This window comes from Taklimakanibacter deserti (assembly GCA_003574785.1).
Genome location: QORU01000007.1, coordinates 1 through 113,832, shown reverse-complemented (window position 1 = coordinate 113,832; position 113,832 = coordinate 1). Strand labels below are relative to the sequence as shown.

Sequence of the window (113,832 nt, the reverse complement as noted above, 5' to 3'; positions counted from 1 at the left end):
GCAGACATGAAGATGCGGCGTGAGAAATCCATTTTGGCACAGTCCTCGGGCCAATCGTGCAAGCTTCGTGCCCGTCTCTTGCGCGAGGGAATGATTTTCGATGCGAGGGCGTATCCGATTCAAATGTGTGAGGAGGTCGATCATGAAGAGCGGCATGATTGTAGTAGCGGCATTGGCTTTTTCTCTGGGCGTCATGCCTGCCTTCGCCCAGGGCGGCGGTGGTGGCGGTAGTGGCGGCGGTGGCGGCGGTGGCGGCGGCAGTGGCGGTGGCGGCAATAGCGGTGGTGGCGGCAGCAGTGGCGGCGGCAGTAGCAGTGGCGGCAGCGGACAAACCGTCAAGCATTGCAAAAAGAATGAGGTCCAGGACAAGAAAACGAAAAAATGCGTCAAGGTCTCTTACGGAATCCTCCCCGATGAAGAGCTCTATCGGGAGGGCAGTGCCCTGGCGCAGGCCGGCGAATATGATTGGGCGCTCACCGTCCTGGCGGCGATACGCAATCAGAACGACCCTTATGTCCTGAACTACACGGGATACAGCCTGCGCAAATCCGGACGGCTCGATGAAGGGATTCGGTATTACCGCAAGGCCCTCGCGATCAATCCCAATTTCGTGCTTGCTCGCGAATATCTGGGCGAAGGTTATGTCGCCGCCGGCCGCATCGATCTCGCCAAGATCGAGTTGAACGAGATCGCCAAGCGCTGCGGCACGACCTGTGAGGAATACCAGGAACTCGCCGAGCACATCGAGCGAGGAATATAGCGCATCGACCCGAAAAGTGTGCGCGGTTTTCGGGCAAGCCGATGCGCAAAAAAGAGCGCAACCTATTCCGCCGCGCGCTGGGCATAGCCCAGGCGCTCATTGAGCCGGTCGAGGAGCTTCTGCGCCGCCTCCGGGATGACGGTGCCGGGAGGAAACACGGCGGCAGCGCCGGCGGCGAGCAGCGTTGCCACATCTTCCGGCGGTATGACGCCGCCGACCACGATCATGATCTCGGGCCGTCCTCGCTCCTCGAGCGCCGCCTTGAGGAGCGGCACATGGGTGAGGTGGCCGGCGGTGAGCGATGACACGCCCACCACATGGACATCGCTCTTCACCGCGAGATCGGCGACCTCTTCGGGTGTCGAGAACAAGGCTCCCACTTTGACGTCGAAGCCCATGTCGCCGAAGGCCGAGGCGATCACCTTCTGGCCGCGGTCATGGCCGTCCTGGCCGATCTTGGCGACGAGGACGCGCGGCGGCCGGCCATCGGCCTCGCGGAAGGCGCGCACCGAGCGGCGCGCTTCTTCCAGCCTGTTGCCTTTGCTCGCCGCCTCATAGATGCCCTTGACGGCACGGCTCTCGGCGGCATGCCGGCTCCATGCTCTTTCCAAGGCCAGCGATATCTCGCCGACCGTCGCCTTGGCGCGCGCCGCATCGACGGCGCCGGCGAGGAGATTGCCTTCGCCGCTCCTGGCCAGATGGGTCAGCCGCTCGAGGGCTGCCTGGCAGGCATGCTCATCCCGTTCGGCGCGCAGTCGCGCGAGTTTCTCGATCTGTCTCGCACGCACCGCCGAATTGTCGACTTTCAAGATGTCGATCTCGGCGTCCGTGCCATGGACATATTTGTTGACGCCGACAACGGTCTGCTCGCCCGAGTCGATGCGCGCCTGGGTGCGGGTCGCCGCTTCCTCGATGCGCAATTTCGGTATGCCGGCCTCGATGGCGTGCGCCATGCCGCCCATCTTCTCGACTTCCTCGATATGGCCCCAGGCCTTGGCGGCGAGGTCATAGGTCAGCCGCTCGACGAAGAAGCTGCCGCCCCAGGGATCGATGACGCGGCACGTGCCCGCTTCCTTTTGCAGGAAGAGCTGGGTGTTGCGCGCGATTCGGGCGGAGAAATCGGTCGGTAGCGCCAGCGCCTCGTCGAGCGAATTGGTGTGCAAGGACTGCGTCCCGCCTTGCGTCGCGGCCATCGCCTCGATCCCGGTGCGCACCACATTGTTGAAGACGTCCTGGGCGGCGAGGCTCCAGCCCGAGGTCTGGCAATGGGTGCGCAGCGACAGCGAGCGCTCGTCCTTCGGACTGAAGCTCTTGAGGAGCTTCGCCCACAGCATGCGGGCGGCGCGCATCTTCGCCACTTCCATGAAGAAGTTCATGCCGATCGCCCAGAAGAAGGACAGGCGCGGCGCAAAACGGTCGATATCGAGGCCTGCGGCGATGCCGGCGCGCACATAATCCAGCCCATCGGCGAGCGTATAAGCGAGCTCGAGATCGGCCGTCGCCCCGGCTTCCTGCATATGGTAGCCCGAGATCGAGATCGAGTTGAATTTCGGCATCTTCTCGCTGGTATAGGCGAAGATGTCGGAGACGATGCGCATCGACTGCTTGGGCGGATAGATATAGGTGTTCCGCACCATGAATTCCTTGAGGATGTCGTTCTGGATCGTGCCTGAGAGTTTTCCCGGCGCGACACCTTGCTCCTCGCCCGCCACGATATAGAGCGCCATCACCGGCAGCACGGCACCGTTCATGGTCATCGACACGCTCATCTTGTCGAGCGGAATGCCGTCGAACAGCGTGCGCATGTCATAGATGGAATCGATGGCGACGCCCGCCATGCCGACATCGCCCGCGACGCGCGGATGATCGGAATCATAGCCGCGATGGGTGGCGAGATCGAAGGCGATCGAAAGTCCCATTTGGCCGGCCGCCAGATTGCGCCGGTAGAAGGCGTTCGAATCCTCCGCCGTGGAGAAGCCGGCATATTGCCGGATCGTCCAGGGCTGGGTGACATACATGGTGGGGTAGGGTCCGCGCAGATAGGGCGGGATGCCGGGCCAGCTGCGCAAAAAATCGAGGCTTTCGGTGTCGGCGGCCCTATAGGCCGATTTGATCGCGAGTCCTTCCGGCGTTTCCCAGATGGACGCCGCGGTGGCCATTGGCTCGGCGCTGAAACCGATCTTGCTGAAATCCGGGATGCGGCTCATGACGACGCTCCGGCGGTTTCGAAGACCTGCGCCAGCCGAGAGACCGGCGCTGTCCCGCGGGGCACGTCTTCAATCGACGGCGCGGCTTCACGCGGTGGCCTGTAGGCGGTCACGCCGATGATGGTCTCGGTCTTGTCCTTGATGCGGGCCAGCTTTTCCCGGCGCTTCTCCGTGACCAGGGCGGCGATGCGGCCGCTGGCGATGGAAGCGGCGATGCCGCCTTGCTTCTCGATCTCCTGGAACAGCGACCAGGCTCTGTCGCAGAGCGAGCGGGTCAAATGCTCGACATAGCCCGCACCCGACGCCGGATCGCTGACACGCCACAGTTGCGATTCCTCCTGCAGGATAGTCTGCGTGTTGCGGGCGATGCGGCGGGCGAATTCATCGGGCAGCCCTTGCGCCAGCGAGAAGGGGAGGACGGTGATACGCTCGGCGCCGCCAAGGGCTGCGCCGAAGACCGCCGCCGTCGTCCTCAGGATGTTCGTATGCGCATCGAGCGCCGTCATCATCCGCCATGATGTTTCACCGTGAAGAGTGATGGCATCCGCCGACAGGCCCGAGGCGGCGAGGATGCGCGACCACAGCAGACGGCCGGCGCGGAATTTCGCCAGCGTGACGAACATGTCCTGGTCGGCCGCGAGCGACAGGGACACAGCGTGCTTCAGATGGTCGTCATCGAGATGATCGAGGGCGCGCAGATAGGCGACACCCGTGGCAATGGTGAAAGCGAGCTCCTGGACCTCACTCGCCCCCGCATCATGCCAGATGATGCCTGAGGCCTCGGCGAAGGGGCCGATGAAGTGTTGCTCACGCAGAGCTTTGACGGATCCGCGCAGCCTCTCGGCAAAGTCGGGATCGATCGTGTTCTCGCCGGCACCGCTCCCGATCGGATCGAGGCCGAAACCCAGACGCAGCCTTTCCGGATCGACCGGCTGTGTCGCCACCCATTGTGCGAAGGCCTTGGCAGCTTGGGCTCCATGGGGACCGGCATCGAGGCTGAGATCGATGGCGTCGATCCTTATGCCCGTCATGAGGCGGGCCACGCTCTTCTGGTCGAGTGTCGTGAGCCCAAAGCCGCGCGCGCCCGTCGCGTCGGCGAAGGCGAGACGAAGACCCGTCGCGCCGTGATCGAGATCGTCGAGCGCTTGCTCATTGGCGCGCACCGCATCGGGATGGTCGGCCCGCTGCATCACCGTCCAGGGCGTCTGCTCCGGCCGGTGGGCTGCGCTGGCGCTTCCCGATGAATAGAGCGGCGCCAAGGCGATGCCATCCGCCGTCCGTGAACAGAGTTTCTTCTCGAAATCGGCGCCCTTGAGCACGGCCTCGACGCGCTTGCGCCAATCGCTTTCGCTGGCGCACGAAAATTCCGCGGCGAGTGTCAGCGAGGGTGCCGCAACGTCAGACATAGCTGCCAAGGCCCGGGATGGAGCCGGCCACCTGCTTGACGAGATCTTCGCCCGCAACCTCCTTGGCATAGGCGAGGGTTTCGCTGCCGAGCCCTTTGATCTGATCCATGCTGAGGCCGGCCGCTTGCAGCTTCGTGATCGCGGCCAAAGGCCCGCCCATCAGGCCGCCGCCCAGCATGCCGAGAAGCCCGCCGCCGCGCGAACCGTCGCCGCCGTGACGCTTGGCCAACTCCTCGGCACCGGGCAGCTTGGCGAAGAGCTCACCGACCTTCTGCTGATTGCCTTGTGTCTTGACGAGCGAGAGCATGATGCCCAAGGCCTTCTCGGCACGCTTCGGATCGAGACCGGTTTTCGTCACAATTCGGGCAATCAGCTCCTGCATGGGAACTCCGGCAAGTTTGAACTCGCCAGCGTTTTATAGCAGATTGAAGCACTTGCAAGGTGCATGACGGCGCACCAAAGGGGACTTTTCGACGATGGCTGACAATACGATCTTTCTCGGCAAGGCGGACAAGCGCGAGGATCTCTTCCTGCCCATGGCCAATCGCCACGGTCTGGTGACCGGCGCCACCGGCACCGGCAAGACCGTCACCTTGCAGATCATGGCCGAAGGCTTCTGCAAGGCCGGCGTACCGGTCTTCGCCGCCGACGTGAAGGGCGACCTGTCGGGCATTTCCGAAGCCGGCACGGCCCAGGATTTCCTCCTCGAGCGCGCCAAGAAGGTCGGCTTCAAGGATTATGGTTTCGAGGCGACCCCGACGATCTTCTGGGACCTGTTCGGCGAGCAGGGCCATCCCATCCGCACGACCATTTCCGAAATGGGTCCGCTTCTCCTGTCGCGCCTGATGGGCTTGACCGACGCGCAGGAAGGCGCGCTCAACATCGCCTTCAAGATCGCCGATGAGGAAGGCCTCGCGCTTCTCGACCTCAAGGACCTGCGCTTGCTTCTCTCCGACCTCGCCAGCCGCGGCAAGGAATTGCGCACCGACTACGGCAATCTCAATGCCATGACCATCGGGTCGATCCAGCGCCGCCTCGTCGTGATCGAGGAGCAGGGCGGCGACAAGTTCTTCGGCGAGCCGGCGCTCGACATCAAGGACCTGATGCGCAAGACCAATGACGGCCGCGGCTACATGAATGTGCTCGCCGCCGACAAGCTGATGTCCTCGCCGCAGCTCTATGCAACCTTCCTGCTGTGGCTCCTTTCGGAACTGTTCGAGGAGCTTCCCGAAGTCGGCGATCCCGACAAGCCGAAGCTCGTCTTCTTCTTCGACGAGGCGCATCTGCTCTTCACCGACGCGCCGTCCGGCCTGTTGCAGAAGATCGAGCAGACGGTGAAGCTCATCCGCTCGAAAGGGGTGGGCGTCTATTTCGTGACGCAGAATCCGCTCGACGTGCCGGAAAGCGTGCTGGCGCAAATGGGCAACCGCATCCAGCATGCGCTGCGCGCCTATACGCCGCGCGAGCAGAAGGCGGTGAAGACCGCGGCCGACACCTTCAGGCCCAATCCCAAGTTCAAGACCGAGAAGGCGATCACCGAGCTCGGCAAGGGCGAAGCCCTGGTCTCGGTGCTCGATCTGAAAGGCGTGCCGACCATGGTGGAGCGCACGCTGATCCGCCCGCCCGAGAGCCGCCTCGGTCCGATCACGCCCGAGGAGCGCCAGAAGCTCATCAAGTCGTCGCCGGTCTATGGCGAGTATGACGAAGCGGTCGATCGCGACTCCGCTTATGAGAAACTGACCCAGCGCGCCAATGAGCGGGCCGAGGCGCAAGAGAAGGCCGCGGCCGAGAAGGCGGCGGCGCGCGCGGCGCGTTCGGCACGCTCGGCACCCCGGCAGCGTGAGTCGGCCACGGACCGCTTCGTCAAGAATGTCGCCGGCAGCGTCGGCCGCCAGGTCGGCTCGATGGTGGTGCGCTCGCTGGTGCGCGGCATTCTGGGCGGGTTATCCAGGCGATAACGTTCCGCTGATAAAGCTTTCCGACCTTTCTCTTACGTGGCGGCATAGTGGCTGCTAGCTTTCCATTATCTGAGCCGAAACCTTCGACCTTTCCCAGGGCATGGGCCTGCAGACGGGAAGATGTCGCGTTCGAGCCTTTCGGTTTTGGTGATCCGCGCCGGCGCCGCCCCGAGGCCGGCGAGGAGCCCGCATCCTCATGCGTCGACGAGGCCGGACGGGACAAGCATGGCCATATCGCGCGAAGCAAGCCCGGCCACCCGGCTTTCCGGCAACAGATGTCGCCGACTTTTTCCACCATCGACAGGATGGTTTTGACGATGATGCCGAAGAGCTCGGCGATCTTCATCAGCCAGGGCGCAGCGCTTCGGCAGAGCGTGCCGGTCATGGACAGTTCCTTTTTGGGGAGGTGCGAGGACATCAAAGCAATGTGCCCGGCAACGACTGCCCGGGCACATTTCCAACTCTGATATTATCCAAACCGCGCTTTGGCCCACGATGTCAAGAGGCATTATCGCCGGTGCGAAACAGCGTTGGAGTCACAAGTCGGAAATCTCGCTGAGCGCCCTCTCCAGACTGACATGGCCCAGGAAGCCGCCGGCGCCTCGCGCCTCTTCGCCATGTTCGATCGCATGGGCGAATTTCACCGCCGGATCGTCTTCGAGCCTTTCGAACAGGCTCTGCAGTCCGGGATAGGTCTGGCGGTCGACGACATCGTGATATTTCGTCCAGCGGGCGATGCCGATGAAATAGGCATCCGCCAGCGTGCGCTGGTTGCCGAGCAGCCACGGCCCCTTGCCCAGCATCTTCTCGAGCTCGCCATGCGCTTTCGCGACATTTGCCGCGCCATAGGTCCTGAGCGCCTGCTTCGCGTCGGGCTTCATGTCATGCTCGAGCGTGTACCAGAGCGGGCTGAAGCTGTTGAAGAAGCTGGTGTTGAGATAGGCCAGCGCCTGGTTGAGGCGGTCGAAGCCGGCCGTGCCTTGCTTGAAGGCGAGACCCTTCTCGGTCCCGCTCGTTCCCAAGTGATTGAGGATGGCGAGGCTCTCGCTGATGATCCTCTCATCTTCGGTCAGGAGCGAGGGCGTCTCGCCCACCGGGTTGATGCGGCGATAGGCGTCGCTCTGCACCACTTCCGGCATGTCGATGCGACTGAGCCGGTAGGGTTTGCCCAGCCATTCGAGCGCCACGATCGAGCCGAAAGAGCAGCCGGAGGGCACGCCGTAGAAGAGGATGGGGGTCATGTCGGTCTCCTTTTTGTTGAGACTACTGATATAAATCGTGGACTTTCAGGCGGTAGACGGGGTATTCGAACCCTATAGTCCATGCTTATGGACGATGGTTCCATGTATAATCTCAACGATCTGATCTTCTTCGTGCAGGCCGTGGATCTGGGGAGCTTCGCCGCTGCCGGGCGACGCCTGGGGCAGCCGAAGTCGACGGTGAGCAAGCGCGTGGCGGAGCTCGAAGCGGCGCTCGGCGCGCGCCTCATCCACCGCACCTCGCGCAGCTTCGTCCTGACCGACACCGGCCGCGATTTCTACGATCACGCCCGCGCCGCGGTCATCGAGGCGGAAGCGGCCGAGACGGTCGTTCGCGAGCGGATGGCGGAGCCCAGTGGAACCGTGAGGATCACGGCCTCGGTTCCGACCGCTCAATTCCACCTCGCCGACCAGCTCCATGCGCTGGCACGCCGCTTTCCCAAACTCGAGATCCATCTCCATGTCACCGATCGCTTCGTCGATCTCGTCCAGGAAGGTTTCGATATCGCGGTGCGCAGCCACTTTGCTCCGCTGCCCGATTCGGACCTGATGCAAAGACAGATCGGCACCGATCGCATCGTCCTCATCGCATCGCCCTTCTATCTGGAAGAGCGCGGCACGCCATCCACCCCTGAAGCCTTGAGCGAACATGATGGCCTCATCATTGCGTCGTCTGCACGCACATGGCGCCTCACGTCACAAGATGAAATATCTGTCGCGGTCGCGCCACGTCCGCGTTTCTTTGCCGATGAGTCGGTGGTGCTGCTCAAATCGGCGATAGCGGGCCTCGGCATCGCGTGCCTGCCCGAGAGCATCGCCGCCCCGGCGATCACGGAAGGCGCGCTGAACATCGTCCTGCCCTCATGGACAGCGGGCAATATCGCCACGACGATTCTCACGCCGCATCGCCGCAGCCAGTTGCCTTCCATCCGCGCCGTGATCGATTTTCTCGCCGAGAACAGAGCTTCTAAATAATCTCATCCTCATCGAAGAGCGGCGCTTGCGAGAGCTCACCGCCGATGCGGCCGATGCGGGCGCGGGACGTCTCGGGGTCCTTAACCCGGGCGATATGGAAGAGCGCATCGCCGCGATTGACGATCGGCAGGTTGGTGCGCCCGATGACGATGCCGTCTTCGGGCGAGATGACCTGCACGGCACGCTCGCCAAAGGGATCCGAGATCTCGCCAATCGCCTCGCCCTTCTCGACCCGGTCGCCGGCAAGCGGCGCGGCGCGCAGCAGCCCGCCTTCCGGAGCCCTGAGCCACGCGCTCGAGGTCGAGATCGCCGGCGGCACCTTGCTTCTTGCGATATTGGCGGGGGCGATCATGGCGAGCCACTTCATCACCCGCAATATGCCGATGACACCGGCCCGGATCGCGATCTCATCGAAGCGCAACGCCTCGCCGCCTTCATAAAGGAGGACTTTCACGCCCCGGTCGCGCGCGCATTGCCGGAGCGTGCCTTCACGCAATTTCGAGATGAGGATGACCGGCGGCCCGAAGGCCTCGGCCATCTGAAGGAGATCGGGCTCGCCGGGCGCGATGCGGATCTGCGGCAAATTGGTGCGATGGAGTGCGGCAGTGTGAAGATCGATGCCGTAGTCGCTCCGCAGCACCACCTCGCGCATGAACAGATCGGCGACGATCGAGGCGAGCGAGCCGTGGTCCGATCCCGGGAAGGAGCGGTTGAGGTCGCGCCGGTCCGGCATATAGCGCGAATGGCTGATGAGGCCGAAGGCATTGACGACCGGCACGGCGAGCAGCGTGCCGGCGAGATCATGCACGGCGCGATGGCGGATCACCCGTCGCACGATCTCGGCCCCCAGGATCTCATCGCCGTGGACGACGGCGGAGAGGAACAGCACAGGTCCCGCCTTCTCGCCATGGATGGCATGCACGGGCAAGGTCAGCGGCGTGTGGTTGGACAGCGCGCTGATCGGCAGGTCGACGGTCTTGCGCTCGCCCGGTTGGAGCGTCGTCGTTCCCAGGTGGAACGGCTTGGCGCTCATCCCTTGCCCTTGGTCCGGGTGCGTCCGGGCCGCGCCTCCGCCTCGAGGAACTGGATGATGGCGGAAGCGACATCGACGCCGGTCGCCTTCTCGACGCCCTCGAGCCCCGGCGAGGAATTGACCTCCATCACCAGCGGCCCGCGATTGGACTGCAGCATGTCGACGCCGCAGACATTGAGGCCCATCGAGCGCGCCGCCTTGATCGCCGCGGCCTTCTCCTGGCGCGTGACGGTGATCTTCTCGGCGTGGCCGCCGCGATGCAGGTTGGAGCGGAAGTCGCCCTTGGCGCCCGAGCGCAGGATGGAGGCCACCGGCTTGCCGTCGATCACGAAAACGCGGATGTCGCGGCCTTCCGCCTCCTTGATGAATTCCTGCACCAGGATGGCGATATCGGCGCCGTGGAAGGCCTCGATGACCGATTTCGCCGAATTATGCGTTTCGCTCAGGACCACGCCGATGCCCTGCGTACCTTCGAGCAGCTTGATCACCGTCGGGGCGCCGCCGACGATGTCGATGACGTCATCGGTGCGCGTCGTGTCGTTGGCGAAGGCGGTGATCGGCAGGCCGACGCCGTCGCGCGCGAGGATCTGCAGCGAGCGCAGCTTGTCGCGCGAGCGGCCGATGGCGACCGATTCGTTGAGCGGATAGACGCCCATCATCTCGAACTGGCGCAGCACCGCGAGCCCGTAGAAGGTGTGGGAGGCGGCGATGCGCGGGATGACGGCATCGAAGCCTTCGAGCTTCTCGCCCATATAGCGCAGCTCCGGCTTGCGCGAGGTGATGTTCATATAGCAGCGCAGATAGTCGACCGGCACGATCTCATGGCCGCGCGCCTGGGCGGCTTCCATGATGCGCTGATGTGAGAAGAGCTTGGGATTGCGGGTCAGAAGCGCGATTTTCATCGAGGCTTGGTCTTTCTCGGTCGCCGTGATCTGAGAAAAGTGCGGCTCGGATCGACCAGGAAATTCCCCTTGATCGAGCTCCGGCCGATGAGCATGGCGGCTCCCATGTCGGAGCGCTGGGTGAGGGTGATTTCGGCTTCGAGAAGCTGTCCGCCGATCTCGACCGGGGTCGCGATCACGGCACGCAGCTCGATCTGGCCGTTGGAGCTCTTGACCCGCCGCAGGTCGTGCAACGGCATCTCGCATTCGATCCGCCGCGAGGAGCTGCCGCGGCGCTGCACCTTGAAGCGCACCTTCATGCGTTTTCCCCGCCCGGTGATGCGGATGTCGTCGGCATGAAGCGCGGCGGAGCGCGCACCGGTATCGATCTTGGCGACGATCGGGCCGGCGCCGAGCTCGGGCAGGCTCACCGTTTCCTGCCAGCCGATCAGGGTCCGTTCTTCGTCCCGGTCGCTGTCTTCATGCGTCATGGCAGCACCATAAACCACCGTCCATAAAAGGGAAATCCGGCTTTTCGGTTTTTCGCCGGTTGCGTTACCATCACTCCGCGGACGGCCAAAGGGAGGATGCGATGAAGGATGGAGAGCTCATGCAGGTGGCTTATCTCGTGCGTGACATCGAGACGGCGATGAAACGCCATTGGGATCACTGCGGCATCGGCCCGTGGCATGTCTATCGTTTCAAGGCGCCGGACGTGCGCGACTATCTCTATCGCGGCAAGCCCGCCACCCATGAGGTGCTGATCGCCGTCACCAAGACGGACGGCATCCAGCATGAGCTGATCCAGCCGGTCAGCGGCTATTCGATCTATGACGAGTTTCTTGAACGCCGAGGCGAAGGTCTGCATCACACCAAGCTCTATTATGCCGATTGCGCCAAGGCGGTCGCCGATTACGAAAGGCGCGGCTACAAGGTGATCCAGAGCGGCAAGTTCGATGCCGATGAGCACTACTATCTCGATACCGAGAAGGACTTCGGCTACATCATCGAGCTCGGCAATGGCGGTAGGATCAGGGAAACCGACTGGCGCTATCCGAAATAGCTCCAACTCGCACTCAATCCGTCATGGCCGGGCTTCAAGGGCGGCCATGTCGAGGTGGGATGCTCAGCGCGTAGCTTCGTCACGGCGCCGATAGGTGTAGCGGAAGGTGCAGCAGGGCGCACCTTGCATGATGGTCTGCTTGCGCTCGAGGGTGATATTGGGGTCATAGCCCTCGCAGAACGTGCCGTCGCGGTTGCAGGACAGCAAGTGGCCGATCTTGCCGAGACCCATTTCCTTATAGGTCTCGGCATAGCGGCAGCGGGTGATGTCGAAGTCGAAGCGGGTGTCGCTCGCCTCCAGCACCTTCATCTCGAGCGCCCCGTCCGCGGTCCAGAAATCATAGAGCTTGATGAAGTCGGCCATGGAGGTTTGGCCGCCCGGCGCGCGCCTCGCGAACTCCTTGCCTTCGGCAATGGCCGCCTTGCGGATCGCGCGGTCGAGGATCTGGGCGGCCTTCTCCTCGCCGATCTCGGCCGCCATCTCGGCATAGATCGGGCCGATGACCTGGGCTTGCAGCCGGCGCTTGGTGAGGGTGGGAAGATCTGTCATGCTCATGCCTTCACGTATTTTCGCCAATTATGCTCCTCGACGAAGCCCAATGTCTCGCGGATCTTGCGGTTCGAGAGGGGCCCCTCCTGGCCCTGGAGCGGGCGGCGGTGCGGCGTCTTCGGGCACCACCGCTTCAGGAAGTCGGCCGTCGGCTCATTGGCGGTGATCGTGTCATTGACGGCGTTGAACACCTGGAAGCCGAGCCCGTCCTTGCTGAGGCACAGATGCACGATCTGGCCCAGATCGCGCGCATCGATATAGCTCCAGGCATTGCGCTTGCGCGACAAGGGATCGGCGATGAAAGCGGGAAAGCGGTCATATTCATGGGGCTCGATCACATTGCCGATGCGCAGCGCATAGATGTCGGCGCCGCTCCTCATGGCAAAGGCGCGGGCCGTCTTCTCATTGACGACCTTCGACAGGCCATAGCTGTCCATCGGATCGATGTCGTAATCCTCTTCCAGCGGAAAATGGTGGAAATCCTTGTCGCCTTCGGCGAAGCACACGCCATAGGTCGTCTCCGACGAGGCGATGATGATCTTGCGGATGCCGAGCTTCACCGCCGCTTCGATCACATTGTAGGTGCTCATCACGTTGACATCGAAGGTGACGTTGTCGGGCTCTATGAGGACGCGCGGTATGGCGGCGAAATGCACGACGGCATCGATCTTCGCCGGTCCTTTGCCGGTTTCGTAGCCGTCGAAGCCGAAATGCATGGAGAGCGCATTGAAGACTTGCCCGCTGTCGGCAACATCGGCGATGAGCGTGTTGACGCCCGGACAATCGAGCGGCTTCAGGTCGACATTGAGGATGTCATAGCCCTTGGTTTTGAGCCAGGGGACCACATGGCGTCCGGCCTTGCCGGAACCGCCGGTGAAGACGATGCGCTTGGGCATGACGATCCTTTCGGGAAGGTGAGAGGCGAGATCGATATCCTATCGGCTCGCTCTGCGGTTGGCTATCGCTGCGGCTCGAACAATTCGATCACGTTCCCGGAAGGATCCTCAGCAAGAATCTGCTTGCCGCCCGGTCCTTCGACGATGTCGTTGCGGAACGGCGTGCCTGCCTTGCGCAACCGGGTGACGACATTCGCCAGGTCATCGACCTCGATGACGAAACGATTCCATCCGCCGGGCTCGGGCTTGCGGCCATCGGGCATCGGACGCCCGGCCGAGGCATTGGGACCGGCGACCCACAGGATCAGGTCATCCCGCGTCAGGATCGCTATGTTGGCGCCGAATTGCTGCTTCACCGCGAAGCCGAGAAGCTGGGTGTAGAAGGCGACTGAAGCATCGACGTCTTCGACCATATAGCGGACGGTAGCCATCACAGTCATCCTTCGATCTTGATCGTCTCCACGATATCTATACCAAAGCCCGAGAGGCCGACATAGTGGCGCGTGCTCGAGGTGATGAGCCGGATCGAACGCACATTGAGATCGCGCAGGATCTGGGCACCGAGGCCGACATCGCGCCAGACCTGCTCGCGCAAGGCGGCGCTCGAGGTCTTTTCGCTGCCCATCTTCTGGCCCGCCGGGACGCCTGCCGTGCCTTCGCGCAGATAGACCAGAATGCCGCGGCCCTCGCGCTTGAATGTGTCATAGACCTTGTTGAGGACATGCGGCGCACCGAAGATGTCGGCGACGATATCCTCGCGATGGAGCCGGACCGGGACATCTTTCCCGCCGCTGATGTCGCCGAAGACGATGGCCAGATGCTCGACCGAGTCGAAGGGCGTCGAATAGGCGAAGCCGCGCGCCTTGCCTACGGGCGTGTCGATTTCGAACTGGCTTTCCTGCTCGACCAGGCGCTCGCGCGCCTGGCGATAGGAAATGAGATCGGCGACCGAGATGATCTTGAGCCCATGCTCGCGGGCGAAGGCGAGCACCTGCGGTCCGCGTTTCACCGTGCCGTCGTCATTGACGAGCTCGCAAATGACGCCCGCCGGATGGAGCCCGGCGAGGCGGACGAGGTCAACCGAGGCCTCGGTGTGGCCTGAGCGCATCAGCACGCCGCCGGATTTGGCGACCAGCGGGAAGATGTGGCCCGGGCGCACGAAGTCGGCCGCCTGGACATTGCCATTGGCGAGCGCGTGGACGGTCGCGGCGCGCTCCTTGGCTGAGATGCCGGTGGTCAGGCCTTCCCGATAATCGACGGAAACGGTGAAGGCCGTGCCGAGCGGCGCGTCATTATGCGCCACCATCGGATCGAGCTTGAGACGGCGCGCATCCTCGGGCGTGATCGGCGCGCAGACGATGCCGCAGCAATAGCGGATCATGAAGGCCATCTGCTCGGGCGTGATCTTGCAGGCGGCGGCGACGAGGTCGCCTTCATTCTCGCGGTCGTCGTCGTCGACGACGACGACCATCTCGCCGCGCCCGATGGCGGCAATGGCATCCTCGACGCGGTCGAGTTCGGAGGTGGTGGCGGCGTGCGGGGTCGTGTCCATGGCGGGTCCGGAAAAGTCTTCGGGGCGAACGGCGTTGTTGGTGAAGGTCGCGATCTTGAGAGCGAGGTCGAGGGAAGGGGAAGCCCCGGCAATAAGCTGCGAGACCCGGCCCTGGGAGACGCCGAGTGCCTTTGCCAGGGCAGATTGTGAGGTCGAGGTCTTGTCGAGCCAGTCGGGGAGCTTCATACTATGACTTTAGCAAAAGTAAAGGCATTGGAAAAGCTGCTATAAGCGTGAGTAAATATTGGAATGGCAGCTATGCCGGAAATGGCCGGGCTTTGAGCCACAGGAACAAGGGAAGCCGATGCCAGCGCTTTCGGCCGGCGGCCGCCGGAACCGGTTCTTTGAGGTCGGTCACAACCAGGCCGGCGCCGGTCAGCGCGACCATATAGGCCTCAAGCGGCTGCGACCAGCCGGCGAAATGCATCTCGAGCCCGTCGCCGTTCCTCCGTGCCTTCAAAACGCTCGCGGCCGAAATAGGAGCCCTCCAGGACGAAAGGCGCATCGGGCGCCTCATTGGCGAAGCGGCCGCGATCGGTGAAGGGATGCACGATGGACACGATCAAGGTCCCGGATGGACGCAGCACGCGCCTCGCTTCCCTGACCGCGGCCGGGACATCCTCGACATCCATCAGCATGTTATAGGCCACGGTCAGGTCGAAGCTTTCATCAGCGAAGGGCAGATCCGCCGCGGCGGCCACTCGATACTGGTCGGCGGATTGGGCTTCGCGAGCCGCTTCGACCAGTTGCGCGACCGGATCGACCGCCGTCACTTGATAACCGCATTCCTTCAGGAGGCGCGACACCCGGCCTTCGCCGCAGCCGACGTCGACGGCCCTTCCTTCGCCTTTGCCGACAAAGGCGGCAAAAGCGTCGCGATAGGCCCAGAAGGCATCATGGCCGGGCGTCCGCGCCCAGGCGATCCAGTCGGCCGCATGCCGCGACCAGTGCTCGTGGTCTTTCATGAAGCTTGCCCTTAGACGAAAATGCCCTCCTCTTGCGAGGAGGGCAAATCGGCAAAGCGAATATTTAAGGTTTACGCTTCGGAGAACATCTGCTCGACATGTTCCCAGTTGATCAGATTGTCGACAAAGGCCTCGAGATATTTCGGCCGCGCATTGCGGTAGTCGATATAGTAGCTGTGCTCCCATACATCGACGCCGAGGATGGGCTGGCTCCCGAGCATCAGCGGGTTCTCGCCATTGGGCGTCTTCTGGATCTCGAGCTTGCCGTTCTTGACGGCGATCCACGCCCAGCCCGAACCGAACTGGGTCGTGCCGGCATTGATGAAATCGGCGCGCATCTTGTCATAGCCGCCGAGATCGGAATCGACCGCCTTCTGCAGCTTGGCCGGCAGCTTCTTGCCGCCGCCGCCCTTCTTCATCCATTGCCAGAAATGCAAATGGTTGTAATGCTGGCCGACATTGTTGATGAGGCCCTGGTTCTTCTCTTTGTAGGCGGCCTTGACGATCTTGCTGAGCGACTCCTTGGCGAGCGGTGAATCCTTGAGCAGGTTGTTGCCGTTCGTCACATAGGCCTGATGATGCTTGTCGTGATGGTACTCCAGCGTCTCCTTGGACATATAGGGCTGAAGCGCGTCATAGGCATAGGGCAAGGGGGGAAGTTCGAGGGCCATGGTGTCATCTCCTTTTTTCTGAGACGCGTTCGCTTGAGTTACGAAACCCGTCCCGGCTCCTGATTCGGAAAATCCACTTGTCGCGGTAAGAAGGCCTGTCGCGGCAAGGGCATGGAATTGGCGGCGGGTGGTCAATGAAAGCTCCTTGATTTCACTGAGCCCAACCCTGAGATAGGCGTTTGAGTTCCGCCTGTCAAAAGGTCAGGCCTCAGCCCTGAGCCAGGCGAGGAGTCCGGCATCGTCCCCCGTCTGGATAGCCTCTGCGACGCGGCGTCCTACCGCCGCGCCGAATTTATAGCCATGGCCCGAACAGGCCGACACGACAAGCGCTCTATCCTTGCGGAATGACAGGAATTTCTCATCGGCGGTGAAAGTGTAGGCGCACGTCACCACCCGCGCGACGCTATAATCCTCGATGCGCGCCAAAGGCGGCGACAACAGCTTGCGCAAGGTATCGCCTTCGCCCGAAACAGGCATGCGATTGGCGTCGGGATCATCGGCCGGACGCTTATGCACGCCGGCGCCGACCTTGAGTCCGGTGCCATCGACCGGCGGCAGCATATAGGCCTCGGCCTTGCCGCCAATATCGAGGATCGCCGGCGCATCCGCCCAGGCCGCCGCTAGGTCGGCCGGTGGCGTCAGATAGGCGAGGGCGGTGCGATAGAGTTTCAATCTCCGGGCAAGCTCAGGGATGAGCCTCAGCACCCAGGCGCCTGCCGCGACGATGATCTGGTCTGCCGTGACATGGCTGCCATCCGCCAGTCTGACTTGACCTTTCGTCGCGTCGATCGCCGTCACTTTCGCGTTGAGCTTCAGCGCCGCGCCCTTTTCGCCGAGCCACCGTGCGAGATCCGCGGCGATGCGCTGGCAAAGGAGAGCGCCGCCGGCCTTGGTGAAATAGGCATAGCGGATGGTGGCAGGATCGAGAAACGGATAGCGCCGCGCCGCGTCCTTGGGTTCATAGAGCTCATAGGCCTCGCCCATGCGGTCATAGCCTTCGCGGAATTTCTCGCCGTCATCGCCCGGATTTTGCGACATCGCGAGCACGCCGCGCCGGGCCAGATGCGAGCGGCCGAGATCGCGCCACATCTCCTCCCATGCCGCGAAGGCTTCCGAGATGATGCGCGCATAGCCGTCGGCCGAGCCATAGCCGCGGCGGATCATGCGGTGTTCATCGCCGGAGGCGGCGAGCGGATTGGGAAGCGGACCTTGCTCGATAAGCGTCACCTGGTTCCCGCTCTTGCAGAGCGCCCAGGCGGTAGAGAGACCAGCTATGCCGCCCCCGACGACACAGACCTTCATGCCACCGTCTTCTCCATGAAGACGGAGTAAGGATCATCGGTCGGATAATCGGCATAGGGACCGCAGCGGGTGAAACCCCATTTGGCGAATAGTCCCAGAGCTTCCGGCTGCAGCGTGCCGGTTTCGAGCTTCATCCTCTTGAGGCCATGGGTGCGGGCATTTTCCTCGAGGGCGGCGAGAATGAGCTTGGAGAGCTTGAGGCCACGCGCTTCGGGGCGCACATAGATGCGCTTGATCTCGCCATAGGCGGGATCGCGATGCCACAGCGCGCCGCAGCCCAGGGCCTCGCCATTACGCCGCGCCACGAAGAAATGGATGTCCGGCGTCGCCAGCGTCTCGATATCGACGAGATGATTGCTTTCCGCCGGATAGAGGCGATGAAACATTTCGTCGAGATCACGAATGAGCCTGGTGGCATCAGGCGTGCGCGGATCCTCACGCCTGATCTCGATCTCGCTCACGGCTGGAAGGCCTGCAGCCCCGTCTGCGCCCGTCCGAGGATCAGCGCATGAACGTCATGCGTACCTTCATAGGTGTTGACGGTCTCGAGATTGACCATGTGGCGGATGACATGGAATTCATCCGAAATGCCATTGCCGCCATGCATGTCGCGCGCCTCACGCGCGATGGCGAGCGCCTTGCCGCAATTATTGCGCTTCATCAGCGAAATCGCGGGTGGTGCCGCGACCCCGCGCTCGAGCGCGCGGCCGAGGGCGAGAGCGCCGTGCAGGCCGAGGGCGATCTCGGTCTGCATGTCGGCGAGCTTCTTCTGGATGAGCTGATTGGCGGCGAGCGGCCGGCCGAACTGCTTGCGATCGAGCGTGTACTGCCGCGCCCGGTGCCAGCAGTCTTCCGCCGCACCCATGGCCCCCCAGGCGATGCCGTAGCGCGCCTTGTTGAGGCAGCCGAAGGGACCGGAGAGACCGCGCGCATTGGGGAAGATGTTCTCTTCGGGTATCTCGACATTGTCGAGCACGATTTCGCCGGTGACGGAAGCGCGCAGCGAAACCTTGCCTTCGATCTTGGGCGTCGAGAAGCCCTTCGTGCCGCGCTCGACCAGGAAGCCGTGGATGCCTTCGTCCTCGAGCTTCCCCCACACCACAGCAACATCGGCGATCGGCGAATTGGTGATCCACATCTTGGTGCCGTTGAGCACGAAGCCGCCATTGACGCGCTTGGCCCTGGTCTTCATGCCGCCGGGATCGGAGCCGGCATCGGGCTCAGTCAGGCCGAAGCAGCCGACCCATTCGCCGGTCGCGAGCTTGGGCAGATATTTCTTGCGCTGGGCCTCCGAGCCATAGGTCTCGATCGGATGCATGACCAGCGAATTCTGCACGCTCATCGCCGAGCGGTAGCCCGAATCGATGCGCTCGACTTCGCGCGCCACGAGGCCGTAGGCGACGTAGCCCAGCCCCGAGCCGCCATAGCTTTCCGAATTCATCATGCCGAGGAAGCCGACCTCGCCCAGCTCGTTCATGATCTCGCGGTCGAAGCGCTCCTCGCGGAAGGCCTTCTGGACCCGCGGCATGAGCTTGTCGGCGCAGAAAGCGCGTGCCGTATCGCGAATCATGCGCTCGTCTTCGCTCAGCTGGCTTTCGAGGTCGAGCGGATCTTCCCAGTTGAACTCGGCGAGAGGGGCCGGGCCATGGGCTTTGCGGGCAGCTTGGGTCATGGAACTTTTCATCGCTTTGCGAGTTTCTATCGAGCACGTTAACAACGCCAAACGCCCCTAAATGTCAAATCCTACCCAATGGTGACCCAATCCCCATCCAAGCAAGCAGTGCCGGCTGGGACCGTTCCGCCGCGCCTGACGTCCCGCCACGCCCTTTTCCTCGATTTTGACGGTACGCTCGTCGACATAGCCCCGAGCCCCCATGAGATCACCGTGCCGCGCGAGCTGCCGGCGCTTCTGATGCGCCTGCAGATCCTGCTGGGCGGCGCCGTCGCCATCGTCAGCGGCAGGCCGCTCGCCGACCTCCTTTCCTACTTGGCCCCTGCCGATCTCGACTTCGTCGCCGAGCATGGCGCGGTGATCAAGCGGCGCGGCAGTCCGGCCCATCCGCCGCAAGCGGCTTGGCCCGACGCCTGGGATGAGCGCCTGGCGCAGTTCCTGGCCACACATCCCAATACCGAGGTCGAGCGCAAGGCCTACAGCATCGCGCTGCATTTTCGCCGCGCCCCGGAAGCCGAGCATGACGCCTTGAATCTTCTCAGAGTGTTCGCGAGCGAAGCCTCGGGCGGCTTCGAGATCCTTCCCGCCAAGATGGCCTTCGAGCTCAAGCTCACCACGATGAGCAAGGGCAAGGCGATCACCGAGCTCATGTCGGAAGAGCCCTTCTGCCGGCGCATCCCGGTCTTTGCCGGTGACGACGTGACGGACGAGGACGGTTACATTGCCGTCAAGGCCATGGGCGGCGTAGCACTCCCCGTCGATGAAGCTTTTGGCGGCGAGCCGCGGCGCGTGCGCGCCTGGCTCGCCCGTGAGATCAAGACGCAAGGAGAAGCCGCGGCATGAAGCAACTTGATCTGGGGGTCATCGGCAACTGCGCGGTTGCGAGCCTCATCAATGCGGAAGCACGCCATGTATGGTTCTGCTTCCCGAGGCTCGATAGCGATCCCTTGTTCAACGCCCTGGTGAACGGCGATGATCCGCAGGACGGCTTCATGGACATCGTGCTGCGCGACCAAAAGGCGACGCGGCAGGCTTACTTGCGTAACACTGCCGTTCTCGAGACGATCCTGGAGGGCGAGGGTGGCTCGATCCGCGTGCTCGATTGGGCGCCGCGCTACAAGCTGCAGGGCGAGCTGTTCCGGCCGCCGATGATCGCCCGCCGCATCGAGCCGCTGGAGGGCCGCTGCCATGTGAAGATACGCGCACGCCCGGTGTTCGACTATGGCGCGACCAAGCCCAATGTCTCGATGGGCAGCAACTATCTGCGCTATTCCGGCAGCAACACCTCGATCAGGCTCACCACCGACATGCCCGTCGCGTATTTGCGTGACGAGGCCTTCTTCCTGCTCAACCGGCCGGTGCATCTCCTCATCGGCAGCGACGAGCCGCTCACCTCGCGTGTCGATCGCCTTGCCCGTGACGTCCTCGATGAAACGGTAGCCTATTGGAACGACTGGGTCCGCGATCTCGCGGTGCCCTTCGACTGGCAGGAAGTGGTCATCCGCTCCGCCATCACGCTCAAGCTGTGCAGTTTCGAGGATACGGGCGCTATCCTGGCGGCGCTGACGACGTCGATACCCGAGTCCGCGGCCAGCGGACGCAACTGGGACTACCGCTACTGCTGGCCGCGCGACGCCTATTTCACCGTTATGTCGCTGAATCGGCTCGGCGCCACATTGACGATGGAGAATTTCATTACCTATCTGATTAACTCGGTGATCTCCTCCAACGTGCAGTTCCTGGCGCCGCTCTATCCGATCGTGCCGGGGACGCCGCTCGAGGAATATGAGGCGAAAGCGCTCAAGGGCTTTCATGGCATGGGTCCGGTGCGCGTCGGCAACGGTGCCTCGAACCAGCGCCAGAACGACATTTATGGATCGGTCATTCTGGCCGCCTCGCAGATGTTCTGGGACATGCGTCTGCCACGTCCGGGCGATGCGGCACTCTACCATCAGCTGAAGCCGATCGGCATGATGGCTAAGACGACGTCGCTCGAAGCCGATGCCGGCATCTGGGAATATCGCGGTCGCACCCGCGCCCATACGTTCTCGGCGGTGATGTGTTGGGCGGCCCTCGAGAGGCTCGGCCGCATCGCCCACAAGGTCGGCGAGACCGCCGACGGCGAGGAATGGCTCACCGCCGCCGCCGAGCTCAAGGAGCGCATTCTCGAAGGCGCCTGGAACAAGGCCGGCGAATATTTCGCCGGCAGCCTCGGCGGCGCCGAGCTCGACGCCGCCCTGCTGCTCATGCCGGAGATCGGCATCATCGGCTATGACGATCCGCGCTTTCAGAAGACGCTGGCCGCGATCGAGAAGCATTTGCTGGTGAACGGCCTGATGATGCGCTACGCCGAGGCGGACGATTTCGGCATGCCGGAAACGGCCTTTCTCGTCTGCACCTTCTGGTACATAGAGGCTCTCGCCAATTGCGGCCGGACCGAGGAAGCCGCCAAGCTGTTCGAGCGTGTCCTGAGCCTGCGCAATCATGTCGGCATCCTGTCCGAGGATGCCGTTCCCGAGACCGGCGAATTGTGGGGCAACTTTCCGCAGACCTATTCCATGGTCGGCATCATCCATTGCGCCAGGAAACTCAGCCGCACCTGGGAGGAGGGCCTATGGCGCGTCTCGTAATCGTCTCCAATCGGGTGCCGGCATCGGCCAAGCGCGAGCAGCAGGCGGGCGGTCTTGCCGTGGTGCTCGAGGAGGCGCTCAAGGGCGAGGTGCTGTGGTTCGGCTGGTCGGGCAAGCGCACGCATGCGACATCGGCAAAGCCGACCTTCGCGACCAGGGGCACGACCACTTTCGCCACCATCGATCTGAGCGAGGAGGATTACCAGGCCTATTATGCCGGCTTCTCCAACCGCAGTCTGTGGCCGCTGTTTCACTACCGCACCGGCCTCGTCGCCTATTCGCGCGAGGACTACAAGGGCTATCGCTCGACCAACCAGAAATTCGCTCAGGCCCTGGTTCCGCTGCTGCGGCCCGGCGATCTCCTGTGGATCCACGATTATCACCTGATGCCACTGGGACGCGCTTTGCGCGAGCAAGGTGTCGATCTCAAGATGGGATTCTTCCTGCACATACCGTTCCCGCCGTTATCGGTCTTCGACATTCTGCCTCCGGCGGGCGAGCTCGCCGCCGATCTTGCCGCCTATGACCTGGCGGGCTTCCAGACGGCGGAGGATCGCGACAATTTCGTCGGCTGCGCCCGCAAGATCCTTCCCGAGGCGCAGCGCGCTCCGGCGATCGCATCGGCCGTGGCGCTGCCGGTCGGCATCGACGGCAAAGCCTTCGCGCGCATGGCGAAGACGTCGCGCATGAACGCCGAATCGCGGCGGCTCAAGGACAGTCTTGTCGGCCGCAAGCTCATCATCGGCGCCGATCGCCTCGATTACTCGAAAGGCTTGCCGCAGCGCTTCGAGGCCTATTCCGAATTGCTCGAAACCCATGCCGAATATCGCGAGAAGGTGAGCTACCTGCAGGTGGCGCCGCGATCGCGCGAGGAAGTGAGCGAATATCGCGAATTGAAGCGCACACTCGACCGGCTCACCGGCCGGATCAACGGCAAATATGCCGAGTTCGACTGGGTACCGCTGCGCTACATGACCCACGGCCTGTCGCGCAGATTGCTGGCCGGCTTCTTCCGCATGGCCGCGATCGGGCTCGTCACGCCTTTGCGTGACGGCATGAATCTGGTGGCGATGGAATATGTGGCCGCCCAGGACGAGGAGGATCCGGGCGTCCTGATCCTGTCTCGCTTCGCCGGCGCCGCGGCGAGCCTCGATGCCGCCCTCATCGTCAATCCTTACGATCCGGGCGGCATTGCCGAAGCGTTGCATGAAGGGCTCACCATGAGCAGGCAAGAACGCCAGGAGCGCTGGCGCAGCCTGATGCACCGGATCGATGAGGACAGCGCCGCCGCCTGGTGCCGGCGGTTCCTCGCCCGTCTCACCGCCCCGCCGAAGACCCTGCGGGCGGCTTCTTGATGGACTGAGATTCAGATCATCCTTGCTCGGCAAATGGGAAGGACTACAGTTGTGGTCATGCGCGAAGATCCGAAAAGCCGGAAGGAACGGGCGGAATATGATGCTTGGTTCCGGCGGCAAGTGCAGGCAAGCCTCGCCTCTGCCGAAGCGGGTAAGTGGATTTCCGCGGAGGAAGTCGAAGCAAGATTTGCAGAACGTCGCGCAGGTACGCTTCGCAAGCTGGCCATTCGGACGGGTGATGGCTTTTAGTCTAATCCACAACCCCTCACCCTGAGGCGCCCGCCGAAGGCGGGCCTCGAAGGGTGGCGAGCGGCAAGACCGCTGTACCTGGATCATGCTTCGAGGCTCGCTTCGCTCGCACCTCAGCATGAGGGTATTTGAGCGGGGCGAGTTTAAGCATCATGCGGTGACGTCGGTCTGCCCCTTCACACAGCTCTACTATGCGTCCGCCTTCGCGCTCATCAGCAAGCCGAAGGCATAAGAAAGCGCCACTTCCTTGAGCCGGTCGAAACGACCGGGTGCGCCGCCGTGGCCCGCTTCCATTTGCGTCTTGAGCAGGAGCAGGTTCTTGTCGCTCTTGCGGTCGCGCAGGCGCGCCACCCATTTGGCCGGCTCCCAATAGGTCACGCGCGGATCGGTGAGGCCGCCGACGGCCAATATGTTGGGATAGGCCATCGCCCCGACATTGTCATAGGGCGAGTAGGCGGCGATGATGTCGTAGAACTCCTTGCTCGCGATCGGATTGCCCCATTCCGTCCATTCGGGCGGCGTCAAAGGCAGCGTGTCGTCGAGCATGGTGGTGAGCACGTCGACGAAGGGCACTTCGGCGATGATGGCCTTGAACAGCTCCGGCGCCATATTGGCGACGGCGCCCATCAGCATGCCGCCGGCGGATCCGCCCTGCGCCACGATCTCGCCTTGCCGCGTGAAGCCCTGGGCGATGAGGTGGCGCGCCGCCGAGATGAAATCGCGGAAGGTGTTCTGCTTCTTCTCGCGCTTGCCGTCAGTATACCAGCGATAGCCCTTGTCCTGGCCGCCCCTGATATGGGCGATGGCATAGATGAAACCGCGATCGACCAGCGACAGGATATTGGTGTTGAAGCTCGCCGGAATGGTGATGCCGTAGGAGCCATAGCCATAGAGCCACAAGGGCGCCGACCCATCGAGCGGCGTGTCCTTGCGATAGAGGAGCGTCACCGGCACGGTCTCGCCGTCATGCGCCGGCGCCTGGATGCGGCGGGTGACATACTGCGCCGGATCGTGGCCGGACGGCACTTCCTGGCGCTTGCGCAGCACGCGCGTGCGGTTGCGCATGTCGTAGTCGAAGATCTCGGCCGGCGTCGTCATCGACGAATAGCTGAAGCGCAGGATGTCGGTGTCATATTCGAGCATCTGGCCGAAGCCCAGCGAATAGGCTTCCTCGGCGAAGGCGATCTCGTGCTCGGCGCCGGTCTTCATGTCGCGCACAACGATGCGCGGCAGGCCGTTCTCGCGTTCGAGGCGGATCAGCCAGGATTTGAGCGCGATGATGCCGAGCACCAGGCAGCCGGGGCGGTAAGCAACGAGGTCGCGCCAATTCTCGCGTCCCGGCGCATCGACAGGCGCGGTCACGATCTTGAAGTCCTCGGCACCGTCGGCATTGGTGCGGATGATGAGCTGATCCTCCCAATGCTCGACGTCATATTCGACTTGGGCCTCGCGCGGCGCGATCAACCGGGGTGCGGCTTCCGGTGTGGCGGTGTCGATCAGCCAGGCTTCCGATGTCTCATGGTCATGCGTGTCGATGACGAAGAACCGGTCGGACTGGGTCTTGCCGACGCCGGCGAAGAAGCCGGTATCCTTTTCCTCATAGATGAGCGTGTCGGCATCGGCCGCCGTGCCGAGCACATGGCGGAAGATTTTCAGCGGACGGTGATGCTCGTCCTGCTGCGTATAAAGGAAACTTTTGCCGTCGGCCGCCCAGCTCGCACCTCCGGCAGTGTTGTCGATCGCATCGGCAAGGTCGTTGCCCGTCACCAGGTCGCGCACGCGCAAACGGAAGAATTCCGACCCCTTGTCGTCGCTCGACCAGGCGAGCAAACGGTGGTCGGGCGAAATGGAAAAGCCGCCGAAATCGAAGAACGGCTTCTCGCCCGCCTCGATCGTGCCGTCGACCATGATCTCCTCGGAGCCTGAAAGATCGCGCTTCTTGCGGCAATAGCGCGGATGCTGGGCGCCGGTGACGAAGCTCGAATAATAGGCGTAAGGCCCATCGGGCGCAGGCACGCTCGAATCGTCTTCCTTGATGCGGCCCTTCATCTCGGCGAAGAGCCTGTCCTGCAACGCTTTGGTGCCGGCCATAGCACGCTCGGTATAGGCGTTCTCGGCTTCGAGATAGCGGCGGATGTCTTGCGGCAGGACGGATGGATCCTGCATGACCGCCTGCCAGTTTTCCGCCTTGAGCCAGGCATAGTCGTCGATGCGCGTCACGCCGTGATGTGTATCGGCATGCTGCCGCTTTTCCGCCCGTGGCGGATCGATCGTCTCATATTTGTTCATGCGCTTACTTTATCTCTTGCGGGTCGAGTTTGAGGGCGGTGCCGTTCATGCAATAGCGCAGGCCGGCCGGGCGCGGACCGTCGTTGAACACATGGCCGAGATGCGCTTCGCATTGGGCGCAGCGTATCTCGGTGCGGCGCATGCCATGGGTGACGTCGTGATGCTCGCTGACGGCGTCCTGGCTCACCGGCGCAGTGAAGCTCGGCCAGCCGCTGCCCGATTCATATTTCGTCGCCGAGTTGAAAAGGGGCGCGCCGCAGCTCACGCAGGCATATGTGCCCGGCCGCTTTTCGCTGTTGTAAGGATGCGAGAACGGCCGCTCGGTGCCGTGCTCGCGAGTGATGCGATACTGCTCCGGGGTGAGGTCCTTGCGCCATTCGGCGTCGGTCTTGGTCACTTTAGGCTCACGGGGAATACCTCTGGGGGGATCGGTCGAAAGCGAGAATAGACAAGCGAGCCGGTGCCTGCAAACCGTGCCCTTAACCATGCGTTAAGCATAACATCATTGGTAAATGGTTTCTGGATCGCATTTTCCAAGGGTTAAGCAGATTTAGAGAGGCTTGCCCGATTTTAATGGCGCAACCGGCAAGGAGATCTGAGCGCAGCATGTCGAGCGTGCAGCCTGAAAATGGACTGCCCGGGCGCCGCATGATTACGGCGGACTCGTTCCGCGCGCTCAAGCTGAAACTTGCCGGAACTAGCGGCAAGCCCGCCGAACCGCTCATCGCTCGCCCAGCCGACCCGCCGGTGGCCGCTGCACCGGTCGAACCGCCGCCGTTGGAGCCGGCTGAATCCGACACCGCTCCCATTGTCGAGCCGGTTCCCGAAGTTCTGCGCCTGGACAAGCCCGTCCCCGCCGAGCCTGCCCAACCTCGAACGTCAGCGCCGATGGCGCCGGAACAGCCACCAGCGGCGATGCCGGTGAAGTCATCGGATCCGGGCTTCGTCGAGCGCCGAGTGCTGGAGCGGCCGCAGCCCGAGGATGCCGAGGCGGGGATCAGGGCGCATGCGCTCCTCGACATCATGGCTATTCCGACCGAGGGCTCGCTGCCGCAGGAGCGCGCCCTCGCCAATGACACTTTGCTGCGGCTTATTCCGCGCATGCCGCTGAAGAGCTTGCGCCATCTTGCCGACCGCGTCTGTCTGATGGAAGCGCCCTCGCAGATGCTGGTGCGCCGATTGATCAACGATCCGCGCATCGAGGTCTCGGGCCCCTTGCTCGAGCAAGCGGTGACGGTGGATGACAGCGATCTGATCACGGTCGCCCAAGGCCGCAACCCCGCCAAGCTCAAGTTGATAGCGCGCCGGCGCCTCATCTCGCCGGCTCTGGCGGAAGCCCTCATCCAGTCGAACGACGTCGAGACCCTGGTCAATCTCGTCCGCAATCAGGGTGCGTCCTTCTCGATCGAGTCGATGTGGCACTTGACCCGCTTTGCCGCCGCCCATCCCGTGCTGCAGGCGCCGCTGGTGACCCGTCAGGACACGCCGTCCCCGATCGCCTTCCAGCTCTTCTGGCGACTGCCCTCGGAACTCAGGCGCTATGTCCTGTCGCGCTTCCTGACCGATTCGGAGACCATCACCCGGATCCTCACCATGAACCGGGAGAATGACGGCAAGGACCGCAAGCAGGCCGATCTCTCGCTGCTCGCGAAGCTGGCGCAGGCGGACTCCCGGGAAGCGGGCGAGATCTATGCCAGGCTCACCCATGTGAGTGCGGAAGCCGGCGCCCGCATCGCCGATGACGCGGGCGGCGAGGCTCTGACCGTCGCCCTCAAGGCCGCAGGCCTGACCCGCGCCCAATTTGCCGACGTCGTCGAAAAGCGCCCCGATGCCGAGGCCCTGAAGGCCATCTTCGAGACGCTCTCCTTCAACAAGGCGCGGGTGCTTCTGACCTACTGGGATTGGGCCGCCCGGCGCACCGGCCCCTATGCCCGCATCGCCGCAAATTGACGCCGGTTCAAATTCTGAACTGTCCGGACGGTGCGAAAACTAAACCTGGCCGAACTATTGATTCGCCGCGCAATAGATGAAATATAAATCGGTCCTTAACCGGGGGCGTCGGTAATCCATGCAGGAAAAAAGCAATCTGCTTGAACTGACCGCGAATATCGCGGCGGCCTATGTCGGCAACAATACTGTCGCCCAGGCCGATCTGCCCAAACTGATCGCGAATATCTATCAGTCTCTCGCCGCAGCACCGCAGAGCTCGGCCGAAAACAAGCAAGCCGAGACGGCTGAATTGAAGCCGGCGGTTCCGGTGCGCAAATCCATCACGCCCGACTACATCATCTGTCTCGAGGACGGAAAGAAGTTCAAGTCGCTGAAGCGCCATTTGCGCACGCATTACGATCTCTCGCCCGAGCAGTATCGCGAGAAATGGGGTCTGCCCCTCGATTATCCCATGGTCGCGCCCAACTATGCCGAGGCGCGTTCGAGCCTCGCCAAGAAGATCGGGCTCGGGCAGAATCGCGCGGAGCGCCGCTGAAACGCCGTACCGGAGCACCGGTCACTTTTCCTTAAGTTCCGCTTTTGGACTCTTGCGGCTGAGGTCGCACGGATTCATAACAATGAAGCGGGCGCCGGGGCTGGCGATTCGGAACGGATTCGGGTGATGGCGAAGGGACAAATGAATGCCGCCTTCAAGGCGCAGTTGATCATCCCCGAACATCGCCAGCTCTATGAATATTGGCTGCACAAAGCCGCCGGCCGCCCGATGCCCGACAAGCGCGACATCAGCCCGGCGCATATACCGAGGCTCCTGCCCAATATCAGCCTGATCGAGGTGGAGATGCCGGGCGAGCGTTATCGCGTCCGTCTCGCCGGGACCCGGCTGCGCGATGTGCATGATTGCGAGACGACCGGGCTCTATCTCGACGAGCTCGACTGGGGCGACAAGCGCGACTATTGGCTCGCCGCCTATCATCGCATTGCGTCCGAAGGCAAGCCGGCGCAGGGCGTCGTCAGGGGCCCCCGGATGCAGAAGGAGCATCTCGTCCAGTTCTGGCTCAAGCTGCCTTTGACCCATGGCGGCGACCGGGTCGGCATGATCCTGTGCTACGACGCCTTCCTGCCGGGCTCGGAAGTCTTCGATTCGATCGAAGAAAAGCTCGCCGCCGCCCGCTGATCCAAGACGACGGTCGCCGCCGCGAGATCGATCCCTATTGACGGCGTGTGTGAGACTTCCCTTAACGGCAAGTTGCGTGCGCTCGAAACGCCACCGTCCTCCTGACGGAACCAGGGCATCGCCTTGCCGGTTCCTCAATATGGACAAGATGCCGTCGGATGGTTCCACCTTGATGAAGCTCAGGCATTTCATTTTGCTGATCCTGGCCGCGATGCTGCTTGTCGCCGGCACGCTCGCCGTCGCGCATCACGCCGTGGCCGCCGGCGCCTGCCCCCTTGGTTCTTGCGCCTCGGGCTCGAATCCATCGGGCTCCAATGAGCGGCTGTTCGGGCCCGGGCCCTTCGGCCCTGAGGTGCCGAGGCCCGGCTACGGCTCATGGAACGACAAGTACAATCAGAGCAATCAGGAGCGTTACCGCTCCGGCACCAAGGCAAAACCGTTCGATTTCGGCTCATCCACCGATCGCACCGGGTCGCTGACGGGCAATCGCAAAAACACGTTCAACGACGATCGTCCGGATGCCCGCGGCGAGCATGTGCGCTGGTGCCTCAAGCGCTTTCGCTCCTATGCGGTGGAAACCAACACTTACGTGACCTATGGGGGCCGCACGCGCTATTGCGACAGCCCGTTCAACTGAAGAAGCATGACCCGAAAAGCTCGTGGCCGGGTTAAACCCGGCCATCCCGGTTTTCGGACGAGGTCATGCGCTCTTGAGAGTTTGAGCCAGCGCCGCCTTGGCGTCGGATTTGATGCGCGTCACCATCGAGGCGACGCCGTTCGAGCGCTGTGGCGTCAGATGTTCCCGCAGCCCCAGCTCGTCGAGGAGTGCCCCGGCATCGGTGGCGAGGATTTCCGACGGCGTGCGCCCTGAGAACAGGCGGAAGATGATGGCGATGAGGCCCTTGACGATGAGCGCGTCGCTGTCGCCGGTGAAGGCGAGACGCGGTTCCTTGCCGTCCCTCTCTTCATGCGCGGCGATCCATACCTGGCTGGCGCAGCCTTGCACCTTGTTGCGGGGGTTGCGGTCCGCGTCGGCGAGCGGCTCGAGGGCGCGGCCGAGCTCGATCACATAGCGATAGCGGTCTTCCCACTCATCGATGAGGGAAAAATCCTCCTTGAGAGCTGCGATCGTTTCCGCCATGAACTCCAACCTCGTTACCGCTCAGATAAGCGTTTGGCGCGGCGATCTCAAGCACTGCGACGACGCGTTCTAGGATTATCGTCATGGACTATGTCAATTCACGCCTGACGGCCGGTTTATGACAGCCTCAATCCGCCATCGGAATACGATCGCTTCCATAGGGATCTGGCGGGCCCATTGCCGAAGACCATCCTGGATATGGCTGAGCGCGGCTGAGCTCGCTCAACATCTCAATGAGTCCGGAGCTGATTGTCGTCTGTCAGCTTTGAGCTTGAGGTTTAGGCGCCCGCCATTCGGGGATGAGGTCGTCGAGGCGCAAGGTATTCTGGCCGGCGGCTTCCCCTTCATCGGCGGCAACGGTCTGCTGCGGCAGCGCCAGGCCATTCGATTCATGTGCCCATTGATAGAGGAGCTCGATGCTGTATTTCGCCTTGCCCTCGAGCTTCACGGCCAGATAGTGCGCCGTGTCGCAGACGGCAGGCTGCCGGCGGCAGAAGTCTCCCACATCGGCGACCGTCGAGACGGCGGCCGAGAGCAGCTCCGTCGCCGGCGGATCATCGGTCTCGGCAACCTGGAACCGTTCCTCAGGCGGCGACGGCATGAAGAACGCCACCACGGCCAGCAGAGCAATCGTGCGAATAATACGCATGTCCATCCCCTTGTCCTGGCCAAATGAATAGCGCCCCCGTCTTTCATGCGGCTGAAAACCCGCATGTCAATTCGAATCTAACTTTCGGCAAATTCTAAGGACTTCATTAACCATTCGGAAATCATGACGGTTTACCCGTGAAAGGCCCGCAACAACCCGATATTAAGCATCCCGATGCATGATTGGGGCGAAGCGGGGGGCCGGTGCCAGAGCCGGTCGGTGTTCAGTTCGAGTTGGGTCCGGCGTTGAATGAGTGACTATGAAGAGGATGACGCGCCGCGTTTGGGCGTCTCGACGGTCGTCGTGGCGCTGACGGTGGCCGCGCTTAGTGTCGCCATCGTCTACAATACGCTCACCCAGACGGCGCCGCAGGCGAGTCAGGCCGATGCCGCTTCCATGTCCGACAGCGATCCGATCACCGGCTCGACGCGCGTGACCGTCGATGTGGCGAATGAGGACCAGCGCGGCAGCACCGTGACCTTGCGCTATGACGCGACCGTCGAGAGCGTGCAGCGCGAGCTCGCGGCGTCCGGACTCTATAGCGGCAAGGTCGATGGCGTTTCGGGCCAGCGCACCAAAATCGCGATCATTGCCTATCAGCGCGCCAATGGTCTCGACGAAACCGGCCTCGCCAGTCCTGAGCTCGTCGAGCACATCCGCTATACCCGCCAGATCACCGATGCCTTGAAGATGACGGACGCGACGCCGGCCAAGCCGCAGCCCCTGGCACCGCAGAAACCCGTCGACACGGTTACTCGCGTCCAGGTCGGCCTGGCCGAGCTTGGCTATGAGCCCGGCGCGATCAATGGCGAGCTCGGCCAGCAGACCCGCGCCGCCATCCTCAAATTCGAGCGCGACCGCGGCATAGCCCCCACCGGCGACATCAGCCCGACGCTCATCGTCGAGCTCGAAAAGATGAGCACCCGCGGCTCGACCCGCGCCAATTGATGCTAAAGCTGCAGAATGCGGCTCAAAGCTGAAATCTGGGTCCACGCCTTCCTGCGCCGCTCTTTCGTGCAAGGGCTCTATGGCGCCGTCCTGCGCAAGGGCGCGGCCGAGGCGGGCGCCATCTATGTCGTCATCAACCGTCTCGACGGTACCGTCATGGTGTTGGGACCGCCGCCGGGATCAGCCATCGACGAAACCGGCGAAAGACTGTGGAGCGAGGTGATCCCGCCCGTCACCTCCGCGCCCGACGTGGCACCCTTCATCGCCAGGCTCGCGAAATTCGATCCGGACATCTGGGTCGTCGAGGTCGAGGACCGCACTGGAACCGCGGGGTTGACCATCGGCGCGCAGGATTGACACGGGCGCCGTTATCAAGCTGACATGATCGGTTAGGTCTTTTTTAACCACACCGGAGCGTAATGGCGGCACGGGAGAATTGCTCGAGAGCGTTTCCCGCCAAGGTGAAGGTGATGGGGACGATACTGACTTTTCCGCGCGATCGTTTGCCGCAATCGGCAAGGGAAGCGCATTCGGGGCCGGCGGAGATCGTGATCTTTCCGGGGATACGGATCGAACGCTATGATTTCAGCCTGGCCGACAGGCTGCCGCCGCCGCGCCGGCGCGGAAGACCATCGCGCCTGCAGGCGCTCGACATCGACCGCGACGATTCCTAAATCGCTCAATATTCCTGCCGGGTGGGCGTGATGGTCAGCTCCTGCAGCGTGACGTTCTGCGGCATCTGATAGGCGAACAGGATCGTATTGGCCACGTCCTCGGCGGCGATCGCGCCGACCCTCCTCTTGCCCTCGCTCCAGAATTCGAAGGCCGCCTGGTTGAGCATCGTCTTGTCGATCTCGGATTCCGTGAGACCGGGCGACACGACGATCACGCGCACGTCGAACGGCGCCATGTTGCGCCGGGCTCCCTCGCTGATGCCATGGACGAAGAACTTGGTGCCGCAATAGACGTCGTGGCTCGGATAGGATTTGCGCCCGGCAATCGACGAGATATTGATGATCGTGCCGTGCCGGCGCGCCTTCATCGCCGGCATCACCGCATGCATGCAGTTGAGCACCCCGGTGCAGTTGATGTCGATGAGGTCGCGCCATTCCTCCGGGTCCTGGTCCTCGATCTTGGCGAGACGCGCGATCCCGGCATTGTTGACGAGGCAGTCCACCTCGCCATGCGCGGCCTCGCCCTTGGCGATGGCGGCGATGACCGCATCACGATCGCGGACGTCCGCGGAGATGCAAAGCGCCTTGTCGAGGCCGAGGGCGTTGAGCGGCTCGATCCTTCTGCCGATGAGGAGGAGCGGATGGCCTTGGCGCGCGAAAGCCAAGGCCGTCGCCTTGCCGATGCCGGTACCGGCACCCGTGATCATGACCAGTGGCTTGTCGGCCATCGTCGCTCCTCCCCAGCCTATTTTTGATGAATGCCTGGCTTACGACGCCTCGGGCGTCAAGGCGCAGGACGAACGCGACAGGATGTCGGTGAACAGCTTGCGCTGCTCGGGATAGTCGAGCGCCATCCAGAACACCGCGATCCCGGTAGGTTCGGGGATCTCGACCGACCATCCGTCGCTGAGCGCGCGCGTGGTTTCCGATTGGTCGCCTCTCAGGAGGTCGATGATGCCGGGCGCGCGCTTCACCGTCAGCTTGAACCTGTCGATGCCGGCCTGGCGGTCATTGATCGTGTAGAGATCGGCGCCCTTGTCGGAATAAAGCGTGAGCGACCAGAATGTATCCGGCATCTCGGCCGTCACCAGCAATTCGCCTTTGCTGATGTCGAAGAGGCATTTGGCGGAAACCGCCTCGCCTTCCGCCTCGCCGAGAAGGCGCATCTGCTCAGGCGCGTCGAGCAGCACGAAGCGATTGACGGGCGTGTCCGCTTGCCCGGTGCCGATCAGGCGCTGCATTGCGAAGGAGGGTGCGATGAGCACATAGCTCAGATGCGACACCGCACCGATGAAGAAAGCGACGGCGAGCCAGAACAAGGCGCTTCTCACGAGCAGGTCTCCCGCTTGATGCGCGGCAGGGTCACGACTGAAGCCCCGGCATTGAGGCCCGAGCCTGGACGGAGCTTCAGCACCATGACGAAGCGGGAAATATCTCCGGGATCGATCCAGTTGCCGGTCTTTGGCTGGCGCGAGATCTGGATACGCATGGTGCCGTCGGGCTCGCCGACGAGGCGCGGCGAGGAGAGGCTGATGGCGGAAGGCGTGCCGGATTCCTCATCCGCGAGTGCCAGCTGCCACCACCGGGCCGCGAGCCGGGGGCCCGTCAGGACATAGTCGCATGAGGCATCGAGGGTCGCCCCCTCGTCATCCTGTGCCGCCTCGAACAGCAATTCCTGCCCGAGGGCCGGCGGCAGCCGGCCGAACATTATGTAATGCGCTTGGGCGTAGGGATCGCGGATCGACGCGGTGCCGGAAAACCACGATTTCCACGGGCCGCTGCCCGCCGTCATCGCCGTCGCCGTCTTCTCGATCGACCATTGCGCCGTCACGATACCGAGCACGACGCCGGCGAAGATGATGCCGGAAGCTTTGATGACGGAGCTGAGCCTCATTTGCGTCCAGTGTTCCGAAGCCGAGGTGTGTCAGCGGTCACGCGGTTTCAGCTTCATGAATTTGACATTCGATGACTTGCGCTTCTTCTTGGTATTGGCGTCCGGCAGCACCAGGACGGTGTCCTTCCGTTTCCGCTTGGCTTTTTTTCCACTGTCATCGTCATTGCTGAAGATACTGAACATGTCCTTGAGGACGCTGACCACCGGGTCATCCGATTCGCGCGTCCGGACGATGGCCACATCTTCCTCGGTGGGCTGTGGCGCCACCCTTTGCCGCCTGGGTTTCGCGGTCTTGGTAGGCGGCGTGATTGCGGCCGACTTGGTCGTCTCCGGCTTGCTGTCATCGGGCTCGACCGCCGCCGTCTGGTCGGCCGGCGTCTCGGCATCCGCATCGGCGATCTGATCATCGGCGCTCATATCGGGAACGTCTTCGAGCGGTGCTGCGGGATTCTCCAACGCATATTGAGCATACTTCTCTTCGAGCGGAATGCCCGGCAACGCTGCACCCACTTGCGGCTGCTCGGCCCACAGCATGACGTCATGCCAGGCGCCGGCCGGCAGGAGGCCGCCCGTCACCTTGTTCATCGGCGTGAAGTCGTCATTGCCGAACCACACGCCGGTCACGTAATGGGCGGTGTAGCCGATGAACCAGGCGTCGCGATAGCTCTGATTGGTGCCGGTCTTGCCGGCCTGCGGCGTGAAGCCGAGGAAGGCGCGCCGCCCGGTGCCGGCTTCGACCACGGCGTTCATCATGTGGTTGAGCTCGGCGACCTTCTCTTCCGGCACCGCCTGGACCCGCTCCTCGGGCGGTTCGTTGGCGCGGTTGTAGATGACATCGCCATTGGGCCGTCTGATTTCCAGCACCGTATAGGGTTTCAGCACGACGCCGCCCGTCGCGAAGGTGCCATAGGCGGTGGTGATGTCGAACAGCGTCATGGCGCTGGTGCCGAGCACCATCGGCGGCCAGGTCTCGAGCTCGGCCTTGAGGCCGACCTTGCGCGCCGTTTCGATGATCGCCGGCCGGCCGAAATCCTGCGACAGGCGGACCGGGACCGAATTGTAGGATTTAGCCAACGCCGTGGTCAGGCTGACGCGACCGCCATATTTGCCGGTATAGTTGCGGGGCGCCCAGCCGCCGACCGACACCGGTCCGTCGAGCACCACCGAGTCCGGCGTATAGCCGTTGAGCAGTGCCGCCAGATAGACGAAGGGCTTGAAGGACGAGCCCGGCTGGCGCATCGCGTCGGTGGCGCGGTTGAACTGGCTGTTCTCGTAGTCGCGCCCGCCGACGATCGCCTTGACGGCGCCGTCGGTCGCCATCGTCACCACCGCCGCCTGGGTCGCGTGATATTGCGGGCCTTCGGTGTCGAGCGACTTGTCGATGATGCTCTGCGCCGCTTCCTGCAGCTTGGCGTTGATCGTTGTCTTGACCTCGATCACATAGTCGCCGGTGATGTGCTTGGCCTCGATGAGGGCGAGCGTGTCGGCATAGGCCTTGTCGAGGAACCAGTCGGGGCTCGCGACCGCGGGCGAGTTGACGAGAAGGGCCGGCTCGCGCCTCGCCTGCACCAATTGGCCCTGGGTGATGAAGCCGGAATCGAGCATGCGATAGAGCACGACATTGGCGCGCGCGCGCGCCTGCGCCATGCTGACATGCGGCGCATATTTGGACGGCGCCTTGAACAGGCCGGCGAGCATCGACGCTTCGGCGAGATTGACGTCGCGGATCGATTTGCCGAAGTAATACTGCGCCGCCGCCTCGACGCCGTAATTGCCGCCGCCCAGATAGGAGCGGTCGAGATAGAGTTTCAGGATCTCGTCTTTCGACAATCGCGCCTCGATCCACAGGCTGAGGAATGCCTCGTGGACCTTGCGCTGGATGGTGCGCTCGGGGCTGAGGAACAGGTTCTTCGCCACCTGCTGGGTGATCGAGGAGCCGCCCTGCACCACGTCGTTGGCGCGCGCATTCTGGATGATGGCACGGAAGGTGCCGAGGACGTCGACGCCGAAATGCTGATAGAAGCGCGCATCCTCGGTGGCGAGCACCGCCTTGACCACATGCGGCGGGATGTCCTCGAGCGGGATGGCATCGTCCTGGCGGATGCCCCGCCTGCCGATGATCTCGCCATTCTCGTCGGTGAAGGTGATCGCATAGTCGCGGCCCTTGTTCCACACATCGCCGGTGCCGGAGAAGGGCGGCAGCGCAAAGGCGAGGAGGCCGAGGCAGGCGACCGTGCCGAAGGTCGCCATGTCGTCGAGGAGGTCGACGATCACCCGTTTGGGTCCCGAGAGCCGGAAGCGATAGACGAAGGACGAATAGGCCGAGATCGAGCGGCGCAACCAGTCGAACACTTCATAGACGGCCGAGCTCACATAGGAGTCGAGCCACATCATCCTCAGATAATTGGATTTTTTGGGCGATTTGGCCAAGATCGACGTCCGTTGTCCTGCGGCCCCAGTCTTTTACCACTGGTTGGCGTAAGGTTTCCACTTACTTCAACATTATGACGGAATGGGGCCAAAATCCCGTCGGCAAATCGGACGCGGGGGCCTCCGCCTATCGCCGTCCGGTGTTCCGTGGCAAAACCCGGCTTGCATGAACGATGAACAATCCAAGGCCCGGGCCATGCCCCCCCATGGCCCCCATATCGTCATCCTCGCCGGGGGCACCGCCTCGCGCAACCTGACCATCACCCTGATCCGTCAGGGCGCGAGCGTCACGCGGCTGGTGCCGGCCTGGGATTCGGGGGGCTCCTCCAAGCTCATCCGCGAGACCTTGCACATCCTCCCGGTCGGCGACATCCGCCAGGCGCTCATGACCATGGCCTATGCCGAAGGCCAGGCGCGCGATGTGGTGCGCATCTTCAATGCCAGGCTTTCCGAGACCGGAAGCCAGGCGGAGCTCGATCGCGAACTGGCCTTCTATGCCGAGGGCACCCATCCGGTCCTGAAGGCGATGCAGCGCGATATCGCCCAGGCGATCCTGCGCTATCTCAAGATCTTCATCGCCGCGGCGGGCGCCGATTTCGATTGGCGGCGCGGCTCGATCGGGAATTTCATTCTGGCGGGAGCGCTGCTCGCCGAGGACGGCGACATCAACAAGGCGATCCTGGCGTTCAAGTCCCTGTGCGGCATCAACGGCGATGTCTGGCCGACCTCGAAGGACCACGACCTGACGCTCGCGGCCGAGCTCAATGACGGGCGTAAGGTCAGAGGCCAGCATCTGATCACGGGCCTCCCGGAGGAGGAGGGGCGTGTCGGCATCAAGGCGGTGACGCTTGGCAAGGCGACGGCCAATCCCAAGGCCCTGGAAGCGATCGCCGACGCCGACGCCGTGATCTTCGGGCCCGGCAGCTTCTATACCAGCGTCCTGCCGCATCTCCTGGTCTCAGGCATCGCCGAAACGCTGACGCGCTCCGGGGCGCCGAAGATCCTCATCGCGAACATGCTGGAGGACCACGAGACCCGCAGGCTTTCGCTCGACGAAATGGCCCGGAGGCTCGTGCGCGCCGGGGAAGGCAGGGAGGTCCTCACCCACGTCCTCGCCCATGAAGGCGCCGTTCCCGTCCAGCGCGTGGTCGGCGCTTTTCGCTTCGTGACGCGTTCGCTCTCGCCGCCCGTCGGGATCACGATCATTGCGCGCGATCTCGAGGACCCGTGGCTGCGCGGCACGCATGATTCAGGCCTTCTGGCCATGATGATTTTGGATCTCGTCCGAGAAGGCGTAAGACACGCGCGATGAGCCAGCCCTTCTGGAAAACCAAGCAGCTCTCCGAGATGACCGAGGCGGAGTGGGAAAGCCTGTGCGATGGCTGCGGGCGCTGCTGCCTCGTCAAGCTCGAGGACGAGGACACCGGCAAGATCCATTTCACCAACCTCGCTTGCAAGCTGCTCGATCTCAAGACCTGCCGCTGCGGCGACTACGCCAATCGCAGCAAGCGGGTGCGCGACTGCGTGCGGCTGACGCCCGAGAATGTCGGCGAGCTCAACTGGCTGCCGGACAGCTGCGCCTATCGCCGTCTGGCCCGCGGCCAGACGCTCGCCTGGTGGCATCCCTTGGTCTCCGGCCGCAAGGCGAGCGTGGTCGAGGCGGGAATTTCGGTCAAAGGCCGGATACGCTCGGAGGAGGGGATCGCCGAGGCCGAGCTCGAAGACCATCTCTGGAAGCTGCCCAGGGCCAAGAAACCGGCCTCGTAAGGCAGCGACGCCGGGCCAAAGTCACCTGCCCGTCAGTTTTTCCGTTCCTGTTGCGTGAAAGCCACACTTGCCTTTGTGCTCCGCCATAAAGAAACTAAAATAAATCAATATGTTAGACAAAAATGTGCCGGCTTGGCACAAATTGTTGAAAAACGACGAGCGTCTGGTCCCGGACGCCAAGATGACTTAACCTCCGAGTCCTCGATTATTGAAATTCCAGAAGTAAAGCAGGGGACTGAGGCGGCCGGAGTGGCCGCCTTTTCTTTTAGAGCCAGAGGCTGTGGGTCACTGCTTCCCTGCCGACGATGCGGCTCGCGCCCACAAGTACCCATCGATCAGAACTGGCGCGCGAACCGGCCGTCGTCCGTTGTGTAATGCCCCATGCTGGTGACGCCGGTGATCGAGGCCCGGAAATCGGCGAAGCCAGGATCGGTGCCGACCGCTAGAGCGGCGGCCTGCGCATCCGCGACGCTGCGCCAGACGACGAGGTCGGCGCGGTTGGATGAGCCTTCGGTACCGGAAAAGGCCGTCCAGGCGATGAAGCCGGGAAAGGCAGCCAGCAATTCCTGGGCCTTCCGTCTGGCCTGGTCGGCGCCGTCGCTATCGCCGATCGTGTAGGTCACGATTTCGAAGCAGGGTGTGGTCATCGCCGCCTCCTTGGGCTTGCAAGTCAGTCTGTTCTTGCCTTTCGTCAGCTTTTGGCAGGATTGGTCGCCGGCGGGTTTTTTGGCGGCAGGGTCTGCCGTTCAAACCGCCCAAAACAGGTCGATCAGCCGGCCTTCAAAGAAAGGCAAAATGTCCGCTTCTGCAATATTTTAGCATGAGCCGGAAAGTCGTTTACCTATTCATGCGGGGTTCATCTTGCGACATCTAATTTGCGATCCAGGAAGGATCGATAATGCGTCGGGCGCTCACGATAGCCGCTTCCGTGGCGATGATGCTGGCTGCCGGAGAGCCTGTGATGGTGCAGGCCCAGACCCTGCAGGTGCAGCAGATCAAGCCCAAGTTTCAGCCGAAGGTCCAGCCGAGGATTCAGAACCCCAACCGCCCGCCCAATAACATGGTGCTGATCAAGCCGTCCCAGGCCCTCATCATCGCGCAGCGTCTGGTGCCCAACTCCAAGGGTATCAATGTCCAGCTCTTGCCTGGGGGAAACTATGCTGTCACTTTAAAGCGCAAGAACGAGGTGCGGCGCCTGATCATCGACGGCGAGACCGGGGAACCCCGATAAAACCCTCGAGGCTGCAACAGAGCTGCAATAGAAGAGACTAGCCATGCGCATACTCGTCGTCGAAGACGATCCGGATCTCAATCGCCAGCTTGTTTCGGCTCTGACCGATGCGGGCTATGTGGTCGACAGCGCCAAGGACGGCGAAGAGGGCCATTATCTCGGCGAGACCGAGCCCTATGACGCGGTGATCCTCGATCTCGGCCTGCCGGTGCTCGACGGCGTCAGCGTATTGGAAAAGTGGCGACGCAACGAGAAGAAGATGCCGGTGCTCATCTTGACCGCGCGCGACCGCTGGAGCGACAAGGTGCAGGGTTTTGACGCCGGTGCCGACGATTATGTCGCCAAGCCCTTCCACATGGAGGAAGTATTGGCGCGGGTGCGCGCCCTTCTGCGCCGCTCCGCCGGGCATGCGACGAGCGAAATCGCCTGCGGCCCGTTGCTGCTCGACACCAAGAGTGCGCGCGTGACGGTCGACGGCAACGCGATCAAGCTCACCTCCCTGGAATTCCGCCTGCTGGCGTATCTCATGCACCACAAGGGCAAGGTCGTCTCGCGCACCGAGCTGGTCGAGCATCTTTACGACCAGGACTTCGACCGAGATTCGAACACGATCGAAGTCTTCGTCGGCCGTTTGCGCAAGAAGCTCGGCGTCGACGTGCTGAGGACCATTCGCGGCATGGGCTATTGCGTGTCCGAGCCGGATGATGCGGCGTAACTCACTCGCTTTCAGGCTGATCGTCTCTTCCGCCATTGTCGCCATCGTCCTTTTGGTCAGCGCCGCCGTCCTGCTCACGAGCCTTTTCCAGGCAGCACTCGAGCGCAATTTCGACGCAAGACTGCGCGCCGTCATGGACGGACTCCTGGCGAATGTGGAGGTCAATCCCGACGGCTCGCCCGCCATACAGAGGGAGCTTGCCGATACCCGCTTCACGCTGCCGCTATCCGGCTGGTACTGGCAGGTGACGCCGCCCACCTGGCGCATTCCCGATCTCGCCTCGCCCTCACTCCTCGAGAAGCGCCTGACGCCCGAGCCTGGCGATCTCGCCAACCGCGATGAGGACGGCATCGCGCATTTCTATCTCGACGACACCAACGGCATGCGGCTGCGGGCCATCGAGCAGCGCTACAAGCTGTTCGACAAGGCCGATCAATATTCGTTCCTGGTGGCCGGCAACTTCGACGAGCTCAAGGCGGAATCGACGGCCTTCCGGCAGACGCTCATCGCCATGCTGACGCTTCTGGGCCTGGGGCTTCTCATTGCTATTCTCGTGCAGGTACGCTTCGGCTTGCGCCCCTTGCGCACGCTGGAGAACAAGCTGACAGCCATCCGCGAGGGCAGGGCGGAACTGCTCGAGGGCCATTATCCCGAAGAGATCCAGCCGGTCGCGGAGGAACTCAATCTCCTCATTCAAAACAACTCCGAGATCGTCGAGCGCTCGCGTACCCAGGTGGGCAATCTGGCGCATGCGTTGAAGACGCCGCTGAGCGTCCTCAACAATGAGGCGAAGCAGCAACCGGGGCCTTTGGCCGACAAGGTGTTCGAGCAGAGCAAGGTGATGCGCGATCAGGTCAGCCTCTATCTCGATCGCGCCCGCCGAGCCGCCCGCGCCCAGACCGTGGGTTCGGCCTGCGAGGTCGAGCCGGTCCTGGCAGCGCTCGCCCGCACGCTCGAGCGCATCCATCTCGACAAGCGTGTTGCCATCACCGTCGAATGTCCGAAGGGCACCAAATTTCGCGGTGAGAAGCAGGATCTCGAGGAGATGGCCGGCAATCTTCTCGACAACGCCTGCAAATGGGCAGCCCATAAGGTCAATGTCGCAGTCGGACCGAGCATGGACGCCCCGCCCGACGGACGCCTGTGGATCGATGTGGTCGTGGGCGACGACGGCCCAGGCCTGCCGCCCGAGAAGCGCAAGGAGCCGCCGGCCCGCGGCCAGAGGCTCGATGAGACCAAGCCGGGCTCCGGCCTCGGCCTGTCGATCGTCACCGAGACGGCGGCAATGTATGGTGGCGGACTAAGATTAGATCAATCGAAGCTAGGCGGCCTCGCAGTCAAACTGCGACTTCCAGCTGTGTCCTAGGTTGCGACCAAAGTCTAGGTGTGTCCTTGTTGACGCCGCTACTGGCATAAGTATCTGAACAGGGGCGCTGAAAGCATTCGTCTGGCCGGCGGGCCGAAGTATTTGCGGAAGATTGGCGTTCGGAAAGTTTATTTGATTTTCAGAGCATGTATTATACTTTGTTGGAGCCCTGTCCAAAGAGCAGCGGATGCACAAAATCTGGCTGGGGAAAGCGCTTCAATTTGTGGTCGTAACCGACAGTTCGGTAGGGTGCTGTCTGCAAATTGCCCCCGGTCGCGGGCGCACTCCTATCGGGGGAGGGGTCTTCGGGCCCCTCCCTATCTCGGTTTTGGCATGACCGGTCAGACAACCAGCGCAGGCGGTTTTTATTAGCGCAGCCGCGACTTATGTGAATTCATCCACACGACGCGCGCCTCGCTCGAGCCGACATTGCGATAGCTGTGCGGCAGGCTCGAATTGAAGAAGAACGACCCGCCGCGGCCCAGCAAATGGACACGCCCGTCAACCGTGAGCTCGAGATAGCCGCTGACGACATAACCCACTTCCTCGCCCGAATGGGAATAGGCCCCGGACGATCCGCCGCCAGGCGGAATGACATGAAGATTGGCGTCGATCGTGCGGTTCTCGGAAGAGGGGACCATGCGCTCCAGCACGACATCGGGCGCTTTGCCGCCGCCGGTGCCGATCGACAGCAGCGGCCTTTCACCCTCATTATAAGTCGTGACCGGTTCCAGGCTCTTGTCGCTGAACAGCGCGCCGAAAGTGGTGCCGAGCGCCTCTGCGATGCGCCACAAGACGGGGAGCGACGGCACGATATTGTTCCGCTCGATCTTTGACAGAAGGCTTTCCGAGCAGCCGACCTTGTCGCCCAGTTCCTTGAGCGTCAGCCCGTTGCGTTTGCGCGCATAGCGCACCCTGGATCCCAGTTGCTCGATGCTGTCGGCGGTGTCGCTTTTCGCTGTGGCGGTCAGCATTTCTTCTCCGAATCCGCGGGTGCCCGCCCGGGTGTAATTGAGAAGACAGGATGGCGGAACGGCCGGCGCGCCGCAATCCGCCTTTTCCATTGACAGTTACGTCATTTTTCCTTTCATTCAAGCCCGTTCAAGTTTTCACCAGAATGAACCAATATTGGGGAGGGTCTCATGATCAGAGGACTGAAGGTTGGACGTCGCGAGTTCCTGAAGGCCGGTGCCGGTCTGGCGGCGCTCGCGGCCTTTCCGCTGGGCCTCGCGCCGGGCGCACTTGCCGCGGAACCGGTCAAGGGCGGCACCTTGAAGCTGGGCTTCTCCGCCGATCCGGCGGGTTTCGATCCGGCGCGGGGGCCCTCCGGCATGTCGCATGTCGTCATCGAGCAGGTCTATTCGACCCTCATGTCGGTCGACCCCGATGCCCAGCCCTATCCCGATCTCGCCGAGAAATACGAGCAGTCGGCCGACGGCCTCGAATACACTTTCCATTTGCGCAAGGGCGTCAAGTTCCATGACGGTTCGGATCTGACGGCGGAAGACGTCAAGTTCACCTTCGATCGCTTGCGCGCCAAGGACTCGGGCTACTCCTACGGCTCGCAGGTCGAGACGATCAGCGAAGTGGTGGTGGTCGATCCGCACACGGTCACCTTCAAGCTGTCGAAGCCGACCGGGCCGTTTCTCGTCTATGTGGCCTTTCCCGGCTCCTCGATCGTGCCGAAGAAGCTCGTCGAATCGGGCCACGACCTCAATTCCAAGCCTGTCGGCTCCGGCCCGTTCAAATTCGTCTCCTACGAGCCGCGCTCGATGGTGAAATTTACCCGCAACGACAACTTCTATGAGACGGGCAAACCCTATTTCGACGCGCTGGAGTTCCACCTCATCGCCGACATCACGGCGCTCACCAATGCGGTGATCTCCGGCACCATAAACTTCTCCAACGAGATACCGCCGAAGGACTGGCAGACGGTCACCGCGACGCCGGGCCTGGTCGGCACCACGCTCGAGGGCAGCCGCTATTACTGGCTGTTGATGAACAACACCGTGAAGCCGCTCGACAATCCCAAGGTGCGTCAGGCGATCGCCCATGCGATCGATCGCAGCGCCATCGTCACCGGCGTTTTCTTCGGCGAGGCCGTGCCCCTCAAGGGCGGCGTCATCCCCGAATGGAACTGGGGCTATGCCGGCATCGATTATTTCGCCCAAGGCGCCGATCCGGAAAAGGCCAAGGCGCTGCTCAAGGAAGTAGGTCTCGCCGACGGCTTCACCACCTCGCTCACCATGGCGTCCTCCTTCCCCGCCATGGTCGCCATGGCGCCCATCATCCAGGCCAATCTCGCCGCCGTCGGCATCAAGGCCGAGATCAAGACCATGGAGATCCCGCGCTACTGGGATGAGGTCTGGGGGCCGTCGAAATTCGACCTGACCGCGATGTACTGGGTGTCGCCGCTCGCCGATCCCGACGACTTCGTCACCAACAACTACGCCTGCGGCATGGCGATCAATGTGCAGAAGAGCTGCAGCAAGGCGATGGACGAGGCGCTGGCCAAGGCCAAATCGGCCCCAAGCCAGGAGGCCCGCAAGGCGGCCTATGCCGAGCAGCAGAAGCTGGCGCTCGAGGAAATGCCGATCGTGCCTTTGGTAAACTCCTTGATCCTCACCGCCTATACGGACAAGCTTAAGAACTACAAGCCGATGCGCACCGGCTTCCTGAAAACGCTGAAGGACGCCTGGCTCGAAGCGTAATTGCCATACCCTCGCCCCCATGGGGAGCGAGGGTATGACCTTCTCGGTGAGCGAACACCTTTGCGTAACCTGATCCTTTCCCGTCTCCTGGCCTTCGCGCTGACGCTCCTGGTCGCCTCCAGCATTCTCTTCGTGGCGATCAATGTCGTGCCGGGCTCGGCCGCGCGGTCCGCTCTGGGCATCGATGCGACGCCTCAGGCGCTGGCACGCTTCGAGGCCCTGCACGGGCTGGACCGTCCGCTCGTCGTTCAATATGCCGACTGGCTCGGCCGGACATTTACCGGCGATTTCGGCAAGAGCTTCCAGAACGGCGTCGATGTCGGCCCCGAGCTGCTGCGCCGCATCCCGGTGACGCTCGAGCTCGCCATCCTCGCCTTTCTCATCGCCAATGTGATCGCCATCCCGCTTGGCGCCTTTGCCGCCATGCGCCACCAGCGCATCCCCGACAAGGGCATCTCCTTCATCGCCACCTTGCTCGGCGCGATGCCGAATTTCTGGCTGGCGACGCTCCTGGTGATGGTGCTGACGCTGCGCTTCAGGCTGCTGCCGCCCGGCGGCTATACGCCTTTCTTCGACAATCCCATCCTCAACCTGAAGCAGATGATCATGCCGGCCTTGTCGCTCGGCATCGTGTCGTCGGCGCTTCTCATCCGCATCATGCGCACCGCGATGATCGAGGTGCTGTCATCCGATTACATCCGCACCGCCCGCGCCAAGGGCGCCCAGGAGCGCGTCGTCATGCTGCGCCATGCCGTCCGCAATGCGCTCACACCTTACGTGAATGTCGCCGCCGTCGAGTTCGGCTTCCTCTTCGGCTCGGTGGTGATCATCGAGGACATCTTTCTTTTGCCGGGCATCGGCTCCTTCGTGCTCGTCGGCATCATCAACCGCGACTATCCGGTGCTCCTGGCGAGCGCCCTCACCATCACGCTCGTCGTGCTGATCATCAATTTCATCGTCGATATCGCGGTCGGCCTCATCGATCCGCGCCGGGTCACGAGGCATCGATGAGTGCCGTGGCACAGAAATCCTTCAACTGGCGGCGCTGGCGGCTGGTCGTCAGCGGCGGCGCCATTGTCGGCGTGATCCTGTTTCTCGCCGTTTTCGCACCCGTCATCTCGCCCTATTCGCCCATCGACCTCGATGTCGCCCAGATGCTGCGCGGGCCCTCGGCGGCGCATCTCCTGGGTACCGACGAACTCGGCCGCGATGTGCTGTCGCGGGTCATCCATGCGGCCCGCCTTTCCATGATGGTGGCGATCCTCGCCTCGCTGATCGGGCTCGTCTTCGGTACGATCATCGGCACGCTCGCGGCCTATTTCGGCGGCGCCGTCGATCTGGTGCTGATGCGGCTGATGGAGATCCTATTCTCCTTCCCGGCGATCCTGCTCGCCATTGTCCTGATGGCGAGCCTCGGCACCAGCATCCTCAATGCCATGATCGCCATCGGCATCATCTTCATCCCGGGCTTTGCGCGCCTTGCCCGGGCGAGTGCCGAGAGCGTGCTGCGCCAGCAATATGTCGAGCAGGCGCGCGCCATCGGCATGAGCCATTTCCGCATCGTGACCCGCGAGATCCTGCCCAATATCGTGGCGCCGCTGCTGGTCGAGGCGGCGGTCGCCTTCTCTTATGCCGTCCTGCTGGAAAGCGCTCTGTCCTTCCTGGGGCTCGGCGCCCAGCCGCCCGATCCCTCCTGGGGCAACATGCTCAACACCGGCCGCGGGTTCATGGCGCAGGCGCCTTGGCTCAGCCTGGCGCCGGGTGCTGCGATCTTCCTGACCGTACTCGGCTTCAACATGCTGGGCGACGGCTTGCGCGATGCCTTCGATCCGCATCTGAGGGACGAATGAGCGAGCCTCGCCCCCATGCCCGCAATCGCGACCGCCCGGCGCTCGCCATTCGCGGCCTCACCGTCGACTTCAAGCGCCGCGGCGGCGATCTGCGCGCCGTCGATCAGGTGAGCCTCGACGTCTGGCCGAAGGAGATCGTCGGCGTCATCGGCGAATCGGGCTCGGGCAAGACGATGACCGCGCTGTCGGCCATGCGGCTTTTGCCTTATGGCGCGAGAGTCTCCGGCACGATCGAGCTCGGCGGGCGCGACATATTAAGTCTCGACGAGGCGGGAATGCGCGGCCTGCGCGGCGACCGCATCGTCCTTATCCCGCAGGATGCGCTCCAGGCGCTCAATCCGACCATGCCGGTCGGCCGCCAGGTCGGCGAGCCTTATGAATTCCATCGCAAGCTGTCCTGGCGGCGGGCGGCGGATAAGGTGATCGATCTCCTGCGCGCCGTGAAGATCGCCGATCCGGAGGTCCGGGCGCGCGAATATCCGCATCAGTTCTCGGGCGGCATGCAGCAGCGCGCCATGATCGCGACCGGCCTGGCGCTCGATCCCGAGCTCATCATTGCCGATGAGCCGACGACGGCGCTCGACGTCACGGTCCAGGCGCGCATCCTCAAGCTCTTACGCGAGATCCGCGACCAGCGCGGCTCCGCCATCATGTTCATCACGCATGAGCTCGGCATCGTCGCCGAGCTCTGCGACTGGGTCTATGTGATGAATGGCGGGCGCGTCGTCGAGGACGGCCCGGTGGCACGCATCTTTGGGGCGCCGCGCGCCGACTATACCCGCATGCTGCTCGCCGCGACCCCGAGCATCCACAAGCGCAAGGAGCGCCCGCGATGAGCGAGCCCGTCGTGCGCATCGACAATGTCTCGAAAGTCTTCCACCAGGCAGGCTTGTTCAATCGTGGGCCCGGCTTCACGGCGGTCTCGAATGTTTCACTGGCGGTGACGAAGAACAGCACGCTCGGCATTGTCGGCGAATCGGGTTCCGGCAAATCGACGCTGCTGCGCATGGTCCTGCGCCTGATCTCGCCGAGCGCCGGCCGCATATTCATCAATGGCGCCGATATCTGGGCGCTGCGCGGCAAGAGCCTCAAGGCCATGCGGCGCGAGGTGCAGCCGATCTTCCAGAACCCGGCCTCGTCCTTCAATCCGCGCCACACCATCCGTGCGATACTTTTGGCACCTCTCGAAGTGCATGGGATCGGCACCGCCGCCGAACGCCGCGAGCGCATCCACACGCTGTTGCGCCGCGTCGGCCTCGATCCCGCGATCGAGACCCGCCTGCCGCATCAGCTCTCGGGTGGCCAGAAGCAGCGCATCGCCATTGCCCGCGCCGTCATTTTAGGTCCGAGCCTGGTGCTCGCCGACGAGCCGACCTCGGCTCTCGACGTGTCCGTCCAGGCCCAGGTGCTGAAGCTGTTCTCCGACATCAAATATGATTTCGGTCTCACCACCATCTTCGTCAGTCACAATCTGGCGGTGATCCGCGAGGTCAGCGACGAGGTCGCGGTCATGCGCCAAGGCGAGGTGGTGGAGCAAGGTACGGTCGATCAGATCTTCGATGATCCGCAGCATCCTTACACGCGTGAATTGCTCGCTGCCGTTCCGGTGCCCGAGATCATGCGCAACAAAGAAAGGGAGCCACAGTCATGATAGAGCTTGCCACATTCTCGATCGCCGCGCGCTGCCCGCGCACCGGGATGCTGGGCATTGGCGTTTCGACCGCCGTCCCGGCCGTCGGCGGCCTCTGCTCCTTCGTGGCGCCGCGCATCGGCGCCGTCGCCACCCAGTCCTGGGTCAATCCTTATCTCGGCATTGACGGCCTGGCGCTGCTCAAGAGCGGCCTGCCGGCCAAGGCGGCGCTCGACAGACTGATCGCCGACGACCCGGGCCGCGAGGTCCGCCAGGTCGGCATCATCGATGCCGAGGGCGGTGTTGCCGCCTTCACCGGCAAGGATTGCACCTTGTGGTGCGGCCACGAAGTCGGCGACGGCTTCACCGTCCAGGGCAACATGCTGGTGAGCGGCGAGACCGTCGCGGCCATGGCGCGCGCCGCGCGCGACACGGCGGCGCTGAACCTCCCCGAGCGCCTGATGCGCGTTCTCGAGGCCGGCCAGAAAGCCGGCGGCGACAAGCGCGGCAAGCAGTCGGCCTATATCAAGGTGCACGACACCGAGGAGTATCCTTATCTCGATATCGGCGTCGACGATCATCCCGCCCCGGTCATGGAACTGCGCCGCATCTATGAAGTAGCGCGCGCCCAGTGCCTGCCTTTCGTGACCGGGCTGTCGACGCGCAAGAGCAGCGTCGGTCATTTGCCCGAAGCGGTCACCACCATGTTGATGACGCCGCCGGCGGACCGGCCGCAGCGGGTCGAGGGTGAATGATGGCCGGTCCCGCAAGCCGCGACATCCTCGCGCGTCTCGTCGCTTTCGATACGACGAGCCGGAACACGAACCTCCCGCTGCTCGATTATGTCGAGGACTATCTCAAGGGACATGGCGTGGTATCGCGACGCGTCAGCCGGTCGCCCGAGCCCAAGGCCAATCTGTTCGCGACGATCGGGCCCGACAGACCGGGCGGGATCATCCTCTCCGGCCATACGGATTGCGTGCCGGTCGACGACCAGGAATGGTCGAGCGATCCCTTCGTTCTGACGGAGCGTGACGGCCGGCTCTTCGGCCGCGGCTCGGCCGACATGAAGGGTTTCCTCGCCTGCGTCCTCGCGGTTGTGCCCGAGCTCGTGAAGCGGCCGCTCAGCCGGCCGGTCCATATCGCCTTCTCTTATGATGAGGAGGTGGGCTGCACCGGCGTGCTCGATCTCATAGACGATCTGAAAGGCAGCGGTCTTACTGCCGACATGTGCCTCGTCGGCGAGCCGACCGGCATGGAGCTGGTCATCGGCCATAAGAGCGGACGCAGCTATCGCTGCCACGTGTCGGGCCTCGAAGCGCATTCGAGCCTGGCGCCGCGCGCCGTCAATGCCATCGAATATGCCGCGCGGTTCATTGCCGGCATCAGCGATATGGCGCGCGAGCTTAAAGGCGGGCTCAGCGACGACGATTACGATCTGCCGCATGCGACGATCTCGACCGGGCTGATCGCGGGCGGCACCGGCATCAATATCGTGCCTCATCACTGCAGCTTCACGTTCGAATACCGCATGCTCCCGGGCCAGGATGCCGATGCGATCTTCGCGCGCATCAAGGCGATGGCCGACGCTCTCCGCGGCGAGATGCGCAAGCTTCATCCGGCTTCGGCCATCACCTTCGAAAAGGTCTATGATTATCCAAGCCACGCCATCGCCGCCGAAGCTCCGGCGGTGAGGACGATGACGGCGCTCTTGGGATCGAACCGCCTCGCCAAGGTCGCGTATGGCACCGAAGCCGGCTTGTTGCAGGAGGGCCTGAGCGTGCCGACCGTCATTTGCGGCCCGGGCGACATCGCGGTCGCCCACAAGCCCGATGAGTTCGTGACGCTCGATCAGTTGCGGCGCTGCGAGGCCTTGCTCAGGCGATTATGCGAGGGGTGATCGACGGATACAGGGAAAATACAGGGTATTTTCGCGAAAGAGGCCTTCCAAGGGCCATGGATCTTTGCGGAAGTGCTCTAATTTCAAAGGCCTATGTGGAAACCATTGCACCTTTGAGCAGGGAATCCACAGCCTCGCCGAGCAGGGAACGGGTGCTTCTGTTTCCTAGCTTCCCGTCGCGCCCGCGGCACTGAGCGTCGGCACGCCGCGCTCGCGATAGGGGGTGCGGCCATAGAAGGCGCGATAGCATTTGGAGAAATGCGAGGGCGAAGAGAAGCCGCAGGCGAGCGCCACATTGATGACCGACATGTCGGTCTGGAGCAGCAGCGAGCGCGCCTTCTTGAGCCGCAATTCGAGATAATAGCGCTTGGGCGAGCGGTCGAGATAGCGCCGGAACAGGCGCTCGAGCTGGCGCGCCGAGAGGCCGGCCTGGCGGGCGAGAACGCTCGGCGACAGAGGTTCTTCGAGATTGCTCTCCATCTCCTCGATGATGCCGACGAGCTTGGGATGGCGCGCGCCGATGCGGGCCGGCAGCGACATGCGCTGATGCTCGCTGTGATGGCGGATCGGCGAATGCAGGATGAGCTCGGCGACGCTGGCGGCAAGGTCGGGGCCATGCTGGCTGGCGATGAGCGCCAGCATCATGTCGAGCGCCGATGTGCCGCCGGCGCTGGTGAAGCGGTCGCGGTCGATCTCGAAGAGTCCGCCCGTGGCCTCGATCTCCGGGAAGGCCTCCGAGAAGCCGGGTAGGTTCTCCCAATGGATGGTGCAGCGATAGCCGTCGAGGATATGGGCCTCGGCCAGGATATGGGAGCCGGTGCAGACCGCGCCGATATCCATGCCGCGCCGCGCCGCTTTGCGCAGCCAGTTCACCAGCCGCTTGTCGACATGATGCTGGATATTGAGGCCGCCGCAGATGATGACCGTGTCGTGCTCGTTGATCTGGTCGAGATCGCCATCGACCATGGCGAGGATGCCGTTCGAGGCGGCTACCGGCTTGCCGTCCACGGAATGCATGGCCCACTTATAAAGAGGCTTTTCGGCGCAGCGATTGGCGAGCCGCAAGGGCTCGATGGCGGCGGTCGTCGGCATCATGGTGAACTCGGGCACCATGATGAAGGCGAATTTCTGCGGCCATTCCTGGGGCTTGTCGCCGAACATAGGGATTCCGTTTGGTTATCTTGGGGCCCAATAATACCAATCTCGGGCTTTGTCCATCTGCGCCATTCGATGGTACGAATACGACAGCATGTGGGCAGCGCCGTCGCAACCGGGATTGCCCGTGTCGCAAATTCTCATGCGGCGGGCGTCAGGCCCGGTAATGCTGTCCAGGCAATGTGCCACCTGGAGTTAAAGCCTTGAACATGTTCTCGAAGATCGAGGTCGACGCCAACGACATGCCGTCTTTGACCGCCGCCTTCCTGGCGCGGCTCTCCATCGAGATCACGCCCAAGCAGATCGAGAAGGTCGCGCTTCTCCGGGACAGGCTGCCGCAGGGCACATGCGTCTATGTTGCCTTGATCGACCCCGCGGATCTGGCGCTTCAGATCGAGGCGGTCGCCGCCATTCGCGCTTCGGGCCTCGAGCCCGTGCCGCATGTGCCGGCCCGCTTCGTGCGCGACCGGGCCGACCTCGAGCATCGCCTCTCGGCGCTCGCCACGGGGGGAAGGATCACCCAGGCGCTGGTCCTGGGCGGCGGCGCGCCACAGCCTCTCGGCATCTATGATGCGGCCATCCAGCTTCTCGAGACCGGCTTGTTCGAAGCTCATGGGGTCAGGAAGATCGGCGTGGCCGGTCATCCGGAAGGCAATCCCGACATCATCAAGGCCAGAGGCGAAGCGGCCCTCATCGACGCGCTCAAGGTCAAGCAGGCCTATCTCGCGAGCCAGGGCATCGAGGGCTATATCGCCACCCAGTTCCTGTTCGAGGCGGGCCCCGTTGCCTATTGGGCGAAGGGCTTGCGCGATCACGGGATAACGCTTCCCGTCCATGTCGGCGTGCCGGGACCCGCGACCATCAAGACGCTCGTCAAATATGCCGCCATGTGCGGCGTCGGCAACTCGGCCCGCTTCATCCGCAAGCAGGCGCTCAACGTGACCAAGCTGCTGACGGTCTCGAGCCCTGACGCCTTCGTCGAGAATCTGGCCAAGCTGCATTTCGAGAAGCCGGAACTCGGCATCGCCGCGCCCCATCTCTATCCTTTCGGCGGCTTCGACAAGCTTCTCGACTGGGTGTCCTCACGCATGCCGTGAGCCCGACGCGGTCCCTTAACGCGATCATTAAAAATCTTCGTAATTCAGCCGTTTAGGGTTACCGAATTGTCGACATTTTGAATCAATTCGCCATGCCGCCTTAAACCCAATCGCTACGAATTTGCGGCAGCGCGGCGCGGAAAAATCGATCCCGCATCGCCGGAAAAAGAGAATTTCCCCTCTTGGCACCCTCGCCCGGGAGGCTTGGCGGTCATTCCCACAAATTTTTCTGTCCAATCTGGCACAGGTGGAATTCCACTTGGCGAAAGCGGTTTCGCGAAGTGCGAATTTCGTCCCCGTTTTTGCGCTCTCCAGGCCCGAAATTGATGGCAGTTTTTCGAGATAGGAAATGCATCCGGCATCGTGGAATTTTACTTAGAATAATCTCCAAATATAACGCAAATACGCGCAAATATAGATTTGTTAATAGTAAGTTAACCCAACTATAGTTTTCCCCTCAGATGCGCATATAGTCAACTCAGCGTCTGAAACCAATGATGATGATGGACGTGGCACTGGTTAATATTTAACGGCGAGGTGACCTATGAAAACGGCGATAGCAGGAAGGATTAGGATGCTGGCGGCGACGGTTTCGGTAATTGCGCTGGTCGGCATGGCCGTACCGGCCGGAGCCGGAGCGCTGGGCGGTCTTGGTGGCGGTAAGAGCGGTGGCGGCGGCGGTCTCGGCGGCGCCCTTGGCGGTGCTGTCGGTGCGGTCGGCGGTGCGGTCGGCGGCGTCGTTGGTGGTGTCACTGGTGCTCTCGGCGGCGGCCAGAGCAGCAGCACCGGTGGCCTTGGCGGCGCAGTTGGCGGCGTGGTCGGTGGTGTGACGGGCGCAGTCGGTGGTGTGACGGGCGCTCTCGGCGGTGGCACCAGCAGCACCAGCGGCACCAGCAGCACAAGCGGTATTGGTGGCCTTGGTAGTAGCCTTGGCGGCCTTGGCAGTGGCCTTGGCGGCATTGGTGGTGGCAGCAGCAGCAGCACCGGCGGCGGCGTCATCAACAATTTCAACGGCCAGGGTCTTGGCGTGAATCTCGGCGTCGCCAAGATCGGTTTGGGCCTCAAGAACAAGAACAAGGAGGCGCTCGCGGTCAAGCTGCAGCTTCTCGGCAAGCATGGCATCAACGGAAAAGTCGCCTTGAGCCTTGCCAACAAGTACAGCCTGGTCGGCCTCAAGGCCAGGATCAACGCTCTTAACGTGGCGAAAGCCAAGGTCGGTGCCGTCGTCCTCGACAAGTACGGCAACATCGTGAAGGCCAAGGTCAAGGCCAACGTTCTTGGAATCGACGTCAAGGCGAAAGCCAAGGTCGGAACCAAGGGCATCGCCATCGCCGCTTGCGTTGGCAGCTGTCGTCCTCGTGGCCCTGGTGGGCCTGGCGGGCCTGGTGGTCCCGGCGGGCCTGGTGGTCCCGGCGGACCTGGTGGTCCCGGCGGGCCTGGCGGACCCGGCAACAATGGCGGCATCAGCAACGAAATTGCCGGCCTCTCCTCCTTCGAGCGCCGGCAGCTCAAGAGGAAGTGCGCTTCGGTGCTGATGAGCCCGGCCTCCTACAACCGTGAAGCGGTTCAGGTCTGCCGCGTCCTGGCGCAACTCGCGGGCCTCTGAGGCAAGCAGGACGGACTCTAAAGTGGGACGGTGCTGCGCGGCTCTCCGGAGCCGCGCAGTTTCATTTGCAATGGCGCGGCTGCTCAGCCTTCCTGCCGGCTGTCCGTTTCCTGACGGTCTATTTTGAGATCGTCGAATCTCAGAATCCCCCGCACCCTGAGATCGAGCTTGGCACGGGCATTGAGCTCGAGCCGCAATATCTGCGACGTGCAGCCCGCGTCCGGAATGGTGAAGTCGATGACGAACGGACCCCAGTCCCGTGTCCCCTTCATCGCGGGACTTTCTCCCATCATCTGTTGTCCGGCGGCATTGCAGTAGAGCCGCCAGACAAAGCCGCGATCGTTCTCGAGATTGTTGGCCCGGTAGGCGCCGGTCAGGCTGTAGCGTCCGGGCGGCAGCATCAACCGCTGATGGATGTTTCTGTACAGTATCTCTGAACCCGCAAAGTAGAGTTCCAGCACGGTGCCTCGATCGGCAGAGGTGTTGCGGACGGTGCGGGCGACCACGTTCCTTGTCGGCACGACGACCCAATCGAACGGTCCGAGCTGCGCGAGCTCGGCTTCGAAATCACCATTGTAGATATTGCCGGCACGCTCGAGCTGCGCCTCGGTCAGCGCATTGAGCCAGAAAGAATAAGCCTGATCGATGGCGCCACCCTCAATCAGCTTGCTGATGAAGGGCGCGAGCTCGGAGGACTGAGGCGGAGATCTGGTGGACCTGAGCTCGGTCATGAGCATCGACGCATTTTGCGCCGAGGCGGCCGAGCGAGGCATATAGGTCAAGAAGTCCTTTCGCCAGGAGGGGGCCTGGGCCAAGAGGTCGACCAGGACACGCCTGTTTCCGGCGTTCTGGGCCAAATCGAGAAGGGCGTCGAATAGTCTGGTGCGCCGGGCCGGATTGGACCGGATCAGTCCGTCCAGGCGCTCGAGCGCCTGCGGGAAGCTGTCTTCGGCGAGGAACCGGTCGACCGCCATCGCTTGTATTTCGACATCTCTTCGGGACCGATCGGCTGCAAGCGACAGGAGGCGCGCATAGTCGGCGGCAGTGCTACCGCCGCTGGAAGTCCGCCCCAGCAGATAGACGGCATAGCGATTCAGCGGGTCGGCGATGAAGCTTGCCACGTTGGATTGCCAGTCGCCGGGCGCATCGGGCGGTGGCGATGCTTGGGTCGAAGCTACGCTGGGGACGAGCTTCTCAAGAGAAGGCGGGCGGGCGATGTCGAGGTTCGACGCGTCGAATGAGACCATCGCCGCCGCGGCTATGATGAGCATCACGGCCACGGCGGACAGGGCGGCATGCTTGCTCGTGGATCTGTTCAAGTCAAAAAGCCCCTGAGATCGCCGTCATAGGGTCAATGCGGACGCCATGCCCGGCTTCGGCAGCGAGAACGCTGATGACGGTTGCGACGCTAAGGAGAAAGGCCGTCGCCGCCAGCAGCAAGAGGATGAGTGGCTTGACCTGCATGCTCGGCCAGGAAGCGGCCTGCGGTCGTTTCATCACGCTCTGCGCATTGGCTTGCGACCGCTTCGGCGCACGCGGCGCGCGCATGCCGCGATGCCGTCGCCTGCCGACTTGCTTGACGGTGGCGGAGGTGGGGGAGCCGCCGTTGATGGCATTCGCCGCGGCTACGACCTTGTCAAAAAGCGCGCTTTCCCATTTGTCCATGTTGCGGTCGGGGTGAAGCCACATCAAGAGCCATCGGCGATGTTCTCGCACCTGCTCCGCGGGGGCGCCAGGCGCAAGCCCAAGGGTGCGATAGTTGTCTGCGCCGGAAAACAGCATCGCCTGTTGCAGGAAGAAGATGCATGCCTCACGAATGTGAGCTTCGGAGCGTCGATATTTGCCTGCGAACTCCTGCGTGTGCTGGGACGATCCAGCGGCGACGCGCAACAGGGGCATCACTTCCGGCGGCAGTGGCCGCTTGCGGACGGTCTTGGCAAGGGAAGGCATCTCCCGCAGATCAAGCGCGATCTCGATGGCCGGTCGCTTGCTCAAGGCGCTTATTCCGCTGCGTTCTTGACCGCAAGTCTCGGCGCATCGCTCTCATCGCGGCTCTGATAGTCATAGCCGCCATAGGTATAGCCGTAGCCGTAGCCGACTTGCTTCATGTCGAACTTGCTCAAGAGTGCGCCCACTATGGGGGCGCGCGCAAATTGCAGCCGCTTCACGGCGACCTTTGCCGCTTCCCGCCTGGTCTCGTTTGCCGCCACCACCAGGAGCGTCCCGGAAACGTTGCTGGCCAGCAATGGCGCGTCGGCAAGGCCCATGATGGGCGGACCGTCGACCAGCACCAGATCGAAGCTTTCGGAAGCGAGGCTCAACAGCGACACGAGCCTGGCACCGGCTAGAAGCTCAGCAGGGTTCGGGGGAAGGGGACCTGACGAAATGAATGTCAGATCCTTGACGGTTGTCTCCTGCGCGACCTCCTGCGGGAGCTTGGCGCCGGCAAGATAATTGCTGAGGCCCACCTCGTTGGAGCATTTGAATTCCTTGTGCAGCGAGGGATTCCTGAGATCGGCGTCGATGATCAGCACCTTCATCCCGATCTGGGTGAATGCTTTCGCCAGGCTGGCCGCGGTCGTGCTCTTGCCTTCCGAGGGGCGCGAGCTGGTGATCAGGAGCGTCTTGGGCACGCCTTCCGCGGTCGAGAACTGGAGTGCCGTGCGCAGCGATCTGTACGCTTCCGAAACGCCCGAGCGGGCGTCGTTCAGCGCATCGGCAATGGCAACGCCTTGCGCCGGACGCGGTATGATGCCGATCACCGGCATTGCCAGGCTGCTTTCGACGTCCTCCGGCGACTTGAAGGTGTCGTCCATGTATTCGAGGCCGAACGCGCTCGCGACGCCGAGCACGGCTCCGGCAAGGAGACTGACCAGGATGTTGAATGAAAGCTTCGGCGATGACGGGACCGTGGGGGGCTGTGCCCGATCGACGACCGAGATATTGTTCGTTCCGACGCCGCCGGCGATGCCGATTTCCTTGTAGCGCTGAAGCAGGCCGTCATACAGCGTCCGGTTGGTATCGACCTCGCGCTGAAGGATGTTGTACTTGATGCTCCGGCTGCGCTGGTCGAGGACATCCGCCTTGGTCGAGTCGACCTGTTGCGCGAGCATGGCCTCTTCGGTCTTGGCGGCGTCATATTGGGCTTTGATGGATAGCTTGATGGCATTTATGGCTTCTTGAGCCTGCGCGTCGAGCTCCTTGATCTGAGCTCTGAGGCGGACCATCGCCGGGAAAGCCGGTTTGTACAGGCCGAGCTTCTGCTGATACTGGGCTGCGAGTTCCGCCCGGAGCTTCCGGTTCTCTTGGATCGTCGGATTGTCCATGATCTGGGTGAGGCCAAAGCCCTTGGTAGTCTGGGCCTGCTTCCACATGCCTTCCAGCCGGATCCGATCGTTGCGGGCTTCCAGAAGCTTGGTGTTGATCAGGGCGAGATCACTGCCCTTAAGGCTCTGCCGGTCGTCGAGATTGATGATGCCTTGCTGCATGGCATAGGCCACGAGCTGCGCTTCCGACTCTTCGAGCTTGATCTTGAGCTGTTGCAGCCTCTCTTCGAGGAATTTCCGGGCATAGGATGTCGCATCGTATTTGCGGTCGAGGTTTTCGGCGATGAAGGCTTCGGCAACGCCGTTGGCGACACGCTCGGTGACCGCGGCATTTGGATGCTTGAACGAGACCCGCACAAGCCGTGAATTGCGCACCGGCGTAACGACCAGTCCATTCTGCAAAATGCCTACGGTGTCTTTTTGCAGCCTGTCGACGGCGTCGGCTATCTCCGAACTCGTATCGGCAGAGGGGTTGAGCAGGGAAGCGACGACCGAGCGGACCCAGGCCACCGGCGACTGGCCTTGCTTGACGAGGAAAGCCTGATCATCCGCCAAGCCCAGGCTCGAGACCGTCTTTTCCGCCAGGGTCCGGCTCTGCAATAGCTCATACTGCGTTTGATAGAACTGGGGATCGCCCAGATTCTCGGTGGTCTGCAGCCCCTCGACCTGGACGACATCGGCCGCTTCCCGGTCGATCTGCAGTGTCGCTGTCGCCTGGTATATCGGGGTCATCAAAAAAGTCGCGACCATGCCGACAAGAATGCAGACGCCGGTGATGCCCAGAATGAGCCACCGGTGCTTGAGGATCACCCGCAGATATTTGCGCAGGTCGAAGCCGTCACCGTCGACCGCATCGGCGGCGAAGTCGTTATAGCCGTAGCGCGGATAGCCGACCGCATGTTCCGCCGCAAGCGCCGGCGGTGTGTGGTTTTCCTTGTCAGGTCCGGGCAGGGCGTTCGGATTACGCGGAAGCATGGGATCTCGCTGGGCTCATAAGAGCAATAGGCTGAACAGGCCTGGGATCGAGAGCGCCGACTTGATGTCCCGGAAGGTCGTGCGCGACGAAGACTCATCTACCATGACGACATCACCGGCTTTCAGCAGGGGATCGTCGGCTTTTCCGCTCCGGATGGCGTTAAGATCAAAACGAGCGGCCATCCGCTTGTTGTCGACGGTGCGGAAGACGAGTATGCCGCTTGGATCGGCAACATCGTTCAGGCCCTCGGCCAGCGCCACCGCCTGCAGCAGCGACAGGCGGCCTGTGGTTGCGAAAATTCCCGGCTTCTTGACCGCGCCGTCAACGGTGACGCGCTGGCTGGTATATTCCTTGACGAAGACCGAAACCTGAGGGGATTCGAGATACTTTTCGCCGAGTTTCCTTCCGATGGTAGATGCCAGTTCGGTTGTGGTCTTTCCGCCGGCCTGGACCGAGCCCAGGAGAGGCATCGATACAAGGCCGTTGTTGTTGACCTGAACAGTACGGGTCAGCTCATCGACCTGAAAGACCGAGATCTCGATGACGTCCAGAGGCGAAATCTTGTAGTCCTCCGGCGGAGGGACGACGTTCTTTCCCGCCGCCGTGGCGACGGTACCGGCGAATACCGCCTCGGCGCTGGTCTTGGCCGACCCTTCCAGGACCTTTGGCCCCCTCTCGTCCCGGTGGGATATGCGCTCGCCGCCGCTCGGCGGATCGCCCAGCTTGGGTCCGCCGCTGCAGCCGATCAGCACCGGAACGAGGAGTATCAGAGCCATTATCGATCGGCGGAACATCGCGTCCTTCCCCCGATCAGGCTCTGACGGCGTTGATGATTTGCTTCCAGACGGGCGTATGCGGGCGCGTCTCGGTGATCGCCACGGGCGCCGGCAGCAGGCCGGGATCGGTGTTGTCGAGGATGGCGGCGGGGCGCACATGCAAGAGGTTCTCCGCCTCGTCCCTGCCTACCGCCGTAGCGGCCAAATCATATGCATGCGAGAGGAGCGGCGGGCGCGATGTACAATTGTGGGCGTCGCTGGCGAGGACATGCACCAGGCCGTCCTTGAGCATGCGCTCCGCCCAGTATTGCGGGCGCTTTCCAAACCGCCCCGACAGAGAGCCGGCGGTTATCTGCATCCAGGTACCCGATCTCGCCAGATGGGTGATCAGCGGGTAGCGCGTTTCGATCCATGACAGCCGCTCGGGATGTGTCAAGACCGGGACGTAGCCCGCCATCTGAATGCTGAAGAGGCATTCTTCCAACCGCGGCGGCGCCACGTGATGCGGAGGCTCGAAAAGGACATAACGGGAATCGTTGAGCGTGAGGATCCTGCCGCGATGGAGAGCCGCAGTGAAGTCCGGTCTCATATGAGCGTCCGAGCCCACGACCAGCTTGAGCGGCACATCCGCTTCGGCCAAGGCCTTTGCGAGCTCATCGACCCGCGCGCGAACAGCGTTCGCCTCATTATCATAGACACCAGGCATTATGTGCGGGGTACAGGCCGTGATGGTTATTCCGTCTGCCACTGCCATGGCCGCCATTTCGAGAGCGGTTGCAAGATCACCGGCGCCGTCGTCGACACCTGGCAAGATGTGGCAATGCAAATCGATCATTCGTTCCTCAGCCCCTCCACCGCGCTACGCCGACGGTGCGAAAACGATGTTGCCCTGCTGAAAGGATTCAGCGCTCTCTCTTCAGTAAAACCAACTAAATCCCTGCGACCGTTATTAAGGCCGAACTGTGGGGATTTTGCGACTGGACGAGGATAAGCTCGCGAATACTTTTTCCCGCCGCGTGAATTACTCTGGGTAATATCCTTCGAGGTCGTCTCTCGGGATTTGCCTGTTGCACTTGTGACCAACGCGCAAGCGAATGCGAATACGCAAGCCATTGCCGTGGTTCGCAATGGATAGTCGACCAGCGAATGAGCCATGAGCAGCATCGCCGAGATTGACGCTGCCTGGACCAGCAGGCCATCCAGGCTGGTATCATGTCTTCGCCATGCTCGATAGGCTGTAGCAGCAAACCAACCGAGGAAAAGCAAGACGAGGACCATGCCCGGCACACCTGCCTCCAGCCAGAGCTCCAGCCAGTCATTGTGGGCATGGTTCACGTAGTTGGCGCCCATGTTCACCGGGGCCTCGAACATGGCATAAAATGGCACAAAGCTTCCAATTCCTGATCCGAAGGGGAAGACGCTGGCCGCGGCGCGAAGCGTGACTTGCGCGATGGTCAGCCGCCCGTCGTCAAGCGGATCATGCTCAAGCCTTCCCAATATGCCGATGAGTCCGAATTGCAGCATGACGCAGCTGCCCAGGAATCCAGCCGCCAAGACAACACGTGAAGCCAGATTCTTCCGGCCGTCCGCTTTCCGTCCGCGCCATGCGAGGAGAACCGAGGCGAGGATCGCCGCCATCGCCAGAACGAGACCGGCGCGCGATGCCGCCAGCCCGAGCCCGAGGATCAAGATGCCGTAAATCACCACCAGGAGAGCGACCCAGCCGAGCCGGTCCCGCCCTGTCGAGCGAAGCCTCGAGATCATCCAGGCCGCGATGAAGGGCATGACGGCGTAAAGAAGGGCCGCATAGTGGTTGCGGTTGGCGAAGAATCCCACCGCCGATGAAATGTTGGTGATCTCGTAGAGCCGCAATCGGCTCGCCGGACCGCCGGCCATTTGCGCCAATCCGAAAGAGACGCTGGCAATCCCAAAGCCGATGAGGACGAGAACCATGATGCGCCTTTCGGAAGGCCTTAAGGTAAGTGTAGCCAGGAAGACGGCGAAACACGGGAAGAGAGACAGCAAGCTGCGCAACGTCGCCGGCGGGCTGAGACTCAAGGGCATCCAGATGAGAGGCAGCTTGGCCGCTTCAAAGACGTCCACGACAAAGCCCCTGCCGGGCAGCGCCGTCCAAACGGCAGGGGGAAGCGGTACCAGCTGGAGCAGCGGCAAGAGAAAGATTCCGGCGCAGATGAGGAGGGCTCCTATGATCGGCCGCGTCAGGGGCTGATCAAGGATCAGGAAAGCGGCAACCAGCACGATCGGCAGGCTGAGCAACTCCAGGGTTGTGTTGAATGGCGGTCCGTAACGGGGAGTTCCTCCGGCGATGAGCGCAAGGAGAAAAAAACCTATTACGGATCCAAGCCAAAGCGTGCGATGCCCGCTGCCGACACTCGGTAAGACTGCAGCCCGGGGCTCGCTGGCTCTGCGCAGGCCAGCCAAGTGAGAAACAGCGATTAAGGGCTCTGACCCACGTCGTCGTCGTTGTTGTTGTTCTCGTCGCTGCCGGTGGTCGAAAGAACACCCGCTCCGATCGAGCCTGCGACGCCCAATCCGACTACGACCGCACCACCCGCGGTTATGACTGCGCCTTCACCGCCGACGGTCTGGCCATAACTGGACGACGTCGATCCGCCCTTGCACGGAGCTTTTCCGGCAATCGTCGTCATCGACGATGCGGTGAGCATGACATCGCATTCGGCAAGATAGTAATTGACCGTCGCCGATCCCTTCTCGCCGACCATCACGCGATCGCCCTGGTACAGTTCGGTGTCGCCGCGCGCCAGCACGAAGCCTTTGCCGCGATTAACATAAACTTTACCATCAACATCTTTGAGCTGGCCCATAGGCGAGGCAGCCAGCGCCGGGCCAGCCAACAAAACACCCACTACCAATGCAACCGAAAAACCCCGCATCGTTTCCTCCGGGAAACACCGTCAAGAAACCGCCCAACTGCAAACTACCGGAATCGGCAAAAAATGCAATCGCAGTTTTGTGCTAAATATCTGACGAAGCGTAAAAAAACGGCAGCTCTGCAGCGAGTCGCTATCACGCTTTCTGTTGGCTTGCGCATGATCTTTTATGAAAAACTGGTGGAATGCCGGATCATGCACGCCAGGCGCCTTCGTTTCGCAAATACCACCGATAAGTCGACTGCAAGGCATCTTCAAAAGGCGTTTGCGCCGTCCAGCCCATATCGGCCAGCCGGGAGACATCCATGAGCTTGCGCGGCGTGCCGTCCGGCTTCGATTTGTCATAGACGATGCGGCCGGCGAAGCCGGTGACCCGGGCGACCGCCTGCGCCAGCTCGGCAATGCTCATGTCCTCGCCGGTCCCGACATTGATGTGCGAGAGCATCGGCTCGGTGTTCGCCTCGTAGACCTCTCTTGGCAGGTCCATCACGAACAGTGCCGCCTCGGCCATGTCGTCGACATAGAGGAATTCGCGGCGCGGCGTGCCCGAGCCCCAGACCACCACCTCCGTGGTGCCGGCGCGCGCCGCTTCGTGAAAGCGGCGCAGCAGCGCCGGCATCACATGTGAGTTCTGCGCATGAAAGCTGTCGCCCGGGCCGAACAGGTTGGTGGGCATCACCGAGCGGTAGTCGACGCCATATTGCCGGTTGTAGCTCTCGCACATCTTGATGCCCGCGATCTTGGCGATGGCGTAGGGCTCGTTGGTGGGCTCGAGCACGCCGGTGAGCAGCGCGTCCTCGCGCATTGGCTGCGGCACGGCGCGCGGATAGATGCAGGAGGAGCCGAGAAAGAGTAGGCGCCCGACTCCGGCCGCATAGGCCTGATGGATCACATTGTTCTGGATCATCAGGTTCTGGTAGATGAACTCGGCCGGATAGGAGGCGTTGGCATGGATGCCGCCGACCTTGGCCGCCGCCAGGATCACGGCGTCGGGACGTTCGGCTTCCATGAAAGCGCGCACGGCCGACTGGTCCGTGAGATCGAGCTCGGCATGGCTGCGGGTCAGGAGCTCGATGCCATTGCGCGCGGCGAGCCGGCGCAGGATGGCCGATCCGACCATTCCCTTGTGTCCGGCGACGTAGACTTTCGCGTTCGGCATTCAGATTTCCATCGCCAATGGCACGTTGAACCCGTTGTCTCTGAGGAAGGCATGGCGTCCGGCGGCCTTGAGGTCTTCGGCCACCATCTCGGCGCACATTTCCCGGGCGGTGATCTCAGGCACCCAGCCGAGCTTGTCTCTCGCCTTCGACGGGTCGCCGAGCAGGGTCTCGACCTCCGCCGGGCGGAAGTAGCGCGGGTCGACGCGCACGACGATGTCGCCCGCTTTGACCGCGGGCGCGCGATCCGAGATGACGGCCTCCACCACCCCGTGCTCCTCGACGCCGGCACCCTGGAACCTGAGCGCGATGCCCAATTCCTCGGCGGTCCAGCGGATGAACTCGCGCACCGAAAATTGCCGACCCGTGGCGATCACATAGTCCTCAGGCCTATCCTGCTGGAGCATCATCCACTGCATGCGCACATAGTCTTTGGCGTGCCCCCAGTCGCGCAGCGCGTCCATATTGCCCATGTAAAGGCAGCTCTCGAGCCCTTGGGCGATATTCGCCATTCCCCTGGTGATCTTGCGCGTGACGAAGGTCTCGCCGCGCCGCGGGCTCTCGTGGTTGAAGAGGATGCCGTTGCAGGCAAAGAGCCCGTAGGCCTCGCGGTAGTTGACCGTGATCCAGTAGGCATAGAGCTTGGCGACCGCATAGGGGCTGCGCGGATGGAACGGCGTGCTCTCGCGCTGCGGCACTTCCTGCACCAGCCCGTAGAGTTCCGATGTCGAGGCCTGGTAGAAGCGGGTTCTCTCCTCGAGCTTCAGGAAGCGGATCGCCTCGAGCAGGCGCAGCGTGCCCATGCCGTCGACATTGGCCGTATATTCCGGCATTTCGAAGCTGACCGCCACATGGCTCTGGGCGCCGAGATTGTAGACTTCGTCGGGCTCCACCTCGCGCAGGATGCGCGTCAGGTTGGACGTGTCGGTCAAGTCGCCATAGTGAAGCTTCAGCCGCGGATCGGGCACATGCGGATCCTCGTAGATGTGGTCGATGCGCTGCGTGTTGATCAGCGAAGCCCGGCGCTTGATGCCATGAACCTCATAACCCTTCGCCAGCAGGAACTCAGCCAAGTAAGAGCCATCCTGGCCGGTGACGCCGGTGATGAGTGCGCGTTTAGTCGTTGAAGCCATTGTTTCAGTCTATCCTACAGTGACGAATTGCCCGACCTTGCCGAGATTCTTCCAGGCGAGCGCGGCAAGGCCGCCGACGCCGTTGCTGCGCAGCGCGCGGTAATCCTCTCGGCTCTTGCGGAGAAGCTTCCGCAAAGATTTGTTGCTTTCACCGCCGAGCCGCATCTTGACCAGGACTTCCGGAATATAGGCGGCGCGCAGATCCTCATGGCTGAAGTAGCGCAGGATCGCGTCGTAATCCGCCGCGATCCGGTAGCTCGTGTCGTAGACGCCGTGCCGTTCGAACACCTCGCGTCTCAGGAACAGGGTGGGATGCGGCGGCATCCAGCCGCGGCGCAGCTTCCGCAAGCTGCAGGTGCCCGAGCGCCAGCGGCGGACCACATGCGTCGCATCCGCCGCCGAGACATAGTCGAGATCGCCATAGGCCGCGAGGACACCGGGACCCTGCAAGGCGGCCGCGACCTTCTCGAGCACCCGGTCATGGGCGAAGAAATCGTCGGAATGCATCAGCCCGACGGCATCGCCGGCGGCGATCGCGATGCCCTTGTTGAGCGCATCGTAAATGCCGCTGTCAGGTTCGCTGACGACGCGCATGCCGGCATGGCGCGCCTGCCTGATCGCGGCCAGGGTGCCGTCGGTGGAGGCGCCGTCGATCACCAGGTGCTCGACATCGGGATAGGTCTGGCCCGCGACGCTGGCGATCGCCTGGGCGATGGTCGCCTCGCGGTTGTAGACGGCCGTGATGATGGAGAGCTTCATGGGGCAGGAGCAATGATCAGGGGCATGACTTCAGATCGACCGGCCGAGCACGCGAACCGGCGGGGCGCTCGCCAAGCGCTCGGCAACGAATTCGCGGTCGCGGACGAACAAGGAATTGTTGGCCGGAAGATCATTCGGCGATGCGGTCAGCTTTCTGGAGAACGGATCATAGTAACATCGCTGGAATCCCGCCTTGCCCAGCGTGTCGCTGATCCAAGGAGTCAGCGTCTCGATCTCGACGACCTTCAGATGAGGACGAGACAGCATCCGCGTCGCGCCGCGCAGGACATGGTCTTCATATCCCTCGACGTCTACCTTGGCCATCACCGGCGCGGCATCACGCGCGACGTCATCCAGCCGCCGCTGTTCGACCTGCTGCGTGGCGGGACCCGCGCCATTCGTCTCCAGCAGCACGCGATTGGTCGTATCGAGGCCCAATGTAAATGCGACATGTCCGGCATCGGGTCCGAGCGCCACCTGATGGATCGTCACCAAGCCATCCAGATCGTTGGCGACGACGTTCTTGCGCAAATGCTCCGCGGTTCTCGGGTCAGGCTCGAATGACCACGTGGTCGCCCGGCAGACCCCCGAGGCGAGAACGGTATAGGTGCCGATATTGGCGCCGATGTCAAAGAACAGGTCGCCCTCGCGCAGGAAATGGAGGGGCACCATCATATCGGCGAACTCATGCAGGCCGACATAGATATTGCCTGTCGCCCCCGTCATTCCGCGGCGAACGATCAGTCGCTGGCCGCCGATCCACTCGACATTCATCGTGCCGTGCAGCCGTGAGGCAAGCTGCCAAGAGGCGAAGCGCCGCCACGCCCCCAGCTGCGACTGTCGCGTAAGAGGGTGTGTGGCGATGAGGTTCTGCAGATTGCGAAGCGATCTTACGCCCATGAGGTCAAGCTATGCCTTCATCATCGTTGTCAGGCGGCGACGCCGTCGAGGGATGCTGTCCAAAGCGGCATGTCAGTCTGGTCGCCGAGGGCCGGCATTACCTGGACTTGCAAGCGCTGAACGACATCGTCCATTGTGGTGAAAACATCGCTCGCGATCAGGCCCGCATGTCTGAGAGGCGTTATCTCGCGAGTGCCGCTCGCGCGCAGATCGATACGCACGATCTCGGCGGGACTGCCGAGCGACTTCAGGGAAAGTTGTGCCGGCAACGCGCCGGTATAAGGCTTCACCACATCGACCACGATCCTTTGCGGCCGCAAGCGGAAGCCGACCTCAAAGAAGCTTTTCATTCCATTGGATGGCACCTGCCTGCTCGAGAACTGGAGGCGTCCGGGCTGGGGGTGCAAGGGATCTGTCAACTGCGTCGGGAAGGGAACGGTGGTGTCTCCCAGCCCGAAAGTGGTGACGCGGTAAGCATTTTCTCCGCTGTAGATCGCACCGTCGACAGTCACATCCGGCAGTTCCGGAGCATATAGGAGGTCGTCGATCTCAATTGGCGACAAAAATTTGCCTTGGATGCAGACGTCCTTTCCAAGTCGGTACGGCATCCTCGTCAGTCGCAGCGCCGCCGCTCCATCCTTGGTGTATAGGGTCATTCCGGGAGAAGCCACGCGCGAAAAATGACTTGTCTCGTATGCCGCCTGGGATCCGATGCCCAAAGTTTGGGAATCGACGACCTTGGATATCCTGATCGATCGCAGCCGATACGGCAGAAGCGCATATCGCGGCGGCTTAACAGAGAAGCGAGCGCCGCGGATCTCCAGTTTCTCGATCGCGTGATTGTTGTTGCCCATCAGGATCGTGGACGCCCCCGACCCATGACCCGCGAAGTTCCCGCCGAGGATAGCCAGTCTTTCAATGGCGCTGGCCGAGAATTCGCCGGTCACGGCGACATTGTCGAGGATGAGCTCCTTGCATCCGATGCCCTGCGCATGAGAGCCGAAGACGCAGTCGCGATAGACGACCCGATCCAGTACTTTGTCGGTTTCGACAAGGTTGGCGCGCGTGCGGTTGATCTCAGCCGTGCCGCCCTGGCTGATGTAAATCCCGCCGCCATCCGTGAACACGCCGTCCAACACGAGGTTGTCGAATCCGCAGAAAGTCAGTCGTCCATTTCGACTGCTTCCGGGCGCAGTCCACCTTTCGTTGGGCGCCGAGCCCAGGTTTCGAATGACGATGGAGCGCGATTGGCGGAAGTCCGGCCGGTCCAGCGATAGTATTCGAGGGCGACCCAGTCCGTTGGGAATCGTTCCATCCAGCCAGTCGGCGTCATAGTCGTAGCGGAGCCCGTTCTTCAGGCGGACAACATTGCCCCTGATGTCCTCCACCTCGTTATATTCGAAGAACCGCGGCGATGGCGGATAGCCCCCTATTGAAATCCGGTCAAAGCCATAGATGAGGACGCGCGCGCCAGGTGCGAGTGTCGTCCTGCCCGAATAAACGGCGACGCTCGAAGAACCCGCTTTGGCGCTACCGATCAACGCGCCGAAGTCATGAGGCGTCGACCGGCCGTGGTAGAGATTATGACCATTCGTGGAGAAGCAATCGGCAAACGCCAAGGCCGAGTAGTTCACAAGGAATGTTCTGTCGACCTTTCCACCGCGAAGATTCACGATCCGCGCGCCGTTTCCCTCGATCCAAATTCGCTCGATGCCCGACAGGAAGAATGGATTGCGATGCGTGTAGATCTTTCCCGCCGTCATCGCGCAGGTGAGAGTGCCGCGCGCCCGCGCCTGCCGCGCCATGGCGTACAGGGCATCGGAATCATCGCTCTTGCCGTCGCCGATCGCTCCGAACATTTCCGGGCGGACGATCTCTCCTTGCGGATGATCCTGCGCCTGGCTGCTTGCTGGTGAAAATCCAACGGAAGCGGCAGCGAGGACTGCGCTTTGGATGAATGAGCGCCGGGAAAGCAGGGACTGGTTCATCGCTCTATGGTGCCGGCCACCATTTCACCTCGATGACGGATGGTCGGGGTCGGTAGGTCGGCGTCATTCGATAATTTGACCGTGCGGGCTTCTTCGCTCGCCGGCGACAGGCTGATGCCGGTGCAGGCCCGGATGGCGTCGATGATGGATACTTTCCGCGTCGCGGCATAAGTCTCGATTTCCACCACCTTGGCATCGACCAGTGTGCGATACCACAGCCCCTGCATCAGATGAAAATACCAGCCGGATCTGCCATCGAGAAAACCGAGGCGGAAGACGTAGCGGTAGAGAAAATAGAACACTGCGCGCAAGCCTGACGGCAGGCTCATATACACGTGTTCCTTCAGGAAGCGCCGCCGCTTGGCTTGCCGGCTCGCGCCGCCGGAGGAAATGCCGTCGGACGGTCGGAAGCCATGCCTGTGATTGAGAATGTCGATCGCCTCGCGCGAGGCGTAGGAATTGTGCTTGGCGGTCCACCATGTCAGCGTATTCAGGTTGATGTCGCTTAAGACAAGGCCGGTCCTTGTCACCCCGCCCGCGACCTTGATGTGTTCATCCATCCAGCGCTGCTCGCAGCGCCCCCGTCCGTTGCGCCATAGGCGCAATTGCCAGCTCGGCTCGATGTCGCCGTGGCGGATACGGCGGCCCATGAAGTGGATGCGCCGTGCGACGAGCAGACCATCGACATCGGATGCCGCCTTCGACACCGCCTGCTGCAAGGTCTCGGCGCTGTCGGCATCGAGCACCTCGTCAGCATCGATGCGCAGCAGCCAGCCTGTCTTGCCGGCGAGGGCGTCGATGGCGAAATTCATCTGCGTGGCATAGTTGATCCAGGGGTTGGTCAATATCTGAGCGCCGTGCGACCGGGCGATTTCGACGGTCCGATCCTTCGATCCGCTGTCGATCACCGTGACGCTGGCGCACTGACCTTCGAAGCTCTTTATACAACGGCCGATATGCTGCTCCTCGTCGAGCGTGAGGATGAGCGCGTGCACTTCGGGCATAGTGATGGCGGAGACGCTCAAGCCGCGGGCTTCCGGACGATGGCAATCATGGATTTTGCCAGGATAGGTACACGCCCGGTTCGCAGAAAACGTATGTGCTCGAAGCCCGCTTCGCGAAGCAGCAGCCCCAAGGTGCGGAACGACCAGAATTTGATGTGGCCGTGGTCCCAAAGCGCGGTGAAGTGATTGTCCAGCTTGCCCGACAGCGCCAGCGCCAGGTTCTTCCAGTAGCCATGGTAAGGCGTCGAAACCAGCGCCAGGCCGCTCGGCTCAACGAGATCGAAGAGAGTGCGGGCATAGTCGCGTGGTGCATAGACATGCTCGACCACTTCCAGGCTGATGACGACCGGAAAGCGGCCGAAACGGGCAACGAGATCATCATAGGCCGAGCCGGCCTCGAGACGCAGATGAGGAAATGCCGCCTTGGCTTGGGCAATGCCCTCCACGGAAGGATCGACGCCGCAAACCTCATAGCCGTCCTCGGCCAAGGTGGCCGCGATGCTGCCATTGCCGCAGCCCAGATCGAAAACTCTTTTTTCGTTCCCCTTCGCATGGAAAGCGGCCAGTTGGGAGCGAATGGCCGGCAGAAGGATATCATGCGAGCCGGCATGGCCTGCATCCCTGAACCTGTATCCGGAAATGGCCTCAGCTGCCTTCACGAGGCCCCTCCATCCTCACGCCGGCGCAGCAACCTCGCCGGATTGCCGATCATGACGGCGCGCGACTCGACATCCTTCGTCACGACGCACCGCGCCCCCACAATGGCGCGCGTGCCGATCCGCACGCCAGGGCCGATAAATGCATCGGCGCAAATCCAGGCATCGCACTCGATGACGATCGGCGGTTTCAGAAGCGGCATGGTCGGATCTCGATAGTCATGCGTTCCCGCACACAGATGCGCACCCTGGGAGATGGTGACGCGCGGAGCCAGGGTGACGGGGCCGAGCGCATAGAGAATTGCCCGATCACCGACTGCCGCGTGGTCGGCGATCGTGAGGTTCCAGGGAATGGCGATCCGCACGCTCGGATAGATGTGCACTTCGCGCCCGATCCTGGCGCCGAACAGTCGCAGGAGAAGGCGCCGCCAACCCCAGAGCGGTCTCGGGCTCCAGGCAAAAAGCGGATGCGCCAAAGCCCATAGACCACGCCCCACCAGTTCCTTGCGCGACCACTTGCGCGCGCGCCGGTTGGCCGTGACATCGAGGCGGGCGTGCGTTGCGCGCTCACCGCTCGACCGCTGAAGATCAGGCCGGCTCGGCTGGCCTTCTTCCGAAGGCGCCTGGCTGGCGATGAAGGGGGACTGCAAGGACATTGCCGCGCCGAGCCTAATCCGTTCTCACGCAGGAAGGCCTGGATCCACGCCCGAGAACCCACGCATAGACGGCCGACATCTGTGCCGCAATCGAGGACCAGTCGAAGCGCTCTTCGACAAGCTGGCGGCCGCGATTGCCCATGGTCAGCCTTTCCGACTCCGGCAAATCGAGAAAAGCCGCAAGCGCCGCGGCGGCGCGTTCCGCATCGGCCACGATCTCGACCGCCGCTTTGGCCTCGAATCCCTCGGGCAGATTGCACTCGGCGGTCATGAGCACCGGCAAGCGATAGGCCCAAGCCTCCAATATGGACATCGGGAGGCCTTCGCTGTGGGACGGCAGGATGAAGGCATTCGCGAAGGCGAGGCTGGCGGCTTTCTCTGCGCCGAATTGCGGGCCGACGAAGCGCACCGTCTCGCCGAGATTCAAGGTGTTTGCCAGTTGCCGCAGCTCGGCTTCGTGGCCGCCTTGATCCCACCCGGCGATCATCAGGTGCCAAGACTTTGCGCGTTCGGGCGCCAGTAGGGGAAGGCGCGCCCATGCCTGCAGCAGATGGGCGAGGCCCTTTTTCGGATGCAAACGTCCGATGAACAGCATGATCTGTGCGCCTTGCGGCAGATCGGATGCCCAACGCGGCTTGTCCGGATTCTGCTCTGGCGCCGGCACGTCGATGCCGTTCGGGATGACCGCGACGGGGTTTGCCAAACCATAGCCCCGCATGGCTTCATACTCGGCGATGCTCAGGGCATGCAAGCAAGCCGCACGTTGCAAATGCCTATTCTCAAAGGCCCATCCGGCCAGCCGTTTCTTCCAGGCCGAGTTCCGCACCGCCCATGGATCGAGCATGCCCCGCGGCGATATCACCAAGGGCCGTTGCCAGCGTGACGCCCATCTCCGTGCGGCGACTGACGGATACATCCACAGGCCATGGGTGTGAATCAGGTCCAGCTCTGCCTCGTTCAGCGCCTTTTCGAGTTTTGGCGCATAGCCGAAGGCGCGAGGACCCATGCGCGCGTGAAGGTCGAGCCCGATGCTCTCCCAGTGCACGGCATCCGCATCCGAAAACTGATCGTTGATGGAGAACACCTTGACTTGGCATCCCGACTTTTTCGTTCCCCGCGCCAGGGACCGTACCGATGAAAACAGACCGCCGGCCTGGCGCGAAATGGACGCGGTCAGCACGCCGATCTTCATCTCCTTGACAGCATCCACAGCAAGCCTCTGTCCATAAAGCCGGATTGCCTCGGTCTCGCAGCCAGGGCCGTCTCCGCTGCCTGCCTCAGTCCTCGGCCGAACCTGTCCGGCGACCAAGCATCGATGATTTCCCGGCTTGCGCGCCCCATGGCAGCGCGGTCGCACGTGTCGGATGACACCTGCAGCATCAGTGCGGCCAGGGCCTCGACGTTGAGAGGATCGAATGTGTAGCCGTTGCGGCCGTTCTCGACGAGATCCGGCGCGCAGCCGCAGCGCTCCGACACCAGGACAGGCAGGCCGGATGCCATGGCCTCGTTGACCACCAGCCCCCACTGCTCGGTCGTGCTCGCATGCACGAAGACGCCCGCGTTGCCGTAATGAAGCGGCAGCTCGCCATACTGCACGAAGCCCGGCATGGCGAGCGAAGCTTCGAGCTCGAGCGCGGTGCGCATGGCCTCGAGCTCCGCGCGCATAGGCCCGTCGCCGAGCAGCACCAGCGGCCAGGCCGAGGCGCCGGCTGCCCGCCGGTAGCGGGCGAACGCTTCGACGAGGCGCGGCAGATTCTTCTTGGGGATAAATCGGGCGCTCGCCAGGAAGCAGCGGCCGCGCCAGGCCGGGTCGATGGCCTTATGCGTGTTGTCTATCTTGCTGGTCGTGACGGAGTCCTTGTCGAAGTGGTTGTTGTCCACGACGTCATAGCCGACAAAAATTCGATCGTGGGGAAGGCCCAGCTCCGCCAGATATGCCTGGGCCAGCCTTCCGCCACAAAGACCCGCCTGGAATAACGCCACGATCCGACGCTTCACAAGCTCCGTCACGGTGTGCCGGTGGAAATCAGTCGCGTTGGTCTCCGACATCACGACGATCGGCACGCCGCGCCTGCTCGCCCAATATGCGCCGGCAAGTGTCGCGGGCGACGACCAGCCCGGCAATGCGATCGCGTCAGGGCGCCAGGGAGCGACGCGACTATCATAGGCGGCCAACAGCAGCGACCAGTTCGACCGGCCGGAGCCGTCGTCGAGAAGTCTTGCATGCTCGACGCCCGGGGGAATGTTCGAAGCATTCCAGGCGTACTCCGTGCTTGTCGCGGCCACCTCGACGCCGAGAACACGCATGAAGCGGCCGGCAGCGGCGAGCCGCGCCATATGATAGGGTCCAAAATTATCGAAGGCGATGGCAATGCGCATGTGACAGTACCTGGCGAGTCTTACTTATTTGGTGTTTCTGTCCGGCAGGACTTTTTTTACCGTCGCGGGTGCGCCGGCAACCAGCACATTCGGTGGGAACTTCCCGCGCACGACACTGTTGGCACCGACGATCGTGCCGCTTTGAATGGTCGTCCCTGGTCCAATATATACGCCGCGGCCGATCCACACATTTGAGTCTATCGTGATCGGTTCGACCTTGAAGCCTTGTCCGCGAACGCCGGCGTCAGGACTGAACTGATGTTCCTGATCTCTGATCGAGACATACTCGCCGATGGCGACGTTGTCGCGGATGGTGATACGCTCCGCGGCCACGATGTGGCATCCGGTGTTGATGCTGCAATGGTCGCCGACGATGATTTCCGAGATGCGCCCGGCTTGGAAATAAACCGAATCGCCTATCATGCAGTCGTTTCCGATTGTGACATTGCGCATGGGCAATGGCAGGCGAACCCGTCCATGAAAGGTGGTTCGGCGCCCGATGTGCTTGTAGAATATTGGACACGTCAATCGTAAAAGGAAGCCTCGGAAGCGTGATAGCGGATCGATCATGTCGTCTGCCGCTCATCGGCATGGCCGGCGTTCCAGTTGCGCTTGCCCCAGCCGAGAAACGGCGCGAGGCTATACTCGAGGCGGTCTCGCGAGCATCGGAGCGCCAGGATGTGACGCGCATGCTCCGTCCTCTGCGCGAGAGACCGGTCGCTCAAAAGGTCTCGGATCGCGGTGATCCACGTAGCGATCTCCTTTCCCGCAACAGTCGATACCGAGGGCAGATCGGAAAAAATGCTTGCTGTCCGGCCGGTGGAGATAACGACCGGCGCCCCGCATGCTAGCGCCTCCATGCATGTGGTCTGTCCGGCACAGTGCGTATCGCGCGTGCTTGGCATGATGTTCAGCGCGCAGGTCTGGTACAGTTCACGCAGCTCTTCGAAGGAGATGCGCGAACGCAGTTCGAGCAGCGGATGCCGCTTTTCGTACTGGGCCTTGAGCTTCGGGTCATTGACGAGCCAGACGATCCTGAAACCACTCTCGGCAAGAGCCAGCAGCAAGCTCGGATCCCGATCATTGCTTCCGTTGCAAAACAGGAAATCGCTGCGGCCCGGGATCGGGCTGAAGGTGAAATAGTCCATATCGATGAAGAAGGGGACCATCACGGCGATGCGGCCGCTGATTGCTTTGACCTCTTCGCCGGTCGTCACATCGTTGACCAGGACATGCCGTGCGCGGCGGAGCATCCACACGAAGGCATGGTGTTTCCATCCCCGGCGCGCGGGGATGCCCCAGCACAGATAAACGAGCCCCTGATTGCTCAACGTCGCGGCGATGGCTTCCAGCGACGGCTGCCAGGCAAAAATGCGGGCTTTGCCGATGAGCGCGTAGCGCCAATCGCGTTCCGCGGCGCCGACTCCGCTCATGCTGCGGCTCAATAGATCGAGAAGACCATGCCACCTGACGGGAGTGACCTCTCCGGCGCGGCGTTCCGAGCTCTCCGCCAGCAGTTTCAGCCGCGCATGGCGATCGAGCGCAATGGGTTGCATGTCGTGCTTCATCGCCAGGATCTTCCCGCCGTATGAACCGGCAGCGCGGCGTGCCGTGGCCGCTGCATTCGCCACGGCGTCTCGGCAGCGCGCGGGGGCGGTACGGCCTGCCGCGGCTTATGCATCCTGTTGAGGATATACACCAGGATCACGCCGCAAGCCGGCAGATAAATGAACATCGTGAGATTTGGCAGGCCGCGAATGGACATATAGATGTAAAGCGCCATCAGCAGATAGGCTCCAATGCCGAGTGGAAACCTGACCAGCCTCAAGGAGTTGAACAGGATGAGATAGAGGCCGAGGCCGATCAGGGGCGAGAACAGGAAAGACAGTCCGCTCCCCGCCATGGCGACGACTTCGCCCAGAAACGAGATGGTCACGTATTCGAGTTTGAAATCGCCATAGAAGTCCTGGGTAAAGAGGGGTTTGCCCGGCCAGATCGCGCGTGGAATGGGGTTTGTGACGATGGTGTAGAAGAAAAACCACGGCGACCAGGATTCACTCGACTGGTCGGAATGTGCATAGGCGGCCAATGCACGATAGTAGCTGTCATCTTGGTGGTAGACGAGCGAGAACGAACCATCGTCGGTGGCGCTCGAGCCGCCGGCGTAGCCAATGGAGCGATACTGGTACATCGCCGACAACAGGACGGCGAGTATGCTTCCGACAACCGCGATCGTGGCGATACGACCAACCAGAGTGCGTTGTTTCAGAATGAAGAAGAATGCGATTCCGCCGAATGACAGGACGACCGGCGTGCGGCTCCCATTGGTGACGAGAATGGCGACGGCCAAGGAATAGCCCGCCAGGCTGACGAGACGGCCGATACCGCGCCCGGTGGCCAAAAGATAGGCAAGTGCCAGAGCCGAGAGCGGCAGCAGCAGGGTCGTCAGGGCAAAGACGAAGTTGCCGCCGTACTGCGCCTGGTCCCAATCGCGCTGGCCGCGCGGCGCCATGGACTGGCGGATCACTTCGTCAAGCGACCATCCGACCGTGCTGAAGCGCTTTGTCAGGTCGGCCGCGAGAAGGGCGATGGCCGCCAGAAAGATGATCCGCCGCAGGGCCGGTCCGACGGAGCGGTTCAACGCTGCTGATTGGAGGTATCGTTCCAGAACCGGATCGCGCACGAAGGCGGTTGCGAATACGATCGATGAGAGGATGGCCAGGATGCTGAGCTGATACTGAAAGATGTCCTCTCTCGACATGAAGATGAGATTCTGGTCCTCGTAGCCGCGCACGAGGAAGTCGCTCACCAGCACGCAGAGCATCAAGGTGAAGAGAAAATGCGGGTGCAGGTAGTGCCTGCTGCGCACGAAGCTGAAGGTCAGCGCTGCCAGCACGAACACCCAATGCAGGACGTATATGACGGATTCAGACAGCACGATCTTTGGGCTTCAGGATGCTCATTGTTTCAAACAGCAGCGCGGCAACGTCCTTGAGCCGGGGAAACAGCAGGCTGGCGATACCGATGCCGCTTTCGCGCGATACGGTCGCCGCGACCATCCCGAGCCCGGTCAGCGAGGCGATCACCAGCGCCAGCGCTATCCCCTGGACGCTATGCATCAGGGCGGCCAAGGCCGCGCCGGCGATGAAGACAACGATCATCGCAATGGTTGCGGCGGCCTGCTGCAGCGGACGGTTGCCGCCCTTCAGGACTTCTTCGAAAGGCCGCATCATGCTCCGCAGGCATGTGGCGGCTATGAGCAGGTGAACAATATCGAGCGAGCTCATATAGGCCGAGCCGAAGACCAGCGGCAGCAGCAGCGGCGCGGCGACCATGAGAAACACGCCGATCAAAGCGTTGATGAGCACCACCTGCCGCAGTCGCATGCCGAGCCATCGGGGATCCGCGTCGCTGATCGCCTCCTTCTGGGACAGCCGTGGAAAGAAGAGTGGCGAAATGGACTCGTTGATGATGGTCTGAAGTTGCGACATCGCCAGCGCGATGACATATATGCCCATGGTTCGCGCGTCGAACAGCAGGCTGAGCGCGACGCGGTCTATGGCGGACACGAGCCCCGTTACCCCGATCAACAGAGCGAACGGCCATGCCGCCTTGAATGTGGCGGCAAGCGCCTGCAAGCCGCCCGCCGATCGCTGCGACGGCGCGGCAGACACACCATGCTCTCCCCGGCGAACGAGAATATGGGTCGAGACAGCCGAGAAGACGGCGGCACATAGATATCCGAAGAGAAAGGTTTCCGCGGAAGACGTGGCCGTCGCCCAAAGCACGGCGGTAAGCCCGAGATACAGCAGCGAAAAACTGGCGCGCGCCCAGTTGTAGGTGGACAAGTTGCTGCGCCCGAGCTCGATCTGCACTTGCAGCGCGTTCCATGCGCTGAACGGCAGAATCAGGATAGCGCTCAGAGCGGTGGGGAGGTTCAGTCCGGCGAGACTCGGTACGGCTCCCGAGAACAGGATTGCCGCGCACAGCAGCGAGAAAACGATGCTGGTGACGAGAGCCGCCCGAATCCCGACATGATAATACAGGGCGGCTGCGTCTTTGCGCGCCGCCACTTGCCGCGCCAGATAAATGTGAACGCCAAGCAGGCCGATATTGGCCAGAAATGTCGGCCACAAGAGCAGATTGGCAAGATCGCCGCGACCGGCAGGATCGAGGGCGCGGGCCAAGAGGACACTCGACAGGAAAGACGCCGCGGCCAGGACGATGTTTATCCGCAGCAACCGCAGGGCGGGCGGCAGCCTCATGGCGCGAATCCCTGCCAGGAAGATACTTTATGCAAAAAGAAAATTGTAAACCCCGAGAAGATCGTCGCCTTCAGACTCTATTCTTCTGATCAGATCCGGAAGAACGGGTCGTGGCTTGTCTTCCACCGTCCAGCTTTCATAGCCGCGTGACCAGAACATCTCGAATGTGGATCTCAGCTGCGGATTTATGACCCTGCCCGAAGGTTGATGCCCGTGGACCTGGATCTCGATGATCCATACCGGCCTCGGCTGCTGATCCAGCAATTTTTGGGCCCCTTGCAGCACGGGAAATTCATGTCCCTCGATATCTATGAGCACGAAGCATCTGCGCCCGGAAAGCCGGTCACCGATGATATTGTCCAGCGTATTCACGGGAACCAGCTTGCTGTTGGCGCTGGCTGAGCCGGACCAGCCTTCCACCAGAGATGCCCCGGCCGCGGTGCCGTAGAGTCGCAAGATGCCGGGCTCGCTGCTGGCGGCCAGCGGGAAAACTTCTATGCGTTGCTCGAGCCGGTTCTCGGTGATGTTTGTCAGCAGATATTGCAGGTTCAGGGGATCGGGCTCGATTGCGATCGTCGCAACGCCATGGCTGCCGGCCAGGCAGCAGTAATATCCCTGATTGGCACCGACATTGACGAAGACGTCACATTTGCGAAACAGCTCTTGAGCCTTGGCTGTTTCCGCCGGCTCATAGCGGCCGTCTACGAACATGGGATTGCCGACGAACCGGAACCCGTATGGGGTAGCGTGAGCAGGCCGATGCAAATCTCGGCGGTCGCGCAGGGATCGATAGGTCCTGGCAACCGTGGGGATCCGTTCGACCCAGGGTCTCAGGAGACGTTTGGCTACGGCGATCATTGAGTGATTACAGTACTCGTTTGAGGGGCCGCGGCCGCGAATTCGACCGTCGGCTCGCTATGCCGCCGGTCCGGGGAGCGCGGCGCATCGCTGAGCAGGCGATCGAAATACTCGATCGTGCTCCGCAATCCGTTGCGCAGCGCGATCGTCGGCTGCCAGCGAAGCTTTTCCCGCGCCAGTCCTATGTCCGGCTGACGCTGCCTGGGATCGTCCACCGGCAGTTCCGCGAAGGTGAGCTTTGACTTCGACCCTGTCATCTCGATGACCGTCTCGGCGAGCTGGCGAATGGTGAACTCGCTCGGATTGCCGAGATTGACCGGTCCGGTGAAGTCGCTCGCACTGTCCATGAGCCTTATCAGGCCGTCGACCAGGTCGCTGACGTAGCAGAAGGAGCGCGTCTGCGCACCGTCGCCATAGATGGTGATGGATTGGCCCTTCAGCGCCTGCACGATGAAGTTGGACACGACGCGTCCGTCATTCGGATGCATCCGCGGGCCATAAGTGTTGAAGATGCGCGCCACCTTGATCTCGAGCGCATGTTGGCGCCAATAGTCGAAGAACAGCGTCTCGGCGCATCGCTTGCCCTCGTCGTAGCAGGAGCGTGGCCCGATCGGATTCACGTTGCCCCAGTAGGTCTCCACCTGCGGATGGATCGCCGGGTCGCCGTAAACCTCGCTGGTAGACGCCTGCAGAATGCGGCAACGCAGTCGCTTGGCGAGGCCGAGCATGTTGATGGCGCCATGCACGCTGGTCTTCGTCGTTTGCACCGGGTCGTGCTGGTAATGGACGGGCGAGGCGGGGCAGGCCAGATTGTAGATCTGGTCGACCTCGATATAGAGCGGAAACGTCACGTCGTGACGCAGGAGCTCGAAGCGGGGGGTGCCGATCAGGTGCTCGACATTGCGTTTCGAGCCGGTGAAGAAGTTGTCGAGACAGATCACCTCGTATCCGATGTCGAGCAGCCGGTCGCATAGATGCGATCCGATGAAGCCGGCGCCGCCGGTGATCAGCACTGTCTTGCGATCGGACGGCCCCGATCGGATCTGGGTTTTCTGCATCACGCTCCCCGCTGTGTTGGAAATTGATAGACGGACATGACCGGAAGAAATCGCGACAAAGGCGCTACCGGGCGCCGGAGCCGGTCACCATGGTCTCGATCGTCCTGAACACGATGACGATGTCGAGCCACGGCGAGAAGTTCTTGATGTAGTAGAAATCATATTGCAGCTTCTCGAGCACATCGCCGACCTCGCTCACGTGACCTTGGTTCACTTGCGCCCAGCCGGTGATGCCGGGAATGACGATGTGGCGATAGCGATAGAAGGGCAGCTCGCTTTCGTACCATTCCGACAAAGCGAGTGCCTCGGGCCTGGGCCCGATCCAGCTCATCTCGCCACGCAGGATATTGATGATCTGCGGAATTTCGTCGATGCGCGTCCAGCGCAGCCAGCGACCGACACGGGTGATGCGAGGATCCCCTTGCTTGGTCATCGCCGCCTGGCGCCCATCCGCGCCGACCTGCTGGTCGACGGTCATGGTGCGAAACTTGTAGCAGGTGAAGATGCGGCCGCGGAAGCCCATTCGCTGCTGGCGGAAAAGCGCAGGGCCAGGACTTTCCAGGCGAATGATCAATGCGATGGCCAATGCCACGGGCGTGAGCGGGATGACCAGGAGTGCCGCCATCAGCCAGTCGGCGATGCGCTTGCACTGGATGTAGAACGAGGCGGGATTGAGCGAGCCCAGTGTGTTTTCCGACAGGTGCTCGATCTCGACGCGGCCGGTCAGAGATTCGCGCACCTGCTTGACGTGATAGACGGGTATGCCGGAGAGCGCGCTGTCGGCAATGTAGCGCTCCCATTCCGCCGAAAGGTCGGCCCGGAGGTCTGCGATCACGGCCTGCACCTCTCCGACGCTCACATGGGGGGAGGGAATATAGGACCAGATCGCGCGTCCAATAGCCTGCAGCCCGGCCACATTGCCGCCCGGCACGACACCGAAGCGATAGATTTCCAGCCGCCGGGTGACGAGAGTGAGGCCGAAGTACCATAGCACCGACAATGTGAAGGATCCTGCCGCCTGCAACCTGTTGTAGTCGAGGCGCAGGAAGAAGATGGCCATGAACACCAGTCCGTAGGTCAGGGCGAAGGTGGGGAGGATGTAGCGCGAAGCGGCCGTGCCGGGAAAGGAGCCCAGCCGGCGGTAGATCGCATAGCCCAGAAGATGAGCGATGACCGCCGCCACGACCGTATTCTGCACATTGTCGTAGGGGAGGACGCTCTGATACTTCGCCATGCCGACGAGGAGCGGCAAGCCGATGGCGCAGGCAAGGCCGCCGGGGAGTTGGACGCGGATCCTGAGGAGCGGATGCCGTTTTGTCCGCTGGACCCCGCTGCTTCTGGCGCTTACGCCTGCGCCGGCGGTGGCAAATCCAAACGACTCTGGCTTGGCATGATCGGTCATGGCGCTTCCAGCCCTGGTACGAAGAACTCACTGACGGCGCATGGCGCTGTTCTCTCCGGAATATGCGTCGCTGCGTGGGATTTCTTATTGCTACGCATGGTAATTTTTGTTAGGATGTTTCAGTTTTTAGTTGGAATTTTGATACGGAAAAATCGCGAAATAGCGAGACAAGAAACGAAAGCGCCATGACCCCGAGAATCTCTCGCCGGCCGTTTTCTCTACGCAACGTAAATTGTTGAATGATTATCGAGGCGCCCGGATCGTTGCGGATAAAAGCTACCGCACTTCGGGGTGAAAGCACTTCCCCCCGAACTCTTTCCCTAGTTATTCCGTGGCTTCAATGAAACCCGGAACAATATCTCGCGTCGCCATCGTGACATTGATATTACCATTCATGATCTCGAGCAAGATTTGCGCGCGACCATTATTGTTAAGTTTTACCAAACGGCCCGACAACGATGTGAAAGGGCCGCGCACGACACGCACTTTCTGTCCCGGCGTGAACACGGCTTCAAAGTTGAGAATGCCGTCCGCGTCGGTCAAATCCAGAAAGTGCTCGACCAGGCCGGGCGGACAGCAAATCGGGAGATCGGCCTGCATGATCAGCGACCGGACGCCAATCGTGCCGTTGAGGGCTCGCCATCTGTCGCGCGTGAGGTCGAAGGAGACAAAAAGATAGCCGGGAAAGAATGCCGAACGCTTCTCATACTGCCGCCGGGCATGACGTAGCGTCCTGACCTGCCGCGGAACGAAACACCGGAAGCCCTGGCGGATGATGTGCTGTTCGACCCTGTCCTCCGCGCCACGATGCGTGCTCGCAACATACCATTGCTGTAACGGCGGGGATAAGCCCATGAGCAGGTCTCCACGAGTGAGAGTCAAATGCCGCCCATCTGAACACGTTGGCCGGAAACTCCGCTGTAAACTCGGATGGTCCGGCCACAGCGCCAGTAATACAAGAAAAAGCCGATAACACAACCGAGGAGTCGCCCTTCGCGGCTCTCCGTTCCGAAAAGCAAGGGTGGAAATTGTTTATGAGTTTGCAGTCTAAACGAAATATACTGCGTTATCCGTGCTTCCCGTAAGTAATTTCCTGTAAGTAAAAAGGAGAGAGCGTCTGATTATCCCTCTCATCATCTGTGGCGGTTCTGGCACGCGACTGTGGCCTGCCTCGCGCGAAGATCGGCCGAAGCAGTTTCTTGACCTCTTTGAAACCTTGTCCACGTTCCAGGAAACAGTCAGACGCACGTCGGATCCTGCGGTGTTCGGCTCGCCGGTGATCATCACCAACGGCAAATATTGCTCGCAGGTCAGAGAACAATTGGGCGAGCTCGACACTTCTGCGGACATTGTTCTCGAGCCTGAGGCCCGCGATTCAGGCCCCGCCATACTGGCGGGGACTCTGTTCATTGCCCAAGAAAGAGGCAGCGACGCAATTGTCCTGACTCTTGCTGCCGACCACGTGATTCGCGATGTCGCGGCCTTTCAGGCGGCGTGCCGCGCAGCACTTGCCGCCGCGAAATCGGGCCACATCGTCACTTTTGGTGTTGCTCCTGACCACCCGGCCACCGGCTATGGCTATATCGAAGCAGGCCGGGCGATAGAGGGCGGTGTCCATGTGGTGACGCGATTCGTGGAAAAGCCCGACGTCGTGGCGGCCACACGCTACATTCAGCGGGGATATCTGTGGAATTCCGGAAATTTTCTGTTCCAGGCTTCGGCACTCGCCGATGCCTACGGAGAGAGCGATCCGGCAACACTGGCAGCGGTGCGTGCGGCCGTGAGCAAGGCCAAGTCAAACGGGCATGAGCATCATCTCGACGCCCCGGCCTTCGCTCGGGCGGCGAAGCTGTCCTTCGATTACGCCGTCATGGAAAGGACCTCGCGGGCCGCGGTCATGCCCGCCTCGTTTGACTGGTCGGATGTCGGCTCCTGGGCGGCCGTGCGCGAGCTTTCGCCGCGGGATGAAGCCGGGAATGCCGCAAAGGGTGAGGCTGTTTTTGCGCGCGCCAGGGACAATATCGTGTCGAGCGACGGACCTCTGATAGCCTTGGCAGGCGTCAGCGACCTCGCTGTCGTCGCGACCGACGATGCAGTTCTCGTCGCGCGCCGCGATGACGCTGCTGGCGTCAAGATGCTCGTCGAGCAATTGAAGAAAAGTCATGCGCCGCTAACGCGCAGTCATGCTCGGCCAACGACCGGGACGTTTCCAGGACCGACCGCGGACACGACCTTCGACGAGGCTCTCCTCGAGACGGCGCCGCTCATCAAGGCGACGGGCTTTCGCGAATATGACGCGCGCTGGTGGTTCGGGCATCCCCATGCCGACAAGGCGCCGGAACTCAATCTGATGGGCGTTCAGGCGCTCGGCATGGGTCTCGGAACGCTGCTTGGCCGGCAGGGCGTCGCCCGGGAAGTGGTGACCGGCCATGACTATCGCTCCTATTCCGGCGCGATCAAGCAGGCTTTGATCACCGGCCTCATGGCGGCGGGCTGCCGGGTCCACGATATCGGCCTGGCACTCTCGCCCATGGCCTATTTTGCCCAGTTCGCCCTCGATGTGCCGGCGGTCGCGATGGTCACGGCCTCGCACAACGACAATGGCTGGACCGGCGTGAAGATGGGATGCGATCGTCCGGTCACCTTTGGCCCACAAGAGATGGCCGAGCTCAAAAACATCGTGCTGTCAGGGGCATATGACCTGCGCGGCGGCGGCTCCTATGTCTTTCATTCGAGCTTCGGCGAGCGCTATATCGCCGATTTGACGGACCGGCCGAAGCTCAAGCGCCCGCTCAAGGTGGTGGCGGCTTGCGGCAACGGCACCGCCGGGATCTTTGCGCCGCGCATTCTCACCGCATTGGGCTGCGAGGTCGTGCCGCTCGATTGCGATCTCGACCATAATTTCCCGCGCTACAATCCCAATCCCGAAGACCTCAAGATGCTTCACGCCATGGCGGACGCCGTTCGCGCGACGGGCGCCGATATCGCTCTGGGCTTCGACGGCGATGGCGACCGTTGCGGCATTGTCGACAATGAGGGGCACGAGATCTTTGCCGACAAGATCGGCGTGATGCTGGCGCGCGATCTCTCGACGCTCCATCCCGATGCCCGATTCGTCGTCGACGTGAAGTCGACAGGCCTCTATGAAAGCGATCCTGTCCTGAAAGGCCGCAGCGTCAAGACCGATTACTGGAAGACCGGTCATTCCTACATCAAGCGCCGCGTCCGCGATCTGAAAGCGCTGGCCGGCTTCGAGAAATCCGGTCACTTCTTCTTCAACGCGCCGATCGGGCGTGGCTACGACGATGGACTTGTGACCGCCATCGCCGTGATCGAGATGCTCGATCGCAATCCGCAGGCGTCCATGGCCGATCTCTATCGCGGCCTGCCGCACACCTGGGGCTCGCCGACCATGTCGCCCCATTGCGCCGACGAGGTGAAATACGACGTCGTGGACCGCATCACGGCCCGCTTGCGCGACATGCATACCGCGGGCGCGACGATGGCGGGCAAGCCGATAACCGGACTGACCACGGTCAATGGCGTGCGCATCAGCATAGCGGACGGAAGCTGGGGCCTGGTCCGGGCGTCGTCGAACAAGCCCGAGCTCGTCGTGGTCGTGGAAAGCCCTGCCTCCGAGGCGCAGCTGCGCGCCATGTTCGCCGATCTCGATTCCGTCATCCGCGAGCATGCCGAGGTCGGCGCCTATAATCAAACGCTGACGTGAAGGCTTTGCGGCTCACCCCGGATAGTAAGTCCGGTACCATTCCACGAACTTCTGCACGCCTGCGCGCACCGGGGTGGACGGTCTGTAGCCCACGGCCTCGACGAGAGCGGAGACATCGGCAAAAGTATCCGGCACGTCTCCCGCCTGCAGCGGTTGATATGTGATCGTGGCTTTCTTGCCCGTCGCTTCTTCGATCGCCATGATATAGTCCATCAGCTTCACCGGCGCGTTGTTGCCGATGTTGAAGATCCGGAACGGCGCAGCCGAGGTGGCGGGATCGGGCCGCATCGGATCCCACTCAGGATTGGGTTCGGCAATCTGGTCGGACGCGCGCATGATCCCCTCGGCGATGTCCTCGACATAGGTGAAGTCGCGCGTGTGCTTTCCGTCGTTGAACACATTGATCGGTTCACCGGCCAGGATGGCCTTGGTGAACAGGAAGAGCGCCATGTCGGGACGTCCCCACGGTCCATAGACCGTGAAGAACCGCAAGGCGGTCGTCGGCAGCCGGAAGAGATGGCTGTAGGCATGCGCCATCAGCTCGTTCGACCGTTTCGTGGCGGCGTAGAGCTGCAGCGGGTGATCGGCGATCTCATGCTCGGAGAACGGCATCTTCCGGTTGGCGCCATAGACGCTCGACGTCGATGCATAGGTGAGATGCGGGGTGCCTTGCGCCCGGCAGGCTTCCAGGATGTTGAGAAAGCCGACGACATTCGAGTTGATGTAGTCGCGCGGGTGGGTGAGGCTGTGGCGCACGCCGGCCTGGGCCGCGAGATGGATCACCCGGTCGAAGGGCTCCGTGAAGGCATCATTGACGGCCGCCTGATCCGTCAGATCGGCGCGAATGAACCGCCAGTCGCCTTGCGCCGTTTTCGCCGACTTGCCGAGGAGAGAGAGCCGCGCTTCCTTCAGCGACGGATCGTAATAGTCGTTGACCACATCGAAGCCGACAACCTCGTCGCCGCGCTCGATCAGCCGCTTGGCGGTGTGAAAGCCGATAAAGCCCGCGGCACCGGTGACCAGAATTCTCATCTATAACCGTCCATCGCTCTCATGCTTGGCGAACACGCCCTTGACGTCGAAGAAGACGGCTCCCGGGCGGCCGAAGGCGCGGATCTTCTCCGCTCCAAGCTCGGCGAATTCCCTATGGGCGACGGCCAGGATGACGGCATCGTAGGAAGCGGGCGGCGGCGCCGTCGCGTGGATGTCGAGCTTCAATTCGCTCCTTGCCTCCGCAACGTCTATTTGCGGGTCCCAGACCTCGATCACGGCGTTGTATTCGCGCAAGGTCGTGATCACGTCGATGACCTTGGAATTGCGCAAATCGGGGCAATTCTCCTTGAACGCCAATCCGAGCACCAGGATGCGCGAGCCGACGACCGGAAATCCGCGCGCCATCATCAGCCGGGCCACGCGGTCGGCGACATAGGGGCCCATGCGATCGTTGATGCGCCGGCCCGCCAGGATCACTTCCGGGTGGTAGCCGATCTCCTGGGCGCGATGCGTCAGATAATAGGGATCGACGCTGATGCAGTGGCCGCCGACGAGGCCTGGACGGAAGGGAAGGAAATTCCACTTCGATGATGCCGCGGCGAGCACGTCGCCGGTATCGATGTCGAGCTTGTTGAAGATGATGGCAAGTTCGTTCATGAGCGCGATATTGAGATCGCGCTGTGTGTTTTCGATGACCTTCGCCGCCTCGGCGACCTCGATCGAGGGCGCCTTGTGCGTGCCGGCCGGGATGATCGATGCGTAAAGGGCATCCACCACTTCGGCCGCCTTGGGCGTCGAGCCGCTGGTGACCTTGGTGATCATCGTCAGCCGGTGCACGCGATCGCCCGGATTGATGCGTTCGGGGCTGTAGCCCACGAAGAAATCCTCATTCATCTTGAGCCCGGAGAAGCGCTCGAGGATCGGCACGCAGTAGTTGCGGGTGCAGCCCGGATAGACCGTCGATTCATAAATGACATAGGCGCCCTTGCCGATGGCTTGGCCCACGGTCTTCGACGCCTCATGCAAGATGCGCAAGTCAGGCCGGTTGGCGAGGTCCACGGGCGTCGGGACGGCCACGATGAAATACCGGCATTTCTTCAGATCGCCGGGCGTGCTGGAAAAACTCAACTGCTTGGCTTGCGCGAGTTCAGCCGGGTCGACTTCGCGTGTGCTGTCCCGACCCCCGCGCAGCTCCGCGACGCGCTCCTCTCGGATATCGAAACCCAAGGTTGGACGGTTCTTGCCGAATTCCACGGCGAGCGGAAGGCCCACATAGCCGAGCCCGATGACCGCAACGGTCTCATTCTCCATGTCGGACGGCATCGGCTACGGCTGCCGGCTGAGGGCCGGGGCTGCGGCCTTGAGTTTGCGCGATTGCGGTGAAAGGCGGCGAGGCTTCGGGGGATTGTCCATCATGGGCCGGAATATGACATTCTTTGTCGAATTGCACGAATTTGCCATTTCCGCATTTCCACCTGCATTCAAGATCGCGCTATTTTTTCACAATAGTAAACACTGACGGTATTATTCAAATAAATCTAAAAGTCTTTCAAATAAAAAGGATCAGGCCGAAGTAATTTTGCGTGTGAACACAGCAGCCCACGAACAAAACCCGAGTTGACGCATTGTCAAGATGCTCAATCTTTCAAAAAGAGAGGTGTGCTATGACAAGGCTTACGGGAAGACTGAAAGTATTAACGGCGACTGCTTCAATAATCGTGTTGGCCGGCATGGCAGTTCCCTCCCAATCGGGCGGGCTCGGCGGCGTGGTTGGCGGCGTCACGGGTGCGGTGGGCGGCGTCGTTGGCGGCGTCACCGGCTCCGTGGGTGGTATCGTCGGTGGGGTCAAGGATAGCGCGGGCGGCATTGTTGGCGGCACGACAAACAGTACGAGCACTCACGGGACGAACAGTGCGAGCACTCACGGGCTGGCCAGCAAGGGCACGACGTCAAGCAAGCATGGGGTCATCGGCTCTTCGCCGCTTACCAACAAGGCGCTGGTAAAGCTCAAGGCCAATATTCTCGGTATCAGGGCCGGGGTCTATGCGCTCGACAGCTACGGCAATCTCGTCCGCGTAAATGTGAAGGCCGCCCACCTGCTCAAGGCCAACGCCAATGTCTATGCGCTGAAAGGCCATAGCCTGGTCAAGGTCAACGCGAAGGTCGCCTTGGCCGGACTGAAGGTCAAGGGCAAGGTCATTGTGATCGACAAGTACGGCAATCTGCTCAAGGGCCGAGCCTTCGTCGGGCTTGGTGCTCTCAAGGTGAAGGCAGCGGCCAAGGTTGGCAAGGGCGTCGCCGTGAAGGTCGCCATCTCGGTCGGTGGCAAGAAGCCTCGCACGCCCGGCAATCCGGGTAATCCCGGCAATCCTGGCAATCCTGGCAATCCCAACGATCCGGGAAACCCCGGCACGCCTCCGGGCATCAGCAGTGAGATCGCGGGCCTCTCCGCGACCGAGCGCGCCCAGCTGAAGAAGAAGTGTGTTTCGGTGCTGAGCAATCCGGCGGCCTATAACCGCGACGCGGTGATGGTTTGTCGCGTCCTTGCCCAGCTCGCCGGGCTCTAAAAACCTCTCCAATAGGGATGATGCTGCGCGGCTTTTCGGAGCCGCGCAGCATCTTTAGACGGGCTTGGTTGCGCTCCGACACGAGAAGTGCTGCACTTGCTAGCGTCATCCTTTCTTGGAGCCTTGCCGTGACCAGAGGTCTGTGGCGCGCGACGATTTTGAGATTGAACTTCATTTGCATTCTTCTCGTTTCACTCAACATCGCCGCCGCAAGGTCCAACGAACTCCAAAAGCTTGCAGCCACCCATTTGGGGAGCGATCAAGGCGTCTTGGTTCAGGCAGAAGACGGAACCGTCCTTGTCGCGCAGCAAGAAGCCCGCCCTGTCCATCCGGCTTCGGTGACCAAGGTGGCGACGACCCTCGCTCTGCTTGAACGCCTCGGATACGGCCATCGATTCGAGACGCAGTTTGTGGCGGGCGGGCCGGTCGGCGACGACAGCCTTGACGGCGACCTCGTCGTGCGCGCGAACGGCGATCCCTTTTTCATTTTCGAGAATGCTTTTCTGATGTTGCGCAAGCTGGAGGCACAGGCGCTGCATGAAATCAAGGGCGACATAAAGGTGGAAGGGCCGCTGGTCTTCAATTGGAAGGCCGATCCCGAAGGCCACCGCCTCAAGCGGGCGCTGCAGGGGCTCGACGGCGGTGAGGCCTGGGTATCGATTGGCGAGCCGTCCGCGCGGCTGAACAAGGCGGCGCTGAAATTCGTTACCGGCGGACCGCACCAGACATCCGGCAAGGTCCTCGTCACAAATCACTCGCCGCCGCTCGGCACGATCGTCAAGGCCTTGAACGGATATTCGAACAACGTCTTTCACGCGCTGTCCGATCGCATCGGCGGCCCGCAAGCCGTGGAGGCTATGATACGCAAACGTCTCCCATCCGCTTTGCGCTCGGAAGTCACCATTACCAATGCGGCTGGTGCCGAACAGTTGAATCGCATGAGTCCACGTGCGGCGGTCGCGATCCTGTGGGAGCTGCGCAAGCAACTGCGCGGCCTTGGCAAGGATTTGCCCGATGTCCTGCCCGTCAATGGTCTCGACGCCGGCACACTCAAGAAACGTCTCGACGAGACTCCCTATCGCGCCCGTATTGTGGGAAAGACCGGCACATTCGGCTCGGTCGGTGCATCGGCGCTCGCCGGTGTCCTGCGCACGCCAAAATATGGCGCCGTCGCCTTTGCCGTGCTGAACAGCGGGGTGCCGGTTCCGGAAGCCAGACGGCGGCAGGATGCCTTCCTGCGCGCATTGATCGAGGCAACCGGCGCGGAACCCTGGGCCTATGTGCCCAACGGAAAGCCCATCCTCGAGCAGGCTTCGGTCGATTAGGCCGTGAACTTATGAGCGGATCGTCTCAATCCGCCAGTACCCCCGGATTGAGGATCCGGGCTGGATCGAGGACGCTCTTGGCGGCGTCGAAGGTTTTGCCGAACAAAGCCGGGCGCTGGAGGCGGTACCAGGGCATGTGATCGCGACCGACGGCGTGATGGTGGGTGATGGTTCCTCCCGCGGTGATCAGCGCATCCGAGGCACGGGTCTTGATATGGCGCCACTGTTCGATAAGCCGGCCGGGCGTGCCCTGTGCATTGAATGTGTAATAGGGGGCAGGGCCGTCGGGATAGACATGGGTGAACCGGGTCGAAACCGTTCCGGGCCGGCCGGTAGCCTCCTCGATCGCCTGCGCGGTCGCGGCGCTCACCGCGGTGTGAAATTCCTCGAATTTGTCCCATGTCACGGCAGTCTCGAAAGTGTCATTGATCACGCCGAGCGGAACCGTCAATTCCCGTGCATAGGGCATGCGGATGAATGCCGTTCGCCAGGCCTGGGCGGCGCTGTCGTCGGGATGGCGCCGGCCGCCATTGTCCTGGATCAGCTCGATCGCTCGCTTCGTCCATGCTTCGACGGGGTGATCTGCCGACTCGAAAGCGAGCATCAGGATCGTTTCTTGGTAATCGTTCACGCCATAGATGCCGGCCTCCTGATTGTCGATGACGCGAAGATTCGAGGGGTAGAGGCCGGATTGCACGACAGCGCGCACGGCTCTCGCCGCCGCAAAGAGGTCGGGAAAGCCGAAAACGGCGCCACCGCGAAAGCGCGGCCGATCCTGCAGCCGCATCCAGGCTTCGGTGATCACGCCGAGCGCCCCCTCGGAGCCGATGATGAGGCGGTCCGGGCTCGGACCCGCGCCCGAGCCCGGCAGGCGGCGCGTTTCCAGGGTGCCTTGAGGGGTGACGGTGCGGGTGCTTTGGACGAAATCATCGATATGGGTGTAGAGCGTGGCGAAGTGCCCGCCCGACCGGGTCGCGATCCAGCCTCCGAGAGTGGAGAATTCGAAGCTTTGCGGATAGTGACGGATCGAAAGATCGTGGGGCTTGAGCGCGGCCTCGATCGCGGGGCCGCGCATCCCGCCTTGGATGCGCGCCGCGCGGCTCGACCGGTCGACCTCGACCATGCGGTCGAAACGGCGCAAATCGAGGCTGACGGCGCCTACGTAGCGATCGCCGATGTCGGGTTCGACGCCGCCGACGACCGAGGAGCCGCAGCCGAACGGGATGATGGCGACATTCGCTCCGCTCGCCCACTCCATCACTTGGGTCACATCCGCTTCGCTCGCCGGAATGGCGACGAGGTCGGGCGCGTTGGCGAAATCGCGCGCAAAGGCGCGTACCGTCTCAGGGTAGGACTTTCCATAAGTGTGGAGGCACCGTTCATAGGGATCGGTCGTGAACAGATGGGCCATAGCGGCGGGCGGAACGACACGCGATGGACTGAGACCGATGTCCGCCAGTCGCGGCGGGGCGACGAGCCGGGGCTCGATGCCGAGACGATCGGCGAGGAAGCCGAACAGCAGGTTCCGCTCCGCTTCGTCCAGGCCTGAGTTCTCGGTCCCCCAGCCAATGAACTTCAAGCGCTCACCCATGAACCGTCTCCGCTGCGAACGGCCTTGAATGGCCCGTTAAAGGAGTATTGAAGCACGGAACCTTCGACGTAAACTGTCCCCGTTGCAGGCAGGGCCACGACTCGCGTATTGGTAACGCCTAGGGGGCGAGAAAAGCGGCTGGCAAGTCGGCCCGCCTACGGAGCATGTCCTGCCCACCTCAACACGGAGTTGAACCATGAATACGCGAAATATCGTGATTGCCGTGGTGGTCGTTATCATCCTTTTGCTCATCGGCTATTACGCAGGTTGGTTCGGAGGCACGCAGGAAGCAACTGCGCCGCCGGCCACGACCACGACTGAGCAGCCTGCTCCGGCCCAGCCGTCGACCACCGACCAGAGCACGACCACGCAGCCGTCCACGACTCAGCCGTCCACGACGCAGCCGTCGACCACCGATCAGGGGACGACGACCACGCAGCCCTCTACGACTCAGCCCTCTACGACGCAGCCGTAGAGGGAGCCACATTGCGAGATCAGGGTGGGCCGGTGAGTAGTCTCTTACCGGCAAATCCTGAGCATGTCCGGCGCTCTAACTAGCGCACCGTTGCAGCCTGCTCTACGCCGTCGACTGGGATCGAGTAGTGCGCGCGGAGTTCCTCGAGGGGTGTGGCAACGTGCTCCCAGAAGTCCCATTGTGGAGAGAATGTGTCGACGGTCGCGGCGGCGCCCGCCGCCCAAGCCTGCCAGAATACAACCGGGTCCAGGGCGCTCGACGCCTCGCCGGCCACCTTGTTGATCTGGACCTGGAGGTGCCAGCTGAAGATGACAGGCAGGATATGGCCGGCCATCGGGAACTTCGGATGCATGGCGGCTGTGAATGTCGAAGCGAGCAATTCGCCACGCGCCGAGGTATCGAAGCCGCTGAGAACGTGGACCGAGTCATGGGGAAGGGAGAACACGACGTTCAGTGCCTTCGGCTCGCCGGGGAACTCGTAGCCGTTGCTGGTGAAATGCCGCCACATGGCGTGGCCGAACGTTTCCGCGTCCAGCGACTTCAGCGCCTGAAAACGTTGTGCCAGAGCAGGATCGGCGCCGGCGCCACCATAGGGCACAAGCCACGCATTGACGTCGCCTTCCCACGGCATGCCGGTGACGCTTTCCATGTTGCAGCGGGTCATGTCCGCCAACGCTTCCTGCAAGTGGCCCTCCGCCGCCTCGCGGACCTCGTCCAAGTAACGCTCGGATATGCCGAGCGCGTCGGCGTAGCGCAGCACCGCTGCAATCTTCGCCCGGTCGAGCTTTCCATCCACCAGCGCCATGACCGTCAGGAACTTGGCTGCATCATTGCCGAGGTTGGTGCCGGCGAGGGCAGCCTTCAGCGCCGCCGGCGTGACAGGCGTCAGATCAGCGAAGGTGAATGGTCCCGCGTGCCCGAACACGTATCGGGCGGCACCTTCGAGCGCCAGCCGGTCGGACCGCGTAGCGGCGCCGCCCGTCTCAGCCACAGCACGCATCGCGCCGAGGACGGCACCGGACTGTTCCGGTGTCGCGCCCGGCAGTAACACTGCAACAGCAGAAGCTGGATTGCTCATCGCCCTATGTAACCGCCGTGTTCGCGCGGTTTCAAGCCATTTTCTGCCGAGGCCGACTCACGGCGCGGAAGACATCGAGCGAGGATCCCTTTGGGAGCATGCGATGCGTTCGCCTTGCGTATTGGTCATTTCAATTTCGAGTGCAAAGCGTCCGCCAGCCTTCGCTCGCGAAGCGTGCGAAGGCTGCCGCGCCGAAGCCCGAAGGGCGAAGGCGGGCCTGTTTCCGCGAGCTACGGCCGGGCAGGCCATCCTCCTTCGCTCGCGAAGGCTGCCGCGCCGAAGCCCGCAGGGCGAAGGGGGCCTGTTTCCGCGAGCTACGTCTCGGCAAGCCCCGTTGCCTTGGGCGAGTCCCTTGCGGGTTCTTCGCCGTTGCCCGTCGCGGGCCTTGCGCCGAAGACCTGAAGAAGGATCCGCCGGGGTACGAACCGCTCGTCATTGACGAGAAAGCTGAAGGTGAAGGCGACTCCGAGCACAAGGATATTGAGCAGAAAGGCATAGATGATGGCGCGGTCCGGATAGCTGTCCTTGAGGCTCGCGACCACCAGCGGTCCGACCACGCCGGCGGCCGACCAGGCGGTGAGGATGATACCGTAGAGCCGCGCCATGCGCTTCGTCCCGTAGACGTCGGTGACCATCGACGGCATGATCGCGAAGCCGCCGCCGAAGCAGCTCAGCACGTAGCACACCAGAATGGCGAAGATGTACGGGTTGTGCTCCGTCATCAGGAGGCCGAACACGACGAGCTGCGTGGCGAACAGGACGCGAAAAGTATTGATGCGGCCGAGCCGCTCCGACAGCGCGCCCCAGGCGATGCGCCCAAGGCCGTTGAACAGCGAGCTGATGGCGATCAGCGAGGCGCCATAGCCGGCGAGCACCGAGCGCTCCAAGGTTGGGTTATCGAGCTTCCAGATGTCCTGATACAGAGGCGACAGGAAGCTGATGATCGAGATGCCGGCCGTTATGTTGAGGAAGAAGATGAACCACATGATCGCATACTGCCCGGCGAGCAGATATTCGCTGATGGGCAGGTCGGCCTCTTCCTCGGCCCGCGCATAGGGGCTTTCGCCCTGGCTTGCCCGTTGTACCGAAGGCACAAAGCCCAAGGGGACATAGCCCTCCGGCGGGTTCTTCAGCATTGTCGCCGAGCCGATGGCGACCGAGCCGAGGATGGCGCCGAGGCCTGCGAAGACGAGTGTCAGGTTCCCGGAAAGCATATGCATCAGGATGGGTGCCAGCACGACACTGAGGACGAAGGCGCCCAGCCCGAAGCCCATGGCGGCGATGCCGGTCAGTTGTCCTTTTCGGTCGGGAAACCACTTGATGATGGTCGCCATCGGCGTCACATAGCCAAGGCCGATGCCGACGCCGCTGACGCCGCCATAGCCCAGATAGAAGAGCGGGAGGCTCTCCAGCGCAAGGGCGAGTGCGGCGATCGCATAGCCTGCCGCGAACAGAATGCCGCCGGCGACGGCGAGCTTGCGCGGTCCGAGCCTGGCAAGATTCATCCCGCCCCATGCCGCGGACAGGCCGAGACAGCAGATATTCAGGCTGAACGCCCACGAAGTATCGGTGTTGGTCCAGCGGAACTGCTCCACCAGGAGCGGCTGGAAATAGCTCCAGGCATAGACGGTGCCGAGACAGAGCTGCAGGACCGTGCAGGCGGTCGCTATCAGCCACCGGTTGGGCACGCGTTCTTGCGTGCGCATGCTTACGCTCCCCTGCCGGAAGGCAATCGCAAATGAAGTCTGCGAGGCTCTCGAGAAGGAGAAATCACTCCCTCCAATTCCCCTTCTCCCGTCCGGAGGATGGGAGAAGGTGCCCGAAGGGCGGATGAGGGCTCTTTCTCGAAGCCTGCGGAACTTTCAAAAGCAAAACATGTTGCAGGCAAAGAGCCCTCACCCGGCCTTCGGCCACCCTCTCCCATTGCTTCGCAACGGGCGAGGGGGAAAACTGGCGACGGCTCGCTTGCTCCAGGGATTTTCATATGCGATTACGCTCCCCTGCCGGTCGCCTTGCGGATCAATCTGCCGAGCTCGCCGACTTCGTCGATGCGTCCGAAGAGGCGCTTGAGCCCGGAGGAGGGCGGCGCCGAGTGTTTCTCGTCGGAGAGCGAATGCCAGGCATAGCTTCCCAGGAGATGAAGCGGCCGGGATACCTGGTACATCAGCCCGTATGTCACCAGCACGCTGACGACGAAGATGATGGCGAGGAGGTAGACCACCCGGCCGATGGCCGTCTGAACCTGCAAGGCGAAGTAGCCTTTGTCCATGCCGACATGCACGCGGCCGGCCTGGCCGGCAATGATGCCTGCCGTCACCTCCGAGAAATTTCCGAGACCGGCGAGCGAGCGATCATAGACGTCCTTCCCGTCCTTGTAGTCAGCGGCGATCTCGTCCGGCACGCCGGGCACGAAGGTATGAGCGATGATGTTTCCTTGGCCGTCCACCACGAAAACATAGGAAACGCCGGGGATATCGACATACTGGTCGATGACCGACTGGAGCGCCGAATAGTTCTGGTTGACGATCAGGTCGCTGTCCGAATTGGCAATGGCGCGCGCGATCGCCTGGCTGCTGTTCACGAAATAGTCGGTGAGCTGCCGATCGACGGTATGGACGTAGATGACGGAAGTCGACACCAGGATGAGCCCCATGAGGGCGAAGATGCCGAACAGGGTCTTCTGATAGAACCGGGCGATCTTCATCGTTTCAACCAAGCCTCCCACTCGCCGTCCTGCAAAGGCACGAACTGGCCGCCCTGAACCACGGTATAATAGACCTGGTCCGAGGCCTGGCGCCGGTCCGTGGCGCCGCCGAAAGAAAGCTTTTGCCCGAGGCCCAGATCGATGTCGCCCATGGTCATCGCCGCTTGCGTCAGGTCGGAGCGCTGAGCGTTGGCGCCCATCCGCTCCAGGATCGCGACGAACAACTTGGCGTTCAGATAGCCTTCGAGGCTGACGAAGCTGTACGGAAGTGGTGCATATTCCGTTTCCGGCGTCTTCCCGTTCGGGTACATCAAGGACTCGGGCGGCATGATGGCATCGCGGTAGCGGTCCATCGCCTCGCGATATTCGCGCACGATGGGCAGCGATGTGTCCTGATAGCTCGGCACCACCTGCGAGCCGACGAGGCGGGAGGTGTAGTCTTTGCCGGATTTCTGCTCGCCATCGGCGAGGAGCCTCAGCATGGCATCGCTGCCGACGAACGAGATCGTCGCGACCGGGCAGTCGACCCCTCGGTCGCGCATGTCGCGGACGAAGCCGGCACAGGCCGGAGAGGTGCCGACACAGATGACGGCGTCAGGCTTGAGACGCTCCATGATGGCCACCTGGGGATCGTAGCTCTGGTCGTAGGGCGAGCCGCGCCGATAAGTGGCTTCGCCGGCGATCTCCAGCCCGTGGCTCGCCAATGCCTTGCGCACGCCGGCCCATCCCGCCCTTCCATAGGCGTCCGCCTGATAGAATACCGCGATGCGCTTTCGATGGTGGGCGACGAAGTGATCGACAAGCCCCTTGGTCTCCTGATCGTATGAGGCGCGCAGGTTGAAGGTGAACTTGTCATAAGGCGGAATTCGATTGGCGTCGGCCCCGGTGAAGGGGAAGAACAGGAGGAAATGCTCCAGGTTCCGCATCCTGAGCAGCGGCAGGGTGCGGATCATGGTCGGCGTGCCGACATAGGAGAACAGCGCGAAGACGTCGTCTTTCATCAGCCTGAGCGTGTTTTGGATCGCGAGGTCGGGCTGGTACTTGTCGTCATAGGCGGTGATCTCGACCTGCCTTCCATGGACGCCGCCGGCCTTGTTGAGCGGAATGAGATAGGCCATGGCGCCGCGATAGAGCTCGATGCTGAGCGCCCGTGCGCTCGCCGAAAAATCCGCCGACATGCCGAGGCGGATTGCGCTTGTGTCCGCAGCCGGCTGACCGCCTCCGGGGGGCGCTATCGCGTCTTGCTGCGCCAAGGCAGGATTGCCGAAGAATGAGACGAGAGCCAGGAGGCCCAGTGCCAGGACCTGTCTCAAACTGAGATTGATCGGCAGGTTCCACTTTCTCCTGCCCCACGCGCACGGGAGGGAGAACAGCGGGAAACCAGTTCCCCCGCCGGCGAAGCGCTCAAGTCGATCGGCCCTGATTCCTTCTTCGCGCACGTCCACGGCGATGGACTTTCTACCAGACCTGCTGGGGGCCTTCAACGACACACCGCTTCGCTCCACCGGCCTGTCGACGAGGATTGAACGACAAATCTCCAATAATCGTCGATTTCCAAACAATGAACCAAGTCCGAGGGGGCGATGGCTGGCCGTGCGTCCGCCGGCGCCGCCTCGGCATCCGGTCCTCCACATACCTGTCTCTCGGCCGAACTGCGCTCGTGGTGGCCGTGCGCGCCTTTCCTGTCGCGCGCCGATGCGCACCGGATAGCCTGCGAAGTTGCCATCCTTCATCGCCATAGCCGGAAAGCCGGGATATCGACTTCGGGCGCCGGGAGAAGCAGGTATAACCGGAAGGACGACGCGATCCGGTGCCGGGAAGGGTAATTTGCTGGGTGGTGCCCCGGCGATTGGCAGGTGAACAGCGGACCCTTGCTTCCACACCAATTGTGGTTAGGCTGTTCCAGCACAGAGGGGAAATCGATGGCTGACGCGCCAAGGGCCTTTACCGTCGTGATGATCAAGCCGTCACGTTATGACGATGAGGGCTATCCGATCACCTGGTACCGATCGATCATGCCGTCGAACACGCTTGCGGCGCTCTACGGTCTGGGCCGCGATCTCGCGCGGCGCAAGGTGCTTGGCGAGGATGTCGACATCATTCTCGAACCCCACGATGAGACCAATCGCCGGGTAAAGCCGCGCAAGATCATTGCCGGCGTGAAGCGGCGGGGCGGCAAGGCGCTGATCTGCCTGGTTGGCGTACAGTCGAACCAGTTCCCGCGCGCCGTCGATTTGGCGCGCCCCTTCCTCGATGCCGGGCTGCCGGTCGCTCTCGGCGGGTTCCACGTTTCCGGCTGCATTTCGATGCTGCCGGAACTGCCGCGTGAGCTCGTTGCCGCCAAGGAGATGGGAATTTCGCTGTTCGCCGGCGAGGCCGAGGACGGCCGCTTCGACGAACTTCTCCGCGATGCCTGGGCCGGCGACCTCAAGCCCGTCTACAACCATCTCAATCATCTGCCGGGTCTCGAAGGCCAGCCCTGGCCGACGCTTCCGGCTTCCGAATTGCGGCAGAGCTTCAACAGCCGGTCGAGTTTCGATCTTGGACGCGGTTGCCCCTATCAATGCTCGTTCTGCACCATAATCAATGTGCAGGGGCGCAAGAGCCGGTTCCGAACTCCCGACGACCTCGAGGCCATCGTCCGCGAGAACGCCGCGCAGGGCATCGACCACTTCTTCATCACCGACGACAATCTTGCGCGCAACAAGAACTGGGAGGATTTCTTCGACCGGCTCATCCTCTTGCGCGAGAAGCCCGGGCTGAAGGTGAAGTTGACCATCCAGGTCGATACCCAATGCCATCGCATTCCCAATTTCATCGACAAGGCGGCGAAATCCGGCGTGCGGCGTGTCTTCATCGGGCTTGAGAACATCAACCCCGACAATCTCATCGCCGCCAAGAAGCGGCAGAACAAGATCACCGACTACCGCACCATGCTGCAGCGCTGGCGCGAGGCGGGTGTTTACACCTGGGCCGGCTACATCACGGGATTTCCGGCCGATTCGAAGCAATCGATCCTCCGCGATGTCGAGATCATCAAGAACGAGCTGCCGCTCGACATGCTGGAGCTGTTCTTCCTGACACCCTTGCCCGGCTCCGAAGACCATCGCAATGCGCTGAGCCGCGGCGAGTGGATGGACGGCGATCTCAACAAATACAACACCCATTACCGCGTCACGCATCACGCGAAGATGGGCGACAAGGAATGGGAAGAGGCCTATGACGGGGCTTGGCGGGCCTATTATGGCAACGACCACATCGAGACCGTGGCGCGCCGCCAGGCTTCTATCAAGGGCCGCAGCCCCAAAAAGGTCGTCAGCTACATGATGGAATTCAAAGCGGTCTACGAGATCGAGCGTGTCCACCCGCTGGAAGGCGGCGTAGGGCGCCTCAAATACCGCACTGACCGGCGGCCGGGCATGGGCCTCGAATGGCCGGGCGTGTTCCATCTCAGAATGGCCGCCGAAACGGTGTGGAAACTTTGGCGGTATGGGCGCCTGTTCGTTGACGGCTATCGCATCATCAGAAGGGTAGGGAGCAGCCCTGAGCGCGCGGCCTATATGGACACCGCGCTTACGCCGGCGGAAGAGGGCGATTTTGAGCATCTCGCCATGTTCACCGCGACCGCCGGCGCTGAAGCCGCCATCGCTCGCAAGAAGAGACAAGACAAGATCCGCGTCGAGTTCGGCGCGACGGCGAAGCACGAGGCATAGTCAGGACAGGCATATCCCGCAGGCCCTGGCCGCGACAGCCGCGGCAACAGGCCAGAGCCGGCCGTCGAGCATCGCGTCAGTGACGATCTCTGTCCAGAAGCGCGGCGATGGCCTGATCCTCGTCGCTATCATGCTCCATCATCGGAGCCGAGACAGTCATTGGATGCGGGATAGAGGGGCATTGCTGTTTTCACGGCGAAAGGTGCCTTTTCTTGGCCACACGGCTGTCGTATCGTCAAGATCTCGGACTTTAGGTCTATCGAGAGGAGGCCTTACCGTGATCATCACAAGCAGAGCTTTCGTCATCGCAGCCGTGGTATTCGCGGCAATCGTTTTCGGCGCGCCGGTCGCAAGCCAGGCGTTGCCGCGTTCTGCGTCAATACAGTTGGATGCCGGAACGAATAGCGTCGAAAAGGTAGGCTACAAGAAATACAAAAAGCACAAGAAGTACAAGTACAAGAAGTACGGCAATGGAACGGCTATAAGTACGGCAGACGGAAAGGCTATTGCTACAATTGCTATCGTCGATATCGATACGCCAGATATAATCGGTACCGCTACTATCCCTACTATGAGCCATACTATTACGGGTATTATCCGCCTTATTATGGCTACTATCCGGGCTTCTACGGATATGGCTGGCCGGGGCCCTTCATCGGCTTCAGCTTCCGCATCCGCTAACCCTGGCACGCCTCGGTTAAGGCCCAACAATCGCCGCGGCTTCCACAAGCTTGCGGACGCCCCGCGTGATGCTGATCAGAAGGTCGGCTTGAGGCTGTTGCGCGGTGAATGCCCGGACCATGCTTTCCGAGGCTTGTTCTGCCGCAAGCTGGCGATCGAGGAGCTCGACTGCGCGCCCGCGCCATAGTGTGTCCGGCGCATGCCCGGTTTCGATGGCGGTCACGGCATCGAGCGCGATCACGGCAAGTGCTGCCAGGTCAGCGGAAATCGGCAGCGCGACCTCGAGCTCAGGCCTGCCCCATGCCACGCTTGCGAACCGGTCATGATTGTCGCGCCATGACATGAGCTTTGCCTTGAGCACGGCGGTACCAGAGCGGTCCCCGCGCAGGAACTGGTCGACGTCCAGCTCGAAACGGCGGGCCACGAGGCTGTCGGCCGGTGCCGCGTCGGCCAGCTCGTTGAACGCCTGCGCTGCCGGCATCTGCCCCTTCAGCCGCGCGACCGCGCGGTGATTGTGAGCATGATTGCGCACCGGTGCCACAAGATCGAGCAGCAGCGCCACCGGCTCCGACTCGCCCGGCGCCAGCCGCGCCGCCATCCGCCGGCGGTTGGCATCGTCCATGAGTCCCGCGAGACGTAAGCCATCCTGGACGATTGTGAGCCGTCGATACATGTCTGCCGTGTCGCGGACGGATGCGGGCGACCAGAAGCGTTCAGCGACGGCCGCGGCAGCCGGCCAGAGCCGGCCGTCGAGCATCTCGTCAGTGACGATCTCGGTCCAGATGCATCCTTCGCCGCCCAGTACCAGCGCTTGCTGTTGCGGGGAAAGTGTCAGCGACGGGCCGATCACCTGGTCCTCGGCGATGATGTATTCAGGCAGCCCCAGTGCCGTACCTTCAGCGAATTGCGCCTGTGTCAGGCAACACGAAGCCGGATCGTGCGGATCGACAATATAATAGCTCTCGCTCAAGTGGAGCAGGTCGAAATAGTACCCGGCCGAGGCGATCACCCGGTTGCCCTGCGCCGTCGCCCTGGCAATGGCGCCCGAGCTCCGCCATGTCTGGACCACGGCATCATCCGGGATTTGGGTCCGTGCGACTTCCTCCCAGCCCACCACTGTCTTGCCATGGACGCCGAGGCCGCTTCGCATGCGGTCGAAGAAGAACGATTCGAGCTCGTCTTTCGTCTGCAAGCCGGTTACCTTCATGAAATCCTGGATTTGCGGATCGGCGTCCCAATCTGCGCCGGACACCTCGTCCCCGCCCACATGGAAATACGGGTCTGGAAACAACTGGGCCATCTCCCCGAACAAGCGATCGAGAAAAATGTAGGTCTGCGGATTGGCGGGGTTGAGCGTCGATCCGTAAAAATAGCCCTCGTCCGACGCGAGCTCCGGATAGGCTCGGAGGATCGCGCGCGAATGTCCGGGAACGTCGAATTCAGGAACGGTCCGAACGCCGCGGTCCGCGGCGTAGGAGACGAGGTCGTGAATGTCCGCTTGCGAATAGAAGGCCGGCGCCGAACCTTCGTGCAGCTTCGGATAGAGGCGGCTTTCGACGCGAAAGCCCTGATTGTCGCTCAGATGCAGATGCAGCACGTTCAGCTTCACGAGCTCCATCGCGTCGATCTGGCGCTTGAGGGTCGCAAGTGTCATGAAGTGCCGCGCGACATCGATCATGACGCCGCGCCACACGAAACGGGGAGCGTCATCGATCACCATGGTTGGAATGGCGAAGCCCTGAGGCCCGTTGACAATGGATTGTCGGAGCGTCGCCAGGCCACGGAGCACTCCCGTCGGTCCATCGGCCGTCAGCACGACGGCATCTTCAGTGACGGTGAGCGCGTAAGCCTCACGCGCATCGGTCGTCAGATAGGACTTGTCATCGTCTCGACAGTCGATCCGAAGCTCGGCAGCACTGGCGCGACCCAAATCGAGACCGGTTCGACGTGCGACGTTGTCCTGAAACCGCAGCGCCGTCCGGTCCAGCAGGGGCGAGCGATAACCGAGCCATACGACCTCAAATCCCCCCAAGACGCGGAGCCAGCCATCGCCATATGCAATGGAGCGCGGCTGGGGCATCAGCGCCGCGACTGCGACCGCTGGATTGGCCCTCGACGAGTTTGCCTGGGCGCTCATCGGAGGCGAGCCTGGACTGGAGCCCGCAAAGGCAAGTGTTCCAGCGAGTTTTGCGAAATCGCGGCGCGTGACCTTGATGATAAATAACCTCCTCCCGAGCTCGATTAGGCCGGGTCCTTTCGGCTCGGGTCAGCCTTTTCAGCGGGGTCCGAGCGGGTGCGCATCTATCACATGCAGCACGCTGATCGCCAAGGGCAGCTCACCTCGAGCCACGACGTCCGGGTTGGGTGAAATCTAGTCGTCGGCCCTCTTGGACGGACTTGGTAAACGCCGTTCCTATGTTACGCTGCTGGAGGTCGCCTGGAGCAAGTGCTAATGTGCCGATTAAGCTCGACTAAACGGAAGGCTCACTTGGAATTTGACATTCTGGAGCTCATGGCAGGCTTAAAGACCGCCCGAAGCGGAAGCAGTGCGAGTTCGAGGAATGCCCAGCGATAAGCCAGCCGAGCCCAAAATAATGCCGGAACCGAAGCCGATTCCACTGCTTGGGCCGGCGCCGGAGCAAAAGCCGGCGCAAGAGGTTCGCAAGACCGTAACATTTCTCTTCGTCGACATCGTCGACTCGTCACGCCTGAGCCTCACCCTCGATGCGGAAGCGCTCCGAAATCTCCTCGCCCGCTACTTTGGCGAGATGAGCTCCATTATCCAGCGGCACGGCGGAGCTGTGGACAGCTATATCGGTGACGCGATCATGGCCACCTTCGGCGTGCCGAGGCTTCACGAGGATGACGCGCTGCGGGGGGCACGGGCCGCCGTCGAGATGCGCGATACGCTCGCTATACTCAACCACGAACTCGAGGCGGGCTGGGGCGTTCGGCTGGCGCATCGAATTGGCCTCAATACCGGGGAGGTCATTACGGGCATTGACAGCCAAGGACATCGATTTCTCACCGGCGAGGCCGTGCGTGTGGCCAAGCGTCTCGAAGAGGCCGCGCGACCCAACGAAATCCTGATCGGAGAGCAGACTCACAGGCTGGTGCGCGACGCCGTCGTCGTAGAGGCGAGCAGCCCGCGCACGCTCAAGCACGGCGAGACCTTCCCGGCCATCGTCCTGGTGAGCGTCGCCGCTCAAACCGCCGGCCTCGAGCGCCGGTTCGAGGCGCCCTTCGTCGACCGCGAGCACCAGCGTGCGGCGATCCACGCCATCCTCCATGACGTGGTCAGCCATAGAACCTGCCGGCTCTTGACCATCCTGGGCAATCCCGGCGTGGGAAAGTCGCGGCTTATTCTGGAATTCGCCGGAAGCGTCTCGGGCGAGACAATCGTGGCGCGCGGCCGCTGCCTGCCCTATGGCGAGGGCATTACCTATTGGCCGCTTGCCGACATCATCCGGGAGATCACGCGCGCCAGGGGCTTGGACAGCGCCAAGCTGTCCGCGGCAAGCATTGCAGAAAGTCTCGCCGGGGACGACAAGGCCGAGCTCATTGCCGAGCGCGTGTCCGATCTGCTCGGGATTGGCGAGGGAAAGCCGGGGAGCAGAGAGGAGACTTTCTGGGCCGTCCGGCGCGTGTTCGAAGCGCTGGCGCGAGACCGTCCGCTTGTCATTGCGATGGACGACCTTCATCTGGCCGAGTCGACATTCCTGGACCTGATCGAGCATCTCGCCGATTTCTCGCATGCTTCCCCCATATTGATCGTCTGCATGGCACGGCCGGAATTTCTCGATACGCGTCCGAGCTGGGGCGGCAAAACGAATGCAACGACACTCGTGCTGGAACCCTTGAGTGAAGCGGATTGCCGCAAGCTCGTGTTGAACCTGCTCGACCATGTGCCGCTGCTGCCCGTCGTCGAGACGAGGATTACATCCGCCGCCGACGGCAACCCGCTCTTTGCCGAGGAGCTCGTGGCCATGCTCGTCGATGAGCGGCTGCTCACGCGCAAGGAAGGCCAGTGGGTCGCTCGCGCGGATCTCTCCGAGTTGCCCGTTCCGGCGACAATCAACGCGCTGCTCGCTGCCCGTCTCGAGGGCCTTCCCGCCCACGAACGAGCGATCTTGACGACGGCGGCGGTCGAAGGCGTCGTGTTTCATCGCGGCACAGTCGCCGAGCTCGGCCCGGCGCTCGATTCAATGCTTGATGATGGCCTGCGGGCACTTGTCCGCCGGGATTTGATCCGCCCGGACGAATCGGACCTCGGCGGGGAAAAGGCCTACCGCTTCCGTCACGGTTTGATACGCGACGCTGCCTATCGCTCGCTATCGAAGAGCACGCGGGCCGACCTGCACGAACGCTTCGCCGTCCGGCTCGAGGCGCAGGGAACGGGGCAGGACTTCGAAGAGCTGGCCGGCTACCACTTCGAGCAGGCCTTTCAGTACCGCGTTGCACTCGGACTTCGCGATGAGCGTGCGGCTTCGCTCGCCGCTCGAGCAGCCGAGCGTCTCGAGGCGGCGGCCCGGCGGGCGCTCGGCCGCAGCCACCTGTCGGCGGCCGTCGCCCTGCTGCAGCGCGTGTGTGCGCTGCTCCCCGCCGAGGACTCGCGGCGGCGAATGCTGCTGCCTGAGCTCGGCGGCGCCATGATTGAATGCGGGCGGCTGGCTGAGGCGGAGCCCATACTCGAGGAGGCGGAACGGCTCGCCGCCGCGGCGAATGACGAGCGCGCGGCGTCGCATGTGGTCATCCAGCAGCAGCTGCTCCGGCTGCTTCGCGTCGAGGGCGGAGGGACCGAGCAGGCCGTACGTGCAACGGCCTCGGCGATCCAGGTTTTTCAGCGCTGGAAGGACGATATCGGCTTGTGCCGGGCGCGTCGGCTCGAGGCGTTGTTTTATTGGAACGAGGCGCGCGCCGAGGCCGCGGCGCAGGCATGGGAAAGTGCTGCCGCGCATGCGCGCCTTGCCGGCGATCGGCATCTGTACAATGACATCCTGACGTGGATCGCGTCCTCGCTGTGGTGCGGGCCGATACCGGCCGGCGAGGGCATAGATCGATGTGAGCTGATGCGCGAGGAGGTCCGTGACAGCCCGGAATCCGAGGCGGCGATTCTGCGTCACTTGGGCAGTCTATACGCCATGACCGGGAAATTCGATCTCGCCCGCCAGTTGGTGGCGATGAGCAATGCTGCCTATGCCGATCTGGGCCTGACGCTCAATGCGGCGACGTCGCAGAGCGAAGCCACGGTCGAATTGCTCGCCGGGAACCCGGCTCAAGCCGAAGAAAGCCTGCGAAAAGGATATCGCGCCCTGGAAGGGATGGGCGATCGGATGTTCCTGCCGACCACCGCGGCCTTCCTGGCGCGGGCGGTCCTCGAGCAGGGACGCGATGCGGAAGCCGAGGAACTCGCGGATCTGAGCGCCCGGCTCGCGGCGCCGGACGATCTGCTCTCACAGATCCTGTGGCGCGGTATCCGGGCACGCGTGCTTTCGAGACGCGCTGAGGCGCATGAGGCGGAGGAGCTCGCGCGGGAGGCGGTGGCCCTCGCTCGGTCCACCGACTTCATAAACTACCGGGCGGACGCGCTGCTGGATTTGTCGAACGTGCTCAAGGCTTCACGGCGCATCGGTGAGGCCGTCACTTCTGCCTCCGAGGCGCTGCATCTTTACGAGCTCAAGGAAAACGACGTCTCCGCATCGGCGACTCGATTGTGGTTGCGTGATTGCTCTCGAGACACTGTTTCAAATTGAAACGCGAAGATTAACCTAGCCGGCTTCGGCAAAATCGGACATAGTTGACGTTTCGTAAGGCTCCGCGACCGGACGGGCCGGTAGTGATGGAAGGAGGTGTGTGATGGCAGCAGGCAACTGGGATCAATATCAGGCACTGAACAACGGCACGGGTCAGGTCGAGTGGCCGCAGGGTCCGATGACGCTCGGGAAAAACGAAAGGGCTACATGGCTCGAGGCGTGGGTCATGCAGGAAAGCACGGGCGCCAGTCAAAGGACCGTCCAGAGGGTATTTGGGACACCGATGCGCTGGAACACAGTCGGGATACCGCCGGGGTGGATACAGGGGACGTTCGAGGCAGGTCCGGCATTAGGGGTGGCTCTCCTGACTTCGAGAGACAGCGCCAAGAAGACTGATGATTTCTACTGGTGGATTGACGTAGTCGAAGTGATTTAGCAGCTGCCTTCCATACCGAGGGAAGTAACGTTGCGTTCTGCTTGGGCTCAGTGATGGAGGATAGAATGGCCGTCGATGCAGATTATGTCGCGCGTTTTCAGAGGCAGCTCGACCTCCTTATGGCGCTGCAGAAGGAGGTGACCGAGGCGATCAAGAGAGCCAGCACTCGGCTCGAAGAGTTGCAAAGCGAAGCGAAGAAGTAGCTTCGCGGTGATAAGGCCGATGGTGGCTGGGCAGGTGGTCGCCGGCCCGGGCCCATTGGCCGGCCGGCCCGATAAGAAAGGTCGCTTCCCGATCTGAATGGGGCTTCGGGGTCTCCGCAGTGACCCGCGCTGGCCAGGATGCTTTCTTTACCGATGAAATGCATCTTGATTCCGACCTCAAAATGCCGATGCCGAGCTTTCATCATGGTGTGACCCGGTCACCACTATGAACTTTGGAGACGAAATGATCACCTCGTCGATAAAGGCAGCATCTCGAAGGATTGTTGCATCCGTGCTCGGGGGGTGCATGGCGACGGCCCCGCTAAGCGCTCAACCATGCGCTCCCACGATTGATCCGGATCGCTCCATTGTCGTGCATGATCCCGCCTTGCTGAAGGAGCCGTTTGCGTTGAGGAAAGTCATCGCGCAACTGCTTCGGGACTTGCCGGTTCCGGCCTCGGGAGCAGACGCAGAGGCAGCGCTCATGGCGAGCTTGGTAGCGACCTTCGCCAAGAGTGAAGAAGTCAACCCGATCTCCAATGTCGTGATGAAGGTTGACGTCCGGCCGGGCGAAAATCAGCTTGTGGCGTCGCGGCTGCTTGACCCCGACGATGAGTACGGCCTGGTCCCTGTCGGCCTGTTCAATCGGCTCGATCTGGCACCGAGAAATTTCCGAAACTGCGGAGAGTACCGGATCGTGTACGCCTTCAAGGCTCCGATATCCCCTCCGAAGGTGGGAAAGTTCGATGACCGCTTCTTCCTGATATTCGAAATGAAAATGCCCAATCCGCAATTCGTTGGCGCCGCCGGTTGCCTCGGCCTGGCAGACTTCTGGCGCGATCTGAGCGACATTGAGGACGATGCCCAGCGCATCGAGGCCTTGCGGAAGTTCTACTTTGACGGGATACCGGGATACACTCCGGGGCCGATACACCCGCATCACCTCGGCGCTCTTGGACAGCTGCGCGGCAACCTGTTCATCGAGGACAAGTGGCAGCTGCGCGAATGGAAGCTCCTGTCGACCGATCCTGGCCGGTTTGTGATGGAACCGGTCAAAAGCAACCCGCTGGCCGAGCTATATGTGGACGCGGGCAAGAAAGCCGACGGGTTGGATCCGCTTCGAGCAGAGTTTCATGCCGCCTTTGTCGCCCATAAGGGGATTTTGGAAGGGCTGTTGGAGCCTGAGCTGGTATTCATACCCAAGGCGATGATGACTGATCCGCGTTTGAATCCGCACAGTCCGGCATTCGACCGGTCTCACTATGAAAAGGTTGTCGTGAACAGGGTGGGATTGCCGACGCCCGACGGCCGCTTCAACGAATTTCAGAGCGATTCCCAAGGAACGCTTGATGTTCCGGAAGAGAATCTCGGGTCCGACTTCAGAAACGATATCACGTTCGCTCTGCAGAAATTGCTCACGGGTTTCCCCCTTGGCGCGTCGGTCACCATCGACGATGTCATGGCGAGGGCTGGCGCCGCCACTTGCGGCGGCTGTCATCAACATGCGAACGAGAAGCCGATCGGCACGGTGAACACAGTAACCTTCAACTGGCCGACGACCCAGAACAACAAGGGCTTCGTGCATATTACCGAGACCGGCCAGCTTTCGAAGACATTGACCGACAGCATGATACCTTTCAGGCGGGACACGCTTGCGAAATTCATCTGCGACCCTCCCCTCGATGAGACGGCGGGATTGGGATATCTGCAAGAACGGTTCGAAGCAGCCTTGGCGGATTACAACCAGACTCTGACGGATTATCGCCTCACCCGGCTGAACGTCATTACCACTCTGCAGCGTGACGCCTTGACCCAGGGCGGCCCGCCAGCGACGGCCGCTGAACTCACTGACGCAGAGAGAAAGGTTACGGCTCGTTTTGAGGAGAGCCTTCGTCAAAAGATGGAGGCTGTCGGCGACGCCGAGCGAAACCTGCCAGGTGCTTTCGTGGAGAATCGCAGACCGCACTAGGCGCGCGTCCCTGAGCCTCGACCAGAGATTATTCGTGCCGCATTTCCCCGCTTGACATCGTGGGCCGAACGGGGAGATTTGGAAAATATCACGATCGGCGCGTGTCCCCTGCGAAGGGCTCACGGCGATTGGGAGAATGACGATGGCGTCGCCCGAACAAGAGATGATCTCCGGAAAAAGGCCGAGATACCGCAAGCTCAAGCCATCCTGCGGAACGCTCAGGGGGCGGGTCGTCTATAGCCGAAACGCCGATGGACAGATCGAAGGCGCGACCCCGAACGGCGAGAGATCGATCATCGACCAGGGCATGTACACCGGAACCAATGAAGACTGCGCCGATATAGAGATTTAGCGATGTCGAACGGCTCAGGAGGCGGCACCAGCTACGAGCGCTACGAGGTGGAAGGCGCAGATCTCGGCGACGTGGCGTACGATATCTTCGACCCTGCGGCCGGGAAAGGAACCCTTTCGAGCGACGGACAGAAGCGCTTTGCCGGAGAGACGACGCTCGAATTCGACCACCGGTCGGAGTGGCTCTTCGATCCCGCCACGCAACGGATCACCATCCAGATCAAGGAGGTCGTCTGGACGACGAAGGTCCGCCTGCCGCAGTGGCGGCGCGCGCAGTTTCAGGCGGCGCCGGCTGCCCAGCGCAGGGAGTACCGGCGCTTCCTGGCCGCCCTCCACCGGCACGAGCTCGGGCACGTCTACCTCTACGATTTCGGGATGGAGCGGGTGCGCGCGGCGCTCGTCGACACGCCGGCGGGCAGGGTTGCCATCCCCGCCGCGAAGGCGCCCGAGTTTAAAGCGGATGGTTCGCCCAAGACGCCTGAGGACAAGACAATAGCGGATGCAATCGACGCCGCCGAGCGCAGGCTGGTGACCGAGCAGGCCGACTTCCGCGAAATGGAGCAGAAGCAGGATAGATACGAAGCCGCGCCTGCGGACCCGAACGCCGATCCGGACAGCGTCTTCGCCGTCGAGGATCCTGCAGACCAGCCCAACGGCACCGACAACGGCCGGACTCAGGGGGCCGTGCTCCGGCCCTGAATCCCTTGTTCCGCTCGCTTTCCGTCAGGGTCTCGAGGCTGGGCGCTTCATCTTCAGTGTCGCTTCCATCTCACGGCGCGCGCGCACGGCATCGAGTGTCGGATCGATCTCGACGTCCTGCCATGTGAGCGGCGTCCCGGTCCTGACGGGCCGCAGCATTTTTACCTTGTGGGTGAGCCCGAGCGGGAGAGCGCCGATCGTGAGACTGGTGTCGGCGGGCATGAGCTTGCCGACGACCGTGTAGCCCCCTTCACCATCCAGTATTTCGCCCGGCCTGAGGTCGCGCTTGGCCGCGGCGATCGCGTCGGCTCGAAATTGGCTGGCGCATCCGGTGGGTTCTCCGCGCAGGCCCACCGACGCGACCGATATGCCGAGCTCCAGGCCGATCAGATGCCAGCGCTTGTAGAGGGCGCTGTAGCGGCCGCCAGGGTCGGTCGCCATGCCATATTCGCTGAAGCAGCGGCGGACATAGTCGGAATCTCCCTCGAAGACGACGAAGACACCCCAGCGTATGTTGTCGGGGATCGGGCGCCCGTCGCGCTCGAGGGAGGACAGCACTTCCACTTGGCCCTTGCTGTAGAGTTGCCCGCCCTCGCTCCTTGGCCTGCAGACGGACGGAATGCCGGTCAGTGAGCTTGGCGGATACTCGAGTCCGTCCGGCGGCGCGGCAAGCCCCGTCGCATTGCAGACGGCGGCGCATTCGATGGCGGGCTTCGATCCGTCCAGGAACGAATTGAACATCTGCGGATTGAGACCACCTTGGCGCGCCTGTTCCGCGGTCAGCCCATAATGATCCCACACCGCATCCGGCGTCGATGCCGCAAAATGCGGCAGCCATTTGTGGCCGCGGCCCGCGCTGACGACCTCGAAGCCGGCCGCGCGGGCCCAGTCGACCAGATCGCAGATCAATGCCGGCTGGTCACCATAGGCGAGGCTGTAGACCACGCCCGCCTCGGAAGCCTTTCTCGAAAGGAACGGCCCGCAGAACGCATCCGCTTCGACCTCACATTGATCACATGCTTTTTCGCCGCGAAGGCCCGGACAGCATGGCGCACCGCGGCCAGCGGGTTGCCGGTCACCTCGACGATGATCTCGATGGCGGAACAGGAGATGAGCGCATCTGCATCGTCACAGACATGAGTGCCGCCTGTCCTGGCGGCTTCGTCGAGGCTCTTGGCGGAATACCTCTCAGCCGCCCAGCCTGTGGTCTTGAAGGCGTCGAGCGCGCGCGATACGGAAAGGTCCGCCAGCCCCACAAGATGGATGCCGGGCGTTCGTCGCGCCTGAGCCAGATACATGGATCCGAATTTGCCGGCCCCGATCATGCCGACGCGCAACGGCTTGCCCATGATCTGACGTTCGACCAGCATCCTGTGCAGATTCACGCTTCACCTCCGCTACGCGTGGTTGCGTGCCGAATTTCAACCAATTTCGATGCCATGGGCAATACAAAACGGATATGAGCTTCAACGGGTAAATAGCGTGCTTTTAGCCGCCAGCGAATGTCCCCGGTAGTAACGCAGATCATCGAGATGATCCGCGTCAAGGCAAAGCCCTAACCTTTCCTTTTCTCCGCGCGTCGGGTCCGCCTTCTCGGCCATCGAGTCTTCCTCCCGGCTCGTCGGATCCGAGTCGCTCGTCGGATGATACTCGGCAGTCCTTTGGGCTCTCTGGAGCGACATAGGGCTCAGGCCCAGTTCTAAGGTCATGGCGATGATATAGGATTGGAAGTGCACCAGAGAACAGCTCGACAATATGGGGGTTCGGGCAAAGCTCGATCGTAGCTTCTATCACTAGGACACGTGCCGTTCATGGCAGAGACGGGCAATTACATCCGCCCTAGCCTGCGTCATTTCCCTGCCCAACCCAATCGGATTGGCGCTCGCCAGGGCTAAGGCAGGACTCGATCGCCGCATTTCTGTCTATTACCACAAGATTGCTGAGCCGTTTTTAAAGAGATCCCTGCGCAGCAAGTCAAAGGGTCCACGGTCGTCGTGATCCCGCTGCATATTGCTCACTGTATTGTTCAGGATTGCGTCCGTCCCTCACGGCGTTTCTGAGTAAGTAAGACGCCCGAAACAGTGTCAAAACTACACCCCTCTAGACAAAAGACAACGTTTGGGCGCATTCTTTACCTAACGACAATCTCCGCGACATGGGCGGCTCATGGGCGTCGATAACAATGGCGGTCAGTGGCAGGGTAGGCGACCTTACTCGCGCCGACCCCGCTAGCGATCATGGATGGACTTTGGGCAATACACCCTGGGGCTACTTGGCTTCTGTGTGATCGCCGCTTACTCGCTCGTGTGGTGGGATTACGCGCAAACATCTCACATCCCCTTGCTGACCAACACCTGCAACATCAAGGGCAACATCAACTAGAATACTGGCGAGCGGATTTATCACGTGCCCGGACACCGCCATTACTTGGAGATCCGCATTTCGACCGGCAAGGGCGAACGCTGGTTTTGCTTCGAAGGGGAAGCGAGGGCGGCCGGCTGGTGGAGGTCCAGGGTGTGAGCAACTCACCGAAGTTGCTAGTACTCGCAATAGTCCCAGCGCAAGTAAGAACATCAGGGAAGCACTATGGCACGAAGGGGTTTTTTCGCAGAGCTTCAGCATCAGGCTCGAATCGCCGCCCGAGAGGAAGAGCGGAAGCATCGACAGACCACGCGAGAGCATGCAGCGCTCGTACGTCGTGTTGAACAAGCCCGTAAAGCGGAAGAACGAGCGAAGGTGCAGTTAGCGAGATCTGCCGAAGCGGAAAGAAAGCGTCTTGAGAAGGAAGCAAAGGAAGCGCACCTTGAGGCCATGCAGGCAGAGGTTGATGAGCGAAATGCTCAGCTCGCAGAAATCTACGAGGATATTGACACGCTGCTGACATCAACTCTATCGAGAGATGACTACGTTGATCTGAGGACCTTGCGCATGGTCGCTCAGCATCCGCCTTTCAATCCTGGCAACTTAGAAACGCCGATTCCCCAGCCGCGAGCGATTCCAGATCCTCCTCGACCAGTTTTGGTCCCACCCGATCCACCGCGAGGATTGGGAAAGCTGTTTGGGAAAAGGAAGTACGTGGAAGCTGCTGCGGATTCCAAGCGCGCGCACGAACGCAATCTCGTGGACTGGGGTGCTGAGTGTCGACGCGCGGAAGTACTCCGCGAGAAAGCGAGACAAAAACATGTGCGGGATGAGGTCAATCGCCTTGAACAATTAAAGGCCGCCCACGCGAGCTTCGCGCAGGAGTGCGAGGCGCGCGAGGAAGAGGCTGCGGAGAACAACAGGCGTTTGGACGAACTGATTACAAACCTCGGATACGGCACGGCCGAGGCGGTGCAGGAGTATGTTGCCATCGTGCTTTCGAACTCAGCGTATCCGGTGGATTTTCAAGTAACGCATCAGTTCGAATTCGACCCCTCGTCGGCGGAACTTCGCTTGTCAGTGGCAGTGCCTGGCCCGGAAGCGATTCCAGATATTAAGGCCTTCAAATACACCAAGGCTTCCGACGAGATCACCTGGACAGCCCTGTCGCAGAAGGAATGTCGTGACCGCTATGCCAGTGCAGTTCATCAGGTGGCGCTCAGATCGTTTCACGAGATTTTTGAATCGGACCGCCGCGCTCTCATCCGGACGATCTCACTGGATGTCGGCGCAAGTACCGTCGACCCGGCGACCGGGCGGCGTGCATATATCCCGCTGGTCGTCGCAGCGGCTGAACGCGACGCTTTCTTGCAGTTTAATCTATCCGCTGTCGTTCCAGCGCTCACGCTTGATAGACTTGGTGCGGCCGTGTCGCAGAATCCGCATGGACTTATCGCGGTTGAGCGGGCGGGAGTGCGCAGAGCATGAAACAACGAGGGCTGTCGTTCAATCCACCACCAGGCTGGCCCAAGCCACCACCGGGGTGGGTACCGCCGAAAGGTTGGACTCCGGACCCGGCATGGCCCGCGCTCCCAAAAGGTTGGCAGTTGTGGATCGACGATGGGAAAGCAGATGATGCTATGGCAACGCCTGCAACCGCGCCGCCTGTATCTCCCCAAGGGACCGACGCTCGCATCGCGCTGCTAGAAGCAGAGAATGCAGCCCTTCGCGCTCGCTTGGAAGCAGTCGGGACTGAAGCAGGCAATGTAATCGAACTGAACGACGAGCGCATCCTTCAGAACGCCGGTATCTATCGGTATCACCACCCATTGGAGAACACAGTCGCCTATCGCGAGCGCCTCGACGCAATATCAGTCCGAATAGCTGAGGTCATCAAGGCTGATGCAGCGATCGAAAAATCCAACATGTTCACCTTCGATGGCTCATTGGCGAAAGGCCGAAGCATGACGAACGATTTGGCCAAGTTGATGCTACGCGCCTACAACGCCGAGGCGGAAAACGTCGTGAGGACGCTTCGCCCCGGCAATGTCGTAACCGCCGTTAAGCGCCTTGATGCATCTCGAGCCGCGATCGCCAAGCTGGGCAAGATGATGGAAATGCATATCAGTGACCACTTTCATGCGCTACGCATCGAGGAAATCGAGCTCACAGCAGATTTTCTCATCAAGAAGGAGGAGGAGCGTGAAGCGGCGCGTGCCGAACGTGAACGGCTACGTGAGGAGCGGAAAGTCGAGCAAGAGCTCGCAGCTGCCAGGGAGCGCCTGACCAAAGAGCGCAGCCACCTCGTTACGGTGATCGAGAAGCTCAAGACCGGCGGCAGTTCCGACTTTGAGTTGGAGCGAAAGCTTGCTGAGGTCGATCGTGCGATCGCGCATAATGACTATCGGACGGCAAACATTCGCGCCGGCTACGTCTACGTGATCTCAAATCGCGGTGCCTTCGGCGAGCGTGTGGTGAAGATCGGGCTTACCCGACGTTTGGATCCTTTGGATCGAATCCAAGAACTTGGTGATGCGTCAGTTCCATTCAGGTACGACGTTCACGCGATCTATTTTTCAGAGGACGCCATTAAACTTGAGGGTGAACTTCATGAGCATTTCGCCTCCCGGCGTATGAACTGGGTCAACCACCGTAGAGAATTCTTCTTTGCGACTCCGAGTGAAGTGCGTTCGATCCTTGCAAAGAAAATTGGAAACCTGCTCGAGTTTGTCGAGCATCCGGAATCTACGGAGTACCTTCAGAGCACCCGGTATTGGCCACAATCATCCAGCTAGAGGCCGTCTTAGGAATTAATCGTCGGGGAACGACTGAGTACACGGGCTCTTTGTTCGGACAATTTGCCGGACCACCATGGAGCAATTGTCGTGCCAAAGTATTGTGCGGCAGAGTCGGACCGGTGGCAGAGCAAGCTTTTGCCATCAATTACGACAATGCAAGGACTGAACTGTCATCTCATCATGCCTCTTTGAGATACAAAAATCGGGTAAATTCTGCGGCTTTCCCTACGCAAATTTGAAAAGACTAATGGAGCGAGCTTAAATATCCACCGCGTCTAGAATATAAGTTTCTAGTTCATACTTTGCTAGCACAGCGACGACGCTCGATTTCTCGACGGTGCCCCGGTGTGGTTTGTCCCTCTGCTTTAATACACGCCATATACACTTGTCCCGGGAAGGCGTTGAATTTCACGGTCCGGCTAGCGCCAGCATGAATGGCGCTGCTACCATGATTGCGAAATTGCGCATTGACGGGATGGGCTACGTCTCGCCAAACGAGACGGATCCTGATTCGAATTGAGAGAGGTCGCAGGGTCAAAGACTATTTGGTCGACCGTGAACAATCCGGATTTCACGCGGCGGCGGGATTGAGAACTCGCGCCTGAGCAACCCAGACTTCCAGCATCAGACGCAGCAAGAGCCT

Annotated in this window: 105 protein-coding genes and 2 pseudogenes (1 of these 107 only partly in view); 43 read left to right on the top strand and 64 right to left on the bottom strand. The window is 62.1% G+C overall.

What is annotated here, in order from left to right; translation table 11 throughout:
• Nucleotides 1-32: the beginning of a TIGR03808 family TAT-translocated repetitive protein gene (locus tag DS839_RS15720; protein WP_119271394.1), read on the bottom strand. The gene continues 1,306 nt to the left of window position 1, outside the view; the window shows 32 of its 1,338 coding nt (coding positions 1-32); its start codon is at nt 30-32; its stop codon lies off the left edge, out of view.
• A 110-nt stretch (nt 33-142) separates the two neighbouring features.
• On the opposite strand from DS839_RS15720, the gene DS839_RS15715 reads away from it, so the two are divergent.
• Entirely contained in the window at nt 143-760 is a 618-nt protein-coding gene (locus DS839_RS15715; protein ID WP_119271393.1) for a tetratricopeptide repeat protein, read from the top strand.
• A 62-nt stretch (nt 761-822) separates the two neighbouring features.
• Here DS839_RS15715 and scpA read toward each other — a convergent pair whose 3' ends face one another.
• The 3 genes from scpA to DS839_RS15700 are packed head-to-tail and all read right to left on the bottom strand — an operon-like array spanning nt 823 to nt 4,755.
• Nucleotides 823-2,967, bottom strand: coding sequence for a methylmalonyl-CoA mutase (gene scpA, locus DS839_RS15710; RefSeq protein ID WP_119271392.1), 2,145 nt, complete (start codon nt 2,965-2,967; stop codon nt 823-825).
• The gene (locus DS839_RS15705) at nt 2,964-4,373 is read right to left on the bottom strand and encodes a methylmalonyl-CoA mutase family protein (RefSeq protein WP_162918563.1); all 1,410 of its coding nucleotides are present in this window, start codon (nt 4,371-4,373) and stop codon (nt 2,964-2,966) included. Before DS839_RS15705 ends, scpA begins: the two co-directional genes overlap by 4 nt.
• Nucleotides 4,366-4,755 (bottom strand): DUF2267 domain-containing protein, encoded by a 390-nt coding sequence (locus DS839_RS15700; RefSeq protein WP_119271390.1) that lies wholly within the window; start codon nt 4,753-4,755, stop codon nt 4,366-4,368. Before DS839_RS15700 ends, DS839_RS15705 begins: the two co-directional genes overlap by 8 nt.
• A gap of 94 nt (nt 4,756-4,849) precedes the next feature.
• On the opposite strand from DS839_RS15700, the gene DS839_RS15695 reads away from it, so the two are divergent.
• Both DS839_RS15695 and DS839_RS36480 read left to right on the top strand, forming a co-directional pair.
• Entirely contained in the window at nt 4,850-6,331 is a 1,482-nt protein-coding gene (locus DS839_RS15695) for a helicase HerA-like domain-containing protein (protein ID WP_119271389.1), read from the top strand.
• Nucleotides 6,332-6,378: 47 nt separating this feature from the next.
• Nucleotides 6,379-6,798 (top strand): hypothetical protein, encoded by a 420-nt coding sequence (locus DS839_RS36480; RefSeq protein WP_162918562.1) that lies wholly within the window; start codon nt 6,379-6,381, stop codon nt 6,796-6,798.
• 69 nt (nt 6,799-6,867) lie between these two features.
• On the opposite strand, the gene DS839_RS15685 is transcribed toward DS839_RS36480, so the two are convergent.
• Nucleotides 6,868-7,572 (bottom strand): glutathione S-transferase family protein, encoded by a 705-nt coding sequence (locus DS839_RS15685; protein WP_119271387.1) that lies wholly within the window; start codon nt 7,570-7,572, stop codon nt 6,868-6,870.
• A gap of 102 nt (nt 7,573-7,674) precedes the next feature.
• On the opposite strand from DS839_RS15685, the gene DS839_RS15680 reads away from it, so the two are divergent.
• A complete protein-coding gene (locus tag DS839_RS15680; RefSeq protein WP_119271386.1) occupies nt 7,675-8,565 on the top strand; it encodes a LysR family transcriptional regulator in 891 nt (296 codons plus the stop codon).
• Here the strand turns inward: DS839_RS15680 and DS839_RS15675 are convergent.
• The 3 genes from DS839_RS15675 to DS839_RS15665 are packed head-to-tail and all read right to left on the bottom strand — an operon-like array spanning nt 8,558 to nt 10,970.
• Nucleotides 8,558-9,598 (bottom strand): succinylglutamate desuccinylase/aspartoacylase family protein, encoded by a 1,041-nt coding sequence (locus tag DS839_RS15675; RefSeq protein WP_119271385.1) that lies wholly within the window; start codon nt 9,596-9,598, stop codon nt 8,558-8,560. The two genes, DS839_RS15680 and DS839_RS15675, sit on opposite strands and share 8 nt — an antisense overlap.
• Nucleotides 9,595-10,500 (bottom strand): 30S ribosomal protein S6--L-glutamate ligase, encoded by a 906-nt coding sequence (gene rimK, locus DS839_RS15670; protein WP_119271384.1) that lies wholly within the window; start codon nt 10,498-10,500, stop codon nt 9,595-9,597. Before rimK ends, DS839_RS15675 begins: the two co-directional genes overlap by 4 nt.
• Complete coding sequence (locus DS839_RS15665; protein WP_119271383.1) at nt 10,497-10,970, bottom strand: ATP-dependent zinc protease family protein; 474 nt, start codon at nt 10,968-10,970, stop codon at nt 10,497-10,499. The genes rimK and DS839_RS15665 overlap by 4 nt, the downstream gene beginning before the upstream one ends.
• Nucleotides 10,971-11,071: 101 nt before the next feature.
• On the opposite strand from DS839_RS15665, the gene DS839_RS15660 reads away from it, so the two are divergent.
• Entirely contained in the window at nt 11,072-11,542 is a 471-nt protein-coding gene (locus tag DS839_RS15660; protein ID WP_119271382.1) for a VOC family protein, read from the top strand.
• 63 nt (nt 11,543-11,605) lie between these two features.
• Here the strand turns inward: DS839_RS15660 and DS839_RS15655 are convergent, their stop codons facing one another.
• From DS839_RS15655 to DS839_RS15615, 10 genes are all read right to left on the bottom strand, one after another.
• On the bottom strand, nt 11,606-12,091 hold the full coding sequence (locus DS839_RS15655; RefSeq protein ID WP_119271691.1) for an L-2-amino-thiazoline-4-carboxylic acid hydrolase: 486 nt from the start codon (nt 12,089-12,091) through the stop codon (nt 11,606-11,608).
• Between the two features lie 2 nt (nt 12,092-12,093).
• Nucleotides 12,094-12,987 carry an NAD-dependent epimerase/dehydratase family protein gene (locus DS839_RS15650; protein ID WP_119271381.1) on the bottom strand — a complete coding sequence of 298 codons (894 nt, stop codon included), beginning with the start codon at nt 12,985-12,987 and terminating at the stop codon, nt 12,094-12,096.
• Between the two features lie 62 nt (nt 12,988-13,049).
• Nucleotides 13,050-13,418 carry a VOC family protein gene (locus DS839_RS15645; protein WP_119271380.1) on the bottom strand — a complete coding sequence of 123 codons (369 nt, stop codon included), beginning with the start codon at nt 13,416-13,418 and terminating at the stop codon, nt 13,050-13,052.
• A gap of 5 nt (nt 13,419-13,423) precedes the next feature.
• On the bottom strand, nt 13,424-14,725 hold the full coding sequence (ribB, locus tag DS839_RS15640; protein WP_119271379.1) for a 3,4-dihydroxy-2-butanone-4-phosphate synthase: 1,302 nt from the start codon (nt 14,723-14,725) through the stop codon (nt 13,424-13,426).
• Between the two features lie 70 nt (nt 14,726-14,795).
• Complete coding sequence (locus DS839_RS36940; RefSeq protein WP_368911681.1) at nt 14,796-14,927, bottom strand: hypothetical protein; 132 nt, start codon at nt 14,925-14,927, stop codon at nt 14,796-14,798.
• A gap of 7 nt (nt 14,928-14,934) precedes the next feature.
• Nucleotides 14,935-15,504: a class I SAM-dependent methyltransferase gene (locus DS839_RS15635; protein WP_368911680.1), complete on the bottom strand. Its 570-nt coding sequence runs from the start codon at nt 15,502-15,504 to the stop codon at nt 14,935-14,937.
• Nucleotides 15,505-15,575: 71 nt separating this feature from the next.
• Complete coding sequence (locus DS839_RS15630) at nt 15,576-16,175, bottom strand: superoxide dismutase (protein WP_119271378.1); 600 nt, start codon at nt 16,173-16,175, stop codon at nt 15,576-15,578.
• 201 nt (nt 16,176-16,376) lie between these two features.
• Nucleotides 16,377-17,477: an NAD(P)/FAD-dependent oxidoreductase gene (locus tag DS839_RS15625; protein ID WP_119271377.1), complete on the bottom strand. Its 1,101-nt coding sequence runs from the start codon at nt 17,475-17,477 to the stop codon at nt 16,377-16,379.
• On the bottom strand, nt 17,474-17,938 hold the full coding sequence (locus DS839_RS15620) for a GNAT family N-acetyltransferase (RefSeq protein WP_119271376.1): 465 nt from the start codon (nt 17,936-17,938) through the stop codon (nt 17,474-17,476). Before DS839_RS15620 ends, DS839_RS15625 begins: the two co-directional genes overlap by 4 nt.
• Nucleotides 17,935-19,149: an acyl-CoA dehydrogenase gene (locus tag DS839_RS15615; protein ID WP_119271375.1), complete on the bottom strand. Its 1,215-nt coding sequence runs from the start codon at nt 19,147-19,149 to the stop codon at nt 17,935-17,937. The genes DS839_RS15620 and DS839_RS15615 overlap by 4 nt, the downstream gene beginning before the upstream one ends.
• 108 nt (nt 19,150-19,257) lie before the next feature.
• Here DS839_RS15615 and otsB point away from each other — a divergent pair, with 108 nt between their 5' ends.
• Genes otsB through DS839_RS15600 form a run of 3 tightly spaced genes read left to right on the top strand, consistent with a single transcriptional unit; the run spans nt 19,258 to nt 23,134 of the window.
• Entirely contained in the window at nt 19,258-19,992 is a 735-nt protein-coding gene (gene otsB / locus DS839_RS15610; protein ID WP_162918561.1) for a trehalose-phosphatase, read from the top strand.
• Nucleotides 19,989-21,779 (top strand): glycoside hydrolase family 15 protein, encoded by a 1,791-nt coding sequence (locus DS839_RS15605; protein WP_119271373.1) that lies wholly within the window; start codon nt 19,989-19,991, stop codon nt 21,777-21,779. The genes otsB and DS839_RS15605 overlap by 4 nt, the downstream gene beginning before the upstream one ends.
• The gene (locus DS839_RS15600; protein ID WP_119271372.1) at nt 21,764-23,134 is read left to right on the top strand and encodes an alpha,alpha-trehalose-phosphate synthase (UDP-forming); all 1,371 of its coding nucleotides are present in this window, start codon (nt 21,764-21,766) and stop codon (nt 23,132-23,134) included. Before DS839_RS15605 ends, DS839_RS15600 begins: the two co-directional genes overlap by 16 nt.
• Nucleotides 23,135-23,572: 438 nt before the next feature.
• Here DS839_RS15600 and DS839_RS15595 read toward each other — a convergent pair whose 3' ends face one another.
• The gene (locus DS839_RS15595; protein WP_119271371.1) at nt 23,573-25,672 is read right to left on the bottom strand and encodes a S9 family peptidase; all 2,100 of its coding nucleotides are present in this window, start codon (nt 25,670-25,672) and stop codon (nt 23,573-23,575) included.
• 4 nt (nt 25,673-25,676) lie between these two features.
• Nucleotides 25,677-26,069, bottom strand: coding sequence for a peptide-methionine (R)-S-oxide reductase MsrB (gene msrB, locus DS839_RS15590; protein ID WP_438816524.1), 393 nt, complete (start codon nt 26,067-26,069; stop codon nt 25,677-25,679).
• Between the two features lie 251 nt (nt 26,070-26,320).
• Between msrB and DS839_RS15585 the strand changes: the two genes are divergently transcribed.
• The 4 genes from DS839_RS15585 (at nt 26,321) to DS839_RS15570 (ending at nt 29,433) form a co-directional block, all read left to right on the top strand.
• A complete protein-coding gene (locus DS839_RS15585; RefSeq protein WP_162918560.1) occupies nt 26,321-27,622 on the top strand; it encodes a DUF2336 domain-containing protein in 1,302 nt (433 codons plus the stop codon).
• 118 nt (nt 27,623-27,740) lie between these two features.
• Nucleotides 27,741-28,157: a Ros/MucR family transcriptional regulator gene (locus tag DS839_RS15580; RefSeq protein ID WP_119271368.1), complete on the top strand. Its 417-nt coding sequence runs from the start codon at nt 27,741-27,743 to the stop codon at nt 28,155-28,157.
• A gap of 126 nt (nt 28,158-28,283) precedes the next feature.
• Nucleotides 28,284-28,796, top strand: coding sequence for a PAS domain-containing protein (locus DS839_RS15575; protein WP_119271367.1), 513 nt, complete (start codon nt 28,284-28,286; stop codon nt 28,794-28,796).
• Between the two features lie 172 nt (nt 28,797-28,968).
• Nucleotides 28,969-29,433, top strand: a complete 465-nt coding sequence (locus DS839_RS15570; RefSeq protein ID WP_368911679.1) for a BA14K family protein — start codon at nt 28,969-28,971, stop codon at nt 29,431-29,433.
• 63 nt (nt 29,434-29,496) lie between these two features.
• Here the strand turns inward: DS839_RS15570 and DS839_RS15565 are convergent, their stop codons facing one another.
• Nucleotides 29,497-29,937, bottom strand: a complete 441-nt coding sequence (locus DS839_RS15565; protein ID WP_119271365.1) for a SufE family protein — start codon at nt 29,935-29,937, stop codon at nt 29,497-29,499.
• 259 nt (nt 29,938-30,196) lie between these two features.
• Nucleotides 30,197-30,586: a DUF5330 domain-containing protein gene (locus DS839_RS15560; RefSeq protein ID WP_162918559.1), complete on the bottom strand. Its 390-nt coding sequence runs from the start codon at nt 30,584-30,586 to the stop codon at nt 30,197-30,199.
• Between the two features lie 249 nt (nt 30,587-30,835).
• Here DS839_RS15560 and DS839_RS15555 point away from each other — a divergent pair, with 249 nt between their 5' ends.
• From DS839_RS15555 to DS839_RS15545, 3 genes are all read left to right on the top strand, one after another.
• The gene (locus DS839_RS15555; protein WP_119271363.1) at nt 30,836-31,534 is read left to right on the top strand and encodes a peptidoglycan-binding domain-containing protein; all 699 of its coding nucleotides are present in this window, start codon (nt 30,836-30,838) and stop codon (nt 31,532-31,534) included.
• Between the two features lie 15 nt (nt 31,535-31,549).
• Nucleotides 31,550-31,891, top strand: coding sequence for a DUF1491 family protein (locus tag DS839_RS15550; RefSeq protein WP_119271362.1), 342 nt, complete (start codon nt 31,550-31,552; stop codon nt 31,889-31,891).
• Nucleotides 31,892-32,004: 113 nt separating this feature from the next.
• Nucleotides 32,005-32,208: a hypothetical protein gene (locus DS839_RS15545; RefSeq protein WP_119271361.1), complete on the top strand. Its 204-nt coding sequence runs from the start codon at nt 32,005-32,007 to the stop codon at nt 32,206-32,208.
• Between the two features lie 5 nt (nt 32,209-32,213).
• Here DS839_RS15545 and DS839_RS15540 read toward each other — a convergent pair whose 3' ends face one another.
• Genes DS839_RS15540 through DS839_RS15525 form a run of 4 tightly spaced genes read right to left on the bottom strand, consistent with a single transcriptional unit; the run spans nt 32,214 to nt 36,532 of the window.
• Nucleotides 32,214-32,936: an SDR family oxidoreductase gene (locus tag DS839_RS15540; protein ID WP_119271360.1), complete on the bottom strand. Its 723-nt coding sequence runs from the start codon at nt 32,934-32,936 to the stop codon at nt 32,214-32,216.
• A 39-nt stretch (nt 32,937-32,975) separates the two neighbouring features.
• Nucleotides 32,976-33,539, bottom strand: a complete 564-nt coding sequence (locus DS839_RS15535; RefSeq protein WP_162918558.1) for a hypothetical protein — start codon at nt 33,537-33,539, stop codon at nt 32,976-32,978.
• Nucleotides 33,536-34,102 carry a DUF1214 domain-containing protein gene (locus DS839_RS15530; protein WP_119271358.1) on the bottom strand — a complete coding sequence of 189 codons (567 nt, stop codon included), beginning with the start codon at nt 34,100-34,102 and terminating at the stop codon, nt 33,536-33,538. The genes DS839_RS15535 and DS839_RS15530 overlap by 4 nt, the downstream gene beginning before the upstream one ends.
• A 30-nt stretch (nt 34,103-34,132) precedes the next feature.
• Entirely contained in the window at nt 34,133-36,532 is a 2,400-nt protein-coding gene (locus tag DS839_RS15525; protein ID WP_119271357.1) for a transglycosylase domain-containing protein, read from the bottom strand.
• 196 nt (nt 36,533-36,728) lie between these two features.
• On the opposite strand from DS839_RS15525, the gene DS839_RS15520 reads away from it, so the two are divergent.
• Nucleotides 36,729-37,844 carry a gluconeogenesis factor YvcK family protein gene (locus DS839_RS15520; protein ID WP_162918557.1) on the top strand — a complete coding sequence of 372 codons (1,116 nt, stop codon included), beginning with the start codon at nt 36,729-36,731 and terminating at the stop codon, nt 37,842-37,844.
• The gene (locus DS839_RS15515; protein WP_119271355.1) at nt 37,841-38,299 is read left to right on the top strand and encodes a YcgN family cysteine cluster protein; all 459 of its coding nucleotides are present in this window, start codon (nt 37,841-37,843) and stop codon (nt 38,297-38,299) included. Before DS839_RS15520 ends, DS839_RS15515 begins: the two co-directional genes overlap by 4 nt.
• A gap of 335 nt (nt 38,300-38,634) precedes the next feature.
• Here the strand turns inward: DS839_RS15515 and DS839_RS15510 are convergent, their stop codons facing one another.
• Entirely contained in the window at nt 38,635-38,946 is a 312-nt protein-coding gene (locus tag DS839_RS15510) for a hypothetical protein (RefSeq protein ID WP_119271354.1), read from the bottom strand.
• A 251-nt stretch (nt 38,947-39,197) separates the two neighbouring features.
• On the opposite strand from DS839_RS15510, the gene DS839_RS15505 reads away from it, so the two are divergent.
• Genes DS839_RS15505 through DS839_RS15495 form a run of 3 tightly spaced genes read left to right on the top strand, consistent with a single transcriptional unit; the run spans nt 39,198 to nt 41,611 of the window.
• Nucleotides 39,198-39,530, top strand: a complete 333-nt coding sequence (locus tag DS839_RS15505) for a hypothetical protein (RefSeq protein ID WP_119271353.1) — start codon at nt 39,198-39,200, stop codon at nt 39,528-39,530.
• Between the two features lie 43 nt (nt 39,531-39,573).
• Nucleotides 39,574-40,245 carry a response regulator transcription factor gene (locus DS839_RS15500; RefSeq protein WP_119271352.1) on the top strand — a complete coding sequence of 224 codons (672 nt, stop codon included), beginning with the start codon at nt 39,574-39,576 and terminating at the stop codon, nt 40,243-40,245.
• Nucleotides 40,235-41,611 (top strand): sensor histidine kinase, encoded by a 1,377-nt coding sequence (locus DS839_RS15495; RefSeq protein WP_162918556.1) that lies wholly within the window; start codon nt 40,235-40,237, stop codon nt 41,609-41,611. The genes DS839_RS15500 and DS839_RS15495 overlap by 11 nt, the downstream gene beginning before the upstream one ends.
• A 368-nt stretch (nt 41,612-41,979) precedes the next feature.
• On the opposite strand, the gene DS839_RS15490 is transcribed toward DS839_RS15495, so the two are convergent.
• Nucleotides 41,980-42,585, bottom strand: coding sequence for a helix-turn-helix domain-containing protein (locus tag DS839_RS15490; RefSeq protein ID WP_162918555.1), 606 nt, complete (start codon nt 42,583-42,585; stop codon nt 41,980-41,982).
• Nucleotides 42,586-42,753: 168 nt separating this feature from the next.
• Between DS839_RS15490 and DS839_RS15485 the strand changes: the two genes are divergently transcribed.
• Genes DS839_RS15485 through argE form a run of 7 tightly spaced genes read left to right on the top strand, consistent with a single transcriptional unit; the run spans nt 42,754 to nt 49,702 of the window.
• Complete coding sequence (locus tag DS839_RS15485) at nt 42,754-44,322, top strand: ABC transporter substrate-binding protein (protein WP_119271349.1); 1,569 nt, start codon at nt 42,754-42,756, stop codon at nt 44,320-44,322.
• A gap of 60 nt (nt 44,323-44,382) precedes the next feature.
• Nucleotides 44,383-45,333, top strand: a complete 951-nt coding sequence (locus DS839_RS15480) for an ABC transporter permease (protein WP_119271348.1) — start codon at nt 44,383-44,385, stop codon at nt 45,331-45,333.
• Nucleotides 45,330-46,172 carry an ABC transporter permease gene (locus tag DS839_RS15475; RefSeq protein WP_119271347.1) on the top strand — a complete coding sequence of 281 codons (843 nt, stop codon included), beginning with the start codon at nt 45,330-45,332 and terminating at the stop codon, nt 46,170-46,172. The genes DS839_RS15480 and DS839_RS15475 overlap by 4 nt, the downstream gene beginning before the upstream one ends.
• On the top strand, nt 46,169-47,008 hold the full coding sequence (locus DS839_RS15470; RefSeq protein ID WP_119271346.1) for an ABC transporter ATP-binding protein: 840 nt from the start codon (nt 46,169-46,171) through the stop codon (nt 47,006-47,008). Before DS839_RS15475 ends, DS839_RS15470 begins: the two co-directional genes overlap by 4 nt.
• The gene (locus DS839_RS15465; RefSeq protein ID WP_119271345.1) at nt 47,005-47,823 is read left to right on the top strand and encodes an ATP-binding cassette domain-containing protein; all 819 of its coding nucleotides are present in this window, start codon (nt 47,005-47,007) and stop codon (nt 47,821-47,823) included. Before DS839_RS15470 ends, DS839_RS15465 begins: the two co-directional genes overlap by 4 nt.
• Nucleotides 47,820-48,557, top strand: a complete 738-nt coding sequence (locus DS839_RS15460) for a DUF1028 domain-containing protein (RefSeq protein WP_119271344.1) — start codon at nt 47,820-47,822, stop codon at nt 48,555-48,557. Before DS839_RS15465 ends, DS839_RS15460 begins: the two co-directional genes overlap by 4 nt.
• Nucleotides 48,554-49,702: an acetylornithine deacetylase gene (argE, locus tag DS839_RS15455; protein ID WP_368911678.1), complete on the top strand. Its 1,149-nt coding sequence runs from the start codon at nt 48,554-48,556 to the stop codon at nt 49,700-49,702. Before DS839_RS15460 ends, argE begins: the two co-directional genes overlap by 4 nt.
• Nucleotides 49,703-49,867: 165 nt before the next feature.
• Here the strand turns inward: argE and DS839_RS15450 are convergent, their stop codons facing one another.
• A complete protein-coding gene (locus tag DS839_RS15450; protein WP_119271342.1) occupies nt 49,868-50,863 on the bottom strand; it encodes a GlxA family transcriptional regulator in 996 nt (331 codons plus the stop codon).
• 197 nt (nt 50,864-51,060) lie between these two features.
• Between DS839_RS15450 and DS839_RS15445 the strand changes: the two genes are divergently transcribed.
• Entirely contained in the window at nt 51,061-51,954 is an 894-nt protein-coding gene (locus DS839_RS15445) for a methylenetetrahydrofolate reductase (RefSeq protein ID WP_162918554.1), read from the top strand.
• A 574-nt stretch (nt 51,955-52,528) separates the two neighbouring features.
• Nucleotides 52,529-53,560 carry a hypothetical protein gene (locus DS839_RS36475; RefSeq protein ID WP_162918543.1) on the top strand — a complete coding sequence of 344 codons (1,032 nt, stop codon included), beginning with the start codon at nt 52,529-52,531 and terminating at the stop codon, nt 53,558-53,560.
• Between the two features lie 83 nt (nt 53,561-53,643).
• On the opposite strand, the gene DS839_RS15430 is transcribed toward DS839_RS36475, so the two are convergent.
• The 25 genes from DS839_RS15430 to nusG form a co-directional block, all read right to left on the bottom strand.
• Nucleotides 53,644-54,879, bottom strand: a complete 1,236-nt coding sequence (locus DS839_RS15430) for a hypothetical protein (protein ID WP_119271338.1) — start codon at nt 54,877-54,879, stop codon at nt 53,644-53,646.
• Between the two features lies 1 nt (nt 54,880).
• A complete protein-coding gene (locus DS839_RS15425; protein ID WP_119271337.1) occupies nt 54,881-55,555 on the bottom strand; it encodes a J domain-containing protein in 675 nt (224 codons plus the stop codon).
• A gap of 5 nt (nt 55,556-55,560) precedes the next feature.
• Complete coding sequence (locus DS839_RS15420; RefSeq protein ID WP_119271336.1) at nt 55,561-57,861, bottom strand: GumC family protein; 2,301 nt, start codon at nt 57,859-57,861, stop codon at nt 55,561-55,563.
• A 15-nt stretch (nt 57,862-57,876) separates the two neighbouring features.
• Nucleotides 57,877-58,656, bottom strand: coding sequence for a polysaccharide biosynthesis/export family protein (locus DS839_RS15415; protein WP_162918553.1), 780 nt, complete (start codon nt 58,654-58,656; stop codon nt 57,877-57,879).
• A gap of 16 nt (nt 58,657-58,672) precedes the next feature.
• Nucleotides 58,673-59,473 (bottom strand): tyrosine-protein phosphatase, encoded by an 801-nt coding sequence (locus DS839_RS15410; RefSeq protein ID WP_119271332.1) that lies wholly within the window; start codon nt 59,471-59,473, stop codon nt 58,673-58,675.
• Nucleotides 59,470-60,915, bottom strand: coding sequence for an O-antigen ligase family protein (locus DS839_RS15405; protein ID WP_119271330.1), 1,446 nt, complete (start codon nt 60,913-60,915; stop codon nt 59,470-59,472). The genes DS839_RS15410 and DS839_RS15405 overlap by 4 nt, the downstream gene beginning before the upstream one ends.
• A gap of 179 nt (nt 60,916-61,094) precedes the next feature.
• Nucleotides 61,095-61,553 carry a hypothetical protein gene (locus DS839_RS15400; RefSeq protein WP_162918552.1) on the bottom strand — a complete coding sequence of 153 codons (459 nt, stop codon included), beginning with the start codon at nt 61,551-61,553 and terminating at the stop codon, nt 61,095-61,097.
• A 190-nt stretch (nt 61,554-61,743) separates the two neighbouring features.
• Nucleotides 61,744-62,709, bottom strand: a complete 966-nt coding sequence (gene fcl / locus DS839_RS15395) for a GDP-L-fucose synthase (protein WP_119271326.1) — start codon at nt 62,707-62,709, stop codon at nt 61,744-61,746.
• Nucleotides 62,710-63,840 carry a GDP-mannose 4,6-dehydratase gene (gmd, locus tag DS839_RS15390; RefSeq protein WP_119271324.1) on the bottom strand — a complete coding sequence of 377 codons (1,131 nt, stop codon included), beginning with the start codon at nt 63,838-63,840 and terminating at the stop codon, nt 62,710-62,712.
• Between the two features lie 9 nt (nt 63,841-63,849).
• Entirely contained in the window at nt 63,850-64,599 is a 750-nt protein-coding gene (locus DS839_RS15385; protein WP_119271322.1) for a glycosyltransferase family 2 protein, read from the bottom strand.
• Nucleotides 64,600-64,629: 30 nt separating this feature from the next.
• Nucleotides 64,630-65,499: an FkbM family methyltransferase gene (locus tag DS839_RS15380; protein ID WP_119271321.1), complete on the bottom strand. Its 870-nt coding sequence runs from the start codon at nt 65,497-65,499 to the stop codon at nt 64,630-64,632.
• Nucleotides 65,500-65,528: 29 nt separating this feature from the next.
• Complete coding sequence (locus DS839_RS15375) at nt 65,529-67,487, bottom strand: hypothetical protein (RefSeq protein ID WP_162918551.1); 1,959 nt, start codon at nt 67,485-67,487, stop codon at nt 65,529-65,531.
• Nucleotides 67,484-68,512: a glycosyltransferase family 2 protein gene (locus DS839_RS15370; protein WP_368911677.1), complete on the bottom strand. Its 1,029-nt coding sequence runs from the start codon at nt 68,510-68,512 to the stop codon at nt 67,484-67,486. The genes DS839_RS15375 and DS839_RS15370 overlap by 4 nt, the downstream gene beginning before the upstream one ends.
• Nucleotides 68,509-69,150 (bottom strand): class I SAM-dependent methyltransferase, encoded by a 642-nt coding sequence (locus DS839_RS15365; protein ID WP_368911676.1) that lies wholly within the window; start codon nt 69,148-69,150, stop codon nt 68,509-68,511. The genes DS839_RS15370 and DS839_RS15365 overlap by 4 nt, the downstream gene beginning before the upstream one ends.
• Nucleotides 69,147-69,803 carry an LbetaH domain-containing protein gene (locus DS839_RS15360; protein WP_119271315.1) on the bottom strand — a complete coding sequence of 219 codons (657 nt, stop codon included), beginning with the start codon at nt 69,801-69,803 and terminating at the stop codon, nt 69,147-69,149. Before DS839_RS15360 ends, DS839_RS15365 begins: the two co-directional genes overlap by 4 nt.
• Nucleotides 69,804-69,816: 13 nt before the next feature.
• A complete protein-coding gene (locus DS839_RS15355) occupies nt 69,817-70,995 on the bottom strand; it encodes a glycosyltransferase (protein ID WP_162918550.1) in 1,179 nt (392 codons plus the stop codon).
• Nucleotides 70,992-72,182, bottom strand: a complete 1,191-nt coding sequence (locus DS839_RS15350; RefSeq protein ID WP_119271311.1) for a glycosyltransferase family 4 protein — start codon at nt 72,180-72,182, stop codon at nt 70,992-70,994. Before DS839_RS15350 ends, DS839_RS15355 begins: the two co-directional genes overlap by 4 nt.
• A 24-nt stretch (nt 72,183-72,206) precedes the next feature.
• Nucleotides 72,207-72,605, bottom strand: a complete 399-nt coding sequence (locus tag DS839_RS15345) for an acyltransferase (protein WP_162918549.1) — start codon at nt 72,603-72,605, stop codon at nt 72,207-72,209.
• 143 nt (nt 72,606-72,748) lie between these two features.
• The gene (locus DS839_RS15340) at nt 72,749-73,750 is read right to left on the bottom strand and encodes a glycosyltransferase (RefSeq protein ID WP_119271307.1); all 1,002 of its coding nucleotides are present in this window, start codon (nt 73,748-73,750) and stop codon (nt 72,749-72,751) included.
• Nucleotides 73,747-75,120 (bottom strand): oligosaccharide repeat unit polymerase, encoded by a 1,374-nt coding sequence (locus DS839_RS15335; protein ID WP_119271305.1) that lies wholly within the window; start codon nt 75,118-75,120, stop codon nt 73,747-73,749. Before DS839_RS15335 ends, DS839_RS15340 begins: the two co-directional genes overlap by 4 nt.
• Entirely contained in the window at nt 75,110-76,447 is a 1,338-nt protein-coding gene (locus tag DS839_RS15330) for a lipopolysaccharide biosynthesis protein (protein ID WP_119271303.1), read from the bottom strand. The genes DS839_RS15335 and DS839_RS15330 overlap by 11 nt, the downstream gene beginning before the upstream one ends.
• A 27-nt stretch (nt 76,448-76,474) precedes the next feature.
• Nucleotides 76,475-77,305 (bottom strand): FkbM family methyltransferase, encoded by an 831-nt coding sequence (locus tag DS839_RS15325; RefSeq protein WP_119271301.1) that lies wholly within the window; start codon nt 77,303-77,305, stop codon nt 76,475-76,477.
• The gene (locus DS839_RS15320; RefSeq protein ID WP_119271300.1) at nt 77,302-78,363 is read right to left on the bottom strand and encodes a UDP-glucuronic acid decarboxylase family protein; all 1,062 of its coding nucleotides are present in this window, start codon (nt 78,361-78,363) and stop codon (nt 77,302-77,304) included. Before DS839_RS15320 ends, DS839_RS15325 begins: the two co-directional genes overlap by 4 nt.
• A 64-nt stretch (nt 78,364-78,427) precedes the next feature.
• Nucleotides 78,428-79,765, bottom strand: a complete 1,338-nt coding sequence (locus DS839_RS15315) for a sugar transferase (RefSeq protein WP_119271298.1) — start codon at nt 79,763-79,765, stop codon at nt 78,428-78,430.
• Between the two features lie 324 nt (nt 79,766-80,089).
• Entirely contained in the window at nt 80,090-80,620 is a 531-nt protein-coding gene (gene nusG / locus DS839_RS15310) for a transcription termination/antitermination protein NusG (protein WP_119271296.1), read from the bottom strand.
• 262 nt (nt 80,621-80,882) lie between these two features.
• Between nusG and DS839_RS37205 the strand changes: the two genes are divergently transcribed.
• Nucleotides 80,883-83,492, top strand: a complete 2,610-nt coding sequence (locus DS839_RS37205) for a mannose-1-phosphate guanylyltransferase/mannose-6-phosphate isomerase (protein ID WP_438816527.1) — start codon at nt 80,883-80,885, stop codon at nt 83,490-83,492.
• A gap of 12 nt (nt 83,493-83,504) precedes the next feature.
• On the opposite strand, the gene DS839_RS15300 is transcribed toward DS839_RS37205, so the two are convergent.
• The gene (locus DS839_RS15300) at nt 83,505-84,524 is read right to left on the bottom strand and encodes an NAD-dependent epimerase (protein WP_119271294.1); all 1,020 of its coding nucleotides are present in this window, start codon (nt 84,522-84,524) and stop codon (nt 83,505-83,507) included.
• Nucleotides 84,525-85,808 (bottom strand): nucleotide sugar dehydrogenase, encoded by a 1,284-nt coding sequence (locus DS839_RS15295; RefSeq protein WP_368911675.1) that lies wholly within the window; start codon nt 85,806-85,808, stop codon nt 84,525-84,527.
• A 407-nt stretch (nt 85,809-86,215) separates the two neighbouring features.
• On the opposite strand from DS839_RS15295, the gene DS839_RS36470 reads away from it, so the two are divergent.
• Nucleotides 86,216-87,052, top strand: a complete 837-nt coding sequence (locus tag DS839_RS36470; protein WP_162918548.1) for a hypothetical protein — start codon at nt 86,216-86,218, stop codon at nt 87,050-87,052.
• Nucleotides 87,053-87,180: 128 nt separating this feature from the next.
• Complete coding sequence (locus DS839_RS15275; protein WP_162918547.1) at nt 87,181-88,377, top strand: D-alanyl-D-alanine carboxypeptidase; 1,197 nt, start codon at nt 87,181-87,183, stop codon at nt 88,375-88,377.
• Between the two features lie 25 nt (nt 88,378-88,402).
• Here DS839_RS15275 and DS839_RS15270 read toward each other — a convergent pair whose 3' ends face one another.
• Entirely contained in the window at nt 88,403-89,968 is a 1,566-nt protein-coding gene (locus tag DS839_RS15270; protein ID WP_119271287.1) for an FAD-binding oxidoreductase, read from the bottom strand.
• Nucleotides 89,969-90,164: 196 nt separating this feature from the next.
• On the opposite strand from DS839_RS15270, the gene DS839_RS15265 reads away from it, so the two are divergent.
• Nucleotides 90,165-90,443 (top strand): hypothetical protein, encoded by a 279-nt coding sequence (locus tag DS839_RS15265; protein ID WP_119271286.1) that lies wholly within the window; start codon nt 90,165-90,167, stop codon nt 90,441-90,443.
• Nucleotides 90,444-90,522: 79 nt separating this feature from the next.
• Here DS839_RS15265 and DS839_RS15260 read toward each other — a convergent pair whose 3' ends face one another.
• From DS839_RS15260 to DS839_RS15245, 4 genes are all read right to left on the bottom strand, one after another.
• Nucleotides 90,523-91,521 carry a hypothetical protein gene (locus DS839_RS15260; RefSeq protein WP_162918546.1) on the bottom strand — a complete coding sequence of 333 codons (999 nt, stop codon included), beginning with the start codon at nt 91,519-91,521 and terminating at the stop codon, nt 90,523-90,525.
• Nucleotides 91,522-91,835: 314 nt separating this feature from the next.
• Entirely contained in the window at nt 91,836-93,227 is a 1,392-nt protein-coding gene (locus DS839_RS15255) for an L-lactate MFS transporter (protein WP_119271282.1), read from the bottom strand.
• A 284-nt stretch (nt 93,228-93,511) separates the two neighbouring features.
• Nucleotides 93,512-94,225: a hypothetical protein gene (locus DS839_RS15250; protein ID WP_119271280.1), complete on the bottom strand. Its 714-nt coding sequence runs from the start codon at nt 94,223-94,225 to the stop codon at nt 93,512-93,514.
• Nucleotides 94,222-95,403 carry an ABC transporter substrate-binding protein gene (locus DS839_RS15245; protein WP_119271687.1) on the bottom strand — a complete coding sequence of 394 codons (1,182 nt, stop codon included), beginning with the start codon at nt 95,401-95,403 and terminating at the stop codon, nt 94,222-94,224. Before DS839_RS15245 ends, DS839_RS15250 begins: the two co-directional genes overlap by 4 nt.
• Before the next feature lie 744 nt (nt 95,404-96,147).
• Between DS839_RS15245 and DS839_RS15240 the strand changes: the two genes are divergently transcribed.
• Nucleotides 96,148-97,938 carry a B12-binding domain-containing radical SAM protein gene (locus DS839_RS15240; protein ID WP_119271278.1) on the top strand — a complete coding sequence of 597 codons (1,791 nt, stop codon included), beginning with the start codon at nt 96,148-96,150 and terminating at the stop codon, nt 97,936-97,938.
• Between the two features lie 697 nt (nt 97,939-98,635).
• Here DS839_RS15240 and DS839_RS15235 read toward each other — a convergent pair.
• The gene (locus DS839_RS15235) at nt 98,636-100,756 is read right to left on the bottom strand and encodes a beta-N-acetylhexosaminidase (RefSeq protein ID WP_119271276.1); all 2,121 of its coding nucleotides are present in this window, start codon (nt 100,754-100,756) and stop codon (nt 98,636-98,638) included.
• A 424-nt stretch (nt 100,757-101,180) separates the two neighbouring features.
• Between DS839_RS15235 and DS839_RS15230 the strand changes: the two genes are divergently transcribed.
• The 6 genes from DS839_RS15230 to DS839_RS15210 all read left to right on the top strand — a co-directional run bounded on the left by DS839_RS15230 (nt 101,181) and on the right by DS839_RS15210 (nt 108,030).
• Complete coding sequence (locus DS839_RS15230; protein ID WP_368911674.1) at nt 101,181-104,372, top strand: ATP-binding protein; 3,192 nt, start codon at nt 101,181-101,183, stop codon at nt 104,370-104,372.
• Between the two features lie 103 nt (nt 104,373-104,475).
• Nucleotides 104,476-104,808 (top strand): hypothetical protein, encoded by a 333-nt coding sequence (locus DS839_RS15225; protein WP_119271272.1) that lies wholly within the window; start codon nt 104,476-104,478, stop codon nt 104,806-104,808.
• A gap of 65 nt (nt 104,809-104,873) precedes the next feature.
• Entirely contained in the window at nt 104,874-105,011 is a 138-nt protein-coding gene (locus tag DS839_RS36465) for a hypothetical protein (protein WP_162918545.1), read from the top strand.
• Nucleotides 105,012-105,255: 244 nt separating this feature from the next.
• Nucleotides 105,256-106,980: a hypothetical protein gene (locus tag DS839_RS15220; RefSeq protein WP_119271269.1), complete on the top strand. Its 1,725-nt coding sequence runs from the start codon at nt 105,256-105,258 to the stop codon at nt 106,978-106,980.
• Nucleotides 106,981-107,122: 142 nt separating this feature from the next.
• Nucleotides 107,123-107,332 carry a hypothetical protein gene (locus DS839_RS15215; protein WP_119271267.1) on the top strand — a complete coding sequence of 70 codons (210 nt, stop codon included), beginning with the start codon at nt 107,123-107,125 and terminating at the stop codon, nt 107,330-107,332.
• 2 nt (nt 107,333-107,334) lie between these two features.
• Nucleotides 107,335-108,030, top strand: coding sequence for a DUF922 domain-containing protein (locus DS839_RS15210; protein ID WP_119271265.1), 696 nt, complete (start codon nt 107,335-107,337; stop codon nt 108,028-108,030).
• 24 nt (nt 108,031-108,054) lie between these two features.
• Here the strand turns inward: DS839_RS15210 and DS839_RS15205 are convergent.
• Nucleotides 108,055-109,415 (bottom strand): annotated as a pseudogene (locus tag DS839_RS15205) (NAD(P)H-dependent oxidoreductase).
• An 81-nt stretch (nt 109,416-109,496) separates the two neighbouring features.
• Nucleotides 109,497-109,631 (bottom strand): hypothetical protein, encoded by a 135-nt coding sequence (locus tag DS839_RS36930; protein WP_368911673.1) that lies wholly within the window; start codon nt 109,629-109,631, stop codon nt 109,497-109,499.
• Nucleotides 109,632-110,424: 793 nt separating this feature from the next.
• Between DS839_RS36930 and DS839_RS37200 the strand changes: the two are divergent.
• The 3 genes and pseudogenes from DS839_RS37200 to DS839_RS15185 all read left to right on the top strand — a co-directional run.
• Nucleotides 110,425-110,550, top strand: a pseudogene (locus tag DS839_RS37200) (hypothetical protein); the annotation flags it as partial.
• 66 nt (nt 110,551-110,616) lie between these two features.
• Nucleotides 110,617-111,879, top strand: a complete 1,263-nt coding sequence (locus DS839_RS15190; RefSeq protein ID WP_119271261.1) for a hypothetical protein — start codon at nt 110,617-110,619, stop codon at nt 111,877-111,879.
• Entirely contained in the window at nt 111,876-113,186 is a 1,311-nt protein-coding gene (locus DS839_RS15185; RefSeq protein ID WP_119271259.1) for an SNIPE associated domain-containing protein, read from the top strand. The genes DS839_RS15190 and DS839_RS15185 overlap by 4 nt, the downstream gene beginning before the upstream one ends.
• Nucleotides 113,187-113,832: the final 646 nt, after the last annotated feature.

What these genes read in the sequence shown, in the direction of transcription:
- DS839_RS15715 (WP_119271393.1), top strand. Translation starts at nt 143, where the DNA reads ATGAAGAGCGGCATGATTGTAGTAGCGGCATTGGCTTTTTCTCTGGGC.
- scpA (WP_119271392.1), bottom strand. Translation starts at nt 2,967, where the DNA reads ATGAGCCGCATCCCGGATTTCAGCAAGATCGGTTTCAGCGCCGAGCCA.
- DS839_RS15705 (WP_162918563.1), bottom strand. Translation starts at nt 4,373, where the DNA reads ATGTCTGACGTTGCGGCACCCTCGCTGACACTCGCCGCGGAATTTTCG.
- DS839_RS15700 (WP_119271390.1), bottom strand. Translation starts at nt 4,755, where the DNA reads ATGCAGGAGCTGATTGCCCGAATTGTGACGAAAACCGGTCTCGATCCG.
- DS839_RS15695 (WP_119271389.1), top strand. Translation starts at nt 4,850, where the DNA reads ATGGCTGACAATACGATCTTTCTCGGCAAGGCGGACAAGCGCGAGGAT.
- DS839_RS15685 (WP_119271387.1), bottom strand. Translation starts at nt 7,572, where the DNA reads ATGACCCCCATCCTCTTCTACGGCGTGCCCTCCGGCTGCTCTTTCGGC.
- DS839_RS15680 (WP_119271386.1), top strand. Translation starts at nt 7,675, where the DNA reads ATGTATAATCTCAACGATCTGATCTTCTTCGTGCAGGCCGTGGATCTG.
- DS839_RS15675 (WP_119271385.1), bottom strand. Translation starts at nt 9,598, where the DNA reads ATGAGCGCCAAGCCGTTCCACCTGGGAACGACGACGCTCCAACCGGGC.
- rimK (WP_119271384.1), bottom strand. Translation starts at nt 10,500, where the DNA reads ATGAAAATCGCGCTTCTGACCCGCAATCCCAAGCTCTTCTCACATCAG.
- DS839_RS15665 (WP_119271383.1), bottom strand. Translation starts at nt 10,970, where the DNA reads ATGACGCATGAAGACAGCGACCGGGACGAAGAACGGACCCTGATCGGC.
- DS839_RS15660 (WP_119271382.1), top strand. Translation starts at nt 11,072, where the DNA reads ATGAAGGATGGAGAGCTCATGCAGGTGGCTTATCTCGTGCGTGACATC.
- DS839_RS15655 (WP_119271691.1), bottom strand. Translation starts at nt 12,091, where the DNA reads ATGACAGATCTTCCCACCCTCACCAAGCGCCGGCTGCAAGCCCAGGTC.
- DS839_RS15650 (WP_119271381.1), bottom strand. Translation starts at nt 12,987, where the DNA reads ATGCCCAAGCGCATCGTCTTCACCGGCGGTTCCGGCAAGGCCGGACGC.
- DS839_RS15645 (WP_119271380.1), bottom strand. Translation starts at nt 13,418, where the DNA reads ATGGCTACCGTCCGCTATATGGTCGAAGACGTCGATGCTTCAGTCGCC.
- ribB (WP_119271379.1), bottom strand. Translation starts at nt 14,725, where the DNA reads ATGAAGCTCCCCGACTGGCTCGACAAGACCTCGACCTCACAATCTGCC.
- DS839_RS36940 (WP_368911681.1), bottom strand. Translation starts at nt 14,927, where the DNA reads ATGGTCGCGCTGACCGGCGCCGGCCTGGTTGTGACCGACCTCAAAGAA.
- DS839_RS15635 (WP_368911680.1), bottom strand. Translation starts at nt 15,504, where the DNA reads ATGAAAGACCACGAGCACTGGTCGCGGCATGCGGCCGACTGGATCGCC.
- DS839_RS15630 (WP_119271378.1), bottom strand. Translation starts at nt 16,175, where the DNA reads ATGGCCCTCGAACTTCCCCCCTTGCCCTATGCCTATGACGCGCTTCAG.
- DS839_RS15625 (WP_119271377.1), bottom strand. Translation starts at nt 17,477, where the DNA reads ATGAAGGTCTGTGTCGTCGGGGGCGGCATAGCTGGTCTCTCTACCGCC.
- DS839_RS15615 (WP_119271375.1), bottom strand. Translation starts at nt 19,149, where the DNA reads ATGACCCAAGCTGCCCGCAAAGCCCATGGCCCGGCCCCTCTCGCCGAG.
- DS839_RS15605 (WP_119271373.1), top strand. Translation starts at nt 19,989, where the DNA reads ATGAAGCAACTTGATCTGGGGGTCATCGGCAACTGCGCGGTTGCGAGC.
- DS839_RS15600 (WP_119271372.1), top strand. Translation starts at nt 21,764, where the DNA reads ATGGCGCGTCTCGTAATCGTCTCCAATCGGGTGCCGGCATCGGCCAAG.
- DS839_RS15595 (WP_119271371.1), bottom strand. Translation starts at nt 25,672, where the DNA reads ATGAACAAATATGAGACGATCGATCCGCCACGGGCGGAAAAGCGGCAG.
- DS839_RS15585 (WP_162918560.1), top strand. Translation starts at nt 26,321, where the DNA reads ATGATTACGGCGGACTCGTTCCGCGCGCTCAAGCTGAAACTTGCCGGA.
- DS839_RS15580 (WP_119271368.1), top strand. Translation starts at nt 27,741, where the DNA reads ATGCAGGAAAAAAGCAATCTGCTTGAACTGACCGCGAATATCGCGGCG.
- DS839_RS15575 (WP_119271367.1), top strand. Translation starts at nt 28,284, where the DNA reads ATGGCGAAGGGACAAATGAATGCCGCCTTCAAGGCGCAGTTGATCATC.
- DS839_RS15570 (WP_368911679.1), top strand. Translation starts at nt 28,969, where the DNA reads ATGAAGCTCAGGCATTTCATTTTGCTGATCCTGGCCGCGATGCTGCTT.
- DS839_RS15565 (WP_119271365.1), bottom strand. Translation starts at nt 29,937, where the DNA reads ATGGCGGAAACGATCGCAGCTCTCAAGGAGGATTTTTCCCTCATCGAT.
- DS839_RS15560 (WP_162918559.1), bottom strand. Translation starts at nt 30,586, where the DNA reads ATGCGTATTATTCGCACGATTGCTCTGCTGGCCGTGGTGGCGTTCTTC.
- DS839_RS15555 (WP_119271363.1), top strand. Translation starts at nt 30,836, where the DNA reads ATGAGTGACTATGAAGAGGATGACGCGCCGCGTTTGGGCGTCTCGACG.
- DS839_RS15550 (WP_119271362.1), top strand. Translation starts at nt 31,550, where the DNA reads ATGCGGCTCAAAGCTGAAATCTGGGTCCACGCCTTCCTGCGCCGCTCT.
- DS839_RS15545 (WP_119271361.1), top strand. Translation starts at nt 32,005, where the DNA reads ATGGGGACGATACTGACTTTTCCGCGCGATCGTTTGCCGCAATCGGCA.
- DS839_RS15540 (WP_119271360.1), bottom strand. Translation starts at nt 32,936, where the DNA reads ATGGCCGACAAGCCACTGGTCATGATCACGGGTGCCGGTACCGGCATC.
- DS839_RS15530 (WP_119271358.1), bottom strand. Translation starts at nt 34,102, where the DNA reads ATGAGGCTCAGCTCCGTCATCAAAGCTTCCGGCATCATCTTCGCCGGC.
- DS839_RS15520 (WP_162918557.1), top strand. Translation starts at nt 36,729, where the DNA reads ATGCCCCCCCATGGCCCCCATATCGTCATCCTCGCCGGGGGCACCGCC.
- DS839_RS15515 (WP_119271355.1), top strand. Translation starts at nt 37,841, where the DNA reads ATGAGCCAGCCCTTCTGGAAAACCAAGCAGCTCTCCGAGATGACCGAG.
- DS839_RS15510 (WP_119271354.1), bottom strand. Translation starts at nt 38,946, where the DNA reads ATGACCACACCCTGCTTCGAAATCGTGACCTACACGATCGGCGATAGC.
- DS839_RS15505 (WP_119271353.1), top strand. Translation starts at nt 39,198, where the DNA reads ATGCGTCGGGCGCTCACGATAGCCGCTTCCGTGGCGATGATGCTGGCT.
- DS839_RS15500 (WP_119271352.1), top strand. Translation starts at nt 39,574, where the DNA reads ATGCGCATACTCGTCGTCGAAGACGATCCGGATCTCAATCGCCAGCTT.
- DS839_RS15495 (WP_162918556.1), top strand. Translation starts at nt 40,235, where the DNA reads ATGCGGCGTAACTCACTCGCTTTCAGGCTGATCGTCTCTTCCGCCATT.
- DS839_RS15490 (WP_162918555.1), bottom strand. Translation starts at nt 42,585, where the DNA reads ATGCTGACCGCCACAGCGAAAAGCGACACCGCCGACAGCATCGAGCAA.
- DS839_RS15485 (WP_119271349.1), top strand. Translation starts at nt 42,754, where the DNA reads ATGATCAGAGGACTGAAGGTTGGACGTCGCGAGTTCCTGAAGGCCGGT.
- DS839_RS15475 (WP_119271347.1), top strand. Translation starts at nt 45,330, where the DNA reads ATGAGTGCCGTGGCACAGAAATCCTTCAACTGGCGGCGCTGGCGGCTG.
- DS839_RS15470 (WP_119271346.1), top strand. Translation starts at nt 46,169, where the DNA reads ATGAGCGAGCCTCGCCCCCATGCCCGCAATCGCGACCGCCCGGCGCTC.
- DS839_RS15465 (WP_119271345.1), top strand. Translation starts at nt 47,005, where the DNA reads ATGAGCGAGCCCGTCGTGCGCATCGACAATGTCTCGAAAGTCTTCCAC.
- DS839_RS15460 (WP_119271344.1), top strand. Translation starts at nt 47,820, where the DNA reads ATGATAGAGCTTGCCACATTCTCGATCGCCGCGCGCTGCCCGCGCACC.
- argE (WP_368911678.1), top strand. Translation starts at nt 48,554, where the DNA reads ATGATGGCCGGTCCCGCAAGCCGCGACATCCTCGCGCGTCTCGTCGCT.
- DS839_RS15450 (WP_119271342.1), bottom strand. Translation starts at nt 50,863, where the DNA reads ATGTTCGGCGACAAGCCCCAGGAATGGCCGCAGAAATTCGCCTTCATC.
- DS839_RS36475 (WP_162918543.1), top strand. Translation starts at nt 52,529, where the DNA reads ATGCTGGCGGCGACGGTTTCGGTAATTGCGCTGGTCGGCATGGCCGTA.
- DS839_RS15420 (WP_119271336.1), bottom strand. Translation starts at nt 57,861, where the DNA reads ATGCTTCCGCGTAATCCGAACGCCCTGCCCGGACCTGACAAGGAAAAC.
- DS839_RS15415 (WP_162918553.1), bottom strand. Translation starts at nt 58,656, where the DNA reads ATGTTCCGCCGATCGATAATGGCTCTGATACTCCTCGTTCCGGTGCTG.
- DS839_RS15410 (WP_119271332.1), bottom strand. Translation starts at nt 59,473, where the DNA reads ATGATCGATTTGCATTGCCACATCTTGCCAGGTGTCGACGACGGCGCC.
- DS839_RS15400 (WP_162918552.1), bottom strand. Translation starts at nt 61,553, where the DNA reads ATGCGGGGTTTTTCGGTTGCATTGGTAGTGGGTGTTTTGTTGGCTGGC.
- fcl (WP_119271326.1), bottom strand. Translation starts at nt 62,709, where the DNA reads ATGCCGAACGCGAAAGTCTACGTCGCCGGACACAAGGGAATGGTCGGA.
- gmd (WP_119271324.1), bottom strand. Translation starts at nt 63,840, where the DNA reads ATGGCTTCAACGACTAAACGCGCACTCATCACCGGCGTCACCGGCCAG.
- DS839_RS15385 (WP_119271322.1), bottom strand. Translation starts at nt 64,599, where the DNA reads ATGAAGCTCTCCATCATCACGGCCGTCTACAACCGCGAGGCGACCATC.
- DS839_RS15380 (WP_119271321.1), bottom strand. Translation starts at nt 65,499, where the DNA reads ATGGGCGTAAGATCGCTTCGCAATCTGCAGAACCTCATCGCCACACAC.
- DS839_RS15375 (WP_162918551.1), bottom strand. Translation starts at nt 67,487, where the DNA reads ATGAACCAGTCCCTGCTTTCCCGGCGCTCATTCATCCAAAGCGCAGTC.
- DS839_RS15360 (WP_119271315.1), bottom strand. Translation starts at nt 69,803, where the DNA reads ATGTCCTTGCAGTCCCCCTTCATCGCCAGCCAGGCGCCTTCGGAAGAA.
- DS839_RS15355 (WP_162918550.1), bottom strand. Translation starts at nt 70,995, where the DNA reads ATGAAGATCGGCGTGCTGACCGCGTCCATTTCGCGCCAGGCCGGCGGT.
- DS839_RS15350 (WP_119271311.1), bottom strand. Translation starts at nt 72,182, where the DNA reads ATGCGCATTGCCATCGCCTTCGATAATTTTGGACCCTATCATATGGCG.
- DS839_RS15345 (WP_162918549.1), bottom strand. Translation starts at nt 72,605, where the DNA reads ATGATAGGCGATTCGGTTTATTTCCAAGCCGGGCGCATCTCGGAAATC.
- DS839_RS15340 (WP_119271307.1), bottom strand. Translation starts at nt 73,750, where the DNA reads ATGAAGCACGACATGCAACCCATTGCGCTCGATCGCCATGCGCGGCTG.
- DS839_RS15330 (WP_119271303.1), bottom strand. Translation starts at nt 76,447, where the DNA reads ATGAGGCTGCCGCCCGCCCTGCGGTTGCTGCGGATAAACATCGTCCTG.
- DS839_RS15325 (WP_119271301.1), bottom strand. Translation starts at nt 77,305, where the DNA reads ATGATCGCCGTAGCCAAACGTCTCCTGAGACCCTGGGTCGAACGGATC.
- DS839_RS15320 (WP_119271300.1), bottom strand. Translation starts at nt 78,363, where the DNA reads ATGCAGAAAACCCAGATCCGATCGGGGCCGTCCGATCGCAAGACAGTG.
- DS839_RS15315 (WP_119271298.1), bottom strand. Translation starts at nt 79,765, where the DNA reads ATGACCGATCATGCCAAGCCAGAGTCGTTTGGATTTGCCACCGCCGGC.
- nusG (WP_119271296.1), bottom strand. Translation starts at nt 80,620, where the DNA reads ATGGGCTTATCCCCGCCGTTACAGCAATGGTATGTTGCGAGCACGCAT.
- DS839_RS15300 (WP_119271294.1), bottom strand. Translation starts at nt 84,524, where the DNA reads ATGAGAATTCTGGTCACCGGTGCCGCGGGCTTTATCGGCTTTCACACC.
- DS839_RS15295 (WP_368911675.1), bottom strand. Translation starts at nt 85,808, where the DNA reads ATGCCGTCCGACATGGAGAATGAGACCGTTGCGGTCATCGGGCTCGGC.
- DS839_RS36470 (WP_162918548.1), top strand. Translation starts at nt 86,216, where the DNA reads ATGGCAGTTCCCTCCCAATCGGGCGGGCTCGGCGGCGTGGTTGGCGGC.
- DS839_RS15270 (WP_119271287.1), bottom strand. Translation starts at nt 89,968, where the DNA reads ATGGGTGAGCGCTTGAAGTTCATTGGCTGGGGGACCGAGAACTCAGGC.
- DS839_RS15265 (WP_119271286.1), top strand. Translation starts at nt 90,165, where the DNA reads ATGAATACGCGAAATATCGTGATTGCCGTGGTGGTCGTTATCATCCTT.
- DS839_RS15260 (WP_162918546.1), bottom strand. Translation starts at nt 91,521, where the DNA reads ATGAGCAATCCAGCTTCTGCTGTTGCAGTGTTACTGCCGGGCGCGACA.
- DS839_RS15255 (WP_119271282.1), bottom strand. Translation starts at nt 93,227, where the DNA reads ATGCGCACGCAAGAACGCGTGCCCAACCGGTGGCTGATAGCGACCGCC.
- DS839_RS15250 (WP_119271280.1), bottom strand. Translation starts at nt 94,225, where the DNA reads ATGAAGATCGCCCGGTTCTATCAGAAGACCCTGTTCGGCATCTTCGCC.
- DS839_RS15245 (WP_119271687.1), bottom strand. Translation starts at nt 95,403, where the DNA reads ATGTCGGCGGATTTTTCGGCGAGCGCACGGGCGCTCAGCATCGAGCTC.
- DS839_RS15240 (WP_119271278.1), top strand. Translation starts at nt 96,148, where the DNA reads ATGGCTGACGCGCCAAGGGCCTTTACCGTCGTGATGATCAAGCCGTCA.
- DS839_RS15235 (WP_119271276.1), bottom strand. Translation starts at nt 100,756, where the DNA reads ATGAGCGCCCAGGCAAACTCGTCGAGGGCCAATCCAGCGGTCGCAGTC.
- DS839_RS15230 (WP_368911674.1), top strand. Translation starts at nt 101,181, where the DNA reads ATGCCCAGCGATAAGCCAGCCGAGCCCAAAATAATGCCGGAACCGAAG.
- DS839_RS15225 (WP_119271272.1), top strand. Translation starts at nt 104,476, where the DNA reads ATGGCAGCAGGCAACTGGGATCAATATCAGGCACTGAACAACGGCACG.
- DS839_RS36465 (WP_162918545.1), top strand. Translation starts at nt 104,874, where the DNA reads ATGGCCGTCGATGCAGATTATGTCGCGCGTTTTCAGAGGCAGCTCGAC.
- DS839_RS15220 (WP_119271269.1), top strand. Translation starts at nt 105,256, where the DNA reads ATGATCACCTCGTCGATAAAGGCAGCATCTCGAAGGATTGTTGCATCC.
- DS839_RS15215 (WP_119271267.1), top strand. Translation starts at nt 107,123, where the DNA reads ATGGCGTCGCCCGAACAAGAGATGATCTCCGGAAAAAGGCCGAGATAC.
- DS839_RS15210 (WP_119271265.1), top strand. Translation starts at nt 107,335, where the DNA reads ATGTCGAACGGCTCAGGAGGCGGCACCAGCTACGAGCGCTACGAGGTG.
- DS839_RS36930 (WP_368911673.1), bottom strand. Translation starts at nt 109,631, where the DNA reads ATGGCCGAGAAGGCGGACCCGACGCGCGGAGAAAAGGAAAGGTTAGGG.
- DS839_RS15190 (WP_119271261.1), top strand. Translation starts at nt 110,617, where the DNA reads ATGGCACGAAGGGGTTTTTTCGCAGAGCTTCAGCATCAGGCTCGAATC.
- DS839_RS15185 (WP_119271259.1), top strand. Translation starts at nt 111,876, where the DNA reads ATGAAACAACGAGGGCTGTCGTTCAATCCACCACCAGGCTGGCCCAAG.